This window comes from Novosphingobium sp. FG137 (assembly GCF_057809735.1).
Genome location: NZ_JBMDKN010000007.1, coordinates 170,251 through 282,905, shown reverse-complemented (window position 1 = coordinate 282,905; position 112,655 = coordinate 170,251). Strand labels below are relative to the sequence as shown.

Sequence of the window (112,655 nt, the reverse complement as noted above, 5' to 3'; positions counted from 1 at the left end):
CGCCTGATCGCGGGGATGGACCGGCACTGGAACCGCGCGGGGTGGCAAGCGGGTGGCGGTATCGCGGCGATGCTGGTGTTGCTGGTGGTGGGCGCCGGTTCCGGATGGGTGATCGAACGCATTGCATCAGGTTGGACGGGAACGCCGGGCGTGATCCTGATCGCCACCACCGGCCTTGCCCAGCGCAGTTTGTGGACTCACGTTGCGGCCGTCGCTGATCCGCTGGATCGCGGCCAGCTTGCGGCCGCGCGGGCGGCCCTTTCGCGCACCGTCGGGCGCGATACCGCAGCACTGGATGAAAGCGGTATCGCGGCCGCCGCCATCGAGACGCTGGCGGAGAGCTTTTGCGATGGCATCGTCGCGCCCGCCATCTGGTCTCTGGCGCTGGGCCTGCCGGGTCTGTTCGCGTTCAAATGCATCAGCACGGCCGACAGCATGATCGGCCACCGCGATGCGCGCTACGAGTTGTTCGGCAAGGCGAGCGCCCTGATGGACGATGCGCTCAATTGGGTCCCGGCCCGCATCGCAGCGGTGCTGATTGCCCTCGCCGGCGGTGGCGGGTGGCGCATCGCCTGGCGCGATGGCCGCAATCACCTGTCGCCCAACGCGGGCTGGCCGGAAGCCGCAATGGCCGGCGCGCTCGGCGTAACGCTGGGCGGCGGTGCGTTTTATGACGGGGAATGGATCGGACGCCAAGCGCTGGGCGAGGGCCCGCGCCCCGCGCCGGCCGATCTGCGCCGGGCCTTGCAGGTATTCGGGCGGGCGCTTGTTCTGTTGTGGCTCGGAGTAGGGGTGCTGGCATGGCTGCGCTGATGCTGCAAGGTACGGGGTCGGATGTCGGCAAATCGGTGCTGGTTGCCGGGCTCTGCCGCCTGTTCGCCAATCGCGGGCTCAAAGTTCTGCCGTTCAAGCCTCAGAACATGTCCAACAACGCCGCCGTCACCGCCGATGGCGGCGAAATCGGGCGCGCGCAGGCCTTGCAGGCAGTGGCGGCCCGTGCGCCGCTTTCGGTCGATATGAACCCGGTGCTGTTGAAGCCGCAAAGCGACAGCACCGCGCAAGTGATCGTGCACGGCAAGGTTCAGGGCACGCTGGGCGCGGAATATTATTGGTCGCGCAAGGGCGAGCTGCTCGAAGCGGTGCTGGCTTCCTACCAGCGCCTGCGCGCCGCTGCCGATCTGGTGCTGGTCGAAGGCGCCGGCAGCCCGGCCGAAATCAACCTGCGCGCGGGGGACATCGCAAACATGGGCTTCGCCCGCGCGGCCAATGTGCCGGTGGTGCTGGTTGGCGATATCGACCGGGGCGGAGTCATCGCCTCCATTGTCGGCACGCAGGTCGTGCTGGACCCCGATGATGCCGCCATGATCCGCGGCTTTCTCATCAACAAGTTTCGCGGCGATGTTGCCCTGTTCGATGAAGGTTATGCGGCGATTGCACGCCTGACCGGGTGGGAGGGCCTTGGCGTGATCCCATGGCTGGCGGCGGCGCGCCTGCTGCCCGCCGAGGATGCCGTGACACTTGATGCGCCAGTTGCCGCTGTGGGCGCAGTGGAAGTGGCTGTCCCCATGCTTTCGCGCATCGCCAACTTCGATGATTTCGATCCGCTGGCGCAGGAACCGGGGGTGAAGCTGACGATGGTGCCGCCCGGCCATCCGATCCCGGCCAGCGCGGCGCTGGTGATCCTGCCCGGCACCAAGGCGACGATCGCCGATCTCAAGTTCCTGCGCGTGCAAGGCTGGGACATCGACATTGTCGCCCATGTCCGGCGCGGCGGACGGGTTTTGGGCATTTGCGGCGGCTATCAGATGCTGGGGCGGACCATCGCCGATCCCGGCGGAGTGGAAGGCCCGCCCGAGACCGTATCAGGCCTAGGGCTGCTGCCGGTCGATACGGTGATGCACGCCGACAAGACAGTGCGCGATGTGCGTGGCACCCGCATTGCCGATGGCTGTGCTTTCACCGGATACGAGATCCATTGCGGGGTTACAGTGGGTGATGCCGCGCCGCTGCTGCGCATGGCTGATGGCCGGGCAGAAGGCGCGGTCAGCCCGAATGGCCGGATTGCGGGCTGCTATGTCCACGGGCTGTTCAATCTGGCCGAGCAGCGACCCGGCTGGATCGGTGGGCCATCTGCCGGTCTGGACCAGGATGTGGCCGTCGATGCCGCGCTCGATCAGTTGGCATGCGATCTGGAACGCCATGTTGACGCAGACCGGCTGCTTGCGATCGCGGGGCACGCCGGATGAGTGGCCCGCACTTCAGCGCGGAGCTCTGCCGCCAACCCGAAACGCTTATTTCAGGAAAGCCAAGTCGATGACGATCACCCCTGAAATCGTGCAGGCCCGGCTCGATGCCCTGGCCAAGCCGCCCGGCAGCCTCGCGCGGCTGGAAGCGCTGGCGGTTGACCTGGCTGTTGCGCAGCAATCCCTTGGCCCGGTCGTCCGCCCGCGTCGGATCGTGTTGTTCGCGGGCGACCATGGGGTCGTGGCGCAAGGGGTAACCCCATGGCCATCGGCGGTCACCACCGCCATGGTTGCGACCATCCTCAATGGCCGTGCCTGCTGCACCGCGCTCGCGCGGGCGCACGGCGCAGACTTGCGCGTGGTTGATGCCGGCATGGCCGAGCCGCCGCGCGGTCCCCACCCCGCACACTACCGGGCCGCAGCAGTCGCGCGCGGAACCGCCGATCTCAGCCTTTTCCCGGCAATGGACGAAACGCAGTTCGATGCCGCCTGGGCGCTGGGCGCGGACGAGGCACGCCGCGCCGTGGCCGAGGGCTTCCGTCTGCTGATCGCCGGAGAAATGGGGATCGGCAACACCACTCCATCGGCCTGCATCACCCACGCGCTTGCCGGCATCGCCGCCGATACCGCCACCGGCAGCGGCGCGGGTGCGGATGCGGCCATGCGGGATGTAAAGCGCGGCATCGTGGCAGATGCGGTCGCGCGGCTTGGTGGGCGGCGCGACAAGGCAGCACTCGCTGCCGTCGCCGGTTTCGAGATTGCGGCCATGGCAGGCTTCTATGCCGAAGGCGCGGCGCTGGGCGCGGTGCTGCTCCTGGATGGCTACGTGACGACCGCCGCCGCGCTGATCGCCGAACAGCTTGCCCCGGGCACGCGCTGCCGGATGATCGCGGCGCATCGCTCCGCCGAACCGGGGCACGGCGCCGCACTCGCTCATCTCGGGCTGGAACCGGTGCTCGATTGGGGGATGCGGCTGGGCGAGGGCACCGGCGCGCTTACCGCGCTTCCGCTGCTCGATAGCGCCGCCGCTGTGCTGAACGATGTGGCCACGCTGGCCGAAGTCATCGGCGAGTTGCCGGCATGAGTTTGCGTTGGTGGATGCCGCCCCTGCTGGCGATCCAGTTCATGACGCGCATTCCCGTGCCCGGACTGTCGAGGCTGCATGCCGATGATGTTGCCGCTGGTATGGTGCGGTCTGCTGGCTGGTATCCGCTGGCTGGCGGCCTTGTCGGCATAATCAGCGCTGGCGTCCTGACGCTGAGCGAAGCCCTGTGGCCGCGCAGCGTGGCCGTCTTGATCACACTGATCGTCGAAGCCCGGTTGACCGGGGCCTTCCACGAAGACGCTGTCGCCGATTTCTGCGACGGGTTCGGGGGCGGTCAGACAGCTCAGCGCATTCACGAGATCATGAAGGACAGCCGGGTCGGTGCCTATGGCAGCGTCGGGCTGATTCTGGCGATCGGCCTGCGTGCGGCGCTGCTCTGTGCTCTTCCCGCCGGACTTGTCGTGCCCGCGCTGATCGGTTCGGCGGCATTTGGCCGCTGGCATGCAGTTGTGCCGCAGGCCCTGCTGTCATCCCCGCCCGGCATTCGCGGCATGGCGAGTGATATCGTTTCAGGCACCGGCGCGCGCGAACTGGCCATCGCCACTGGTGTGCTTATGCCCTTCATCTTGCCGATCCTGTGGTTACGGCCCGAGGCGATGTTGCTGGCATGCGCCCTTTCAGCCGCATTCATGGGATGGTTTTTCCGCTTCCTGACCCGGCATCTGGGCGGGGTCACTGGCGATTGCCTGGGCTTCTCGGTTTATGTCGGGCAATTGATCTTGCTGCTTTGCGTGACGGCTGCATGGCCCGCAGACTGATCCTCGTGCGCCACCCGCCTGTGGCAAGGGCCTGGGCCGGGCGCTGTTATGGCCAGAGCGACATGGGCCTCTCGCGCGAGGGGCAGGCGATGGTGCGTGCGCTGGTCGGCGAATTGGCGGCGCTCCGCCCGGATGCGATCATTCATTCCGACATGCGCCGAACCCGCGCGCTGGCCCTGCCACTGGCGCGCCGTCTCGGAATCACGCCGGTCGCCATGCCACTCTGGCGGGAGCGCCATTTCGGTGCGTGGGAGGGCCAAAGCTGGAACAGCATATACCGGACCACCGGAAACTTGATGGACGGGATGGTCGAGGACCCTCAAGGCTTTCGGCCTGGCAGAAGCGGCGAGACGACGTGCGAGCTTTTCGGCCGCGTCATCGAAGCACTGGCGCGCGCGCCGAATGAGGGCTCAGCTGTCATCATCACCCACGGCGGCCCGATTGCGTGCGCCCGCGCGGCCAACGCAGCGCAGGGACTTTCCAAGCTTGCAGACCTTATACCGCGCGCAGGAACGGTGACCTTACTTGAATCCGGGTCATAGAAATGGTCAGACAACGGTTGAGTTTCAGGGATCGACCAATCCATGACGCTCGTGTCATTCTCTATCATAGTCTCCCCATACCAAGAGCCGACATGCACGTGCCGAGCAGGAGATGCATTCTCTCTAACGGCGACTGGCGTTTGACGGCATGCAAAAGCGCCGTTTTGGCCTACGAACAGATCTTGAAGGTCAAGAACGCTTCAGGGCTTGGCGCGGAGTGACTCGCCGAGCTGGTGCTCGAGCTGTCTGCGGCCGATGATGCGGCCAAGTAATTCAGGTCATGTGGATAGGATCCAGACCGATCGAAAAACGCTCTAGTGCGTCATCTAATAATTCTAAACATATGAATGAACTAGCCAAATTCGAGCTGAGCCCAGACCGGAAGGTGGTCTGAGGCTTGTCTCGACAGCGGAGTATTGTGAACGCCCGCTGCTGCAACATTTACGTCTCGGCTGACCATGATGCGGTCCAGCGAAGCAAGCGGACGCAGTGCGTGAAAGCTCGGGCCGGTCGGTGCAAATTTATAGTGTGTGCCCAGATCCACTATGCAACCGCCCCTCACGCGCCACTCATTGAGGTCTCCCATCAGAATTGTGGGCAGCACCGCGCGGCGATCGACTTGTGCCATAATGCTGCGCGCTTGATGGCGACGGCGGAGGCCGGAGAGATCGAGGTGCATGCCGACCACGCGCATTGCGGTTCCGCCGATGGCTATGTCTGCCAACACGGCGCCGCGCGGCTCAAGGGTTGGCAGGTGCAGCGCCTCGCAATCCAGGACAGCGGCAGATCTGCGGACGAGAATGGCATTGCCGTGCCAGCCGATGCCGCCCCTGCGAATGTTATATGCGACCGGGACATATTCGGCCTGATGATCGAGAAGTTTTGCAGGTAGCACCGACAGTTTGGTGCCGAAGCGCTGATCGGCTTCCTGAAGCGCGATGATATCGGCCCCAATCTCCGATAACACTTCGAGAATCCGTTCAGGCCGGTATCGCCTGTCGGTCCCGACAGCTTTGTGGATGTTGTAGCTCGCTACCTTGATGATCACGCGCCGATCTCATGCCGAAGGGTGACCGCGGCTGAACGAGCCGATCGTTCCAATATCGCTCGCACTGGCTAATTCCCTTCGCTAGGCTTCGGGTGTGCTGAAACCCGGGTATAATTGCTGGCGGATCGAACGAGCCACCAAAGCGAGCGTCGTGATCGACGCAGAGGACTATTTCAAGGTCGCACGCGATGCGATGCTCCGCGCAAAGCACCGGATCATGCTGGTGGGATGGGATTTCGATGCCCGCATCACCCTCTGCGGTGAGGCACCTGGCGATGGCCCGGCCAATCTTGGTGATTTTATCGGGTGGTTGGCCGATCGCAACCCGGATCTCGAGATATACCTCCTGAGGTGGGACGTAGGCGCTGTCAAATCGCTGTTCCGGGGAAACACCGCGCTCAAGGTTCTGAGCTGGATGCGGCGCAAGGGTATTCATGCCATGCTTGATAGTGCCCACCCGACTGCATCTTCGCATCACCAGAAGGTGGTGGTGATAGACGATTCATTCGCATTTTGCGGCGGGATCGACATGACGGGTGATCGCTGGGACAGCCGCGCGCATCTCGACGACGATCCTCGCCGGCGCAGGCCCAATGGCAACCCGGACGAGCCGTGGCACGACGGGACGACGGCCATGCAAGGCCCGGTGGCGGCAGCTTTGGCAGAGTTGTGCAGAGATCGCTGGCATCGTGCAGGCGGGAAAGAGATCAAACCGGTTGTGCCGAAAAGCGATTACTGGCCCGATGTCTTGCCAGTGCAGTTTACCGATGTTGATATCGCAATTGCCCGGTCAGCGCCTGAAATGGCAGATCACAAAGCGGTTCTCGAAATAGAACAACTCTACGTCGATCAGATCGCAAGCGCGAAGCAGTTCATCTATGCGGAAAACCAGTATTTTGCATCCCGCCGCGTCGCCGAGGCGATCCTCCAGCGCCTTGAAGAACCGGACGGCCCCGAAATCGTTTTGATCAATCCCTTGACTTCGCAGGGCTGGCTGGAGCCGGTTGCGATGGACACCGCCCGTGCCCGCCTGTTTTCCGCGATCAAGGCCAAAGACAAGAACGACAGGTTTCGGATCTATCATCCCTTCACGGCGGGCGGCACGCCGATATACGTGCATGCCAAGATCTTGTTCATCGACGATTGCGCCATCCGCGTCGGCTCGTCGAACATGAACAACCGTTCGATGCGGCTCGACACCGAATGCGATGTGATGATCGATGCAAACCAGCCAGCAAATGCCGGATGCAACACGGTCATCGCAGCCTTGCGCGACGGACTGATCGCAGAGCATTTGGGCATGCACCCCGAAGACATAACGAAGAGACTTTCCGCAACAGGTTCCCTGATCGAAACGATCGAGAACTTGCGCTGCGGCGGCGGCAAGTCGCTCCGGCCCTATGAAGTGCCGAACGTCAGCGAGATCGCAGCCTGGCTTGCTGATAACGAAGTGCTGGATCCGGAAGGGCCTTCAGAAGCGTTCGAACTAACTGCGCAAACAAGCCTGTTTCGAAACGCCCGGCTACGCTGGCACACCTTGACCGGTGGGGGGAGCAATAAGTGAACCGAGAAGCCGTCTGATATCTGCAAAGGAGAATAGTCCCAAACCCGGACCTTCAGAGGCGCACCTTGGAAGTCATGAAAGAATGGACCTGTTCGGGAACAACGACCTGGCGACGTAATGGCTCGGCTCCGCTTCAGGCCCATTATCAGGTCATCGGCGTGGCTCGATTCCACCAAGGCTGAAAATCAGCGCAGCTTTATCCGCTTTGTCAGAGCTACCTGGAGAATCCAAGGGACCAGCATGCGTAGTGATCGCCCTGGTCTATTGAACTGATATGGAGAGGAAATATGGTGGACGCACTAGGGCTCGAACCTAGGACCCGCTGATTAAGAGCCATGATCAGAGGGTCCTAGCGCGTCCGCATGTGTCCAAAAATGGCGGAAATCTGCGATTCACAGTCCGCATTGTTCTTGAAATGTTCACCAGTATCCACTACAAAAAGCTACCTAAGGTAGCAGGTACATATGGCGAACAAAGTAGGTTTGACGGACGCGAAGATCGCAGGGCTCAAGGCGCCGGCGGCTGGCCAGATTGAGCTGGCCGATGGTATCGTCCCCGGCCTGAGGCTCCGCATGGGTGCCAGTGGTATCAAGACGTACATTCTGCGCAAGCGGGTTCAGGGCAAGTGGTTGAATGTGACCATCGGACGCCATGGTCCGAGTTTTACCCTCGCTCATGCGCGTAAGAAGGCGCGAGATCTGCTTGTCGATGTCGAGCAGGGCAAGAGCATTGCCAGGAAGCCGGGTGCTAAGAGGAAAGGGGCAAAGGGCGTCGGTACGGTCGCCGAGCTCTACGAGACGTATCTGTCCCAGCAGATCGAGGGCAAAAAGCGCAGCGCAAGGGAGTTCGATCGGGTCTTCCGAAAGTACATTGAGCCTGAGCTGGGAGACCGCCTCGCGGACTCCATTACCCGAGGTGACGTGAGCCGCTTTGTTGAGAAGATCGCATTCGAGCGGGGCAAGGAAACCCTGACGATGGCGCGGATCGTCTATCGCCATCTTTCGACCTTCTACACGTGGGCACTCACCAGACTCGAGCATATGCCTGCTAATCCCTGCCGGGACGCGTGGCGTCCGAAGCGGAATGAACCTCGTGATCGCGTACTCAGCGACCGAGAACTCGCGGCGCTATGGCAATCTGCGGTCGAGGATGGTTATCCGTTCGGTCACCTTGTGCAGATGCTTGTCCTTACGGCTCAACGCCGGGGAGAAGTGCTCGATGCAGCTTGTGACGAGTTCGATTTCAAGGCGAAGGTCTGGACCGTCCCAGGCGACCGAGCGAAAAATGGCAAAGCGAATGTGGTGCCGCTGTCCGCGCAGGCACTTGCAGTCGTCACAGAGGTCTTCGTGGCCGCAGGGATCGACCTTGACGACGCTCACAAGCAATCCCAGATTCTGTTGGCATCGAAGGTCACCAGCACGAACAGCGTTAGCGGCCTCTCGAAAGCATGGAAGCGGATCAGAGCAAGCGTGGACGAGAAGCTCGGCTACGAAGCCGGTCACTTCACAATGCATGACATTCGGCGGACGGTGGCAACTGGCCTCCAGCGTCTCGGCATACCTCTGGTGGTTTCTGAGGCGGTCCTCAATCACCAGTCAGGATCAGCTATGGCCGGTGTGGCGGGGGTCTATCACCGACACCAGTATACCAACGAGAAGCGCGAGGCGTTGGCGTTGTGGGGTAAGGAGGTAATGCAGATTGTAGCCAAGTACCCGGCCGAGGCCAAAAGCGGCTAAACTCCCGTGCAGTCGCTTGCCTGCGACATGGTCCAGCCCGGCAACGATCAGTCGATTGCCTCTGTTTCGGTTAACTTGGGGATAGACCGCTAAAAGCGCCAATGGCGAAGGACGTCGCGGACATATCCGGGCGTCTCGCCATTCCGCGGTATCCCGCCCGCGCGTTCGACTGCACCTGGACCGGCATTGTAGGCTGCGACAGCGAGGTGAACCACGCCGAACCTGTCGAGCATCTGCCTCAGATACCGCGCCGCGCCGAAGATATTGGCCATGGGGTCAAAGCGATTGAAGACGCCAAGTTCCTTTGCCGTTGCTGGCATCAGCTGGCCAAGGCCCGCAGCGCCTGCCGGGCTGACAGCAAGGGGGTTATAGCGGGATTCCGTCCAGACGAGCGCGTCGAGCAGGCCGGTAGGCAATGAATACTTCGCTTCCGCCGCATAGACGTGGGGCAGGTAGCTCGCCCGCCGAAACCCGGATGGGGCAGTTTTGGCCTTGGGCTCGTAATTGTGCGGCAGGTTGACCCGTCCATTTTCTGCAACGCTCGAACTTGGTGCTGGGGCGGCTTGCGCGGATTGCCAGAACCCATGCTCGACCAACTGAAATCCGTTCGATGCTTCGGCTATCCGAAAGCCGCCTGAAGGACCGGCATGTTGCTCTGGTAAATCTGGCATTGGCAGTTCTTGGGCATTGGCAGGCATGGCTGATGCGATGGCAATGCCACCGATCAAGAGAGCTTTTATTGTCATTTCTCGATCCTTCTATAGCCGAATCGAGAGAGAACATATAAAGAACAACCGATGTAGGAAAATGCTTTGGCGCTGGTGCAGAGCGGAGGCTGCACGGGGAGGGCACCTCAACCGGAGTAGGTCGATGCCCCAGCTAGAGAAAAGTCATCAACTCGAACGCCGTGCCCGCACGATTGTCGAACGCCTCAAGGGAACATGGCGCCAGGGCAAGGGCATGTGCTGCTGTCCTGCCCACGACGACCGCACACCGTCGCTCAGCGTGACCTTGGGGCGAAAGGCCATCCTGTTCCATTGCTTCGCCGGATGTTCGAATGAGGACGTCATTGCTGCATTGGATCGCCAGGGCGTTCGCAGCCGAGAGCTCTTTGATGGTTCTGGCCCTGGAACAGCTGATCGGCAAAATCAGAGTGACTTCAGTCCCAATGCGCGACGCTTGTGGCAATCGGCTTCGGCGATCTCCGACAGCCCGGTCGAACGATATCTCGGACAGCGCGGTCTCCAGCGCGCATCTGACCAGTTCCGCTACCTTGAACGTACGCCGCTCGGGCCACGCGGGGCAGTTAAGTTTCTCCCTGCGATGCTGGCCGCAGTCACGACTGACATTGGCGTTATCGCAGTACATAGGACATTTCTCGATGTGGCGAGTGGCAAGCTGGCCAGCTTCGAGCGACCCAAGCGTGCGCTTGGCAGTCTCGGCTTTGGTGCCGTCAGAGTTGCTCCCCCGGTGCAAGGGAGGCTGGGCCTTGCCGAAGGGATCGAGAGCGCCCTCTCAGCCATGCAGCTCTTTGGGATCGCCTGCTGGGCGACGCTTGGAAACGAGCGGTTCGGTCTGGTTGCGATCCCGGAGAGCGTGCGCGAACTCTTCCTGTTCATCGACAATGACGCCGGAGGTGCTCACGCCGAGGAGCGCGCGCTGAAGGCCTACGCTGCGCCTGATCGCGTTATCCACTCACGCGCGCCAGTCTCACCTGGTTTTGACTGGAACGACGAATTGAAGTCGCGGCTCGCCCGACAACCCGATCCGTCAAGTAGAGGGGAGGGGGCCTTCGGCTGATTGAGGCCTGCCCACCCGCAGGACCTCGTCAGGAGGTTCCCATGTCCAACTCTTCCCTCGCCTTTGCATTCGATGACCCAACACCGCCCGTTGTTATGATGGCGGCCCAGACCATGGGTTCTGAGCTGGCGGCAGGCCGCGCGCTTTCACGTAGCGACGTCACGCGGATCATGACGGAGCACTTCGGGGGCAGCGATGCTCTCGGCCGTTGGTCAGTTCGTGACGCTCACGCAGCGCTTGAGGTGGCACAGGTTCAATACCTGCAATCTTCAGATCAGATTTCGCTCTCGACCCCGATCGACAAGGCGGAACAGTTCTTCGGTTCCCTCGATGCCCGGCTTCCGACCCAGACGAATCGCAGCGACGAGCAGATCGAATGGCAGCAGTTCGCAACGCCGCCGCGCCTTGCCTGGCTTGCTGCTCGGGCCTGCGCGCTGGCAACTGACGAACTTGTGCTGGAACCCTCGGCCGGAACGGGCATGCTCGCGGTCTGGGCCGCCAAGGCCGGCTCGCGCCTTGCCCTCAACGAAATCTCGCCGCTCCGCCGCGACTGCCTGAATGCCCTGTTCCCGGCTGCCCGATTGGCCGGCCATGACGCTGAGCTGATCGACGAACTGCTCGATCCCGCCATCACCCCAAGCGTCGTGTTGATGAACCCTCCCTATTCGCACGGCATGGAGCGAGGGCACGACAGTCGCACCGGCTCGCGCCATCTGAGGTCGGCATGGAACCGTCTGGCGTCCGGCGGTCGGCTTGTCGCAATCATTCCCGAATGGTTCGACTGCGCGAAGCTTCTGGCGGGGTTGAAGGGACCGGTCTCGCTACGGCTCAATGCCGCCGTCGAACGTGCGTTCGTCAAGCGTGGCACCGGCATCACCACGCGGCTGCTGGTTCTCGACAAGGTGGACGACTCGCATGAGCCTGTGGCCATCCGCACAACCGACTTTCGCCAGCTGGTCGATCTCGTCGATGCCTTGCCGGATCGCGCCGGCTTGGCGGCTGCTTCCGAGCAATCAAGCCTTCCGGCTCGTGCGCCGTTTCGCCTGGTCGCCGCGCCGCGCAGGCCGCTGCCGACACCACCAGCCAGGATCACTTCTGCAGCCGCTTCCATTGGGTCGCTCACCTACCAGTCGCTCGAAACCCTTGCGCCGCTTGCCCCTCAGGTCGGCCACTATCTGCCCTATCGTCCGAGCAGGATCGTGATCCATGGCGCAGCCGAGCATCCGACGCCGCTCGTTGAGTCGGTCGCCATGGGGTCGATCGCCGCGCCGATGCCCGAAGCTGTGCCGCAGCTGCCCGACGGGCTGATTTCCAAGGGGCTGCTGTCTGCTGCCCAGGCAGAGACCCTGATCTACGCGGCTAGCGCCCATGCGCGCGATCTACCCGGCCGGTTCGAGGCAGAGGACAAAGGCTGCTCGCTCAAGGCATCGGCAGAAGGCCAGACCTACCGGCAGGGCTATTTCCTTGGAGATGGAACCGGCGCCGGCAAGGGCCGTCAGGTTGCGAGCGTCATTCTTGATCGATGGGTGCGCGGGGAACGCCGCCATATCTGGATTTCGAAGAACGAGGTGCTGATCGAAGATGCCCGGCGCGACTGGGCTGCGCTTGGCGGCCTGCCGATCGACATCCAGCCTCTGGCATCCTGGAAGCTCGGCAACCCGATCGCGATGCGCGAAGGCATTCTCTTCGTGACCTATCCGACCCTGCGTTCAGGCCGAAACGATGCGACCCGCCTCGACCAGATTCTCGCTTGGGCAGGGGACGACTTCGACGGCGTCATCGTGTTCGACGAGGCGCACGCCATGGCCAATGCTGCGGGCGGCGAAGGCTCACGGGGCAAGGTCAAGGGCTCGGAGCAGGGTATCGCGGGTGTGCGCCTGCAGAACCTCCTGCCGCGGGCCCGCGTGCTCTACGCTTCGGCAACCGGCGCGTCAGACGTCAACAATCTGGCCTATGCCACGCGCCTTGGCCTCTGGGGTCCTGAGACCGCCTTCGCAAATCGTGAGGCCTTTGTTGCCGACATTCGGGATGGCGGGATCGCAGCGATGGAACTGGTTGCGCGAGACCTCAAGTCGCTCGGTCTCTACACCGCACGCGCATTGTCGTTCGCCGGCGTCGAATACGAGATACTCGAGCATCGCCTGAGTGAGGATCAGATCGCGGTCTATAATGCCTATGCCGAGGCCTGGGCAATCATTCACGCCAACCTGCGCGACGCGCTGGAGGCTACCCGCATCGTCGACAGCGAAACCGGGGGGACGCTCAACTCCGGTGCCAAGTCCGCAGCGCTGTCGATCTTCGAGGGAACCAAGCAGCGCTTCTTTGCGCAGCTGCTTTTGTCGATGAAGCTCCCGAGTCTGTTACCAGCCATCGACGCGGCGATTGGCGAGGGGAACGCCGTGGTCGTCCAGCTCGTCTCCACCGCAGAAGCCATGCTCAATCGTCGGCTTGCCGACCTGTCGGACGAGGAACGCGAAGCTCTGGAGATCGATCTGTCCCCGCGGGAATATGTGTAATGTTGAGCTCAACATTAGACATATTCTTTGCAGTCGCAGTTTATGTCGAGCGTGGCAGCAGGAGGCGCAGGTTTCCTTCGGTTTTCCATGATTTCACTCCAGATAATATGTGGGTCAGGAGAATGTCCGGGGACGGGTCAGGCCCGTCTTCGAACGTCGGTAAGCATGGTGATCAGAGCGTCGGATGGCGGCTTGAAGCGCCCCGGCTTGATCGCAGGGGCACCGTGGGCAGCGAGAATCTGAAGCTTCTCTTCGGGATCGGCGCGCAAGTAGGTCTCGGTGCTCTGGATACTGGCGTGGCCGAGCCATAATGCGACCTTGCGAATGTCCCCCGTCGCCGCGAGCGTGTGCATCGCGCAAGAATGACGAAGCACGTGGGGTGTGACGCGCTTCTCAAGGATCGACGGCTGCTTCGTCGCTGCCGTCTTGACGTGCTCGGCCAATCGGAACGCAAATCCGTCGCGGGTCATCGGCTGCCCGTTGGCATTTAGGAATATCTCGGTGACCTCAACTTGAGGCCGGATCGCAAGCCATGCGCGCAATGCGATCTGGGTCTCCTTCCACAGCGGCAGGACCCGTTCACGTCGCCCTTTGCCCATGATGTGCATGGTGGACAGGGAGCGGTCCGGGAAATCGCCCAGTTGCAGCGTTACGAGTTCCGACACCCTCAGTCCGCCAGCATAGGTAAGATGCAGCATCGCGCGATCACGGGTGCCGAGGCGTGTCCGGGGATCGGGTGTATCGAGCAAAGCCTTGATCTCGGCCCGGTCGAGATAATCGATCAGCGCCTTGTCTGTCTTCTTGGTCGGGATTGCTCTGACACGGAGTGCCTGATCGAGGCAGGCTGGAATCCGGTACTCGATGTATCGGAAGAAGGATCGGATCGCGGCGAGCCTGCCATTGCGGGTCCGCACGCAGCTGCCGCGGCCGATCTCGACATGATCGAGGAAGGCCATGATCATGTCTGTGCCGAGATCCTCAATCTCGAGATCGGTCGGTCGGCGCTTCAGCCGATCGGCAGCGAACTGGACGAGGAGGACGAAGCAGTTGGCATAGGTCTTCACCGTGTGCGGGCTGACGGCGCGTTCGCGCGGCAGATGTTCCCGCAGATATGCCGAGAGATGGGGAGCAAGCGCCGTCATGCCGCTTCTCCTTGAAAAAGTTGCTCGCTTGCAGCCGCAATGTCGCGAAGCAGCACCGGCGTGGCTTCGAGATACCAGTACGTGTTGGCGATCGACGCGTGCCCCAGGTAGACACTGAGACCGGCCATGTGGTGGGCAATGGCTTCCCTGTCACGCGGGCAGGACTCAAGCGAGCGGACAGCGAAAGTATGCCGCAGATCGTGGAGTCGCATGCCTGCCGTACCGGTTGCCCCACGATATCCGAGAAGCCGGGCCAACCTGACGAACACGACGTGGGCGCGCACCTTGTGCGGCGCTCGCCCCCGGATCGTGACGAACAGGTCATTACACTTGGCCGGATGCTTCGCGCGGATCGCAATGTAGGCTTCGAGTGCTTTGCGCGTCGATGGCTGCAAGGTGATCAGCCGCTGCTTGCCGAACTTGCCGTTGCGGACAACCAGCCCATCCTCGACCAGATCGTCGCACTGTAGCGCGAGAGCCTCGGAAATCCGAAGTCCTGTCGTCGCCAGCAGACCGAACAGGTAATGGTAGGTGTACGGGCTGATCGTGCCTTGGGGCGAAACGTCCAACGCCGCCGTCATGATCGCCCGCACCTGGTCCGGTTCGATGATGATCGGAGTCGGGCGTGGCCGCTTGCCGCGTCCGAAAACGCCGACAGGCGGGACTTCGTGGTCTGGATCCTCGGCGTTAGCGAAAAGGCTGAAGTTACGAGCAGCGTCGTACCTATGGCGAGCCACGTTCTGCGAGCTTGCCGTGTGGCACCAGTCGTAGATGCGCTGCACTCGGGTGTGCCGGTCACCGAAGCGTCCGGCGAAAGCCGCGTATTGGCGCAGCAGTCGTTCCTGCTCCGAGAACTTCCGCCCCAAACTGCGATACAGCGAGACGTATCTGGCAATGTGCATGTTCAGCATGACGGTTCTCCCGGCCATGGCTGCGCGATCTTCATGAGCATCGGCAGGTCGACCTTGGCGTAGATGGCGGTGGTCTCGGGCGAGCTGTGGCGCAGGATCGTTCCAACGGACTCCAGTCCTGCGCCCGCGCGCAGCAAGTTGGTGGCAAGCGAATGCCGGAAAATGTGCGATCCGGTCGGCACGCCTTCGATCCCGCCGCGCTCATGCGTGCGTGCAACGATGCCAGCGATCTCCGCCGATGAGCGGAAAGAACGGAATGGGGCTTGCGCGCGCACGAACAGATGCGGATCGGCGGTCTTGGGGCGTGCCTTGGCAATGTAGTCCAGGATCGCGTCACCGACGTCTTGAGGCAATGGCAGGCGATCGGGCCGACGCGTCTTGCCCTTGACCGTCAGGTGGCCCGAGCGCCAGTCGATATCGTCGAGGTGCATATCCCGAATATCACCGGCACGCAGGCCAAGCCGGGCGAGCAGGAGAATGATGGCCTTGTCCCGAACTTCCACCGGGCGATCAGTCGGACATGCGCCGATGATCTGCTCGATCGTTGCCGGGTTGACGTGCCGGGGCAGCGTCGAAAGACGGTAGCGTTGCACTGATGGGATCGCGTGCAACAAAGCTGGACGGCAAACACCCTGCACGACCAGGAACCGAATATAGCTCCTCATTATCGTGACGAGCAGTGATGCCGAACCTGGCGTCTCCTTGCTTCGTTGTTGAAACGCCCGCCTGAGGACGGCTGCATCCCATTGTGAAGGCTCGCCGAGGATAGGCATGAGTCGCCTGATATCGGTCCGGTAGCGCCGGATCGTCTCGTCGGTCGCGCCGCGGTGTTGCTTGAGCCATGCCAGATATGCCGCCATGTGCGGGTCGTCATCCGACACCGGTTCGACTGAAGGGATGACACCCCGGCCGCGCAAGAACTCGACGAAGTGCCGAGCACCACGCCGCCGCCGCTTCGCGCCCGAGGCGACGAGTTTGCCCCGCTTGCGCCAGACCGGACATCGACAATCATGCGCGCCGTACTGGTCGATGATCGTGTCGTCGATATCGGCCCACGACTGCCGCTTGATGCGAAGCCAAGCCACAATATGCTCGGCTTCCGACCGGTAGCCCTGTGCCACTCCAGGGGCGAGTTGCAGGCTGTCGATTGCATCGGAGTAGTCGGTGAGGTGACGGGGGAGATCGTCGATCCCATCGTCGACTTCGATGTACCCTTGATCTTCGAGGAACCGGACAAAGCGCCGGACCCGCGCAGCCTGATCAGTCTTATAGGCGGCTTGCTGAGCCGAGTATCCGTGGCACCGACAACGGTGCTTCTCGAACCGTCGGACGACTTGATCGTCGAGCGTACTGACCGGGATGGCATGCATATCCAGCCAATGCAGGAAATGACGGATCGCTGCACTGTACAGGATCGAACAGGCCGCTTCCTCCTTGACCCACAGAGAGGAGAGGAAGGCGTTGAATAGGGCATCCGAGCTGGGCGGATCTTCGATCCGGAGCTGTGCCGGACAAAACAGCTCTGATGATCTTGTTCTCATGGTGGTTCCTTCGACTTGTTCAGGTCGAGGGAACCGTAATTATCTGGAGTGAAATCATGGAAAACCGAAGGAAACCTGCGCCTCCTGCTGCCACGCTCGACATAAACTGCGACTGCAAAGAATATGTCATCGACTATCTCGCCAAGAGCTTTCCTGTCCGGCTGATGGCCGTCTTCACCGATGAAAACGGCAATCCTCGATCCGAGCCGATGAGCGACGAACACGGCGCGCCGGTACTGTGCCGATCGGCACTCGCTGCGCGCGACCGGATGATCGAGCAGCTTTGCGCTTTGCCGCCGATCGCGACCGCGCTTGATGCCATCATCGAACGCTTCGGCGTGGATCAGGTGGCGGAAGTGACCGGCCGGACACGCCGGCTCATCGTCGGCCGCGATGGTTGTCAGAAGCTCCAGTCTCGCTCGCCGCGCGCCAACGTCGCTGAAACGCAGGCTTTCATGGACGGCAGCAAGCGCATCCTCGTCTTTTCCGACGCCGGGGGAACGGGGCGTAGCTACCATGCCGATCTCGCAGCCAAGAACCAGGCCCGCCGCGTTCATTTCCTGCTCGAGCCAGGATGGCGGGCTGACGCCGCAATCCAGGGGCTCGGACGGACCAATCGCACCAATCAGGCATCAGCGCCGCTATTCAGGCCCGTGACGACCGACGTGCGCGGCGAACGCCGGTTCATCTCGACGATCGCACGCCGCCTCGACAGCCTCGGTGCCTTGACGCGCGGGCAGCGCCAGACCGGCGGTCAGAACCTCTTCGATCCGGCTGACAACCTCGAGAGCATCTATGCCAAGGAGGCGCTCCATCGCTGGTTCGGCCTCTTGTTCACCGGCAAGCTCGAAGCGGTCAGCCTGGGGCGCTTTCAAGAGATGACAGGTCTCAGGATCGAAGCCCCTGACGGATCGATGGTCGATGACCTGCCGCCGATCCAGCGCTGGCTCAACCGCATCCTCGCACTTCCCATCGCTTTGCAGAACGCGATCTTCGATGAGTTCATGGGGCTGGTCGAGGCGCGTATCGATGCCGCCCGAAAGGCCGGGACACTCGACCTCGGCCTAGAGACCATCGCGGTCGAAGACTTCGTGGTCCTGTCCGACACGTTGCTGCGCACCGATCCGGCCTCGGGTGCGACCACCCATCTGCTGGAACTGGAAATCGCCAGAGCCCTTAAGCCGCTCACGCTGAAGCGGCTCGAGGAGCTTCACGGCCTCGCTGGGCAGCGGCAACGGCCTGTTCGAAATGCCCGCTCAGGCCGGGTTGCCTTGCTCGTACCCGCCCGCAGCATTCTTGCCGATGACGGCAGGCGCGTGTCGCGCTTCGAGCTGCTGCGCCCGCTGAAGCGCAGCCACATCACCGAGGATCAGCTGGCTGAAAGCAGCTGGGAGGGGATCTCCGTCGAGGCTTTCCGCGAAGCCTGGACCGCCGAGGTCGATGAAGCGCGGTCGAACCACAAGCGCGAGCGCCTCTATCTTGCGACGGGGCTCCTGCTGCCAGTCTGGGACAAGCTCCCGTCCGATTTCGTAAGGGTCAGCCGCATCTCAGCGGCGGATGGCCGGTCGCTCCTTGGCCGGGAGGTTCCTCTCCATTGTGTTCCGGAACTGTGCCGGGCGCTGGGTCTGGAACGCGAGCAAACGCTTTCCGCCGAAGACATCGTCCAGACCATCCTGGCGACCGGCCGAGCCATGGAATTCGCCGGCCGTGAGCAGCTTGTGGTGAAGCGCAGCCTGGTCAATGGCTCACAGCGAATTGAACTGACCGGATGGAGTGCGGTTCGCCTCGACTGGTACAAGGCCCAGGGTTGCTTCACGGAAATCATCCGCTACCAGACGCGGCTGTTCGTGCCGATCGAGGGCGCGACGAGCGTGATTGCCAGATTGGCATCATCCGCATAGACCATTGCCATATGGCATTATATAGCGTATATACTGCCATATGGAGAAATGCCATGCTGGCTCTGCAACCCGTTGATACTGCCGTTACCGCTTTCCGTCCCGATCCGATTACCCAGGACGAGGCAGCTGCCATGTTCCGGGCAGTCCTCAATCTGTTCGGCAAATGGGAGTTGACCGACGAACAGGCGGCAACGCTGCTCGACATGCCAGTGCGCTCCTATCGCCGCTGGAAGGCCGAAGGCCCCGGGCGCGTCTCGCGCGATGGCCGCGCTCGGCTGTCCAACCTAATGGGCATCCACAAGGCGCTCCGGATCATCTTTTCGGAAAGCTCGCGAGGCTATGCCTGGATCAGGGCAGCCAACGACGCGTTCGGAGGAGCCAGTGCGCTCGACGTGATGCTCGGGGGCGAACTTACCGACATCATGCGGGTGCGTCGCTACCTCGACGCCGAGCGTGGTGGCTGGTGAGCGGAACGGCGAATATTCCCGTTTCTCGAGTTGAGTGGAAGGGCGCTGTTCGGATCATTCGCAGCGCCTTTCCACCGATCGACCTGTTCGAGGACATCGCCGATCCAGCCGACTGGCCGTTGCTGATCTCGGCAGAGCAGAAGACCAATCCCCGCATCATGGCGACGATTGGCAATCTGGATCTGGTCCCTGTCGACCGCCGCGTCGGCGGCAACGGCGCTTCCTACCTTATGGCGCCGTTCACCCATGTCAGCACCGACCGGCCGAGCCGCTTTACCGATGGCAGCTACGGCGTGCTCTACGTCGGGGACCAGTTCGAGACCGCGTTGTTCGAGACGATCCATCACCATGCCCGCTTCATGGCACGGACAAAGGAAGCGCCTGGCTGGACTTCGCAGTTCCGGGAGATCGTCATGGCGGTCGATGCAGACCTATATGATCTCAGAGCTGCCGATTCAGAACCGAACCCGATGCTGGACCCTGACAGCTACGCGGCATCCCAAGCTCTTGCTGTGAATCTAAGGGGCTCGGAATCCGACGGCATTGTCTACCTGAGCATCCGTCATCCTGGTGGGGAGTGCGTCGCACTCTTCTACCCGGACTGCGCGTCAAACCCCTTGCAGGGACGGCACCTCGATTATCACTGGGATGGGGAGCGCGTTGACCTTTTCCGCGATGCCGGTTCGGGAGCTGTTTTCCGTATCGTCGATTTGCCGCCCGATCCTGTCTGACCGCATGAGTTGGGCTTCCTGCCGAGTGCTGTAGGATCTGCGAGCGCAGTTGCCGGCCAGCAGACTCAGCTCTGCGCACCAGCCTTCACGAGTTGATGAAGGGCTTTGTCCGGCGAAATCGGGCCCTTGTACAGCGGGCTACATGGCGTCTCCGCTAGCTTGGCGGAAATCGCTAGGAGGTCGTGATCATCGCCTTTTTCATAGGCATAGGCGGCCAGCCAGAATTCGGCTTGCTTAACGAACTCGTTGAGGGTGCCCACGACACTCCGGTTCGCGGTCTTTGCATACTGGACGGTGTCCATCCGCCAGACTTCCTGCGCGATGAACTCAGATGAGACGCCGTGCTCCCTCAAAACCAGCGCCAATTGTGCGGGGAATCGTCAAGCAAGCGTGGCCGCTGGGGCTAGCGGCAAAAGCACGGGAAGCAGCGTGCGCTCAGAAACCAGCAAAGCGACTTGCGGCTTCCAGAACAACACTGTGGCATACCAATTGCCCAAGGCGGTGTCGCTTTGCCCGGGCTCAGCGATCTCGGGTTTGATCCGATCAAGCAGCTTCTTGGTGCAGTGGAGGTGGAACATGGTGGCGAGGGATAGTGCTCGCTCTCGAGCGCGTCCACTGACGATACCGGCCACACGGTGGAATGGGAGGGACCGACCACACCCGGTCGCTCAGGTTGAAAGTCTGGAACGTCGAAGCTTAGCCGAAAGCGGTCATGCCTGTCGCGTCAACCAGATGCTGCAGGACGGTCTGCACCGCCAGGGACTTGTATCGCTGTGGGCTGCTCACGATCCATGCATCGGCCTGCTCTACGGGGTGCTGCGGCATCAGCGGAACGAGCCGTCCCGTTCGCAGGTCTTCCTTGATCATGAAGTCGGGCAGGAGGGCGATGCCATGGCCCATTTGCGCCAACTGGTGCGCGACCAGCATGTTGCCTGCAGCCACGTGCCATCGCACCGAACATTCCCAGCCATCGTCGAAACGCCAGGTGTCGAGTGCCGCGCTGGTGACGATGGCGTTGTGCGAGGTCAGGTCCGCTGGGGATTGCGGCACCCCGGCACTGTCTAGATAGGCGGGCGCCGCGACCATCAGGCGGGTGAACGAGCAAAGCCGCCGCGCGATCAGGCTGCTGTCATCGAGCGTGCCCATGCGGACTGCGAGGTCGATGCCCTCGCTGATGATGTTGATGCGCCGCTCGGTCAGTCGCAGATCGATCTGCACGTCGGGATAACGCTGACCCAGCCCGAGCAGATGCGGGGCGACCAGATATTGGCCAAGCGCAGCGGTGGTGGTGAGCGAAACCCGACCTGCCACGGCCCGGCCACGTTCCGCAATGGCCTGCGCGGCAAGGTCTGCAACGGCGATCGCAGGTTTTGCCATGTCGTAGATGCGCCGACCTTCATCAGTCAGCGAAAGCGCCCGCGTGGAACGACGGAACAGCGATGTCCGCAACTGCACTTCGAGATCCGCAAGCCTGCGGCTGACCGTGGACTTGGGCAGGCCCAGCAGGGTGGCAGCGCTCGTGAAGCTGCCTTGATCGGCGATGGCCACCAGCAGCGCAAGATCATCGAGTGAAGGTTTCATTGTTCGGATAATGAGACAATGTATTCTCAATCGCAAATCTTATCGGGACAGACCGAACGGCACATACAGTGATCACGCCAGCAAGAGGACCTTGCCATGATCACCTTCTCGCCTGTCCATACTCCCACCCAGATGCGCCACGGCGCGGCGTTCTCTGCGCGCCAGTATCCCCGTCAGGCGTTCGCCAATCTCATCGATCCCGTGCTCAACATCGACTGGTTCGAGATGAGTGGTCCGACGTTTCCGCCCCACCCGCACGCTGGCTTTTCGGCTGTCACCTATCTGTTCGCGGATTCCCCCAATGGCTTCATCAACCGCGACAGCCTGGGCGTGGTGCAGGACATTCTCCCCGGCGGCCTCCACTGGAGCCGGGCCTCGCGAGGGCTGAAGCACGAAGAAACGCCGATCCCCGGCGCAGGGACGGTGCGGGGCCTCCAGATCTTCATCAATCTGCCCGCGGCCAACCAGAACGACCCCGCTGCCGCCTTCCCGGTCCCGGCTGGGTTGGTCCAGCGCCGAAGCGGCGCTGGCTGGGAAAGCCGCGTCGCGGTCGACGGCACGACACTCGGTGATGCTGCGGAAGCCCTTCCGTCGCCTGTGCGGATCGAGGAGATCGAACTCGACGGGACGGCCCCGCATCCCATCGCTGTGCCCGAAGGTTGGGGCGGCATCATCATCGTGCTGCAAGGCGCGGTCGCCATCGACGGCATGCCGCTGGAAATGACACAGGCGATTGGTTTCGCCGCGGACCGCGACGATCAGATCGACATCGCTCCCGGCTCAGGGCCTGCGCGCCTGGCGATCATCAGCGGGGCGCAACTCAACCAACCCGTGTTTTCGTTCGGCCCGCTCATGCTCGCCAGCGCAGCAGCACTCGACGAGGCGCGCCAGCGCGTCGCCGATCTCACTCTGTAACCTGCCCTTCCACCCAGAACTGCCCGCGGCTTTACCGCTCCATCCTACGATCAGAAAGGAACACCACCATGGCTTCGCAATCGATACCCGCTCGCGTGACCGCCGAAAACGCGGCCCTGCTCCTGATCGACCATCAGGTCGGCACCATGCAACTGATCAAGAACATCGACCGCGACCTTGCCGCGCGGCAATCAATCGTCCTTGCCAAGATGGCAAAGATCCTCGGCATGCCCGTCGTGATCACGTCCAGCCAGGAAGAGAACGCGCAAGGCCCCATCCTGCCCGAGATCGCCGCGATCCTGCCCGAGGCCTATGAGGCGCGCGTCAAGCGGCCCGGCGTCGTCAATGCCTGGGCTTATCCCGAGTTTCGCGATGCCGTGCTCGCCACGGGGCGCAAGCACCTGATCATGGCCGGCGTGACCACCGATGTCTGCCTGATCTTCCCAGCGATCGACGCGGCGCTCGAAGGCTTTGCCGTCCAGGCGGTGATGGATGCTTCCGGCTCCCCCAGCGACCTTTCCGAAGCGTTCGCCCGCCAGCGCATGCACGATGCCGGTGTCGTGCTCACCGCCACGAACACGCTGATGGCAGAGATCGCGCAGGACTGGTCGACGTCATCGGGCCAGCAGCTGATCGGCCTGCTGTTCAGCGATGTCTTCCCCGCACTCGGCGCCGGCATCGTCTGAATTACACCGCACACGCACACGACAGATCCAAGGAACACCCATGAGCCAGATTTTCGCCCCAGTCCGCGTCGGACGCTACGACCTCCCGAACCGCATCGTGATGGCGCCGATGACGCGCAGCCGCGCACAGTTCGATGGCACGCCCGGCGATCTTGCCGCGCAGTATTACGCCCAACGCGCAAGCGTTGGCCTGATCGTCGCCGAAGGCACGCAACCTTCGGATGACGGTCAGGGCTATCTCTCGACTCCGGGCATCTACACGCCGGCCCATGTCGCCGGATGGCGGAAGATCACGTCGGCCGTGCACGACAAGGGCAGCCGCATCTTCATCCAGCTGATGCACGCCGGCCGCCTGTCGCACCCCGACAACACGCCGCATCATCGCGAGGGTGTTGCCCCGTCTGCCATCGCCCCCGGCACCGGCATGTTCACGCCCAGCGGCATGCAGGATGCCCCTACGCCACGCGCGTTGACGACCGAGGAAGTGCGCCAGACAGTCGCGGACTTCCGGCATGCGGCCCGCTGCGCGATCAAAGCCGGTGCCGATGGCGTCGAGATCCATGGCGCGAATGCCTACCTGATCCAGCAATTCCTTGCCCCGAGCGCCAACACGCGCACCGATGCCTATGGTGGCTCGATCGAGAACCGTGCCCGTTTCGCCATCGAAATCGCCACCGCCATCGCCGAGGAGATCGGTGCGGATCGCACTGCCATCCGTCTCTCGCCGGGGACGACGATGTGGGGGATCGACGAAGGCCCCGAAGGCCCCGAGCTTTACCGACATCTGGTCGCCGAACTGGGCAAACTGGGCCTCGCCTACCTGCACATCATGCACCAGGGCGACGAAGCGCTGCTTGCCGACATTCGCCATATCTGGAGGCAACCGTTGATCCTCAACCGTCCCGGTCGCGCGCGCGAGGACATCGGAACTGACGTGACGTCAGGTCTCGCCGAACTGGAATCGTATGGTCAGATGATCTTGGCTAACCCCGATTTCGTAGCCCGGTTGAAAGTGGGTGCGCCGTTGGCCCAGGCTGATCCCGCCAGCTACTTTGGCGGTAACGAACAGGGATATGTCGATTATCCTGCAATGGCAGAAGCTGTCTGAGAAAGAAGGGGCCGCGCTTGGCGCGGCTCCGTCTCGACGGGCTGTCGTGGACAAAAACGACGGTCGATGGCCAGGAAGCAGCCGCTTTGGACTGGTCGCTTATTAGCTGCCGCGGCCGTTACGTCCGTTTTGGCTCGCCCCATAGCATGCCAATGATAACGCCAGCCTGAGAAGCAGCAGTTCGCAGGCTCAAAAGCCAACAGCAGGTGAGACCGACCAAACGGCGTTCGTTTCCGACGGCAGCCGACCAGTTCTGTTCGTCCCCGAAAGGACCTCCGAATGGCTGCTCCGGCCAACAGCGGTCAGGCGCCGATCACGCCTTCCGCAGGCGGGCGCGAGGCCGTTATACTGGCTGTCGGCGCTATTTTGACCCCGCCGACCGATCGCATCGTGCTGTTCTGCCGGTGGCGCGGCGCGATGGCCATAACCGAGAACTCTGGTGATGCGCCAAGCACCGTTTTGCTTTGCCCAGACCATTACAAACTTGGCGATCCCCTCGCGTCACCCCGGCGACCATGCCCCAAGCCAACCATTTGTCACGCGGCCTTGCTGAGCGCGTGGGAGCATCAGGATGAATGCAACAGCCGTTGGTCCACCTCAGCGCACCGGGCAACGTGTGTCAGCCAGATTTCAGTAGGGCGTTTCGAGACCCGACACGATCATCTCGGCGAACGTCGTTCCCACGTCTTCCGCGGAATCGGAAAGCTCGGGCCTATACCAGCGGTGCGTCCAATTGAGCATGCCCAGCACGCCATACGCCACGACTTTGGGAGTTCCGACCTTGCGGAAACTGCCATCTGCATAACCTTGCTCGACGATGTCGATAACGGACTGTTGGATGCTCTTGTTGAGGTTGCGCATATGCGCCGACCAGGTTGAACGCTGGTCGCTGACATTCTTCAGATCCTCGCGGATGTAGATGTACAGCAACGGATAATTGGCAGCATAGGACGCCATCAGCGCCATGATCAGTTCGCGCATCTTGCGGGTAGGGCTGATCGCGCTTTTCGCGATGCGCCGGGCCAGTTCGTCGTTCTGTTCCAGAACGGACCGGATGATCTCGTCGAACATCTGCTCTTTTGACGAGAAGTAATAATACAGGGTGGCGCGGTCCATGCCGAGTTCTGCGGCCACCGCGCTGACGCTGGCGGCCGTGTAACCGAGGCGGTGGAACACCTTCACCGCCGCTTCGGAGATCTCCTGCCGCCGGCTCTGGTAGGAGGCGCGCGGATCCTTGCCGGCTGCGGAGCGCCGCTCACCGATCAATGACTTGGCTTTGGTCATGCGGACCCCCTTTTCAATCCGCCGCCAGCTAGCCGGAAGTGCAGGAATTTGCCAGCCAAGGCTCAGCCGCGCGGAGCCCCTGCCACATAAAGCACCTGACCGGTAACGAAACCGGCGCGCGCGTCGACAAAATAGGACACCGCATGGGCGATGTCGTCCGGCTCGCCGGGGCGCCCGACCGCGATCGACTGGACCATCTGCGTGACCAGGTCTTCGAACGGCATGTCCATTCGCCGGGCAACTTCGCGGGTCATTTCTGTTACCACAAAGCCCGGCGCGACAGCATTGGCGGTGATGCCGTAGCGGCCCAGTTCGATCGCCAGCGTGCGCGTCAGCCCCTGCACACCGGCCTTGGCGGCCGCATAGTTCGCCTCGCCCAAGGCCCCCAGCGCGGCGATGCTCGACAAGTTGACGATCCGGCCCCAGCCCGCGCTGCGCATGTGCGACTGCACTTCCCGGCACATCAGGAAAACCGACTTCAGGTTGACGTTCTGGACAATGTCCCAGTCGTCCAGCGTCATTCTAGCGATGGTGCGGTCGCGCAGCACGCCCGCGTTGTTGACCAGGATGGTCGGTGGCCCCAGCGCCTCCGCCGCCGCGGCCACGGCAGCGCGCACCGATGGTTCGTTCGCAACGTCGGCGGCGACGGCAATGGCCCGGCGGCCCAGCGCGGTGATGGCCGCCAGCGTTTCGCCGCAGGCCTCACGGTCGAGGTCGAGCACCGCGATATCGTGTCCGTCGCCGGCCAGTCGGCGGGCGATGGCTGCGCCGATCCCCCGGGCCGCGCCGGTTACAATGGCCACGCGGCCTCCCGGGCTGGTGGGGGTAGAACTGGTCATGCGCACGTCAGCATGGCTGCCGCCTTTTCCGAGAGGAGAAACTTGCGCGCCCGGCCTGACGCCGTGGTCGGGATATCGGCCTCGGTGACCACCAGGACATGGCGGGGCACCTTGAACCGGGCCAGCCGGTCCGCGACCAGCTGGCGCAGCGCGGCGGGATCGAGCGAGGCACCGGCCCGCGCCACGACGAAGGCCACTCCGACCTCGCCCATCCGTTCATCGGCGATGGGCACGACATGAGCCTGCAGCACTTCTGGATGAGTGGTCAGCAAGTCTTCGATCTCGGTCGGCAGCACCTGTTCCCCGCCGCAGCGGAACGATTCCTTGGTCCGTCCGACCAGGGTGATGTAGCCGTCATCGTCGATCCGCCCGAGATCGCCGGTCTTGAGCCAGCCGTCGCTGTCGAAGGCCGCGGACGTTGCTTCGGGCTTTTTATAGTAGCCTGCGGTCACGCCCGGCCCTTTCGCGACCAATTCGCCCACAGCGCCCGCCGGTAGGACCGCGCCGCTGACCGGGTCGATCGCGCGGTAGGTTACCAGACGGTCCCCCAGGGCCGGATCGCCGGCCGGGCCGACATCGCGCTGCCGGCCGTTGGTGGTCAGCAACCGGGCCATCGGATCATCGGGGCGGGTCACCGTAGTGGAGGCGGTGGTTTCGGTCATGCCATAGCCGGTCGTGATCTCAGTCACGCCCAGCACATCATGGATGGCCTGCCACACGCGTTCGGGCGCGCGCCCGCCCGATGCCAGCACCGCCTGCCAAGTCGAAAGATCGTAGTGACCAGCCACTGCGGCATCGAGCACCGCCAGAGACATCGCCGGCACCAGCAGGGCGTCTGTGGCGCGGTGACGTTCGACCGCGGCCAGCGTCGCGGCAGCATCGAAGCGCAATTGCGGGATGACCGCGCCGCCCACATAGGGCACGGCCAGCAGCCCTTCGACATAGCCGAACACATGGTACATCGGCAGCGAGAACAGCACGCGCCGGCCATCCTCGAACCCGCGCGCATAGGCGCTGCCGAACGCGGTACGGGTCAGCATGTCGTGCGTCAGGACGACGCCCTTGGGGGACCCGGTGGTGCCCGAGGTATACAGGATGTCGCAGGGCCCGGCGGGGTCGACCGGACGGGTGGTCGGCGGGCCAGCCAGATCCAGGTCGGCGAACGGCATCGCCCCGGCTCGCGCTGTGGCATCAGTAGGAAACACGACAATCCGGCGCAGCAGCGGCAGGGCACTGCCCCCGCCATCGCGTTCCCAGCCCGGCGCGATCTGGTCGAGCGAGGCGAGGTGATCGATATCCCGAAACCGGTCGATGGTGACCAGCACGACCGAATCCGACTGGCCAAGGACGTAGGCGACTTCGTCCCGGCGATTGAGGATGTTGATCGGTACGGCGACGGCGCCGAGCCGCGAAATGGCATACTTAAGCGCGGCGAATTCGGGATGGTTCGCCATTATCACCGCCACATGGTCGCCGGCCTGCACGCCGATCGCGGCCAGCCCCCCGGCAATACGGTGCGACCACGCGGCCATGTCTGCATAGGTCCAGGTGCGGTCGTCGGTGATGACGAACGGCCGATCGGCAAAGGCCGCGGCGGCAGCGTCCAGTACGCCGTGTAGCGTTACCGGCGCCCACGGCGAGAAACGCCCGGCCAATGCGGCTTGGCGTGCCGCAACCGGCGGCAAGGTCATCGCACGACCGCCATCGCCACGCTGCGCCCATCTGGCGACGTTCCGACCACATCTTCTCCTTGGCGTTGTTGGCCTCAAGCTAGCGAAGAGTCTGGCATTTAGTCAATACCAACGTTGACGACGAGGAGGCATGCGATTTCCGTGGCCGAAAGCCCAACTTTCCCGTCTCGGAAAAATTGATCAACATAGGTGTTGACGCCTTAAGAGGGTTGCGGCAGATCGGTCCCCAATGGAGGAGGAGCTATGACAACCGTGGACGTTCTGGTCGTCGGCGCCGGCTTTGCCGGTCTGCGGGCCCTGCACACCTTTCGCGGCATGGGTCTCGAGACTGTCGTACTCGAAGCGGACGATGCCATCGGCGGGGTCTGGAACTTCAACCGCTATCCCGGCGCGCGCTGCGATGTGGAGATCTTTGACTACTCCTATCGCTTCTCCCCCGAACTCGAACAGGAATGGCGGTGGAGCGAACGCTATGCGACACAGCCCGAAATCCTGAGCTACATCAATCATGTGGCCGATCGATTCGATCTGCGTCGCGACATCGAGCTGAACACCCGGGTCCAGACCGCCATCCTGGACGAGTCCAGCCAGCGTTGGCGCATCACCAGCGCCGATGGCCGCGAGTGGGATGCCGGCCGGCTGGTTCTGGCCGTTGGTCAGTTGTCTGCCCCCAAGGACACGACCTACCCCGGGCAGGACCTGTTCACGGGTCGGATCATCTATTCAGCCCGCTGGCCGCGCGAACCGGTTGATTTTGCGAACAAGCGTGTGGCGATCATCGGCACCGGCTCGTCGGGCGTGCAGATGACCCCGGTGATCGCCGAACAGGCGGCCCATCTGGCGGTGTTTCAGCGGACTGCCAATTACTCGATCCCGGCCGCCAATGCCCCGGTCAGCGACGAGGAAGACCGCGCGGTAAAGGCTCGCTACCGCGAACGCCGCGAGGCGGCGCGCAATTCGCCCAGTGGCTTGGGCTTTACACCGGACAACCGCTCGGCGATCGAAGTGCCGGAGGATGAACGCAACGCCGCCTTCGAAGCGGCCTGGAACCGGCTTGGCTTCGGCTTTGCACTGACCTTCAAGGACATCCTGCTGAATCAGGCGTCGAACGATACCGCGTCCGCCTTCATCCGCGGCAAGATTGCCGAGCAGATCGACGACCCGGCGCTGCAACGGAAGCTGATCCCGCAGGATTTTCCATTCGGCACCCGCCGGCCTTCGGTGGACAGCGGCTATTTCAGGACCTTCAACCGTGCCAATGTCGAACTGGTCGATATCAGCGAGACGCCCATCACGGGGTTCACCCCCGGCGGCATCCGCACCACCGATGCAGAGCGCGAATTCGACATCGTCATCTATGCGACCGGGTTCGATGCCTTTACCGGTTCTCTGCTGAAGCCGACCATCACCGGGCGCGGGGGCGTGACCCTGCAGGAAAAATGGGCGGCCGGACCGGTCAGCTTCCTTGGCCTGGCGGTCAACGAATTTCCCAACATGTTCATCATCGTCGGCCCGGGCAGCCCGTCGCTCCTGAGCAATGTCCTGCTGTCTTCGGAAGAGCAGATCGATTGGCTAGCCGACCTGTTCGCCCATTGTCGCGATCAGGGCATCGACGCGGTCGAGGCGACGGCCGAGGCCCAGCGCGATTGGGTGGCCCACGTCAACGAACGCGCCCAGGAAACCTTGTATCTGAAAACACCGTCATACTATCTCGGCGCAGAGATGCCCGGCAAACCGCGCGTCTTCATGCCTTATTCCGGGGGGGTACGGGGCTATCGCCGGATCCTTGAGGATACTGCGGCAAGGGGTTACGCAGGCATGGTCCTGCGCCGGATCGATGCCGTCGCGGCTTGATCCCGGCCATCTTCCCAGACCATCGGGGATGGCTGCCGACGGCGTGGTCGAACCTTCGCTGACCGCGTTATTGGCTGACCCTCGCATGGCGCTGCGCCGCTGCCCGCCACACATCACGCTGGGCCAGCTACGAACCGCTGCCAATGCCTTTCAGGCGAGCATGCCGCGGCCGCCGATCGCGGCGGTGGAGGATCTGGTTGCGCACGGCCTGAGCGGTCCTATCCCGCTGCGGCTGTACCGGCCGCATCGAGCGGCAGCCCTTCCGGTGATCGTGTTCACGCACGGCGGCGGCTTCCTGTTCGGCAACCTCGACACCCACGACGCCATGTGTCGCACGCTGGCGAACCTGTCGGGAGCGGCAGTACTAGCCGTCGCATACCGGTTGGCACCCGAGTACCATTTTCCCGCGCCGTTGGACGATGTTGGAGCCGTGCTGGAGTGGCTGACCATTGCGGGCTGCGAACACGGCGTCGATCCGCGCAGGCTTGCGCTGGCGGGGGACAGCGCGGGCGCACAGCTGGCTGCCGCTATGGCCGTGCAATGGGCCAGCGCCTTGCCCACGCCGCGCCACGTCGGGCTGCTGTACCCAATCCTCGATCCTTCATGCCGCAGCGTCTCGATGCGTCAATTCGGTGAAGGCCACATGCTTACGCGGGACTTCATCGACTGGGCATGGGAGGCCTATCGGGGCCCGGCCGCGCCCGATAACGATCCGCGTTTTGACCTGAGTCGTGCAGACCTTGCCCGCTTCCCAGCCACCACCATCGTCACCGCGCAGTTCGATCCGCTCCGTGACGAAGGCGAGGCGTTCGGCGAGCGCCTGGCCGGGCTGGGGATCGATACCGAAGTTCACCGCTTCGCCGGCATGATCCATGGCTTTGCCGGCTTGCCGCCAACCCAGGCTCAGTCCGAAGCCGCCATCACCCTGATCGCCAGGCGGATCGGAGCGGCCCTGCGCGCCTGATCGGCGGCTTCGGCATTATTGTGCGCGGCGCACTCAGCGCTTGAGGATCACCGACCCGCCGTTGGCGCCGAGCCCCAGCACCGCCGACATGCCAATCCGTGCGTCAGGAACCTGGTGACCCTCTGCCTGACCACGCAGCTGCCAGGTCAGTTCGCACACCTGCAACACGGCCTGCGCGGTTGTCGCCTCGCCGAACGACAGGAAGCCGCCGCTGGGATTGATCGGCAGCTGGCCGTCGATCGACAGATGGCCGTTCCGCAGCATCCAGTCACCCTCGCCCTGTTCATAGAACCCGAACTGTTCCGGCCAGGCGAGGATGTGCCAGGCGCTGTTGTCAGCCATTTCCAGCAGGTCGATATCGTCCGGGCCGATGCCGGCCATCTCGAACGCGCGGGTCACCGCGTTGGCGACCTCGCTGGTGTTAGTAACACCCGCGCGCACGGTCGACGACACAGTCGGAATCCGGCGCCCCGGATCACCGAACGAGCCCGTCGCCGCTGCCACGCCCGCAACCTCGACCATCACGTGGCCGGCGCGCCGGGCAAAGGCTTCGCTGCCCAGGATCACTGCGGCGGCACCGTCGCTGACGGGGCAGATCTGCAACAGATGCAGCGGATCGGTGACCATCGGCGAGGCCAGGACTTCTGCCACCGTCGTGGGCTTGCGAAAGCGAGCCAGCCGATTGCCCACAGCATTGGCGCGCATCAGCACCGCCGCCTGCGCCAGCGTTTCATCGGTGGTGCCGACCTCGTGCTTGCGGCGGTTCGCCTCGATCGCCCAGTAGGCCGGATTGGTCGCCCCCATCGTGACCCAGCGCAGGTAGTCGCTGTCGGTGATATCGTCCTGGCTGCCGGGCGGGCGAGGGATGAAGCCCTTCGGCATGCGTTCCGCGCCCATCGCGCACACGACGTCGCATTGCCCGCTGGCGATCATCGCATGGGCGGTCTGGATCGCGATCGCGCCGGCGGCACAGGCGCCGCCCACGTTGACGCAGGTCATGCCCTGCTCGGCCACGGCCTGGGCCAGCTCGTTGGCATGCAGCCCCCAGCCCATGCCACCTTCGAACCGCGAGCTGGCGGCCACCAGCCCCTGCACATCGGACCAGCCTAGTGCGGCATCCGCAAGGGCCGAGCCGGTGGCTTCGATCGCCAGCTGCAGCTGCGACTTGTCAGGCCATTTGCCCCACGGATGGGCGCCTGCGCCCAGCACATAGACCGGTCGGCTCATATGGCGGACTCCTTCTGGTCCGGCGCGAACTTGTAGGTGGTCACCGGGCCGCGTTCGCCATCGGTGAACAGGGTTTCGGTGGTCAGGCGCACCGGCATGCCGATGGCAATCCGATCCAGCGCAACGCCCGTCAACATGCCCATCACTTCAACGCCCTCGCTCAATCCGACCAGCCCGATGGCGTAGGGCGCCCAGTCGTCCATCCGGAACAGCGGCGGCGGCTGATAATGCTGCACTGTATAGCTGAGCAGCGTGCCGCGTTCCGGCAGGTGCACCGGCGCCAGTCGCTTGTCGCAGCAGGCCGGATTGCGGCAACTGACTGCCGCGGGAAAGTATACCGTCTGGCATCCGGCACACCGCGACCCGATCAGCCGGACGCCGCCCTCGACCTGTTCGAACAACCCGGCGACCACCGGTTCGGCCCAGGCTTCCGGCGTGGTCATAGCGACAGGATGTCCCGGGTTTCGCGGAAATAGAGCGTCCCGGCCTGCGTATCGGTGACAGTCACTTCGTGCCGGACGTAACGCCGCCCGCGCTTTTCGAACTTTTCGGCCGCGCGGGTGGTGATCCGCACCGTCGTGCCGACCGGAATCGGCGCCAGAATCTCGGAATCGTGATAGGTGTGGATCGATCCGATCGCGAACGGCCGCGTGTGATCAAACTGCACGGAAAGCACGAAGTGCGACACCAGCAGCGGCGGGACGATCGCTCCACCGAACGGGGATTCGCCCGGAATGTGCCAGGTGTTCATCTTCCACCCTTCGTACCACGGGTTGAAGTCCTCGACCCCATCGGCGTAGAGGACGACGAGCTCCGGCGACAGGTGCAGGTCGCGCGACAGTTCGTCACCGATTTCCACCATGTCCCAATAGGTCTGGGCGCCCTGCTGGAGCCCACCAATGAAACGGCGGGTCTGGACTTCCTGGATCGGTGTGACCGGGCGCAGATCGCCGGTTCCGGGCGTTATGGTCGTCATGCGATCGGACTCCGTTTCGTTACACACCGACATCAACCTCGACCCGGCCGACCGTCTTCTTGTCGCCGGCCTCGTTGTCGGCCCACACGTCGACCACGAAGCGAAAGCCATTGCCCTTCGGCTGCTTCTCGCGGACTACGCCGTGGGTTGTGATCACTTCGTTCGCCAGCACCGAGCCGACGTACTTGCAAGTCACCCTGGCCCCCGTGAACATGGCGGGCCCGAAATGATTGACGCACATCTCGGCGATATAGGCTGAAGACATTTCGCCCGTCTGGATTGGCGCGGCCAAACCGCTTTCGGCGGCATAGACTGGATCCCAGTGGTTCGGGTTGAACCGGCCCCACAAGCGTGAACCCATCAACTGGATCACGGCCCTTTTCCGGATCGGCTGCAATTCATAGCCAACCGGCGTGTCGCGCGTGATCAGGATCGATTGTTCGGTTATCATCTGCAGCCTCCGCTGAATGGCTTCTTAGGCTTCGACGTCAGAACTTGCCCGACAGTTGCAGCGCCACTTCGCGGCCGCGGGCAACGACGCCGCGCTGTTCGCTGATCGCACCGGGAACGCTGGCACCGCCGGTCCGGTCGGCTGCGTAGAGCAGATAGTACTTGTTGGTCAGGTTGCGCCCGATCAACGCCACCGACCAGCGGTCGTCGATGTCTGCCAGGCGGGCGCTGGCATTCAAGCGCCAGAGCGAGGGCTGCAATGTCGATGGCGCCATCGTTTCGGCGGCATAATAGCTGTCGCTGTAGTAGGCGTCGGCGGTCAGCACGAACTTGGTCTTGCCCAACGGGATCGTGGCCTCGGCGCCGCCGTTGCCCGACCAGGCCGGCGAACGCGCTGGCGCGCGGCCATTGAAATCCTGCTGCAAGGTCAGAGCCGTGCTGTTCACGAATGAACAGTTGGGCGGCGCCACAGCGGTGGCCCGGGTGGTGCCAGCGGGGAATGCATAGCCATAGCACTGGCCCGCGAAGTTGCGGAACCGGTTATGGGTGTAGGCCACCGCCGCATGCAGCCGCAGCGCGCTCACCGGCTCGAAATTGATCTCCGCCTCTGCCCCGCGCTGGCGCACTTCGCCGGCGTTGTTGATCGTATAGGCCACCCGCGCTGGATCGTAGGTGTTCACCTGAAGGTCCGAGAACTTGTAGGCGAACGCCGCCACGTTCATCCGCAGCCGCCCGTTCAGCATCAGCGCCTTGGCCCCGACCTCGAAGCCCTTGGCCTTCTCGGAATTGAAATCGGCGTCACCGATCCGGGTCCCGGTCTGGAGCGGGCTGGTCAAGCCAAATCCGCCGGACTTGAAGCCGGTGCGATAGGCCGCGAACAAGGTGGTATCCGAATTGGGCCGCCACGTAAGCGTGGCTTCCGGAGAGACGTTACTGTCCTCGAAGGTACCCTTCAGCACGCCGACCTCGTCCGAGCCCGGATAGGCTGTGTTCTGCGTCGCGAACGTGCCGATCCCGTAGAGATTGCGCTTCTGGAACCGCTTGCGCTCGCGGGTATAGCGGGCACCACCCGCCAGTTCGATCGTGTCGGTCGGCTTCAGGATCAGCTGTGCGAATGCCGACAGCGTATTACCGGTTTGCAGGCTCAGATCCTCATAGGTGCTGAACCGGTTGGCGGCGGCATTGTAGTTTCCGTCGTTCAGCTTGGTATCGTTGTTATCCGACAACCGGCTGGTCTGGTAGAAGCCGCCGGCCATGAAGTTGAGCGGCCCGGCGAAATTGCTGGTGATCCGGACTTCCTGCGAAAGCTGTTCGGCCTTCTGGCGGTTGTAGAACGCCAGCTGAGAATAGCTGGTCTGGTCCAGCCCCGAAAAGAACTCGTATTTCGTGTAGTTATAACCAGTGGTCGAATCGACCGTGAGGTTGCCGAGCTTCAGGCCCAGGTCGATCAGTTGCGTCAGCACGGTCAGCTTGCCGTAGGGCGAACCATCCGGCGTACCGCCGCGCATCGTGGCCGAAATGGCGGGCGCCAGGTTGCCGATGGTGGTCCGGCTGTCGACAACGCAATCGGCCGCTGGGTCCGCAATCCCGTACATCCGCGGATTGGGGCCGGTGCAGGGGCCGATGTTCTGTGTGGCCGTGCCCGGGCCAGCATCCTTGTTGTGGGCGAAGAACGACTTCATGCGGAAGTTGAACGTGTCAGAAGGCTCGCCCTTGAGCGTGAGACGCGCGAGGAACTCCTGATCGCCGGGCCGGACATCCGTCGTGCCGGGCAACTGTGCCGCACCAGCGGGCGCGCCGGTTGCCGGACGGTAGAACGGATTGGCGATCGGCTGGGCCGTGTTGCGCAGCCAGCCATCAAGGTTGCGGAACCGCACCGCGAGCCGCGCGCCGAACGTGTCGCTGAGCGGTCCCGAAACGGCAGCGTCGGTTGTCAGTTCGTCACCGACGAATTCATACGTGGCGCGGCCGGTGATCTCCAACCGGTCGGTAGGATCGGCGGACGTGATCGAAATGACCCCGGCGGTATTGTTCTTGCCGAACAGCAGTGCCTGCGGACCCTTCAGCACTTCGACCTGCTTGACATCGAAGATGCCCAGCTGCGCGATCCGGCCGTCGCTGGTCTGGACGCCGTCGATCGCGACGGAGACCGCCTGTTCGAACCCGGCCTGATTGGCGGGCGAGCTGATCCCGCGAATCGCGATCGATCCGCCACCATTGGACTTGTAGGCGCCGACGATGACAGTGGGCGTCAATTCGCCGATCTTGGACAGATCGGTCGCGTTGTTCGAAGCGATCTGCGCTTGGCCGACCACCGACACCACCACCGGAACCTTGTTCAGCGATTCGCTGCGGCGCCGCGCGGTCACGACGATATCGCCGCCCACCGGTTCGGCCGGAAGCGCAGCCTCTTGGGGAGTGGCCGTTTCGACCGTAACCGCCGAATTTCCGGCCGGCTGCCCAGCGGCGGACTGCGCTGCAGCCGGGACCGCAAGCATAGCCATTACAGAAACTCCGCTTGCGAGCAGCGCCCGCTGAGTTGCGCCGGACATACCATTCTCCCGTGTTCAATCAGGTCGGCGGGCCCGTTCGGGGCCTCCCTAACTCTTGGGTGCAATCCCGAGGCTCGTTTGTCAATGCATGTGTTGACTAATTTTCTGAGCGTCCTCGGAGGATGGGTCTCGGGCTCGTTGTTGCCCCGTTTGCTGATACCCGGTTTCGCGGTTTTCGGCCCGATACCCCCGAGCTTTGGCGTCTGCGGAATTTTTATCAACACTGGTATTGACAGATGTTTTGGCCTGGCGCATCCCAATGGCGGGCAAGCAGACAGACCGGTCACCGGCAGCTGCCCAACGAGAGGATGGCCATAAAGGCTAAGACAAACTGGCGGCGTCAGCGGCCGGCGATGGTGTTCGGGTCGATCCCGGATGGCTCTCCTCATCGTGTCCCGAAGGAAAACGGCGCCGCAGTTATGCGCCGTTCTGAGCCACGTATCCGTCCCGTGTGGACCCAGCTTCCCGTTGCAAAGGATTGGCCCGATGATCTCCGACTATTTCGTCCTCGACGCTGTCACGCACGCCTACAACCACTTGCCGACCAACTGGGAAGACCCGGTGCTGGGCCATGCAATGGTCGAACTGGCCTGGCATCTGGCGGCTGATCCGCCGAACCCGAAGTATGCCTTCAACCGCGAACAGTACCTGATCGACTGGCAGGTGCCGGATGTGGCGAACTTCATTTTCCGCGAAAGCGACACCGACGTCGCGGTCATGCACCCGCTCGCCATCGCGTCGTTCAAGGACGGCTATTGCTCGGTTCCCAAGGCAGTCGAAGCGCTGGAACGCTACCCCACCCGCTTCATCGGGGCCTATGCCTGCGTCGACCCGCTGAAGGGCAAGGAGGCCGAGCAGTCGATGGCCGATCAGGTCGAGCTGCTGAAGCCGCTGGGCTTGAAACTGTACCCCACCAGCTGGGACGGCAAGGGCCCGGTCAACTGGCGGATGGACGATCCCAAGCTGATCTATCCGCTGTATGAAAAGGCTCAGAAATTGGGGCTGAAGACCGTGGCGGTACACAAGGCCGTGCCGATCGGTCCGTTCTCGGTTGGCGATGCTTACAATCCCAGCGACATCGAGAATGCGGCCAACGATTTTCCGGATCTGAACTTCGAGATCGTCCACGGCGGACTGGCCTTCATGGAAGAGACGGCGTGGCTGCTGGCCCGGTTCGGCAACATCGCCATCAACATGGAAATCCAGAACATCCTGGTCGAACGCCGGCCGCGCGCCTTTGCCGAAGTGCTGCTGGGGCTCTGCCGGGTGGGCGGCGCCGAAATGCTGGACCGCATGTTCTGGGGCTCGGGCGGTACACTGGTCCACAACCAGCCCGCGCTGGAAGCCTTTGCCGCTTTTGAATTCCCGGAAGACCTGCTGGACAGCGCCGGCCTGTTCAAGCCGATCCGCCAGATCACCCGCCAGGACAAGGCCAACATCTTCGCCAACAATTTCGCGCGGCTCCACGATCTCGATATCGAGGCCATGAAGCGCGGCATTGCCGGTGACGAGTTCGACCGCAAGGGCGCCCCTCCGGCCGAACCGTTCTCGACGATCGGAAAGTCGCACGGCGAGACGCTTTATGCGTGATCTCCAGGTGATGGCCGATCTGACGGCCCGGATCCGCACCGAACTCGACGAGATCAAGGACCCGTGCAGCCTGGCGGCGGGAACGCCGCTCGGGCTGGACGAAATGGGTCTGGTCCGGGACGTGATCATCGATGCCAACGGCGATGTGACCATCGACCTGCGGCTGACATCGCCGTTTTGCCACATGATCGGCTTCTTCCAGCAGGAAGCGACCCGGCGTGTGCGGGAATTGTGCGGAGCGCAGCGGGTCACGCTTCGTGCCGATAACGGCCTCGACTGGTCGCCGGGCTTTCTCAGCCCGGCCGCCCAGGCGCGGCGCGGCGCGCACCTTGCGGCCCAGGAGGCTCACTTCACGGCCTGATCCACGAAGCTTCAAAAAAGGAGGGGGGCGTCATGTCCACACGGCTTTACACGACATCGGCAACGGCACTGGCTGCACTCGTCACCAGCAGCACCGCTTTCGCCCAGAATCAGGGCAGTCCGGCCAACATGGCGCCCCCGGCCGCAACGCGGTCTGCAGAGCAAGCGGCCGCAGAGCCATCGGCCAGCTCCGGCTCGGAAATCATCGTGACCGCGCAGCGCCGTTCGGAAACGCTCGAGCGTACGCCCGTAGCGGTCAGCGTCGTTACGGCCCAATCGCTCGCCGAACGCGCGATCACCACGGAAACCGACCTGCAATCGGCGGTTCCCGGGCTGACGGTCAAGACCGGGCAGAATGAAAACCAGCTCAACTTCTCGTTGCGCGGCCAGTCGGTCGATCCGTTCTCCAGCTCGCGTCCTTCCGTCCTGCCCTACTTCAACGAAGTGCAGGTCGGCGGCGTCGGCGGGACCGCGCTTTACGACCTGGCGTCGGTTCAGGTGCTCAAGGGCCCGCAGGGCACCCTGTTCGGTCGCAATTCCACTGGCGGCGCCGTCCTGTACAGCAGTCAGAAGCCAAGGGATGACTTCGGCGGTTACGTCACTGGTCGCGTCGGCAATTTCAACGCATGGCTGCTCGAAGGCGCGCTGAACCTGCCGCTGGTGACCGACACCGTGCTGCTGCGCGTCGCCGGCCAGATCCAGCGCCGCGATGGCTTTCAGCAGAATCTTTACCGCGACGAACGGCTTGGCGAGATCCGCCGCGAAAACGTCCGGGTCAGCCTAACGCTGAAACCGGTGGAGGGTCTGTCGAACGAACTGGTGGTCGATTACGGCCACAGCAACGGCAACAGCCTGACAAGCGTGGTCTACAACGTCCTGCCGCTTGGTGCCCCCGCGTTCGTGCCGTTCAACTTCCTGTTCTCACCGGCCGTCGACAGCGCGTTCGGCCCGGGCACCTGGGCCGCCTATCTGGCCGCGCATCCCAAGGCTGATCCGGCAGGCCTGATCGCCTTTGCCGCCAAGCAAAAGGCGCGCGGGCCCTATGTGGTGAACGTCGATTCGCCCAATTACTACCGCCAGAACAAGCTCATCGTCTCGAACGTCACCGCGCTTGCGCTGGGCAACAATGCGACGATCAAGAACATCATCGGCTATGTCCGGTCACGCTTTCGCGGCGCGGGTGAATTCGACGGGTCGCCGTATGGCGGCGATGCCAACGGGCCCGATGGCCGCGGGGGCCTGATCGAACAGTTCTCGGAAGAGCTGCAGATTCTCGGCAATCTCGGCGGGCGGCTCGATTACGTCGCCGGCGGTTACTACAGCCACGAAACGGACGAGACGCGTTCTACCAGCGTGATCTTCGATCTTGCGCCGGTGTCGCCTCCGATCGTGCAGATCAACAATGGCAAGTTCACGAACGAGACCTACGCCGGCTATGCCCAGGGCACCTACGATCTTGGCCTGGGCGGCGTGAAGCTGACCGCCGGCGGCCGCTACAGCGTCGAGAAGACGCGGTTCGTCCGCGCGGCCGACGATACCTATGTCACGAGCCCTTTGCCCGCCTATGATTTTAACCAGCGCGCCACCTTCAAGAAGTTCAGCTGGACCGTCGGGATCGAGGACCAGGTATCCAGCGATCTGCTACTCTATGCCAAATCGCGGCGCAGCTTCCGCAGCGGGGGCTTCAACTATTTCGCTCCCCCGACCGTCGGCTTCGGCAATGTCTCGGGCGGCGCCTACCGTCCCGAAGTTGCCACCGACGTCGAGCTTGGCGCCAAGTATCGCGGCAACCTCGGCACCGTACCGGTTCGCCTCAACCTTGCGGGCTATACGATGTGGGTCAAGGACATCCAGCGCGCGTTCTATGCGCAGATCTTCGGCAACCTCGCTTCGATCACCGTCAATGTCCCGCGCGCCAAGATCTCGGGCGTCGAACTCGATGGGGCGATCGAACCGACCAACTGGCTGACTTTGGGCGGCAGCCTGAACTATACAAACGCTCGCTTCACCAGCAACGCGGTCAACGTGGTGGGCAATCCGCAGGCACGCTTCGACACCTATCCCGATACGCCGGAATGGTCCGGCGCGGCCTATGTCAACATCAAGGCGCCGGTCACCGAAACCCTGACCGCCAATTTCCGGGCCGATATCTATGCCCAGACCTTCACGTACTTCAGTTCGACCGCAAAAAGCCTGACGCCGGGCGCCCGCATCCCCGGTTACGGCCTGGTCAACCTGCGCGCCGGGTTCGGCGACAAGGACGGACGGTGGTCGCTCGCGGTGGTCGGCAAGAACGTGTTCGACAAGGTCTACTACTCGGGCGGCGTCGGCTTCGCGAACATCTTCACCCTCAACACCGCGGTGCCCGGCGATCGGCGGACCGTCATGGCCGAAGCCCGCTTCAGCTTCTGAACAAAGGAGACCATCGACATGGGTGACCGTCTCAAAGGCAAGGTCGCAGTGGTAACAGGCGCCGGATCTGGCATGGGCGAGGCAATGGCGCGGCGCTTCTGTGCCGAAGGTGCCCAGGTGATCGCGGTGGACATCACCGGCGATCAAGCGGCCGTCGCGGCCGAACTTGGCGGCGCATGCGTCAGTTTCACGGGCGACGTATCGGTCAGCGCCGATGTCCAGGCCATGCTGCAACAGGCCGTCGACCGGTTCGGCCGGCTCGATATCCTGTGCAACAACGCCGGCATCCAGGGTCCGCTCGCGTTGACCGCCGACTATGACGAGGACGCGTGGGACCGGGTCCTGGCTGTGAACCTCAAAGGCGTGTTCCTCGGCATGAAACATGCCATCCCGCGGATGCTGCAAACCGCAGGCAAGGGGTCGATCGTCAACACGTCGTCGATGGCGGCGCTGGTCGCGTTCCCGCAATTGCCGGCCTACTCGGCGTCAAAGGGCGGCGTCGCAATGCTGACGCGCCAGACTGCCGCCGAGTATGCCAGCCAGCAGATCCGCGTGAATGGGATCCTGCCCGGCGCCATCGACACCGGCATGACGCGCGGGATGCCGCGCGATTACTTGCAGGGTGCGATCGACGCCACGCTGATGGGGCGCATCGGGACCCCTGCGGAAATTGCCAACCTCGCGCTGTTCCTGGCCAGCGACGAAGCCTCGTTCATCACCGGCACGCTGACTGCGGTGGACGGCGGCTACACCCTGGTTTGAGGATCCGGACCATGCCAGCAGGCCGCTATCGGCTGATCAACGCCAGGCCCAGTCCCTATGGCCGCAAGGTGGCCATCGCGCTGCTGGAAAAGGGTCTGGCGTTCGATGTGACCTATGACGAACCGTGGTCCGACCACAGCACCACCGGTGACTACAGCCCGCTCCAGCAATTGCCGATCCTGATCACGCCTGAGGGGGACGCCGTGTGCGACTCCAGCCACATTCTTGACTGGCTCGAAATCAGGCACCCCAAACCGGCCCTTCTGCCCGAAGCACAAGCTGACCGGCTTGCCGCGCTGAACATGAAGGCGCTGGGTGAACGGCTGATGGAGATTGCCCAGTCGCTGATCTTCGAAATGCACCGGCCGCAACCGGCGGCAGCGTGGATCGATCGCCAGACGGCCAAGATCGCGGGCGGCCTCGGCGAACTGGACCGGCTGAGCGCGCTGCCCTTCGCCAGCCACACGGTGCCGCTCCATCTTGGCCATATCGCTGTCGCCACCAGCCTGCTGGTGTGGGAATTCGTGGTCGCCCATGGCATCAGCCCGCCTATCGCGGTCTTGCGCTGGCGCGGCACTTACCCGACGTTGACGGAACTGATCGAACAATTGGAGGTCCATCCCTCTTTCGTAATGACCCAGCCAGGCGCTATGCCGGTGAACATATCAGCTGCGATAAGCTGACATGATCGCATTGATTGCAAAGCATTTTGCGCCGCCGTCTAAAATACGGGTCTGCTAATTAACTCGCTGTTTTTTGACAGATTTGATGTTGATTTTAATCACGGGCTAGATGCTGCTGGTCAGACTGGGCGCAAGGAACGTCTGCTGCTGAAACGAGCTGCCGTTCTAGCTGTCACAGGGGAACGACAGCTTCGTCCCAAGCATCGCCATTCGTCATCGTTCGTTCCTATCGGGAGATCTGCTGCGAAACGCACTAGAGGGGAGTGGGCTTTGCCCTGATTGAGCCATTTGGGCGTCGATGGTCGATGCGCCGGGCTCACAATCAGGAGTGTGTCCCATGATCAAGTCGATCCCGCTGAACAAGCTCGTTCAATCTCCCCGCAATGTCCGCCGTCACAATGATCCGGCAGCAGATGCTGAGCTTAAGGCCAGCATCGCAGCCCATGGGCTGCTACAAAACCTCATTGTCCGGCCTGCCGTAAAGGGCAAGTTCGAGGTCGAAGCCGGCGAACGTCGCCGCCGCGCGATGCTCGCGCTCGCGGACGAAAAGGTCCTCGCTCGCGATCACGAAGTCACATGCCTCGTGCTCGAGGACAGTGCCGAAGCTGCGGTCGAGACCAGCCTCGCGGAAAACTTCCACCGCCTCGCCATGAACCCAGCCGATGAAGCCCAGGCCTTTGCCGCGCTCGTGGCAGGCGGTGCGACAGTCGAAGATGTTGCCCGCCGTTTCGGCCTGGCGGTTCGTTTCGTCGACGGGCGCCTGCGTCTCGCGACGCTCGCGCCCGTCGTGTTCGAGGCACTGGCCTCCGGCCAGATCACTCTCGATATCGCCAAGGCCTTCGGCGCTACGTCTGACCAAGATATCCAGGCTCGCGTCTTCGAACAGGTTTCCTCGGCCTACTATGCACCCAATCCCGACAGCATTCGGCGCATGGTCCTCTCCGGGACTGTCCGGGGCAGCGATCCGCGCGCCCGGCTCGTTGGCCGCGACGCCTACATTGCTGCCGGGGGTCGGATCGAGCGCGAACTCTTCGATGACGACGACAGCGAATCCTGGGTCGATGTCGCGCTGCTCGAGAGCCTCGCGGCGGCGAAGATGGAAGAACAGGCGAAGGCGCTCGCAGCCGAGCAGGGCCTAGCCTGGGTCAAGCCCACGCTCGATCCCTATGCCAGCCACGATCTGGTCGAAGGGCTGGTCCGGCTTCCTGCCGAACCGGCGCCGCTCACCGAAGCGGAACTGGCGAGGCTCGACGAGCTCGATGCCTCCTATGACGAACATGCAGCGATCTTGGAAGATGAGGATAGCGCCGAGGAGGCCGTGACGGCGGCCGAAGCGGCTATCGAGGCCATCGAACGAGAATGCCAGGAGATCCGCGCACGCCCGCCAGTCATTGCGGCCGAACTCAAGGCCGAAGCGGGCATGGTCCTGGTCCTTTCGCGCGATGGCACGCCGGTTCTCCAGCCCGTGTTCTACGGCGAGCGGCAGGTTGAAGCTGCAGAAGCCGACAGCGAGATCGAAGTCGTTCCGGCGGACGATGGCTCGGATAAGCGCCGAACCACCTTGTCCAAGCGCTTGGTCGATGAGCTGGCCATGCAGCGCCGTGATGTCCTGGCCTTGCATGTTGCCTCTGATCCCGGGCTTGCGCTCGACGTCATGGTCTTCACGCTGGCTGATGCCGATACGCACGACTGGCGGGCGCGGGCCGCAACCACACTGCGTGCGCCTCATCCGGCAGGGCCGATCATTGGCTTTGAAGCCAAAGATGCTCCGGCCAGCAGCGCGATCGCTGAGCTCAGGTCTAGTCTCGACGAAAGCTGGCGTGCGGGCACGGACGCAACATCTCGCTTTGACCTGTTTCGCGCGCTGTCCGATGACAGCCGCGCCGCATGGCTTGGCTATGTCGTAGCCCGGTCGCTCGAGGCGAGCGTCAACATGACGGGCGAGCGTCAGCTGCCGTTCCAGGATCACCTTGGCAGCCTGATCGGTATCGACATGGCGCAGTGGTGGCGACCGACTGCGGCCAACTACTTCGACCGGGTGTCAAAGCAGGTGATCCTCGACGCGTTGACCGACGTCGGCGGTCTCGAGCTATCCTCGCGCTTTGCCTCGGTCAAGAAGGGTGACCTCGCGATGAGCGCCGAGCGCGTCTTCGCCGGCACCTACATCACCGAGGTCGAGGTGCGCGAGAAGGCTCTGGCCTGGGTGCCTGAGGTCATGCGCTTCACCTCCGCTCCGCCAGAGGCTGGCGACCCCAAGATTGACGCCACTGACGCTGAGCCAGGCGTCGACACCGAGCATCGGTCCCCCCGCGAGCTGGCCGCCTGACCTCCTCCTGACAGGTAAGGCCACTCGTACCTCGAGAAGCGGTCCTTCGGTTCACGCCGGAGGGCCGCTTCCTTTTTGGAAGGAGAGCAGAGGGGGCTCGGGACCCTGTGGCACTGACCGGCGAACCCGTCGCCGACTGTCCAGATGCCTCAATCAGGAGACCCATCATGGCCTATCGCAAGGGGCAGAGCGGCGGCTTGTCGCCCGCCACCCGCATCACCCAAGAAATCATCGCGCGTCTGGAAGCCGGCACGAAGCCTTGGATCAAGCCGTGGCGCGGCGTGCCCGTTTCGCGGCCCCTGCGGGCCTGCGGGATTCCGTACCGGGGCATGAATGTGTTCTGGCTCTGGATGGTTGCTGACATGTGCGGCTACGCCTCGCCGTTCTGGATGACGTACAATCAGGCCAAGTCGCTCGGCGCCCAGGTCCGCAAGGGCGAGAAGTCGACCATCGCGATCTTCTACAAGAGCTACACTAGGCAAGTGGAAGCTCCCGATACCGGCGAAAAGACCGACGAAGCCCGCCGGGTGCTCAAGGCCTATCCGGTCTTCAATGCCGATCAGGTCGAAGGTCTGCCCGAGCGCTTCCATCCGGCTGCTACGCTGGAACTGGTCGAGCCTGAAGGGCGTGAGGCTGAGCTCGACGCCTTTTTCGCCGCCATTCCCTTCAATCTGCGTCATCAGGGCTGCGAGGCTTACTACGAACCCGCCGCTGATCGGGTCACCATGCCGCCGACGAGCCTGTTCGAAGGCTTTGACCACTACTATGCCACGCTCGCCCACGAGCTGTCGCACTGGACGGGTCATGCCAGCCGTCTGGGGCGCGATCTCAAGAACCGCTTCGGCACAGCGGCCTATGCGGCCGAGGAACTCGTCGCCTTATCTGGACAGTCTGCGCCGTCCGCAACATTGCAGTAAGGTCGGCGATGGACGCCCACGGTAGGCAGTTATCAGGCTGGCCGTAGCGCTGACCCAAGAGCTGGCGGAGGCCAGCCTGATTGCTGCCGGGCCACAGGCGCAACGGTGCGAGGTCAGCTTCCGGGTGGGGGGTCCGGGGGGAGGGCTTCGCGCCGGTGTCGATCATTGCTGTTTGCGAGCGGCGCGAGGCCAAGGGCCTCGATGCGCATGTGCCGCTGATCCTGCGCGACGACGCGCTGTATGATGCCGATCTTGATCGCTTCTTTCTCGATCTGCCGCTGTCGGGGGTCCGCTCGCGGCACTCGCTTCGCGCCTACGCCTATGATGTCGTAGTCTGGCTTCGTTTTCTCGATGCCTGCGGCAAGACCGTGTGGGCTGCAACCCGCGACGATGTCGACGCCTATCATCGTGAGCGACGCCGCGACGATGCCGATCACCGGATCACGGCGGCAAGCTGGAACCGCGCCGTCGCCAGCCTCGATCGCCTTTACCGCTGGGCCGAGTATCAAGGGTTGATCGCCGACGCGCCGTTCAGCCGTCGCGCCGTCTGGCGACCGGCGCAAGGCGGCCGTCGCGGCATGATCGCGGCGCGCAACGACGCTTATGAACGTGTCGCCAGGCGATCGGATGTGCGGTTTGTCACGATGGACGACTACCGCATCTTCCGCGAGGTCGGCCTGCGCGGGCTCACCCCTGACGGCACCGAGCGCCCCGGCGCTCGCGATCGCAACGGGCTGCGCAACGCGTTGTTCGCCGATCTTCTCGTCACCACCGGCTTGCGCCTCGAAGAGGCGTCGGGCCTGCTCACCGCCGAGCTCGCGGCGATCGATCGCGCCGACGGCGACGCCCAACAACTTTGGCTGCCTCTCCCGCCGCCGCTCACCAAGGGCGACCGGGGACGCAGCGTTCTGCTCCCGCGCCGGCTGCTTCGTCAGATCGCCGCCTATGTCGCCGTCGAGCGCTCGGCGGGCGTGGTCAAGTTCGCCGCGCGCGATGGCGCGGCCAGCTTCGAGCGACCGATCCCTGTCACCCGCGCCGGTCTCGACCGCATGCGCGATGTCTGCACTCCGGAGGAACGATGTCGCCTGATCCTGTACGACGAGGATGGACCGCCCCGCGAGCCGGCGGCGCTGTGGCTGACCGAGGTCGGGCAGCCTGTCCGCCCCAACTCGTGGGAGGTGATCTTCACCCGCGCCTGCAAGCGGTGCGAGGAGAACGGCTTCCCGCTGTCGATCAGCCCGCACCAGCTTCGCCATACATTCGCGGTCCATATGCTCGCCTTGCTGATCCAGCAGCGGCTGCGCGAAGCCGCATTGCCGGCGGGGCCGGTGGAGAGCTATCGGCTGATCCTCGGCGACCCGCTGCAACAGTTGCAACGCCTGCTCGGCCACGCGAGCCTCACCACCACCTATATCTACCTCGACCATATCGCGACCCGCGCCGATACGGTGGACACGGCCGTCGAGGAGCTGCTGGCGTTGCTGCCGGGGCCGCAGGGCGTATGAGCGGCCGTCCCCGCAAGGGCCGGCCTGTCGCCTTCGCGCCGATCACGCCGGAGCCACAGAAGCCCGATCCCGTGTTCGGCCTCAAGTTCACCATCGAGGCGCGGCATGGCGGGACGGTCCTGGTCGATATGGCCGCACTCGATCCTCGCCCGCTCGCTATCGCCTTCGCCGGCGCGCTGCGTCGGTCAGCGGCGCTCAGCGGCCCCATCGGTGCGGCCACCGTCATTAAGCAGTATGTAAATGCCTACCGTCGGTTCTTCGCCTGGCTTGGCGATGAAGCGCTGAACGTGGCTGGCGTCGGCGACCTGCGCGCAGTCCATATCGATGGGTTCACCTCCGCGCTCGAACAGCGCGGGATGGGCGCGATCCACCGGCACATAACGGTCGGCAAGATCATCAACACGTTGCGCGCGATCGAGGCAGACCGGCCCGATCGGATCGCGCCCGACCTGCATGAGCGGCTGCGCTACACGCTGGCCACATCGGCGGGCCGCTCGACCCCGCGCGATGCTTATAGCCCCTTCGTCGCCCGCGCGTTGCGCGACGCCGCGAGGAGCGATGTCGAAGCGATGTTCCGCCGTCTCGGCGCCGATGATCGGACCGATGAGGGCGACCCGGTCACCGCCAGGGCGCGCGCCGATGTCGAAGCGATCATCGCGCGGCAGGGTTTTATCGTTGCAGACCAGGCCGCGCTGAAGAGCCTCTATTTCATGCGCATGCGACGCGGATTGCCGATCAGCACGCTGATCGACGACCTGCATGGCCGCCATCATCTGCTCGCCCGCGATCTGCCGGCCCTGCTCGTGCTGCTCACGCTGGATACCGGCCTCGAGCCCGAGTGCCTGAAGACGCTGACCATAGATTGTCTCGCCAACCCCCATGCCGGCACGGTGGAGCTGCGCTATCTGAAGCGTCGCGCCCGCGGCGCCGAGCACAAGAGCATGCGGGTCCGCGATGGCGGTAGCGGCACGCCCGGCGGTCTTATCCGCCGCCTGATCGATGTCACCGCCGCCGCCCGTGAGCACCTGCCCGACGATTGTCTCTGGGCCTATCACAACGTCGGCGGCCTTCGCGGCGGCATTTTCGATCTCAAGCACCAACTTGCGAGCTGGGCTCTGCGCCACGGCATCAGCGATGACGACGGCAAGTCGCTCCACCTGCTGCTCTCCCGGCTCCGCAAGACCCACAAGGCGCTGTGGTACACCAAGACCGAGGGGCATATGACGCGCTTCGCGGTGGGCCACTCGCGCGAGGTTGCGGCGCGCCACTATGCCGATCTGCCGTCGCTTCGGCCCCTGCACGAGGAGGCCGTCGCTGACGCCTTTCGTGAAGCGGTCGCCGCCGCGATGCCGACCGTGCTGCCACCCGCCGCCGAGCAGGCGCTGCGCGAAGCGCCCGAACAGGCCGAGCCGCTGATACCGCCCGATGCCGTGGGTCCGTTGCTCGACGGCGAACAGGATGTCTGGCTTGCCGCCTGCGCTGGCTTCCACAACAGTCCCTTCGCCGAGGCTGGATCACCCTGCGCGCAGCCCTTCTGGGGCTGCCTTGATTGTCCCAACGCCGTCATAACCGTGCGCAAGCTCCCCGCGATCCTCGCCTTCCTCGCATTCGTCGAAGAGCAGCGATCGAGCCTGCCCGCGACCGACTGGGCGGCCAAGTTCGGCCGCGTCCATGCTCGCATCACCACCCAGGTCCTGCCGGCCTTCGCCGATGCCGTCATCGCCGATGCACGCCGGCAGATGGAGAACGAGCGGCTCTATCTGCCACCGGAGGCACGCGCATGACCATGCCGGCCCATGCCCAGGCGCCCGCCTTCGACGATCGCCCCGTGCTGGCGACCGTGCCGCTCAAGGCAGGACACGCCCGCGAAGATCTGTCGCGCGTCGGCGACCCGAGCTGGGATCTCGGCCCCGCCGTCTTCCGCGAGAACGCCCGGCGCTGCCATGTCACCGTGCATTTCGACGTGCTCGAACATGCCGATGTGCAGGCAGCGATGCGCGCCTATCTCTATGCCCGCCTCAACGTCGATGTTCCAAGTTTGCGCGCCAAGCTGCCGCCTGCGAGCATCCGACAGGCATTCAACCGCGCGCGCCGGTTCTTCGCGTTCGCGCGAGAGCAGCTTGGGCGGCTCGACCTTGGCCGCATCGATCAAGCGCTGGTCGATGCTTATGCGCGTCACCTGCGGGATGATCCAGCACGGCGCCCCGTCATCGTCGGCCAGCTCTTGCAGGTGGTCACCGATCTCTACCATCTCCGGGATCACCTGCCTGGAGGCGGTCTCGGATTCGAGCCCTGGGCCGGGCGAGCGGCTGCGCGCGTCGCCGGATATCGGCATGTGCGCGAGAACCGGACGCCACGCATGCCGGAGGCGATAGTCACATCGCTGCTGGCCTGGTCGCTGCGCTATATCACGACCTTCGCGACCGATATTCTGGCGGCTCGGGCCGCGCTCGATCGGCTCGATGCGCGCCGCGCCCGGCTGCTCGCCGCCGAACGCGGACTGCCCGACGCAGAGCGCCGCCTGCGGCAGCGCTCGCGCCTCGATCGCTATCTCGCGCGCCGAGCCCGGCAAGGACGCGGCGTGCCCATCTGGACGACCGCACACAACGGCGCCACCCGCATCGATCCCCATACCGGGGAAGCGACCCCACCGATCAACGCCCATCTCCTCCATCTGCATGCCGGCATCGACGCCGTCGCCGAGCCGGCCATGCATCTCATGCTCACCACCGGCGCGCCGGCTGTCATCCGCGAAGCGGTTGCATCGCTTGGTACCGAGGTCGGCGGCATGGACACGCCGATCTCGATCGATCCCGAGAGCGGTCGGCCATGGCGTGCCCGCTTCGACGTAAAGACCCTGACGATCGAGGAGCGGATGCTTCAGGCTGCCGCCTATGTCGTGTGCGCCTATCTGACCGGCATGCGCGACTGCGAGGTGCAGGCGATGCGGCGCGGGTGCCTCTCGATCGCGCGCAGCGAGGACGGCCTGGTCGAACGGCAACGCGTCCGATCCACCCTCTACAAGGGCAGATCGAGCACCGGGGAGTCGGCAAGCTGGGTGACGATCGAACCGGTGGCCGAGGCGATCACGGTGCTCGAACGGCTATCGGAACGGGCGGCGCGGAAGACCGGCAGCGACACGCTTTGGCCAGTGCTGCGCCCCGGCGCCGTTACCAAGACCCATCTGTCGAGCGAGGTGGTCCGCCAGCTCAACGCCTTCCGCGACCACCTCAACGCCGCCTTCGGCAACCCCGATGTGCCGGTCATCCCTCCCGGCCCGGATGGCAAGCCGTGGCGCATCACGACGCGGCAGTTCCGGCGCACCATCGCGTGGCACATCGCCAACCGTCCGTTCGGCACCATCGCCGGCATGATCCAGTACAAGCATGCCTCGGTCGCCGCTTTCGAGGGCTATGCCGGGACCAGTGGATCGGGGTTTCGCGCAGAGGTCGAGGCGCAGCGCCGGCTCGGTCAGATTGACGATCTGCTGGACTATTTCGACCGGCGGCAGGGCGGCGCATCACTCGGCGGACCGGCGGGACCACGCATCGCGCGGACCCTCGACGATGCCGCCGTTAAGCTCGGGCCACTGCCCGCCATGATCGCCGATCGGGCCCGCCTGCGCGTCATGCTCGCCAGCGTCGCGCGCACCTTCCACGTCGGTCTGCTCGCGGATTGCTTCTTCGATCCCGCGACCGCGCTCTGCCTCAAGCGCGTGACGACCCCCGATCCCAGGCAGCCGCTCACCGCTCTGTGCGAGCCGACCCGCTGCCCCAACGCCTGTATCACCGCCCGCCACAGGCCGGCGTGGGAGCGCGCGGCCGATGATGCCAGGGCGCATTTACGCGAACGGCGCATGTCCGATCTCCAGCGCCGCGCGCTTGAGGGCGAGCTTGACCGCCTGACCGCGGTGATTGCCGGGATCGACCCTCCCGCGCCGTAGACCACCCCGGCTGTTGGCGGAGTCCTGCGCCGGTCGGCGCACCCGCGCAACGGCTTCGCCGTCCTCCGCTTCGCTGCGGCCCTGACGGGTGCGCGAGCCCCCTGTGCCCGGCGCGAACGGGCCTCCGCCGCCGGGGATGGTCCCCGGCGCGAGAACGGAGAACAGATCATGTCAGCCTCACCACGCTCAGACGTCTATGCGCGCGTCACCGACGCGATCGTCGCCGCGATCGAAGCCGGCACCGGCACCTGGCGCATGCCGTGGCATCATTCTGGCGCCGACGTCACCCGCCCGACCAACGTCGCCAGCGGCAAGCCCTATCGCGGCATAAATACGGTCTCGCTCTGGGCGGCCGCCTATGGCAGCGGCTATGCGAGCGGGGTCTGGGGCACCTATCGCCAGTGGCAGGCGCTCGGCGCGCAGGTCCGCAAGGGCGAGCACGCCAGCCTCGGCGTCCTCTGGAAGGAGTTTCGCGCGAAGGGCGATGACGCCGGCGACGATGACGACCACCGACGGCTTTTCGCCAAGGCATTCAGCCTGTTCAACGCCGATCAGGTCGATGGCTATGCGCCCGAACCGGGGCCGGTCCTGCCCGAGAGCGAACGCCTCGCCGCCGCCGAAGCCTTCATCGCCGCGCTCGGCATCGATACCGTCTACGGCTCGGCCAGTGCCTATTATCACATCGCCGAAGACCGCATCCACTTGCCGGATTTCAGCGCCTTCCACGACGCCCACGGCTTCTATGCCACCCACATTCACGAAGCGGCTCATGCCAGTGGCGCAGTCCATCGGCTCGACCGGGATTTCAGCGCCAAGTGGACCAGGCACGCGCTCGCGATGGAGGAAGCAACCGCCGAGCTGACCGCATCGTTCCTGCTTGCCGATCTCGGGATCGCGCACGAACCGCGACCCGATCATGCGGCCTACATCGCCTCCTGGCTGCAACTGCTCAAGGACGAGCCTCGGGCGATCTTCACCGCGGCGAGCAAGGCGCAGGCGGCAGCCGACTGGATGCACGCCCGACAGCCGTAATGCTCACGCGACCCGCACTTCGGCGCCAAGTGTGTCGAGCAGCGGACAGCCCGGATCCCGACCGGCATCGCAGGCGCGCACCGAGTCGGCCAGAACCCGTTCCATCCGCTTGAGGTCCGCGATCCGCGCGCGTACGTCCTTCAGGTGCGACGCCGCGAGCTCGCGCACCTCGGCGCAGGAGGCCTGACCGCCAACCGCGAGTCCGAGCAAGGCGCGTACCTCGTCCAGGGTAAAGCCCAGCTCCCTCGCGCGGCGCACGAAGCCCAGGCGAGCCACGTCCTCCCGGCCATAGCTGCGGTAGCGGCCCCGCCGCGGCGGAGCGGGCAGCAGCCCGATCCGCTCGTAATAGCGGATCGTCTCGATGTTGCATCCGGTGCGGCGTGAGAGTTCGCCGATCTGGATCGCGCCGGTTGCGGCCATCCCCAAAATACCTCTTGAGTCTGTAGTCGCTACAGATGTTAGGACAGCTCAATGCCCGCCACAAGGAGTCGCCCGTGACCCGCCTAAGGGGATCGGCACCGCCACGCTCACGCTGGCGGGGATCGCTGCGGCGTTCGGCGTCGCCGCCTGCTGTGCGCTGCCGATCCTCTTCGCATCCGCCGGGATCGGCGCAGCTTGGCTCGGCGGCGTGGCCATTGTCGCCGCGCCGTATCGCACGCCGCTTCTCCTCATTGGCGCATTGTGCCTGCTTGCCGGCGCGGCGCTGCTGTTGCGCCAGCAAGTTACGGCGGCGCGCTGTGGGCCGGGCGGCATATGCACGCCGCGCTGGATGCGTGTTCTCACGCTCATCGGATTGCTGCTCGGTGCGGCCCTGCTCTGGGCAGGCTATCGCTATGTCTGATGCCACCCCCGAGCTGCGCTCGACGCTGACCTGTCCCCACTGCGGTCATCGGGCGACGGAGACCATGCCGACCAATGCCTGCCAGTATTTCTACGACTGCCGGGGTTGCGGCGCGGTCCTCAAGCCCAAGCCGGGCGATTGCTGCGTCTATTGCTCCTACGGCGACGTGCCCTGTCCGCCGATCCAGGAGAGCGGCGGCAAGGCGTGCTGCGGCTGAGGAGGGCGGGCGATGGCGCGCGCATCATCCGCTGAAGCCGCCTTTGGATCGACGGTTACATTTCCCGGCGGTGCCGTTGTCCCGGACTGGAGCGCAGTCACAACACCCAGCGCCCGCGCAGCCCTGACGGCACTGTTCGCGGCGTTCATCGGTTCGAAGTGGCGCGGGATGGACGGCGTCGAGGAGCGGGTCCGGCGCGCCGTGCTTCAAGCCTATGCTGCCGATGGTCGCTCGCCGGTGCCGGCACAGATCGCCGCCGCATCGGGACTCCCCTCCGGCGAGGTCGGCTCGGCCCTGCAGCGGCTCGCCGGGCGCGATCTCGTGGTCCTCGACGGCGCGGGCCGGGTGACCGGCGCCTATCCGTTCACCGACGGCCCCAGCGAACATCAAGTCGAAGTCAGCGGAGTGACCATGAGCGCCATGTGCGCCATCGACGCGTTGGGGATCGGCGCCATGCTGGAGCGGGACTGCATGATCCGCTCGGCCTGCCGCCAGTGCCGGCGCACGCTCGCCATCCATACCCCCAGCCGCGGCCGCGAGCTGGAAGAGGTTGAGCCGGGCGCGATCGTCGTCTGGTCCGGCCGTCGCTATGCCAGTGGCTGCGCGGCATCGTCGCTCTGCACCTTGCAGGCCTTCTTCTGCGATGACGATCATCTGGCGGCCTGGTGCGCGAGCGGTCCGGTCGGAGCCGATGACGGCATTCGTCTGTGCCTGGCCGAAGCGCTCGAGGTTGGGCGCGCGATTTTTGCGCCGATGCGGATGGAGATGCGACCATGGCTTCCTACGACCTGATCGTCATCGGCAGTGGCACGGCAGCGCAGGTCGCGGTCGGCCGGGTCCGTGCCGCTGGATGGTCCGTCGCCGTCATCGATCACCGTCCGTTCGGCGGCACCTGTGCGCTGCGTGGCTGCGATCCCAAGAGGATGCTGGTCAGCGGCGAGGAAGCGATCGACGCGGCAAGGCGCATGGCCAGACATGGCGTCGACGGCACGCTGGCGATCGACTGGCCCGACCTGATGGCGTTCAAGCGGACCTTCACCGATCCGATCCCCGCCAAGCAGGCGCACCGCTACGCCGAGCTCGGTGTCGACGCATTACACGGTGTTGCTCGCTTTGCCGGCCCAGACACGATCGTGGTGGAAGGCCGGACATTGCGGGCCCGCCATATCCTGATCGCCAGCGGCGCGCGTCCAGTCCCGCTCGGCATTCCGGGCGAAGATCTGGTGAGCACAAGCGATGCGTTCCTGGAGCTTCAGGCCCTGCCGCGCCGGATCGTGCTGATCGGCGGCGGCTATGTCGCTGCGGAGTTCTCGCATCTGGCGGCCCGAGCGGGCGCAGAGGTCACCATCCTACAGCGGGCCGAGCGGCTCCTGCCGCACTTCGATCCCGACCTGGTGGGCTGGCTGACGCCCCGGTTCGAGGCGCTCGGCATCCGCGTCGAGACCGGTGCCACCGTTACCCGGGTCGAGCGCAGCGGGAGCGGTCTGCTGGTCCACGCCGAGCGCCAGGGCGAGCCTGATCTCAGCGTCGCCGCCGATCTCGTCGTTCATGCCGCCGGGCGCGGTCCTGACCTCAAGGCGCTCGACCTGTCCGCCGGCGAGGTGGCCGTGCAGGACGGGCGCCTGCAGCTCGACGCGCATCTGCGGAGCATTTCCAACCCGCGGGTCTATGCCGCCGGCGACGCTGCCGGAGTCGGGCCGCGGCTGACGCCGGTGTCCAGCCACGATGCCAAGGTAGTTGCCGCCAACCTCCTGGATGGCCCGACGCACCAGCCGGACTATCGCGGCGTGCCGAGCGTGGCCTTCACTCTGCCGCCGATCGCCGCCGTCGGACTGTCAGAGGAGGCGGCGCGCCGCGGCGGCGTCGCGCTCCGGGTCAACGCAGCCTCGACGCCAGACTGGTTCACCGCCCGCCGCCTCGCCGAGCCGGTCTACGGCCATAAGCTGCTGATCGACGAGGACACGGACCTCATCCTCGGCGCGCATCTCGTGGGGCCGAACGCCGACGAGGTAATCAACGTTTTCGGTCTGGCAATCCGCCACGGCCTCACCGCGGCCGATCTTCGCTCCACCATGTTCGCCTATCCGACCGGCGCCTCCGACGTCGGCTACATGCTGACTTAACGCACGAGCGCCACTGCCATGGCGGCCGATCCCTCGCGCGATCGGCCGCTTCGCGATGCATGTCGATGCGGGCTGTCGCCCGCCATTAAGCGGACGCCGCTTGCGCGGCGGCTCCGATTTTTTGGCCTCTCCCTCGATGCGGGAGTGGTCGGCGCTCCCTGCTAGGCCCGCCGCGGCGCGCTGCAAGCCTCGGCTTCGCCGGGCTGCTCCATTTCATTTCGCCCCTGCGGGTGCAGCCCGCCGCTTCAGCAGGCCTCTCCGGTCGCTCTCGCCGCCCACCCCCGCCTCGGGGGAGGCCATGGGGCTTTTGGGCAGTGCTGGAGGCAACCGATGGTTTTCACCTTCCAACCGCCATTTTGGGCTGGACTGTCAGGATATTGCGCCGAGCTTTCGAGTGCGATGCTGGGTGCTGAGCTGGGGCTCCCGGTGACCCATCTCGACAACCACGCGAGCTATATCGAGCATTGGCTACGGCTCCTGAAGGACGACGACCGCGCCATTCTGACCGCTGCCGCCAAGGCCGAAGAAGCCTCGAGCCTGCTGCTGAAGCTCGGCGGAAGGGTCACTGCCGAACAGTCTGACGACGCGTCAGACGATGCTGCGCTTGCGGCCTGAGGGAGGGTGCCATGGGCCGATCAGTCAGCTATCCCTGCGGCGCCATTGTCGCCTTCACGGTGCTCGAGATCGAAGACGATGACGATTGGGAGTTCGAATACGAGTGGCTGCGTGACGACCTGCGCGAGCGGGCCAGCAGAGCCTTCCCATCACTGATTTCGCATGACGGCTGGCGCGGCCGGGAGGACCGGATCCTCATGCGCAATGCCTATGCGGATTTTGGCGTATCGGTCTACGGCGGGCTGGTGGCCGTTTGGATCGTCGAACGCGATGACGGCGCCTATTGGGACGCCGATTGGCGCACGGCCCGCTCACCGCGGGCACGGCGCTGGCTGTCCCAGATCGCACCCCGCTTCGATGCCATGTTCGGCGACTTCGAATGCCTCGGGCATATGTCGAACGGGGAGGGCGTTTACACCAAGCGCGCGGCTTGAGCCGAGCTGGCGCGTAACACCGCAAGAGGCATGGCGCTGTCCCCTGCCAGTAGTTTGTTCCGACCGCCCATGGACTGGCTCCATGCGAGAGAGGCCCTGGGCCAGCCGCCAGTCTTGCGCAACCCGGCTTGGTCGGGCCCGTGTGGGCCTTGGCCCTTTGGGCTCAAGGCCTGCCCGCGCCAGCCCGCCAAGCCGGGTTTCCCCTGACGGGTGCGCAACCCTGACTGAATGCTGGCCCTGATGGGCTCTCGCTGGCGCAGCCATGAGCGGGTGCGTCGGCCTCACGTCAGTCAGGAGGACATCCCATGCACACGTCATTCGCCGATCAACTCGCCGGGCTCGATCTCGCCGGCTTTTCCATCGGTCCTGCCCCCGTATCGACAAGCGATTTCCCGGTCCGGGAGGCTGTCGTCCAAACCCTCGAAGCGGTCTGGTCCGATCTCTTCGCCATGGTGTCAGGGACCGCTCTTGAAGCCGACGCCGAGGATCTCGGCTGGGCTTTCGTCAACATCTTTCACCGCTCCGCCGAGCGCAAGTCGACTGCCCTTGACCGGGCGACCGACGAGGTCCGCGCGCTTCTTGCGACGGCTGACGGATCCGAGGTCCACACCCATGAACTCGAGACACAGGTCGAGCGGGCGCAGTGCGCCGAAGGCGCCATGCTGGCGCTCGAAGAGATGCGCGAAGTCGCAGCAGCCCTATACCTGAACGAGTTCGGTTCCTCCTGGAAGCCAGTCTCGAGCTCGCGCTTCAACCACAGCGCAATGCTGACGTCCGCGCTCGTCGAAGGGCGCGATTTCCTGCGCGCCCGTTCCGAAGCCAAGCGCCGTGCGGCCGTGCCCGAAGGAACCCCGGTCGTGTTCGCTGGCGGGCGCACTCGTCATGCAACCGAAGCCGATGCACTGAACTTCGGCAACAATGTCTGGGCCACGCTCGACAAGGTTCGCGACCGCGTGCCGGACATGGTGCTCGTCCATGGCGGCGACACCAAGGGCGTCGACCGTCTGGCATCGAGCTGGGCTGAACGTCGCGGCATCCCACAGGTGACATTCTCGCTCGATATGCGGCTGGGCGCCCGTGCCGGCTTCAAGCGCAACGAGCGGATGCTCTCGCTCGAACCGCGCTACGTCATCGCGTTCCCGGGCAATGGTGTACTCGAACGCCTGGTCATCGAGGCCAAGGCGCGGAGGATCACCGTGGTCGATCGCCGCGGGCCCCTTGGCACCAATCCGAAGAACACTTCGGCCAGCACCGACTGAGACCCTGTCGGCCTTCGCGCCAGCGCCGGATCGGCGCTGGCGTCGTCCGTCAGAGGAAAGGCGAGCGCCTGTCGGTTGGGGCCAGCGGATGCTCCGTTCTACAGGAGGCATTCCATGATCGATATCGAAGCCGTGATGGCCGACTTTGCCGTTCGCCAGGCCGAGCGGCAGACCCAGGTGGTCGAAGAGATTCAGCAGCTCAAGACCGTCATTCTCCCGCGCTTGCAGGAAGCCGGCATCGCCCGCGTCGAGATCCGCTTTGACGGTTGCGGCGACAGCGGTGCGGTCGAGGAATGTGTCTGCCTCGATGCCGCTGGCGCGGCGATCGCGTGCCCTGATGTTACGCTGCAGGAAGGCGAAGCACATACGGCGGATGGTGCCGGTTCCGAGCAGCTGCCGTCGCTTGGGCAAGCTCTCGATCAGCTGACCTATCTGGCGCTCGAACGTCACCACCCTGGCTGGGAGATCAACGACGGTGCCTGCGGCGAACTCGTGATCGATGTGGCTGAAGCGACCTTCGTGCTCGGCTGCAGCCTACGCTTCACCGCGACCGATGATCACTCGACTGAGCTCTAGGAGACCCGGCATGGCACACTGCTACTACCACGCCCTCTCGTCGGTCCGGAAATGGGGCGGCACGGTCGATGACTATCTCCCGCTGCACCAGTGGTTCGACCAATCCAAGGCAATCCTGGCAGACCCCCGACATCGCGCGCTGCGGCACCATGCCGAGGGGATATTCATGCTGGAGGCGATCTTCGGCGAAACCCTCGTCAATGCCGATGGCCGGGTTGTTCCGGTGCGTCTGGTCGGCGAGCAGCACGTGCGCGAAGACTTGGGCTCAATCCCCTCCTTTGCTGACTGGGCGCGCTTGATCACGCCGCAGGCCTGGATGCTTCGAGGCAACCATCTAGACGGCGCTGAAGGGGTGACGATCGATATGCCTGTCCCCGGCGAAGCAGTTGCGTCCAGGACCAGGCCACTTGCTGGAGGCGAGGTCCGTACCGTGATCTAGGAAGGGATTCTCCAGTGGAGGGCTGGCGGGGGAATGATCCGGCCAAGACCGGAGGGAAACGAGGCAGGGCTGACCTGTTCAAGGCATCCGGCTCCACCCGGCTTCGATACAAACCTGTCCCTGAATCACCCCCCGTCGAGACGCGCAACCCGGATCAGGTCCGGCCGAGTTGCCGGGCTGTGCCCGGCTGCCCGCACCACCCGAACCAGTTCCGGGTTCCCCTTCGGTGCGCTTCGCCGCGGGGCGCTTCTGCTCGGGTTTGCAGCCGGGATGGACCCGGAATGCTCGATCAGGAGAAAGCCCATGACCAATCTCGTTATCCTCGTTGGCCGCATCGCTCGCGACCCCGAAACCCGCACCACCCAGGGTGGAACCAGCATCACCTCGATCTCGGTCGTGACCGACCGGCCCGCCCGCAAGGATGGCAAGACCTACAAGGACGAGAACGGCTACACCGCCAAGGACAGCGAATTCCACCGGATCACCTGCTTCAACGGCCTTGGCCAGAACGTCGCCAAGTACTGCACCAAGGGCCAGCTCGTGACGGTCGAGGGGCGCATTCACTACACCCAGTGGGAGGATCAGAGCGGCACCAAGCGCTACGGCTGCGAGATCATCGCCGACAAGGTCGACTTCCTTACCAAGGGCCGCTCCGGCAGCAACGAGGGTGCGCCAGACATCGACGAGGACTGAATGTCCTTACCCCACGACAAGGCCCCGGTGGCGGATGCCATCGGGGCCTTTTCTTTTGCTCTCGGGCGATGCGGCGGCGCGGGGCATCGAACCCCTTGCCGCCGCTGGGTTGGCCTTAAGCGGCAGCGATCCGCCTCAGCGTTTCCTCGATCCCGAGTGCCATCGATGCGCGCACGATCTGGCGCAGTTGTGCCGGTTCGATCGTCTCGGCGCCGCACTCGATCAGCAGCCTGCCGAGTTCGGTCGCTGCCTCTTCGCGAAGACGAGTTTCCTCGCTTTCGAGCCTCGCACGCTGTTCACGAAGCTTCTTCAGCGCATTGCGCGCAGTGGGTTTGGACCTGGCCATAGGGTTTCCTTCTTGCTGGCCGTTGGTCCCCTCCGCTGACGATATTGGCATTCCGGACGCGTGTAGGAAAATGGTTTGTGCGGTGATTGGTGCGCTTTCCCGCTGACGTTGGAGAGGTCTCTCTCGCAGAAAGACCAAGTCTGATGCGGGCTTTGGGGCTGCGTCAAGGACGACGGGGCCCCACCATTTTTACCGGGCAAGCCCGGCAAAAATCGTTGCCCCCATCGCCGCTTCGCGGCCGCTGACGCGGTCCCTGACCCAGCCCGTCACCCACATCTTTCGCAATCCCTGATGCGACGCATCGAACATCAGGAGGAAAGATCATGTACGCTTCGCTGAACATTGCCGATGCCGGTCTCAAGGCAGATCAGGCCGCCTTCGTTGCCGCACTGGATCAGGCCCATGCCCGGTCCTTTCACAGCTACTTCACGCAGTACATCCTGACCGACGACGAGGCAGGCTACATCGCTGTCGATGAAGGAGATTACGGCGCGCTGCCCAAGGCCTTGTTGGAGCGTGTCATTGATACGGTGCCGGGCCGGCTCAGCGATGAATTCTGACCCGTCGGTTTGGGAGGAAGTCCGACAGGGCTTCCTCCTTTCTTTTTGCTCGCAGCCCTTTGCACACCACGTCAGAACGGGCACAATTATCGATGGTCGACATCAATCCTGGGCATCGGGCTTGTCCAGGTCAGCAAGTCGCTCTGGCATTTCCAGGACCTTCAAAGCTGCCGCCTCGATCGCCTCTGCCTGGGTTGGGAAAGCCTCGGCCGAACTGATCGACACCCCGTTTGAATAGGTGATCGTCGCCTGGAAGCCGTTGCCCTTGGGTGTCGCGCTCAGTGTGACCTGGGTCATGCTCAGGCTCCTCGTTGCCTGCTTTCAGCTCACCGTCATAGGCCCTGATCCGTTCTGTGACTATCGAGATCCGGGCGACGGCAGCCCATGAGCCATCTCAAGAAATCGGCAACGCAAAACGCATCGTCCGTTACTAGCTCAATAGCTGGTTCCTGACCTTGCAGCTGGGGACTGAGGCGCACACCCTACGCGACGGGTCGCAGGAAAAGGGGGGAAGGAAATGGCGAGAATACAGATGCATAGGTGCCTTTTTCTGAGGTGGCAGCTTCTCCGTCAAAAATGACGTGGGCGAGGGAATGTACGTGGATTTGACCAAAGCCAGACCGAGAATGGCGGAATCCAGCCAAGTTGCGATGTTCTTGACATGTTCTTAAATCTGACTTAGTGTCGCGCTTGCCTTTCGCAGTGTGAACCGGGCTCCTGACCATAAGGAGTCCGTGCATGACACGGCCAATCTGTCTCCAGGTTTACATCTCCAGCGAGCTCAGCTCGCTGATCCGCAAGGCCGCCAAGGCCAAGGGGATCAGCATGAGCGAATGGGTTCGTGCCTTGCTTGCCAATGCCTGCGCAGAGGACGATCTTGCCTCGCGCCTCGACACTTCCATCGAGCGCATCTCGCGCCGCTCGGTATTCCTCATGGTCGGGGTTGATGCGCTGCTGGCAGGGCATCCCGATCACGCTCTGCGTGGTCGGGCTCATCAGGCTTACGTGCGCAAATGCAAGGAGATCGGTCTCTCCACGTCCGCCGGCGAGGGAGGTTCCGATGAAGCGTAACCTCGTCAACTTCACGCGCGGCAGCCAGCTGCTCGGCCATTTCAGCTTCATGTTCGCGGCGGGTCTCAAGGGCCCCCTGATTGTCGCCGCGCTCGTGATCTCATGGACATCGTGGTGGATCATTTCAGCAGGGCTCACCGATCACGAAGTCTACCTGGTTTGGATGCGGATCTATGCTGCCATCTACGGTTTCATGGAGTTCGATCCTGCCAAGCGCATCACGCTGGAGACAGCCTTCGGTGCGACCATTCAGTTTCAGATTGCGCAGCTCGATCATTATCCGCCGGTCGTCCATGCGTGGGAGAAACTCACGGATCTTCTGAGCAGTGCCTTGTGGCGTTCCGGGTTCCTGCTCGTACCAGCCTTTGCGGTCTTCTACTGGTTCGCCGAGCGGTTCGGTGGCCGCTCCAAGGAGCGCAAGCACGAGCGCGGCGCGATGCTTGTCACGCTCCCCGAGCTCGTCGATGAACTGACCACCCACAACCGGCGCGAGCGCACCCGTGAACTCGATTCTGCGCTGGGCTGGAAGTGGCGGCTCAGCCTGCCGCGAGAGATCGCCCGGGTCTTTCCCTATCGGCCAGCACATATTGCCACGGTCACGTACCCATGGCGGCTCGAGCAGAGCCATGCGATGCTCATTGGCACCACCGGCATGGGCAAGACCGTGGCGATCTCGGACATGATTGCGGAGGCAAGAGCCAAGGGCCAGCGCTGCATCGTCTTCGATTTGACCGGCGCCTTTATCGAACATTTCCATACGGCCCACTGCGACATCATCCTGAACCCGCTCGATGCGCGCTGCCCCCAATGGAGCCTGTTCGACGAATGCCGCACTGAGGGAGAGTTCTGGGCAGCTGCAGATGCCCTGGTACCCCATGACGGGGGAGGTGAAGCACAGTTCTGGGTGATCGCCGCCCGTGCCTTGTTCGTCGAATTCTGCCTCAAACTCGTGGCCGATGGCAGGGCGAGTAACGAAGCTCTTGCCCGCGAGCTCATGACCGCGGATCTGTCGCGCGTTCATGCCATGATGCGCGGAACGATCGCCGATCCACTGACCGCACCGGAAGCCGCCCGCATGGCGGAATCGATCCGGGCGGTGTTCAACGTCAATGCCAAGGCGCTCAAGTTGTTGCCGACTACCGGTCCTCGCTTCTCGGTCCGAAAGTGGATCGAAGAGGGCGCAGATGGAGTCCAGGACCAGGGCTCCATCCTGTTCATATCCGCCCGCTACGTCGACATGAGCGTTTGCGCGCAGCTGCTCACGCTCTGGCTCGATACAGCGATGAATACGCTCATGACTGGCCCACGCACGCGCGATCTGAAGTGCTGGTTCTTCGTCGATGAATTAGGGGCATTACATCGCCTGCCAGCCCTCGAGAAAGGATTGCAGACAGCGCGCAATTTCGGCGGCGCGATTGTCCTCGGCATCCATGCCTACGCCAAGCTCAAGGAAGTCTACGGCGAGAACATGGCGATGACCCTGTCATCGCTGGCCCGGACGAAACTGATCCTCGGGACCGCTGACCGGGAAACGGCAACCTGGTGCTCCGACTTCATTGGCCATCGCCAGGTGCGCGACATGGAGGAGGGCTACACCTACGGCTACAACAATGCCCGTGATGCTGTGAGCCTCACCCCGCGCAAGCACATCGAGCCGCTGCTGCTGCCCGACCAGTTGATGAACCTGCCGCGGCTGTCCGGGTACATCAAGTTCCCCGATGGTTTCCCCGCCGCGCCCGTCAGGCTCACCCCGGTCGATCGGCCCAAGCGAGCAGAGACATTCATCGCCCGGGTGAAGGATGGCCCCAAGGCACCGGTTACCGAGCCTCAGCCGCCGGCACAGCAGGCGCGGCAGTCGACAGCATCAACGGGCAATGAGCATCCCTCGTCCAACGACGATGGGGCGGGCAAGCCGGTCGTACCCAAGCAGGGAGAACTGGCCCTCGACCAGAGGCTGCAATCCGAGCCGAAACAGAAGCCTGACGCGGCCGTAAAGGATTTGCAGCGGCCAGTTGAAAGCACGCTCGGCAAGACGCCGAAGGAGCAGGAACGGGCCGCTCGATCGGGGAAAGAGAAGGTGGGCAACGCCAAGCGGGAGAGTTCGAACACTCGAACTGAAGCAAGGCCGAGAAAGGCTGGACCCTCCGCCCGCCCGCTCCTCCCGACCGGCGAGGCTGCCGCGATGCCGGATCAGTCGGCCACTCCCAAGGGCACTGCTTGGGCCGGAACGCCGGAAGCGAAGCCGCCGCACGAGGGTAAGCCGGATAGCCTCAAGAGTGGAGGACCCAGCGATGCAGCAGCGCGTAAGCTGATGCTCGAGGATGGTCTGCGCGAGCAAGAGCTGCCGCCGATGACGGGGCCTGACCTCGGCGACATGGAGATGTGAGCATGTCACCGATTGCCACCGCTACGGGAGACGGTCGATGCTGTCGGTAGCCAATGTCCGCACAGCAGGCGGCGCGGCCAACTACTTTGCTGCCGACAACTACTACACGCGGGCGGATGCCGACCGCTCCGGCGAATGGCTCGGGAAGAGCGCTGCAGCCATGGGGCTAAACGGGAGCGTAGACGCGCGGCTGTTCGAGGCAATCCTCAAAGGCATGCTGCCCGATGGCAGCCGGGTTGGCAGTGACAATCGGGCGCATCGGGCAGGGACCGATCTCACCTTTTCAATGCCGAAAAGCTGGTCGGTCCTCGCGCTGGTGGGCGGCGACAAACGGATCCTCGACGCCTACGCCGCGGCCGTCCGGGAAACCCTCCGCTGGGCCGAGAAAAACCTCGCGGAGACCCGGATGGAAGTCCGCGGCAGGGAGCGCGTCGTGCAGACCGGCAACCTTGCGATCGCGCTCTTTCAGCACGACACCAACCGCAACCAGGAGCCCAATGCGCATTTCCATGCCGTCGTAGCCAATGTGACCCAGGGGCCGGACGGCAAATGGCGGGCGCTACGCAACGACAAGCTCTGGCAGCACAATACCTTGCTCAATGCCATGACGATGGCGCGGTTTCGTCTGGACGTGGAGAAGCTCGGCTATGAGGTTGGGGAGTTCGGCAAGCACGGCAATTTCGAGGCTGTCGGGGTGCCCAAGGCCGTGCGCGATGCCTTCAGTTCCCGGCGTGCAGAGATCCTGGAGGCAGCAGCCCAAATGAACTTCTCAGGGCCGAGCGTCCTTGATGCCGCAACCTTGATGACCCGGGCTAAAAAGGGCCAGATCGAGGATCGCGATGCGCTTACACAGCAGTGGCAGGAAACGTCCGCAAGGCTTGGCTTTGATCCCGCCTCAGTCATTGCCAGAGCCAACGGACGCAGTGCACAGGATCTTGGGAATGTGGCTGGCTTGGGGTCAACGATGCGCGGGCTTGTCCGCCATGCTCAGGCCCTCGCAACCTCCTTTGCCGAGCGTCTGGGCCTGCGGGAAGGTGATCCTCTGATACCTGCCCGGTTGACCAATCGCAGTGTCGAGCAGGTCGCTGCAATTCATGCGGTCGCCTCGGCTGTCCGGCATCTGGGCGAGCGGGAAGCGGCATTCACGCGCACCGAGATCTACCGCACGGCACTTGGCTTTGCGCTCCCCACATCGCTTGCCGCGGTCGAGCATCGCGTCGATCAACTGCTCCGCCAGGGATATCTGGAGAAGGGCAGGGACGCAGACCGGGACCTGCTGACCACCCGCGACGCCGTCAGCCTTGAGCAGCGCATCATCGCTGGAGTCGAAAGCGGGCGAGGGGCCGCCCCGGCGATTGTACCGCCCGACCTTGCCGGGACCCGCCTCCAGGCACTTTCCCAAATCAAATACGGGCTCACCTTGAATGCCGGACAGGAAGGGGCGGGGCGCCTGCTGCTTGGATCGAACAACCGCATCGTCGCCATCCAGGGCGTTGCCGGGGCAGGCAAGAGCACGGTCCTCAAGCCCGTTGCGGACATTCTGCGCGAGGAGGGAAGGGCCGTGCTCGGGCTCGCGGTGCAAAACACGCTGGTTCAGATGCTTGAACGCGATACGGGTATTCCCTCGATGACAGTGTCGCGGTTTCTTGCGCGGCACCGAGGTCTCCTCGAAGGGACCGATGCGGCTCGGCTCGCCGAGGCTCGGGCCGATATGCGCGGCAATGTCGTGTTGCTTGACGAAGCCTCCATGGTCGGCAACGCCGACAAGGAAAAGCTGGTGCGCCTCGCCAACCTGCTCGAACTCGGCCGCTTTGCCAGCATCGGGGACCGCAAGCAGCTTGGCGCAGTTGATGCCGGCAAGCCGTTCGATGTGATGCAGCAGGCCGGGATCGAGACTGCGGTGATGAGCACCAATCTTCGCGCGCGCAGCGAAGGCCTGCGTGAAGCCCAACAGGCAGCGCAAGAAGGGCGCATTGAGGATGCCATGCGCCATCTCGCACCCCAGGTAGTCGAGGCTGGGAACGATGCTGCTGTCGAAGCTGCCGCAGCCTGGCTGTCCCTTTCGACCGCTGAGCGCGAGGCAACCGCAATCTATGCCTCAGGCCGAAACCTGCGCAGTGCGGTGAACGATGCGGTGCAGACGGGCCTTAAAGCGAGCGGGGAACTCGGTCCTGAAACCATGCGGCTCCAGACCCTGTCGCGCGTCAATGTCACCCGCGAGGAGCTGCGATACGCGAGCACCTATGCCCCCGGCATGGTGGTAGAGGTCGCGCGGCGTCAGCGGAGCCAGGGCCTTGCAGCAGGCGAGTACCGGGTGGTCGGAACTGATGTGCCTCGCGAGCGGGTCACGCTGGAGAACGAGCGTGGCCGCCAGTTCGAGTTTCGTCCCGGTCAGATACGGCCGCAAGGTGAACAGGATCCGCTGCGCCTGTTCGAAGTCCGCGCTCTCGACATTTACACCGGCGACAAGATCCGGTGGACCGAGACCGATCACCAGCGCGGCCTGCTCAATGCCGATCAGGCCCGGATTGTCGCAGTCGACAAAGAGGCTGTCGTGGTGAAGACATCCTTGGGCGCAGAGCACAGGCTGGAGCAGGGCGACCCGATGCTCCGCCGTCTCGATCTCGCCTATGCGCTCAATGCCCATATGGCGCAGGGGCTGACCTCCGATCGCGGCATTGCGGTCATGGACAGCCACGAGCGCAATCTGGCCAACCAGCAGACGTTTCTGGTCACGATCACACGGCTGCGCGATGGCCTCACCCTCTATGTCGACAATGCTGGCAAGCTTGAAGCGGCGGTCGAGCGCAATGCCGGTATGAAGCGCTCTGCGCTGGAAACGGTCGATCTCCTCCGCGATGCGGCAGCCAAAGGGCAGGCCAAAGATCGTGTCGATCCTGCACCGGAACGCAAGCCGCCAGAGCTTAACCGGTCGATCACCAAGCCATTCGAGATCGGCATCTAGCGACCTGCTGTCCCCATGCATCCGCACACTGCCGGTTGACGGAAAGTTCTTTATTTGTTCTCATTTGCCTATGCCCCGAATCTCCGACGACATCCTCCTTACGCATCTCGAAGTCGCGCTGGCCGTTGCGCCGGAGCACACGCTCGTGCGTCTCAATGCCGATGATCCACGCGCCCAGCGCAGCGCCAGGGTCGATCTTGCTCGTCATCTGGTCGAACGCATGCGCGGCTTCACCATCGAAAGCGACAGCCATGGCGGCGCAGGCGCGCAATCCTGTCTCTTTCCCGGCGATCTCTCGCCAATCGGATGACCTGGTCGGTCTCGTCGGAACGCTCAATGCAGTGGCCTGTCAGAGGCATTGGAGCTCAGCTGGACAATCCGCTCAGCGATAGCCTGCCATGTCCGGATGCCTGCTTCGTCGCCAGCAAGTGCCAGGGCCCCAATCTGATCGGCGACATGGACGGGTGCCTGATCGCCGTGGGTTTGCAGGACATGGTTGGCGCAGGCCCAGAGTTCCCAGTCGCTGAGCATCAGCCTGGCGTGCTGACGAACGCGCCAACTGTCGCGTAGAGACCATAGGCGACGAAGCCGGCCGCAAGAAGGAATTCGATGCGGAGTTTGAATGCTGTCGGACGAGGCTGGCTGGCCGGCCATATCTGTTCGCAGGTAAACCCGTTGAACCCCGAACGCTCCCCGACCACTTCGACGCGAGAGCCGATAAATTTGCGTACCTGGCGAGTGTTGTCGAGTTCCCAGGTCCCGCCACCATCGGCTCGTAGCACCGCTCCGTTTGCTGCCCGCTCGACGATGCCGGTCAGATGCGTGGTGCTGTTCACCGGCAAACCGGGCCTTTCCAGTAGCGATCCCAGCGCAGGACAGTGCCGGTCTCGATCATGGCGCATGACAGATCTGCGCCTGACGGCAGGCGGCACCAGGCAGCGGTCCTGTTTCCGCCTGCGCCCCCCTCGGAGCGGCATGTCAGTCGCGGCCCCCTTACCACCACATGACCGGTCGAGATCGTTCCGCGCGCGCCGCCCATCAGCTGTACCAGCGCATCGCGCGCCTCAATCGCCGAGGCAGCGGGGCAGGGCTGATTGGTCCGGCAGGTGCCGTCCATTTCCCGCGCAGCGATGCCGGCGATCCGAAGATGAGGACCTTCCGCGCACCATACCGGACCGTCACCATCCCAGACGTGGGTCGGTGTGCAGGTGAAGGTCTGACCGGATGCGACGATAGAGGCGGCAAGCAAGGCGAGTATCATATGGCTCCCTTAGAGTGCTCGTCCGAACCAGAGAACCCGCCCGACGATATTGAGCGTCCGCTTCTCGAAACCGCGCCAGCTCGGATAGGCCGGGTTGTCGCTCAGAACTGAGGCGCGCTTGCCCTGCGGTTCGAGGGCAATCCGCTTGACGCTCAGCATGTCGTCCATCCGCAGGACATAGATCCCGTCTCTCAGGCGCGCCTGGCCGTCCCCGAGATCGACCATCACTTCGTCGCCATCATGAAGAGTGGGCTCCATGGAGTCGCCATGCACGGCGATGATCGACAGGCTCGATGCCTTGCTCGCGGTCAGCCGGCGTAGCCACTTCTCGTCGAAGCCGAATTGTGCGGATTTGGCTTCCATTTCGGCCAGAGCCCCGTGGCCGGCTGATGCCTCGACATTGAGCAAAGGCACATGGACCAGTTCGACGACCGGACCTGAACGACGGGCGGGGGCACCGAGAATTTTCTCATCGACCCCGAAAAATCGCGCGAGTACCGAGCGATCCTGCTCGTCCAGCTGCCTTGGGCTGCCGCGCCGAATGTACTGCTGGATATAAGCGGCATTGCGCCCCAAAAGGCGTGACACGGCGGAATAGTTCACGCCTCGCTTCTGAATGAGCTCGTCCAGGGCTCTCCGTGCGTCGTCCATGACTGACAGTCCTATCGCGGGTGCCTAGGAAAATCGATCCTAGACTCTAGGAAGCCTTCCTAGTAAGAACATAACAAGAACACAAGCGCAAAGCGAGTCTACGGCCGTGGAGCTTCTGGAGCAGATTGAGGAATATCTGACGCAAACCCGGACGTCGCCGAGCACCTTCGGTCGGTTGGCGGTCGGGGATCCCCGCTTTGTGAAAGATTTGCGGGCCGGTCGCCGACCAAGGACTGGGACACGATTGCGCGTGCTGACGTATATATCTCCGCCGCAAGGGATAGGCGAAGGAACTGTCGTCAATAAAATTTGCCAGACATACTTGCCTCCGGCCGTCATGCCTTAACGGCTGATTTATGCAGATTTTCCTGTGAGATGGTAGCGTCTTTGGTCCTCAGAAAAATCGACGACGATACTTGATCCCGAGTTGCGGAGATTCGCCAAGGCTGAATGCACTGTATTTGCTTTCCAGCCGGTTTCCTCAACAAGTTCGCGGATTGTCGCCCCGCTAGCTCGCATCAGCATGCCGACCAACAGCGCCTGCTTAGTTCCTGCCCGGGGCAAGCGCTGCGGCTTGTCACTTCTGCTTTCCGTAACGTGCGTACTAGCCACGCTGTCAAATGCCCTCGATCTGCACAGGTTTGGCGCTGAAAACCATTAGGTTGTCCGGCTCGGATGCAAACCAAGCATAGCTTCCCCAAGCCAGACTGCTGACGGTCTTGCGAAATGTGGCAGTGTCGCGATCAAGATAGGCAGTGACGAAGGCAACATGCTCCGCAGGGAATCCGGCCCCTCGTGCGATTTCCAACAGCGCCGTTTTGCGCGCGTCATTCACCGGTCCATCAGTATGCACGACCTCGATGAACACAAGCAGAGGATGAACTGGCCCCAAATCGACGAGCACGATATCGGGCAGACTCTTGTCGGCCGGTATTGTTAGACCGATTGCCTTGGCCAACTCGTCATCCCGCGCGACTACTTTGTTGCCGCTTTCGCTTAACGTGATCACACCAGGCTTTTGCAGAAACTTTGGTGCAAAGACCTCAATCACTGCCTTGGAAATATCGGCGCTCGGTCCGGTCGCCATGCGGCGGGTTTCACCGTTGGGAAACGTGACCAGCTCGTAAGTGCCGCCGGCGGCAGCCCCTTTGCGCACGATCGCGATGCGCGCGAGCGCTCCCGCATTGAGGTGCTTTTCGCGCCAAGCGGCCGACTTGGCTATGAAGGTCGCTTCGTCGAGATTGGGTGACAATAGCTCCGCGAACTCGGCTTGTAGGGCATACCGCCCTGCCGACGATGTGGTGGCTACCGGCCGATCGATGACGGCGCCATTTTGGAGCAGAGCATAGCGGATTGTATCGTCTCGGATCGATTCCCGCGTGTTGACCGCATACCATCGATCAGGAATGTTCAAGCCTTTGCTGGATTTCATCGACACGGGCACCCAAGCTGCGCGGTCATCGTCACCGGTCAGCGCCGCCTGCGCGTCCGTCATTCGCGTCACCTGATCGGGCCGGAGCCAAACTCCGTTTCCTTCCACAGCACCGACGTAGAGCATCACAAAAATGGTCTTGGCCGCAATTTCCCAGATCGAATGCTCGCGGTTCGCCGAACCTTCGGGGAATACTTCCGGTAAGCGCCCGTGGATTTCCTTCCATGGTAGGAGCGGCGGAAACATCATGCTTTAAGGCCATAGAGGCCGCGCAGGGCCTTTTCGATTTTCGCACGCGGCGCGTCCTTTGCGACAAGTCGCTCAATTTCTGCCATGGCCGAGGCAGGCGGTAGCGGGATGGCCTCCAATTCAAACGCCGACACGGCGACGCTCCCGCTGATGCAACGGAACACCTGATCGACCACATCGCTGTTGAGTACGGTGGCAACGGTAGCGGGGGACACTTTCGGCTTTCCGATCGCGCGCACCATGTTCAGGTGGTTTTCGACAATTACTCCGCCGTGCACTTCGATGAAGGCTTGCGGCAGTTCGGCGGAAATCAGACGTCGTGCCTGCTCCTTCGCTGTAGTACGCTGAACGAGCACGCACCCCTGATTTACGATAAGCCAGTCATCCCCAGTTTCCGTCTTGAAGTAGGGTGCATGGTTCTTCTTCTGCGCACGGAAAACGAAACGCCCGTCAGCTGTCACCGCCTCGGCCCAGATCAGGGGAAGAAGTCCACGCGCTGCACGAGCGCGCATCTGCGGTTTAAACCTGTTCCACACGAGCGGGCCGGTTGAAACTCCATATCCCCAATCTGATAAGCGCGAGGCCATGGCCTCTGCCGCCTTGATGAGCCCGACGTGTCCTGGTTCGCGCGGCGCTAGCCACGGCGCGCTAGCGTCCCCCGGCAAGCCGACCTTCCCATTCTTAGTCAGGCGCGCCTCACGCTCATTATCAACATTAAGATAATGGACCTGGAAACGATCGCGCTTTCCGCCCTTGCGGTACAGCGCGAGGAGGGTTTCCTGAAGCACGTCCTCGAAGACACCACGACGCGCATGTACGAAATCAATCGCGACTGGTGGAGCCTCATCTGCGAGAAGCTGGCGCAAAGCAGTATAATACTGCCCCCCCAGCACACTTGTGGGCGTCAAGTAAGCAATAACACCGCCTGGTCGCGTCCACCGCAGGGCAACGTCTGTGAACACCCCGTATAGGTTGGCATGGCCGTAGAGGCTCCGTGCAAAGCGCGTGCGTTGCGCGGCCGAGAGGGTCACGCGTCCATAAGGCGGATTGCCGATCACCAAGTCATATTTGGCCGACGGCGTTTCTTCGAGCGTGTCACAGACTTTCACGAAGACCGGCGAAGCGCGGCCGCACGCCATGCTGAGATCAGAGAGGAAGATTTCGAGTGCGGCCTGTGACAGAGACGCCGCATGCGGATCAAGTTCTAGGCCCGCAAGACGAGTGCCGAGATGGGCAAGGATAAAGGCAGGCTCGCTGCCTTCAAGCGCCATGCGCATGCGTGCGGCGACTTCCAACAGGAAGGCACCCCCACCGCTCGCCGGATCGAGCACGCGCGCACTTGACCAGTCAACGCCGCCTTCTGTGGCGAGATCTAGCAAGCGCCGGGTCAGTGCCGGGGGCGTATAAAATGCCCCGAGGGCGCTGCGCTCCCTTCCAGGCAATAGGGTCGTGTAGAGACTGGTTAGGAAGTGGCTGCCTTCGAGGATCGGCAACATTGCCGCCTCGCGCCCGATGGATGTAGCGAGCTGACGCGCGGTTGCGTCGAGCTTCCCACGCACCGTTACAAAGGGAGAACTGAGGGTCAGTTGAGGTGCCACACAGTCAGCAAAGGCTTCAATCGCAGCCCGCGCGAAAAGGGCTGCTTGGCTGGTGCGGCGTGTCTCCGGGATTGTTTCCGCCCAAGCCCGTGACATGACACGCGCGCGCGCCAGTTCGACGCGCTTGGAGTCGATGGCAGCGGCTACGCTGGACGCCGTGGGCTTTTTCAGCCGTGCGGCTGATCTAGAATTCGTCATATGATCCCCCCTGGTCGCGCCCTATCTGCTTTTTGTTTGAATGGCGCTACTTGGATTTTGTCGGCGCGCTTGCGGACTTCCGCAATGTCATAGCTGGTCTGCATGTGCATCAACTGCTCAATAGGCACGCGAAACGCCTTTTCTATGCGCACAGCCATTTGAGGCGTTAGATCCGCGCGACCGTTGAGCAAGGCCGACAGCGCTGGACGCGTCACGCCAAGCACTTGGGCTGCCTCTGTTACCGACAAGCCGTTGGCCTCCACTATCTCACTCTTCAAGAAGCTGCCGGGATGGCTGGGCATAAGCAGGCTGGTTTCACTTCGCATACATCAATCTCGATCAGCGCCGGGTTATGCCAGCGTGCCCTGTAAAGAGACGCTTTACAAGCGGTTTTTGTTGCCATTTCGTTCTCATTGTCAGTGCATTCGTGATTCGAACCTTGAGGAGAGGCTGCGCTCTCTCGGCTGCGGGGCAGATTTCCCTGTTCCCTGACCTCGTTTATGCTATGTTCTAACGGGATCCGAGATGAACGCTATCATGACGAAATTCGACATTGAAAGCACCGAGGCGCGGGGAACTCGCAAGTGGGAAGGGTTGTCTGAAGTCGATCAGGCGATCCGCGATAATCGCCTGATGGAATATCGGATCAAGAAGTCATGGGCTGATCCGTGGTCGCGAGCCTTGACGGTTGCAGTCCTCCTGTTACTCGCGATCTTCGTCGGCTTTGTGCTCTATTGGGATGTCTTGAAGGGCTGACGCTTCACCACTCTTTGACATCATCGGCAGCCTCAGCGCTTGCGCCCTGTGCTCCCTTTGTGATGGCATCCAGGCGTCCTCTGGATCCGCTGATCTTCTCGCGACCGGCAGACTGAGCTCTCAGAACCTCATCACGGATATTGCCGACGCCCACTTGCGGCACTGTGCCAGAGTTCCCTCCGCCAGTCTGCGCGCGCCCGCGTACTGATCCGGCGCCAGAGAAAGCCGGACGGGACACGGACTGTCCGGGGGCGAGTACCAGGCGATCGTCGATCCCGTTGCGAAGCTGCTCGGCATAACTTTCAATGAACTTTGCCTGCAATGCCTGGCCTTCCGGACTGAGCTGGAAAGTGACGTCGTCGAACCGAGCGTTGCCGTAATAATCGCGGTTGCTTTCGATCTCGGCGAGACCCCATTCTCGGTAGGATTGGGACAGATTGAGATTTCCTGCGGCGCTGTTTCCCTCGAAGAACGACGCTTGGCTCTCAAGGCGATTGGCAAGTTCCTCGGCCCGGCGGGCTTCGATTGTGAAGCTCTGCGCTTCCGTCAGAGATGCGTTCATGCCGCTCGCGGTGCTCGAGATCGACGAGCTTGATGAGGTACTGACTGAGCGAACGAACCCATCGCGGGTGCTCGACCAATTGCGGCTGTTAGCCATCTGGGACAGGCTCCCGAAGATGCGCGAACGGTCTTCCGAAGCGATCCCGATGTCGCTATCGGTCCAAGCTTGGTTTCGACCACCCTTGGCTCCGATGTTCGCCGATGCCACTCCGTTCGTGATGCCGGCACTTGCGCCTGCCTCGCCATTCAGAAACCAGGAAACGGTGATGTCATCGGCGGCCCTGCGCGACAGTCCGAATTGCCGCTGCAGACTGGTCGATGCTTGATCGACCTCGCTGAATGCGGTCTGGATGCTGTCGGAGTTCGAGGTGCCGGTCGCGCTCTCGAAGGATGCGCCTCGGCTGAACTGGTCCCTGAGCTCACGGAACTTCGTCACGGCGCTGGTCGTCGATTCCGTGGCGACATTGGCATAGGTCTCGCTGTTGGCGCGGGCTTGTGACGCCATGGTCGAAAGCCGCGATGTGAACTCCTGGCCCAGCGTCGGGGTGAAGGGATAACTGGAGTTCGGGATCTGGTCGTAGCTGCCATCCGGGAAGCTCGTGGTCATCGAGCCGGTGTCGCTGAAGGTTCGCGTCTGCGGCGCGCCATAGGTGAAGCTTGGGGCAATAGTGCCTTGGGCGAACTGACGGGTGAGAACGCTCGCGTTTTCGAAGCTGGTGTTGCCGAGTGACACGTTGCCGGTGCTCGCCTCTCGGGCTGCTTCTTCGGCCGCGTTCTGGCTTGGGTTGAGGTAGCTCGTCGCGTTGTGTGAGATTGCCATGGCGCCCTTCGCCACACCGCCGGCCAGGAACGGCACCGAGGCGATGAGGTAGCCTGCTAGCAGACCGATATCGCTGTTCACGTCTGCCATGCCGGTAAAGCTCGCAAGGCTGAGACCGTTGCTGCCCGTGACCGCGCTCATGTCAGCCGCACCCTTGTACATCAGCATCATGTGGAGGATCACGAACAGCGGCCCCCAAGCCGCGAGATAGAAGAAGCCTGTCACATAGCCCTTGAGTGCGACAGGGCCCGTCTTGGGGAGCAGGAATAGAGGAAACAGGACCGGGAAGAGGGCGTAGAAAAGCACCGTCAGCACGACGTTCAGGAGCGGGACCCACTTCATCGCGTTGCTCGCAATCGAACCATAGGTCCGCTCGGTCTGAATGTCGGCTCGGGTCTGGGCGTAGACGTCGACATTGCCCGCGCCGCTGCCGCCGGACATCGAGTGCATGGCCTGGCTCATCGCATTGATCGTCAGCGTCTGCTTGAAGATCTCGGTCGCGTTGGCCGAGACCCCGGTCAGGTACTGATAGGCGACCGGCAGATCGGCGAAGAGCTTCGCTTTGGCCAGCGCGGCCGTCTGGTTGGGGTAGAGCTGTCGGCCGAATACCGAACCCATCGCATCGACCAGTCCGGCCCACTGCGCATTGAGCGTGTCGTAAGCCTCGCGGCAAGTCACGATGTTCGAGCTCACCTCGCTAGTGGTCGCATCGCGGGTCAGGAACCGTTGCGCGCGAGCCTGGCTGCCCGGGGCTATCGTCGCCCAGATGTCGCCCGTCTCCGCCAGCTCCTTCATCGAGTAGCGGCCGAGCAAGACATCGTAGAACACGCACTGCCGGAAATGCTCATCGAGATTGGCGGCGAACTCGGGATCGGAAATCCGCAACGACCGGGTCGCATCGTAGAGCCGCGCGCCGTAGATCATGCCGTTCTTTGAATAGTTGAGATCGCCAGGCAGGCCGAACACCACCTCGGCCGAGCCCGTCAAATAATCGCCGACCTGGCTGGTAAAGCTCGCCATGAGAGCCAGGCCCAGCGGCACATTGCTGACATTGGCCGGCGCAAGGCTCGGGTTGAGCCGGTCGGTCACATGGACATCGAGCCGCGGCACCATCAGGCAGGAGTAGATGAGCGTGGCGCCCAGGAACCAGTTGATCCACGCCCGCCAGTCCTGGTTGAATGCCAGTGTCAAGGCGGAAAGGCCAAGACCCATCACCATGACCACCTGGAGCAGGCTTTTGTAGCCGCCGTTGCCGGTCCAGGCAGCGACTGCCTGGAAGACGTTGACCAGATAGTCGCCGCCGCCGACCGTGAAAATCTCGACCATGTCTATTGTCCCGCTTGGATGTGGTTGGCCCGGTCAGTGGGTGAGGGCGCGGCTTTGGACGCCGCGCGACCAGTCGAGCGATGCGGCCATGCCGGGAGACATTGAGGCAGCCAGCACGTTCTCGATGAACGCCGTCTTCTCGATGATCTGCAGCACCGCATTGACCTTGAGATGCGTGTTGGCCTGCCGATCAGCCAGCGCCTGACGCACGACATTGACCTGGCTCTGCCACATCGCGATCTTCGCTTCGTCGGCCCCAATGAAGCTCGACATTGAGCGGCCAGCCTCGCTGACAATGCGGTCGAGCACGGCAAACAGCAGGTCGACACTGGCGATCTCGGCCAGGGTCTCGCGGTCGTCGGTCGGCATGCCGCGGCCATAGGCCGCCTGGACGGTCAGGATCTTGTAGAGCGGGATCGATGCGACCTGCAGCAGTTCCTTCTGCTCTTCGGTGATCGCCGTATCATCGCGGATCGCCTGAACCATCCCGCCAATGAGCGCCGCGACGCGCGGCCGCAGCGCTTTCGATGCGGGCAGGCTCAGCGACTTGAAACCTGGGTTGAGGCACTTCTCCGTCTCGTCGCAGTCGAAAATGAGGACGTTGCCGTTCGTGGTGCCATCCAGCAACGAGGTCACAAGCGTCGACGAGGCTTCGCCAACGATCGGCACGAACTTGCCCGGTTCATCGTCCTTGGGCGGCACGTAGATGATCGTGCCCAACAGCGTCATGGCATATTCGGCGAGCTCTTCGTCGAAGCGGCCTCCGGGCGAGAAGAACGCCGACTTCTTGAGGATCGTCCAGGTGTAGTTTCGCGGTACACCGGGATTGACGTCGTCATACTTGCCCGACCCTTGCGCAGTCGTGCTCGAACGCTGCCCCCTTGTGCCGCAGCCGTGCTTGGCTGCGGCATAGTCGGTGAAAATGCCCTCGGAGTTGCCGATAGCTTCGCAGACCGCCTTGTCGGCAAGGTCGCCCTTCGGCCAGATCCCGCCTACCAATCCTTGTGCCATCTCGCAGGAATTGATGTTGAGGTTGTTCATGAGCTGAGCCTTCTGGCTGAACTCCTGCATGATCTTCGAGCATTCCGGGCAGACCGTGTCGATCGCCAGGCTGAAGGCGAAGCCGACGGCATTGTTGGCGACCGCCTTCAGCATCGCCACGATCTCGCTCGCGTTGATGAAGCTGAAGGACCCCGCGAAAATGTCGATACCGCCGCATCCAGCTCGGGCGCGCGGCAGCTGCAGGTTGGCAATGTTGGTCGTCTTTTGCGGGAAGCGCGTCCAGACATTGCCGAGGCTGTAATAGCCGGCCGATTGCCCCTGAAACGCGGTCGGCCCGTTGACGTTGGCTGCGCCGCCGACGTCGTTCAGAAACGAGTCCATCGAACTGCCGACGTCGGCCGATGCACTGGTGAGGGGAAGGGTAGCTGCAAGGATCGCAGCGACGGCTCTTTTCATCCTAGTAGTCACGTCCAGCTTCCTTCGATGTGAGGAGGTAGATCCGGTCCTGAAGCTCGTCGGCGCTCATCACGCCGTAGCCGATCGGAATGGGGCGGCCGGTCAGGGCGTCCCAGAGCACGACAGCTGGCGTAATCTTGGGCTCCAGGCCCATGCGGCTGCGCTGGTTGGTCTCGACCGTGTAATTCGGGAAATGCCGCGATGGGCCGCCGTCGGTCGAAATCGCTCTGACAGCGATATGCCAGGTAGAGGCAACACTCTGTACGATCGGCGACATGACCTCGCAGGCGCCGCAGCTCTGGGCGAAGAAGTAGAAGAGCCCGTAGCGCTCGGAGAGCTGCGCCATTGCCGCGTTCCGTTCCGCGCTGCGCGAATCCTGCCACTGGCGCTTGCCGAGCGTCGAAACCGGGCGCTGCAGCGTGTAGTCGAGCTCGGGATCCTGCCAGATCGCCCGTTGCCAGACGTCGCTGAAGAGTGAAGCCCGGTCGAGCTGGGCCCGCTGGAACCGGATGTACGCCGTCACATTGGCAGGCGTGGGCTCGAGGATCGCCTTGGCCTTGAGCTCCCGCAAGGTCGCCGTGATCGCGTCAAGCTGGCTCGTGGCGCTTGCCGCTGGCGTAAGTGCCTTCTGTTCCGGCGGTTTGGGCCGGTCGCAGTAGAACCAGTACCCAAGCCGGCGCTCCGCGCAGTAGAAGCTGTCCTGCCGCTCGCCCGTCTCGGCGCGTGGCAGCGCATCGGTCTGGGTGGTGGTCGTCTGCGCGTTTGCGGACGGAAGGACGCAAACGGCATTGGCAATCGCGCAGGCGGCAAGCAGCCGCCACGCGGCCTTATTGGCGTGCACGGGCATAATAGTCCTCGATCTTCTGTTGGATTTCCTGGGTGGCCTGCAGTTCGTCAGGCAGGCGGGCGGCGTCGGTAAACTCGGCATAGACTTCGCTGAAGTCCATTCGGCTCAGATCAAGCCGGGCGAACTCGTCGATGGTGAACCCGGCGCATTGCTCGGTCTTCGGCTTGCCCCAGGGCTTGTTCAGCTGCTGGCGGCCTTGCTCCTGCAGGATCCGCGAGAGCTTGGATTCAAAGCAGCAGTAGACCTTCCGCTTGGTCAGGCACACGCCAAGGAAGGACGACGAGCAATAGGTGCCGACGTAGGCGCACAAACCTTGCGCGTCTTTCTGATGCAGCAGCATCTCCTCGCGGCTGCAGCCCAGCGCTACGAGCAGCTGGATGCCCGGGATGAGCGGAAAGCCCTTGCCCTTGCAGCAGTTGAGAATGCCGAAAACCTTCGACGAGCAGCTTTCGCGGGTCCCCTTGAACAAGGTTAGATTGTCAGGATCGAACTCGCGGCGGGCCTGATTCATCGCGTTCAACGCGACAACCGCGTCCTTGAACTCGTCATTGGCTTCGCGCTGGATGGTCTCGCACGAGCCATCGATGCAGTAGACGTCGCCATCGCAGATGAACTGATTGCTGTTCGCGGGCTGGTCCGGAACCGGGCAATCATAGACCCGCTCCCAGGTGCGGCAGGGCTCGCCAGCGAGACAGTCTTCGCGCACGAGCTTGCAGCCCGGGGTGTCTTCAAGTGTCTGGCAGTCCTGAGCCTCGGTAAACTGCGCGCAGCTGTAACTCCGGCTCCATGCCCAGCAAGGCTGCGTCACGGCGATGCCATCGACAATGCGGGTTACCGGATCGCTGTCGGTGCACGTCTCGGTGTCTTGCTGGCACGAGCTGTCGGCCGCGATGCCGGCGCATTGGCTCTCATCGCGCGTGGCGGTTACGACGTTCTCGCCCGTCACCGTATAGGGTGTGGCGCCATCGACCGGCGCGGTACAACTGACCAGGTCAACCCTGAGGTCGCCAGAGTTGCAGCCCCAGTAGATCCCGAAGTAGGGATCGCACAGGTTGATCGGATAGGACTGCGTGACCGTGCATTGCGGCGCGGGGTAGCGGTTGCAGTTGTAGACCGAAGTCGGGTCGACCCCGCTGCCGCCCACGCAGTAGTAGCCGTAGACTTGGCGTTGCTCGACCCGTGCGGTCAATGTCACGGGGCAGGTCCGGGTTTCTTGGCTGGCGGTGTAGCCGACGTTGCAGGTCGCCATGTAGCGTGCTGCGGTTCCGCTGGCCGGCGGCAACGGCACGCAGCGTCCCTGCGAGCCGCCAATCGCCATCCCGCTCGTATAGGCGAGGGGATCTTTGCTGATCACATTGCTGCGCGCGATCGTGGCATCGAGATCCTGCGGCGCAAACCGGGCCCGCCGGTCCATCGAGTCCCGCATGGCCCTGTAACCGGTATTGGTCGTGGCCTGGCTCGCCGCTTCGCGGCTCATCCGGTCGGGATCGTCGAAATAGCCCGACTGACTTGGTGTGCCGCCAAAATTGGGGATGCGACTGGCATCCGGGTTTGTGGTTGCCGCACTTTGCGCGGATGCCGCCTTGTCTCGCCCGAAAGCCTTGCCGTCCGCCTTGGCAGCATCGGTTGTTGTCTGGGCGTGAAGCGGTCCGGCAAGGGTGAGCAGGAGCGCGCACACGCCCGTGAGAAAGAGGATTGGTCGTGTCATGGATCCTGCCTTTCAAGACGGGCGAGGTGCTGGGCCGCAAGCAAAGCGCCGGGGCCGCCGCCGCGCGCGAAGGTCTCAAGGGCGTAGGCTGCGCTGACATTGCCGCTCATCCGGTCGTGGGGCGGGATCTGCGTCCGACAATCGAACCCGTCGCACAGATCGAAGTCACTGCTGGTGACGACGTAGGTGGGCACGGTCTCGATCCCGAAAGCACGGAAGAGCCGCGGGTCGATACCGACGCCGTCCAGCTGCTCGCCGGGCTTTGCGATTTTTGCCAATGCGTCCGTCAGAGCCTTGGCGCTGTTGCGAGGCAGACCGCGCAAGGCGACGATGCCGCCGGCCTTGGCCACGTCGTCGATCATCGCCCGCAGCGCCGCTGGCGGCATCGAGAGCGAAGCAAAGGCGATGAACCTTGGCGCCTCGCCCATGCCTTCGCTGGTCATGGTGCCGGCGTCGGCCACCATCCGGTCAAAGTCGAAGGTGCTGGCCGGATCGTGCTTAGCACTTGCGGCAGCCTCACGGGTGTAGCGGCGAGCGTGCGCCTCGGCCTCGTTGGTGCTTGTCCTGGCCTCCCGCGCCAGCGCCTCGGCCCTTGCGCGAGCATTGGCAGAGAGCGCGTCGGCATCACTGGCGCCAGCGTTGGCGCGTGCCCGGATGGCCGCCACATCAAGGTCCGGTTCGGCCGTCTGCGCCGACGCGCCAGCCAAAGCGGCAAGGCTCGAAAGCGAGGCGACCACAATGAGATGAGGAATGGTTTTCATAGTGCGCAGCAGTTCCGCTTGCGCCAGACCAGATAGCCCATGTCCTCGCCAATGGCGGGATAGACCTGGCCTGCCGACATGAAGGTGGTGGAGGCACCAATGGGCGCGCAGGCGTAGCGGCCCTTGGTCTGCGGATTGGGATTGGTGGCCTGGAAGCGGTATTGCTGCTTGCGCATCACCGGCATCAGGTACTTGCCGCAAAGCCCCTTGCTGCCCATCGTCCCCCAGGCGACGAGTTCGCGGTGGAGCTTGTAGGAGAAGCGGGCGAGCGCGAGCCGCGAGGCTTGGACATGGCCAATGGTCGCCGAGACATTGCCGTTAAGCGGATACATCGTGCCCTGACAGCCCGCGCACCAGAACAGTTCATCGGTCGGCAGCTTGGCCGTTGCCGCCACGCAGTCGGCCGCGCAGGCCGCAAGCGCCAGCGGATTGGCGAACAGGACCGCCTCGGGGTTGATGATCGCGGTGAGTTCGCTGTCCTGCCAGAGCGGATCGATCTCGGTGATGTAGAGGATGTCGATCGAGCCGGACTCGAGGCACAGGAAGTCGGCAACGATCTCCATCCAGTAGATCAGCGGATAGGCATACCAGTGGACATGCCACTGCGAGTTGTACTGGGTATTGCCGCCAACTGCAGATGGCCCCGCCATCGACTTGAAGCCGATGTCGAACCCAGGATCGAGCTTCATCCCGCCCAGATTGACGAAGCACCAAGGCTTCATGCTGACGTCGGCAAGCCGGACCGGCTCCCAGAACCCCATGGCGATACCGGGCCGCAAACCGCAGAGGCAAACGGGGAGAGCTGGGTTGCTGGTGTCGGGCCGACTTGACGGCCAGATTTTCAAGCCTCCGATAGAAATCGGGAAAAGGCACGACCAGCAGATGTCCGTGATCGGATTGACGAACTTGCCGGTGCAGCGGCCGGGACCGGCCGCAGCCTGGGCCGGGGTGCTGGAGAAGATGCTCAGACTGGCGAGCAGAAGTGCTCCGCAAAGCCATGACAGAAGGCGATGTTTCCTGCTCATGATGGCGCCCGCTCGTTGGGAGTGACCGGCTGTTCGGTGATGAGGAGCGCGCGACCCTGCTGCTCGACGGTTGCCGGTACTGCGCGAATGCCGAAGTGCTTCACCAGCGTGCCGCCTTGGTCGAAGTAGAAGCGCCGCTGGCGGGCTTTCATGAGTTCGAGCGGCGCGCCGGCCACGAGGATGAGCTTGGCCTTTGTGCTGGCATAGCGACGGGTGGCCCAGGCGAGCTGTGCCGGGTCGTCGCCGTCGAGGAAGACGAGGGGAGCCCGCAGCGGCACGGTATCGAGCGGATTGACCCGAGTGCCTGCGGCAATGATGACGCGGCCCTTATCGTCGGCGATATCGCGCTCGACTGTGATCGTCGGATCGAAACGCCAGCTGCGTGTTGCCGGAGCGAGGGAGAGACCTGCGACATGCTCAGGCCGGTTGACCCGGGCGATCGTTCGCCGCTTCAGCTCCTCATTGAGGCGGGCGGTCTCGCCGGTCTTCTCGAGCTGCGTAAGCCTGGCATGGATCTGCTGCAGCAGGTCCGGTTCGATGACTGGCCAGACCGTGCCGTGCTGACCGTAATCGCGAGCCATTGCCTCTGGCGCTATGGCCAGCGCCAGCGCAGTGGCGCATATGGGGAAGGTAAGGAGCCTCACAGGATCGGCCTCCCGACGCCGAGAATGCGTGGGCCGCAAATCCAACCGATTGCGGCGTAGCGGCTGTCGAAACCGTCCTTGTGTTCGCTTGTGACGAAATAGCAGCCTTGCGGAACGCGGCCCGTCGGGCCGAGCGCGAGGGGTTCACCAAGGCGGCTCGTGAGCTTGGCCTTGGCGACAGCCTGCCCGTTGACGAAGTAGGTGCGGTTTTGCTCGGTGACGATGTCGCCCGGCACGCCGCTCACCCGCTTACCGAACGGTTTCGGCGCCGCTCCGAAATGCTTCACCAGCAACGACGAAGCAGGCGGATCGAAAAGGATGATATCCCCGCGGTGCACGGCTGCCCCGCGCGTCACCCAGAGGGCCCAGTAGGGCAGGCTGGGGCTCACGTTGATCATGAGCGCGTGGCCCTGAGCGAAGGCGGCGAGCGAGGAGAGTGCCAGCGCCCCGGCGCCAAGCCCGCCCCAAAGCACGAGACGGCGCGCGGACGCAGAGCGGATCAGGCGATCAGCGGGCAGCATCGGGAATGGCTCCCATCCGGCGCACAACATCGGCGCGTACAGATTGCGTCAGGTCCGGCGTGCTCCCGGCCACCACGGCTTCGGCAACGAGGACCGTCCGGCCCTCGCGGCCAAGCTGCTGCACCGAGGCTTCCACAGCCTTGAGGTAGGCCTGGACGCGCATCTTCATTTCTTCCGGCGGACGACCAGCTCGTGCTTCGCCCTCGATGAAGTCGCCCATGATCCGGCTCAGCTGGACCGTGACGACCTCACGCTTCTCCAGGGTGACCAGCTTGTCGGTCGTCCAGACGCCCCACAGGACCTGGCCGATCATGCCGACGCCGAGCACGACAGCGGTGAGATTGATCGATGCCAGCCGCCTGCGAAGGTTTAATGTTGCCAGAATGTTCTTCACAGCATTTCTCCCGAGAGTTCGCGGTCGAGATCACGGATGAAGCGCGGCATGCGCCACACGACGACGAGTGTGGCGAGACCGATCAGGACGAACTTGCACTGATCGAGGAATGTGACTCGCCGTGTGAAATCCGCCGCCAGGAAGCGATCACCGAGATTGGCGACATGGGCGAAGAAGGCATCGGGATTGCCACCCGATAGAAGCAGGAAGAAGAGCAGCGGCAGGCCCAGGGCCATCAGATAGGACGAGCCCAGAAACAGACTACCGCGCAACACGATGTAGCAGCCATCGGCGATGCGCGAGCGCCAGGTCGGCACCGGCGGGAATAGGGGCTGTTCGTCTTCGGGCGCATCCGTCCGGTCGAACGGGGTGACGAGGTGGAGAGGCATGAGTTTCGGAATCCTTTGGTGAAGAGGTGTCAGCGGTTGAGATGAGCGATGCGCTCGATGGCATCGGCGAGCTGGTGGCCGCGGGCGATCTCGGCATCGATGGCGGCGAAGGTCTGGGGCGAACTCGAGAAGAGCGTTGCCGAATAGTCGTCGAGCACGAGCCGTCCGATCGCCTCGGTCTCCGGCCCCTTGATGAACACCTCGGAATAGTCGCTCCCGGAGCGCTTGAGGCTGCGGATCAGCGTCTCGGTGCGATCGTCCATATCGAGGCGTTTGCTCGCCTTGAAATCGGCGATCGTCTCCGGCTTCTGCTGAAGGATCAGCATCCAGTCGCTGTTCTCCAGCGCTGCCGTCGCCCCGTCGGACTTGTAGTAGTCGTTGAGCGACTGTGTGGCGGTCGCCAGCGCGCCGCCATATTTCCGGCAGGTGCGGGCATAGGTTTCGACGAACTCACCCATCGAGCCGCCCTTCAGCATCGACCATGCTTCATCGATCAGCAGCAGCTTGCGCAGCGACCTTGGGCTGCGCGTCATCGCCTGGCTGGTCATGAACATGATCGCGGAGAGGACCACGCTGCGCAGGTCTTCCCGGCTCGCGAGGTCGGACATCTCGAATACAGTGAAATCCGCATCGAGGTCGAGACTGGCCTGGCCCTCGAAGAAGGCACCGTAGGTTCCGCCAGCCATGTAGGGGGCAAGTGCAGTCGCAATGTCTGCGGCCGTGTCATGGCCAAGACCGGCCATCATTTCGCCGACGGTCGTGACCGTGGCCGCCGCGCCGTGTTCAGCCCAGACCATGTTGACCGCCCGGTCGATCAGCCCGCGCTCTGTATCGGTCAGCTTTGCGCTGTGTCGGGCCATTTGCCCGACGATCGCCTTGATCATTCCGAAGCAGTCGAGGCGATAATCCTCGTCCTCGGCGGCGCGGGCTGCGTCGATCATCGAGAAGGGGTTGAGGCAGAAGCCCGCTTTCATTGTGAACTCGACAAAACGGCCGCCTTGCAGTTTGACCGAATGCTCGAAGCTGCGACCGTCGTCGATCACGACCACCTGCGCGCCGGCGCCGCGCAGCGCGGCGCACATCTCCTGGAGCAGCACCGACTTGCCCGATCCCGACTTGCCGCAGATCGCGACGTTGTGGTTGCCCGCCTCGTTCTCGAACGGCGACCAGAAGAAGGGCTGGCCGCGCCGACCGACGAACAGCAGGTGAGGGTGGGCGCTTCCGAGATACTCACCCTGCATGGGCGCGATATTGGCTGCCGTGGTCGACAGGACGGTCTTGAACCGCTTCAGCCGCTCCATGTCGGCACCGAGCCCGTCGGCTAGCGTCAGCGGCATCGCCGCAAGAAGCCCCTGGATCTGCAGATAGCGCTCGTCGGTGAGGTCCCAGCCTGCCGCCTTGTAGATCGACTTGATCGCGCGCTCGTGGCGGTCGCCGGACCCAAGCGGCGAATAGGTCGTCACGCCGTAGAACACGCGTACCAGACGGCGGCCTTCCTGCAGCTCTGCCTGAACATGTTGCCACTCGGCGGCCTGTTCCCCGATCCGCGGCAGGAACCTGGCACTGCGGGTACCGGCGAGGCTGGTTGTCCGCATGAACTTGAAGCCGGCCTTCGCCGATGCCGCCTCCTGGTCCGGATAGACGAGACACAGCATGGTGGCGGCCGGGCAGGGGAAGCGCAGCTTGTCGGTGAACAGGTCGCCGATTAGCCGCGCGCATTCCCACGGGGCCCACCGCGATGGCATGTTTCGAACGGCAAAATGGCGAACATCGAAAGCATCAGGATAGACGGTCCCGATCTCGGGCACGCCGTCATTGACCTTGCCGGTAGGACGGAAGCGCTCGGTCACGAGCCGCATGCGATCTTCAGCCACGACCAGTTCGATATCGTGGCGGATCGCCTGCGAGGCGATCGGATCGTTCGGATTGTAGGGCACGGCGTCGTCCTGCGGCGCGGTGGTGGGCGAGGTCAGATCATCAATGACGGCGATGAGCGCTTCCGGCCCGACTTCGACCACGCCAAGGTTCAGTGACTTGAGCATCGCCACCAACCCCTCGCGGGTCTGTTTGAGATCCTCGTTGCTGACCGCCTTCGATGTTGGCACGCCGACCGAGACGATGACCTGGTGGTGCCGCGCATGAAAGGGGGCGTCCGGCGAGCCTGATTCCCAGACGAGCGAATAGAGCCGCCGCGCGCGGTGACGGGCAATCGCCTCGTACACGCCGCCCTGCATGTACCGTGGCGCAAACCACGGGGCGATGATTCTGCTGATGCGCGGGCTCGCAAGGTGGAGCACCTGCAGGCAGGCGCCCGCTGGTAAGCCTTCCGAGAAGAATTGCCCGAGGATTTCCCCTGTGCGCTCGTCCGCGCCGATCAGCGGCGTGACCGAGAGGACAAAGCCCTTCGAGCGTGCGTTGAAGTACAGGCGCGTTGCCGGATCATAGACCCTGTAGGGCAGCCAGTCGGACAGCATGTCGACCATCAGCTGGGGACGGGGCTTTTCGACGTGCTCGGCATCCCCCAGCAATCCGCTGAGCAACCGATCAACGACGGACTTGAGTTGCTCGGCCATCACTTGGGTTCCTCGGACTGCGAGGTGGTGTCGGTCGGCTGAGCGCCGGTCCGGATTGCCGGGCGGATTGCGGCTTTCGCGGCTTCAATCGCCGCCGCGCTCGGGAACGCCGGGGCGCTGTGCCCCGCCTCTGGCCGAGGGGCTCGATCACGCGGGGGAGGCGACGTGTCGAACCCCTCGACCGCCGGTGCTTTGGCACCGGCAACGGCCTCGCGCGCCGTGGAGGGGAGGACCAGCGGCGAGGCATCTGAAACTGCATTTTCGGAACTGGGAGCATCAGCGCCCGGGGTCTCCAGGGTGCTGGTCCCGTTCGTGGGCGCGGATGAAAAGGGCGCCGCAAGATCGACGGTAGCATCCGAGTGACTGTTTGCGGCTTCGTGTGCCGACGCAGCTTGAGCGGCCTTCAACTGCCGGCGGACCTGGCGCATGACGGCCCCGCTCTTGTCCTCACCCGCTTTGCGGCGCAGTTCGGTTGCCCAGCGCGGGTTATCGACGACCGTCCAGGCGACCGCTTCATCATGGAGCGTTCCGGCCTCATCGACATGCGCTGGAAAGACGACCCGCAGGGTCCGCTCCGCCGTACGCGTGGTGTCAGCATCCACGACGCCCGACCGGGGGCGTGTCTCGGCATGAGGCGCCGTGCCCGAGGACAGAGTGTTCGTCGCCTTGGCATCGATGACGTGGGCCGGTGCGCAGTCGCCCTTGGGCGCCCGGCAGGTGAAGTCGCCTTCGACATTGGTGCCGAACGTGGCGCAGCCACTGGCGAAGCCGGCCAGACAGGCGCAGGCGAGGAGACGTGTCGGAAACCGCATGGGTTTATCCTTTCGGAGCTGGGGTGGGGGCCCGGGTGGAGGTTGGGCGCAGGAATTCCCGGAGCACTGCAGCAGGCCGGAAACCCTCGAGAACGGCGCCATCGGCGGGGCGCACGATCACCGGCGTGCCGCCAAAGCCGTGAGCCCGGGCGAAGGCCTCGTTGGCATCGAGGCCGCTCGTGTCGCAGGGTTTGGGATTGGCGAGCGCCAGACCCGAATATGCCATGTGCAGCGCCAGCTCGGGCCGAGGTGAGCACAGAACCCGCTCGGCGTCGCGGCGGCTCTCTGCGCCGAAAATCGAGATCGGCCGTTCTTCGACCCGCGCCCCGATCGCCTTCAGTTCTGCCTCAAGCTTCTTGCAGTAGCCGCAGTGGAAGTCCGAGAAGACAACGACACGTGGACCATTGGCAGGGCCCCAGGTGATCGCGCCATTTGATGGAAGCTTGCCAAGCTGCACATGCCGCGGTTCAGCGTTCCGGGCTGAAGCTGCTGATGGGTTTGGGCTCCCATCCGCTTGCGCTTCGGGATTGCTGCGCCGTGCTGCCCCTGCCGCCAGCAGGTCCGGATTGAGAGCGAGCAGCCGTGCAGCCGTCAGATCCTGACGGGCTTCCATGTCATAGACCCGGCCGATCACCAGATACTTCGCAGCCCGGTCAACGTAGAAGAGCGTCGACTTGGATGCGACCTCGCACAAACCGCCAAGGCCTTTGCAGTTGATCGCGTCGATCGGCGTCTTGGGCAGGCGCAGCTTCAGTGCCTCACGCACCTTCGCCATGTCCGGAGCGGCAGTGGGGGCTGCAAGGCTTGCCACCGCCCATCCTGTTGCGGCCGACAAGGCGATGATTGCTGCCAGTCCTGCGCTGGCACGCAACCAGCGGCGCCGACGGTTATCCCGCTCTAGAGACAAGTTTTCGGTCATTGGGAGTTCCTCACGTAGACGCCGTCGAGGAACACGATCTCGACATCGATGCCGGTCGGCATCTCGACGACGGGTTGGTACTGTTCGGCGCGCTCGATCAGGTATTTGCTGACCGTGTCGGCGGCATCGGCGGCGCCTTGGCCAAGCCCGCCACCGAGGATGTCGCCCGCAGACAGCTTGGAGCGACTGCCATCGGGGTTGGTCGTGACGCCGGAGAACACGCTGTTGGCGTTTGCGGAGAAGCCGCGCCCGAAACCGCCGACGATCCCGGCGAGCAATGCCTGGCTGACGAGGCTGCCTTCGCGGCTCACGACGCGACCCCGAACCCCGGACTTGCCAGCGAAGCTGATGAAGCCCTTGACCTCGCTCACTGCGACCCGGCCACCAGGCTGATCGCAGGTCATGCGGGCAAGCTTCACATAGACCTTCTCGCTGCTGAGATCCCCGCGCGCCGCGCCGTTCACAACGCAGCCCTGGATCCGGGTGGTCAGAACCTTCCCGTTCTGTATGACGGATCGGGCAGGCCCCGTGATCCTCAGCACAACTGGCAGCGGATCGGTCTGGCTGGCGACGCCCGCCGAGGCGTCGACGCCGACGATAACCCGGGCCGGCGCATAGGAATTGGGCGGCAGGTAATCAGGCGAGTCCTCGACGACGACCGGCGGCGCATCGGGGCGGCCCACCCGGAGACCGCTGCTCCCTGCCTTGTCGGAGCTGAAGCTCATCAGCTTCACCTCGCCAGGCGAGGGGATCATGCCGCCCTGCGGATCACCGCCTGCAGACACAGGACTGGGCTGGGGCAAACGTCCCCGCGCGTCATAACCGCCCGCCTGCGGCCCATAGGCCGGTGGCGGTACAGTGGGTGCCGTCGTCGCCGGCTGCGCGGCAAGCCGTGTCTTGAGCTCGGCATTTTCTGCGGAGATGGCATCGATCGCGGCCTGCCCATCGACCCGCATGGCCTGGTTTTCGGCCTTGAGGGCAGCCAGCTGCGACTCGATCTCCGTCCGCGGAATGCTCCCATCCTTCAGCGCCTTCTGCTCGCGCGTGACCGCATCCAGCCGGTTGCCATAGGTTGCGACGAACTCGCGCTGCGAGAGATCGCGGTTGACGAGGCCCGCCGTGTCGATCGTCTGCGCCGCATTGGGATCGCCGGTCTTGGCCTTGTCGTCACCGCCAAGGATGAACCAGCTCCCGCCGAGCAGCGCGAGCGCTCCCAATGAGCCCAGCAGCAGCTTCTGACGGCGCGCAGTGCGGGCGTTGAGCCCGGAAAGTTCGGATGGCGCCGCACTCTCGGCCTGCAGAGGAGCAGGGCTTGGCGTATTGGCTGTATCAGTCATGGCCGGTCTCCGCGTTTGCGCCGACAACAAAGGCCGTGGTGCTGGTCCCGGGCTCGAGCTTCGGCTCGGCGATCGAGACAGCGAGAGTGTCGCGGGGCGCGAGATCGCGCTCGGCCAGCGTCACCGGCTTCGAACCGCGATTGTGGATGCGGACCACCTTTCCGGTGAGACTGGCGCCGCGATAATCAGCGATGAGCTGGACTTCGAGATCGCCGACCCGGGCAGGCATGGCGGCCATCTGGCGGACCTCGAAGCCATCGACAGTCCGGTCGTTGGCCATGGCCTGGATGAGCCTGACGGCGCTGGTCTCGATCGGGGTCTGGCTTTCCCAATCCGCAGCCCGGTTCTTCGCGATGGCGGGGTTGGTGATGAAGACCTGGGTCGCCGGAATTTGCTCAACTCGGCACGCGACCTTGTAGACGAAGCCCTTCTTCGTGGTGGTGAAGAAGCTGATTGCCCGGGCGGCGTAGGTTTCCGGCACGGACACGTAGATATCCCCGCGCACCGGCTCGTTGGTCACCGCAAAGTCGTTGTAGGGCGTGCCGGTCGAGATCTTCGAGACGCTGGCGAACTGGTCGTCGACCAGCGCAAAGCGGGTCAGTTCCCGCGCCGAAACGCTGCACTCGATCCCGGCACCATCGGCCGCTTGCTTGACCTGGTCGGCGGCATGAGCGGGGGATGCTACTGCTGTGAGCAGTGCTGCCGCACTCAGAAGTCGGACCCGAGCGTGGGCATCTTTTAGGTAAGCCATCACTGGGCCTCCTTTGATTTGTCCTGTGGGGGGAGCTGGGCGAACCTTGCCAGCGCCAGGCGCAGGCCGCGGTAGGTCCAGCTGAAGCGGAAACGGCGCTCGTCACTCGCAATCACTTGCGCGCCGACGAAGGTCTTGAGCGTGCCGGTCACATCCGATGTCAGACCCTTGGGATCGACCGTCATCGACCGGATCACGAAAGCCTGGGTGACGTCCGAGCCCCGCTGCTCTTCGACGATCCGGACGAGTTCGGCCTTGAGGCGGCCATAGCTTGCGGGATCTGCCAGCTTCAGGATCTCGTTCATCCAGTAATCGAGGCCCTCGGGGCTGCGATTGAGGAGAACAAGGGCGGCATCGCGGGTGACGAGCTCGAGATAGTCGGCCTCGACCCCGGCACTGCTCACCGTGAGTTGCTTGGGAACGGTCGGCACCAGCACAACCTCACGGTCGCGGGTGGCGGCAAGGCTCCCTGCGATGACCAGTGCGAGGCCGAGACCGGCACTGGTGAGCGCGAACAGGTTCCGCTGGCGTAGCAGCGATTGCTGACGTTCGTGTGATATGTCGGAAAACATGGGCTTCCCCTCAACCGGCAAGCAGTCGGCAGTGAGAAGGCGGCGTTGCCTTGAGGCCCAGAAATCCTGCAGGCAGATACCAGTATGCGGCATGGGCTACCCAGGAGCTGGCGCGTCCTGCTTTTGCCTTTCGCAGTGCGAACCAGGCGCCGAAGGCGACGATGATGCCGATAAAGATATGCTGGGTGAGGATCCCCCAGGTGAAGGGGGCCAGCATTCCCGCGAACTCGTCGATGGTCCAGAAGCCGATAAGCTCCGGGTCATCGAGGCGCCGGGGAATGATGTAAGGGTCTGCCATGGCGACGCCGCCTTCTCTTGCCGCGCTCAGATGACCGCGGTCACGACCGAGGTGACGATCGGAACACCGGTGCCGACACCGATGCCGACACCCACCGGAACGGCGACCTGGCCGAGCGAAAAGCGCCCGGATGCCAGACCGATCAGGCCGCCAGCGAGGCTGAGAACCGTGATGATCTTGCCGCCCGAACCTTCGAGAAAGTCGGTGAACTTGGTGAGGGCCGGGGTGAAGGTCGTGTCAGCGCCGGCATAGGCGGCGCTTGCCGCAAGCGCCGCGACTGCGACCGGGATGGCAATGTTGAGGGCACTGCCAAGGTGCTTTGGGCCGAGACCCGTGACGCCGACGCGCCGGGGGAGGGTGAGAGACTGCATGTGAAGCTCCGGTTGGAGGGGTGGTCACAGCGTCCTTGCGTTCGCTGTGTGTTCCACATGCATCTAGGAAATGTTTGTAGGAAAGAGTGGTAATCTGGTCTCCGCTGGAGGCGGACAGATACGGACACATCTTTTCCCGCCCGACGCTCCAAGCCGACGATAATGGCGCTAAATCAGTCTTTCTATGTCGGTGAATACCGTCACGTCCGCCACGATTCGGCGACGAATCGGATAGAGGAACTGATTCGCCTTTAAACGAGATGTTCCGTCTATGTTCTTTTCATTTTCCTACATGACATGCTGCGCGATATGCCTGCGAGTCGCACCATTGCAGAAACGAGGAGACAGCCATGCACCATCCAACCGCCGCCGCCAGACCCGCCAATGAAAGCCTGGCTCGCGTGCTTGCCCATGCGATCGATGCCGCAGGAAAACCACGCCACAAGATTGCCAATGAAAGCGGGATGCATCGCGAGACCCTGCTTCGCGTTGCGCGTGGTGAGCGGCCCATCGGGCTCGACGAGGCAACGCGTGTGCTTGCCGCCTGTGGAGCTCACCCGCGAGCCAGCATGATCCTCGCTCTTGCCGGGCAGGAAGATCTCGCTTGCGAGTGGATGCATGGCGAGATGGGCGAATTTCTCGAAGAGTTCTTCACCAGCCTGCCTGTCCATCTGCAGCGGACTCTGGGACGTCGGATTGAGGATCTGCGGCCTCGGTGGGCGGGCGGAACGGCGCAGCTGGTGGCGCGAATGCTTGCCAAGCACATCGATGATTTCGCCAATCGCGACATCGCCATGTCGCTCTCACGGTAGGCCTAGGAGTTCGGAGGGGACCGAACTTTACAATCGAGATCAGCAATGTCGCATTCAGCTCAAGATGAAACGCCCTGCCTGCCGTCGGCGGAAACTGTGTCGCCGGCCCGACTTCTTCGACTGCCGGAAGTGATGGCCCGCGTCGGGCTGCGTCGTTCGGCCATCTATCAGCGGATGAGCGAAGGGCGTTTCCCCAAGTCACGATCGCTGGGGCCCAAATGCGCAGTTTGGGTTGAAGCGGAAATTGATGAGTGGATCCGCGCCGTATCGCGAATTCCAAACTGATCACGCCGTGGTCTATTCCGTCAGAATTCCTCGCGCTAGGCTGCGCGCATGGTTTATCGATATCCGCTGGGCAATACTCCTCATCCCGAAGCTCTGAAGGAGAAGCAGCGTTCGCCGCGGGACGGCTTCCAGAAGCCTTTGGGGCTTCGCGTGCACCGTGCGCTATCTTGGCTTCGACAAGCCGAAGCTGAGGATGAAGACCATGATGTCCGCCTCGTCCTTCTCTGGATTGGATTTTAAGCGGCCTATGCCGGTGATGTCGAGGCATCGGCCAGCAGCTCCGCGCCGGAAGGCGAACGCGGTCTCATTCAGGCATTTTTTTTCGGCCTTGGTGAAGTTCGACGCCCGCCACCAGACTGGAAGCGTACGGTGCCTACGTCTACCCCGTGCTCGACCTTCGCCGTCTCCTTCGAGTCGCGACCGACTTCGAACGGGATATTCTGCCGGTGCTTCTTGCTCTGCAGGACAGGCGCGACGATCATGGATGCCGATGCACGATTGATCGCACAATGGAGAACGGGGTGGTTCTTGCTGTGATCGATGTAAGCGTGACATTCCCGGACGGCGGTCGGATCAGCATGCAGGCGGTGCAAGGCGACACGTACTGCGCGCAGCTGGATAAGAACTTGTCCGGTCGCATCGTGGCCTCGCCACAATCCCTGCGTGACGGGAGCTTTGTTGCCAGTCTGCAAGCGTTGTTGGCGGTAAGAGGGACCGGCAAGGCGGATGAACCGCGCAAGTAGCATGGGAGGAGGCAGAGGCGTGGGCACTAAGGGGAAGGCCGCTCCCGCCGCCCTGACGGGATGGAATGATCATCCTCGCGGCGCCGGTCTCCCACTCGCATTGATCTGCGCACAGAAATAACACCACAGGTTCTTGAAACCTGATCCATCGAACTCCGTTTGAGTAAGCGAGCAAAGTCTGCGGTTTGAAACGGAGATCAGAATGCCGCATCGCGCTGCCGTTATCGAACAACCGGCAAGTCCTTACCTGATGACACTGCGTAAAGAGCTGAAAGGTGGATTGCATTCAATTGGCGTAATGCCGCTCGGCGATCTCACAGCAGATATATGCTGCGGGGGTGATTCCTTATGGGCGATTGTGCGCCGTCCGCGACGCGGCGGTCTCGCGATCCGTCTGGCCTACGCACCAGGCATGGAACTCAAGTATGGCTCCTTGAAAAGGAGCAAACGAGGGTTTTCGCTCACGGCCGAGACCGCGCTCGGTACATATGCGATCGCGGCCCGCCTTGACGGCACCGATTTGCACCGGTTGCGCCTGACCATTACACTGGTCCCATCGGCTGAACTGCTCCTCCCTTTCGTGCCGAGAGATCTTTATCCGCTCGATGAAAATGATGACCCGCTGGGCGCCTCAGGCACTATAGAAGCCGGCCAGCGGGGTCTCAACAGCGGGCTGCTCTATTTCAGCATAGACAAGCCTGCGTTCGGAAGCGTGCTCTATTTCCAGAACCTCACCGCGCTTAATGACTACTTCACCCTCACCGGAACCAAACCCGATGGTGTGGTGGGCGGCGAGTGGCCCGAAATCGGGTATTTCCTTCCCACTTCGATCCAGAGCGGGACACCGCCGATCAATCCCCTGCCCGCCGGCCGCAAAGTGACCCTGTCCGACGCCATCATCGTCTTCCGGGACGCGCCCGCGCAGAACGAGTGTGAAAGTGCCCGTCTCTTTGTGCAAATGCTCGGTGCCGTTTACACGGCGCTGGAGCTGCCCGAACGTGACTTTCGCGACTGGGTGGATCGCGCAGAACAGACCTTGCGAGATCTGTCCCAATCGCCCAAGGCAACTATCCGGCATTATGGCAAGCGCTATGCTCATCCCTATACCGCTAGCGAATATCCCGACAGCATGGTCCAGTTGTCTCTTCTTGCCTCGATGCGGGATTATGCCGCCTGGCGGGGCAGGCCCGGCGAGTTGGAAAAAGAGTTCTCCGACGGCCTGAAAAAATTCTTTGACTCTGAACTTCAGACAATTCGCCGGTATCTTCCTAACGTAGGAAGTGACAAGGATGCGGACGCCGTCGACTCGTGGTATCTTTATCATCCGTTGCTCAATCTTGCCCGACTCGCTATTGCCGGGGACGAAAAGGCGCGAGATCTGTTCCTCCGGTCCGTCGATTATGGCATTAAAGCGGCTCATCATTTCCAGTATAAGTGGCCGATACAATACAAGGTCACCGACTTTTCCGTCATTACTGCAGTAGCAGGCGCAGACGGGCGCGGTCAGACAGATGTCGGCGGCCTCTATGCGTGGGTCATGCTGCAAGCCTACGAGCTTACCCGCAAAGAGCGGTTTCTCCGCGAAGCCGAGGCAGCAATCGACGCGGCTTGCGGGATGAGGTTCAACCTCAACTATCAGGCAAACCTTACCGCATGGGGCGCGGCGGCTTGTCTGCGGCTATGGCGGGTCACCAACGTCAGGCGCTATCTGGAGCAGAGTTACGTTTACCTCGCCAGTTTCTTTCACAACTGCGCCATATGGGAGTCAGAGATCGGCGGTGCGGCACAATACCGGAACTTCTTTGGGGTCACGTGCCTGCAGGATGCGCCCTACATGGCCATTTACGAGTGTTTTGACAGCTTTTCGGCCTTTGAATGTTACCTGCGGGACAGCGGCCCGGAACTCGAACCTGCCGCCAGGATGCTCATCAGCGAATACTGTAAATATGCGCTTGACCGCGCATGGTTTTACTATCCCGACGCGCTCCCGCCAGAACTCCTCGCGACCGAGGTTCGCAATGGGCACATCGATCGTGCGCTGTCCTTCCCACTCGAGGATCTTTACGTCGATGGGCAGCCGGCCGGCCAGGTTGGCCAGGAAATTTATGGTGCAGGCGCGGCTTTCGTGTTTGCCAGCCGGACGTTCCATCAGGTGAGTGAGGCGCCGTTTCGTCTGTTTTGCGACCATTTCATCATGGCGAGCGAACGAACCGGAGAACGCGCGATCAGTGTCACCCTGGACGGGGGTGAAACGTGCCACGCGGCGCTCAGCATCGTGCGGTGCGGCAAAGAAGGTCTGCCGGCGTGCAGACTTGTCAGTGCGAGCGGAAGTACTGTCCGAGGCCGAAAGCAGGGCCGCCAGCGGATTGATTTTAGTGTCCCAGCAAGTGGGCGATACATTTTGAGCTGGGACTACTGAGTATCATCCGTGACAAGGGGTCCTGCAGGACACGCACGCAGGTCGCGTTCGCCCAAAAACCGAGTGGGACCGAATGGTATGGTACATTTAAAACGAAAGGGAAGAGCCCGACGATTGCACTATTCGTGCCCGTTCCTCAGGGCCGTATGCGCCGCTACCGAGACCGGTGGTTGCCACGGCGGAGGCACGACCACCTTTGCCCTAATGTTGTGGGCGCGCTTCGGAACAGCAATGTGCCAGGCAAGGCCGCAGCGAGCCCGGCCCCGGACAGTTTGTGCTTACCGTGCCAGCAGGGCGCCGGCCCTCATGCAGCGAACCGCAGGACAATCCATCTCGGCAGACAATTACGGGAATGGCGCCCAATCGCTGCGCCTCGTCGCGCACCGCTCGAGAAAAATTGGTCGCGGCGAGCCGCCGCGCATTGCCCAGGCCGGGTCGAAAGACTTTGTAGGTCGTTACCGCTCGCGTCAGGCAGGTGGGTCAGATTGGTCGATGACCGAGCCATGCAGCGCTTGAGACCCGGTGTTCGTGGCATTTGAAGCGGCCGTGACTGAAGCGGCCGGACTGCTCTGACCGCCAGGCCCAGACAGATATCGGTCAAACTCTTCCGCGTAGCGCCGCGCGATCGTCTCGTGATCGGAATCGACAGCGCCCTCGGCAAGATCGATAAACCAGGTCCCTTCTTCCTGGTAGACATGGTGTTTCACCGCGCCTTCGAGATGACCCAGCTTGTCCTCGAAATCGGCGCTCATCAGATCGAGCCTGTCCAGCAGGCCTAGCTGCATCTTTGCAGCGGACTGTTCTGTGTACGCCATGGTGGCATGACCCGTGTCCCCGGTGTCGGACAAAGCGGGATAGATCACGCCCTCCTCGGCGACGGCGTGCGCGGTCAGCAAACCGGCCAGTGTTTTCAATCGAGCCTTGCGATTAGCGGGGTCCGCCGCCGCTTTTACGGCAGCAAACGCATCGTCGATCTGGCGGTGATGATCAATCACCATGCCCAGCCAAGGGGCGCGGTCGGTGTATTCGAGCGCGCGGCTGCGTGCCTGGGCGCGGTCGGCTTCGGATTCCGGCGGCGTTACAGCGGCTATGATCTTGTCGAGAATAGACACTTTCATCTCCATGTCTTGCAGGCAGGCCGACCCTCGCCCTTGCGGCGCTGCTTGTTGAACACGTCTGAGGGGCAACAGTTCCGCAGCCAAAACGCCGTCTTCGACCTGCCATATCGTGCCTTGTGCGAAGAGCGGCAGGTCAGTGCACAGCGCCTGGGAACAGTTTGCTGAACCGCTGCATTACGCATGATGACAAGGAAGCGGCCAAGCACGCTCACACCCATCGAAGCCTGCTACAGGATCCTGCTATGACCCGACCACTCGCCCTCGTGACGGGCGCATCAACCGGAATTGGATACGAGCTCGCGCGCCTTGCCGCAAAGCAGGGGTATGATCTTGTCGTGGTCGCCGACGAGCCAGCCATTCAGGCGGCGGCAGAGGACTTTCGCAGATACGGCGGAGCGGTTGAAGCCGTGCAAGCAGATCTGTCTCAGCTTGAGGGCGTTGACGAGGCGCTGGCGGCTGCAGCGGACCGTCCTGTCGATCTGCTTTTTGCAAATGCCGGGCGCGGCCACGGAGGCGCATTTCTAGACCAGACGACAGCCGACTGGCGCCGCACGATCGACACCAATGTCACCGGAACGCTCTATCTCCTGCAGCTGGTGCTGATGCAAATGACCGCGCGCGGCGGCGGCAAGGTCCTTATCACCGGCTCCATTGCCGGCTACGTTCCAGGTGCCTTCAATGCTGTCTACAACGCAACAAAAGCATTTATCGACAACTTCAGCGAAGCACTTCGCAATGAATTGAATGAGCAGGCGGGCGTTACCCTGACGACGCTGATGCCCGGCGCTACCGACACCGAATTTTTTGCGCGTGCGGGCATGCTCGACACACGGGTGGGCGCCGCCAAAAAGGCGGACCCTGCGAAAGTTGCGCGTGACGGTTGGGAGGCGTTGATGGCAGGCAAGAGCCACGTCGTCAGCGGGGTGCTCAACAAAGCGCAAGTCCTGGCCGCCGGACTCGTTCCGCAATCGTTCCTTGCAGACCAGCACCGCAAGTTGGCCGAACCTGGTTCTGCCGGCTCGCCGAGCCCTGACTGACGGGCGCAGCAGCAATTCGTCCCGGCGGGCTGCGACGACGCCGGAGGAGCTGGTCCATTGCTTTGCGGCTGCGACGCACCCGAAAACATTGTCGTCTTGCGCAGACAGTCTGATCATTCGTATCCGATGGCAGGAACCTAATGGGGCGAGCAACTGGCCCTTATCGCGTGCTGGCAACCTCTCGCCCCGGTTTGAGCACGATCTTGGTATAATTGTCCTGATCGTCGTGGAACTTCCTGTACCCGGTTGGCCCCTCCTCGAGCGCCATTGTGTGGCTGATCAGAAAGGTCGTGTCCAGCTTGTCCTCAGCAATGGCAGTGTAGAGCGGGCGCAGATACTTCTGGACATGCGTCTGGCCAGTTTTGAGCGTCAGGCCTTTTTCCATGAACTGACCAAGCGGAAACTTGTCGACGAAACCGCCGTAAACGCCTGGCATCGAAACACGTCCTCCGCGACGCGCCGCCAGGATTACCTGGCGGATGACATGGGCCCGGTCCGTGCCCATGAAGCTAGAGGCTTTGATCTGGTCCCAGATGTTGTCGGCGAATGCTCCGTGCGCTTCCAACCCGACGCAATCGATGCAGGCGTCCGGCCCGATTCCACCCGTCATGTCCTGCAAGGCCTCGTAGACCTTGCTTTGCTCGAAGTTGACAGTCTCTGCACCGAATTGTTTTGCCAGCTCCAGGCGATTCGGGAAATGGTCGATGGCAATGACGCGCTCTGCGCCCATGAGGAAGGCCGACTGCACCGCGAAGAGGCCTACTGGTCCGCATCCCCAAACCGCAACCGTGTCGCCCGGTTCAATGCCCGCATTTTCCGCAGCCATCCATCCTGTTGGCAGGATATCGGTCAAGAACAGGACTTTTTCATCGGCGATACTATCGTCCGGGATCACCAGCGGACCGATGTCCGAGAACGGTACGCGAACGTATTCGGCCTGGCCGCCTGAGTAGCCGCCAGTGAGGTGACTGTATCCAAACACCCCACTCATTGGCTGACCCATCATTTCGCGGCCGATGTCCTGGGTGTCGGCCGGATTGCTGTTCTCACAGCCTGAATACTGCTGTTTTGCACATTGATAGCAGGCACCGCAGCTGATGGTGAACGGGACGACGACGCGTTGGCCCTTTTTCAGAGTGCTTTTTGCGCCCGTTTCGACAACCTCGCCCATGAATTCATGGCCGAGAATGTCGCCTGTCTGCATGCTCGGAATGAAGCCGTCGTACAGATGAAGGTCCGAGCCGCAAATCGCTGTGGATGTAACTTTGATGATGGCGTCGCGTGGATTGATGATTTCCGGATCATCGACCGTGTCGCAGCGGACATCGTGCTTCCCGTGCCAGGCGATCGCTTTCATAGGGACACTCCTGCGGCGGGACCATTAGGCCCGTAGCGCTGTTCATGGATCTTGTGATTCCGGGCGCTTGTGGCGACCTCGCCAGTTTCCATCAGTTGCTTGAAACGATGGAGGTCACGGCGCGCTTGCACTCTGGGTTCGCGGCCAAACAGCTTGGCGAGCATCTGGCCAATAAAACCGGCAGGGGGCTCATAGGCGATGGTCGCGCGCACAACCGTTCCACGGCGACCGGCATCGGCGAATTCGATCTTGCCGCTGTTGTCCACATCTGCCCCGTCAGCGGATTGCCACGTAATCGAACGTCCCGGTACCTCATGGGTGACCACGGATTCCCAGCTGACTGCCTTGCCCATCGGAGCCTTGACGGTCCAACGCGAACGCAAATCGTCGAGCGCTTCGATCAAAATGACGTTGTCCATGAATTGGACAAGATTCGCGGGATTGCGCCAGAATGCGTACAGTTCGGAGGCTGGCCGGGCGATCGTGACTGCCTCGCTGACGAGCGCGCGATCTGGCTTCGCCGTCTTGGAGGCTGTGGGCGGCGCATCGTCTCGTGTGTTTGCATCGCTATCGGTCATTGCCAAGGCATCCCATGTTTCGCACAAATAATTGCCGACTCCTCGCAAGGTTCCGGCAATAGGGAAATGCAAGGGGCGTCCGGATTGCCGCCCCGATTTCACGATTGAGGCCAGCTATTGCGTCGAATCGGGTGCGAAAGCGTTGGCGTGGTATGAATGCCCAGAGCGCTCAATGCCGATCAGGACCGCAGCTCGGGTCTCTGGCATCGACGAGCTTGCTGCGCTAAGTTGAAGTCGCAATCAGCACGGATGACCGTGAACACAGCGGATGGCGAGATAATGTCGTCATAGAGCGGCTGTGATGCTCGGCGACGTACGAGGAGATCTACCTCCAGACCTGCGCCGCAGCCAGCGAGGCACAGGTTCGCGTAGATGGACCTCGGCCTTATGCAAGTTCAGAAGCCTTGTTACCGTCTTGGCGCAAGACACCGGTGCAGGCCATTTCGACAATCTGCCACTGGCAAACGCAGCATGAACCCAGCTGCCGATGAGGGCATGCCCTCCGGTGGGGTGCGCCCTCGCTGCACGACAGCCGATATAGACGATACACGTAGCCGTCTCCCGACCCTGTGCAGACGGACTTGGCCTCATCTCCGTCGTCAGAGGCCCTTGGCCATATTGAGGTGCGCCGTCACAACCGGCACCAATTGCGCCGCGAAATCTTTGAGTGAGGGCACGTCGCCGGTTGATGCGTAGCTTTTCAGCGCATCGAGCGTTGCCTGGTGGGCGCTGCGCTGGGCATCGACATAGGCGCGATCGAAATCCGCTCCGGATTTTGTCGCCAGTGTGTCGAGAGTTTGCTGCTGGCTTGGCGTGAGAGCCGCGGCGGGGGTGATGGCCGGGGTAGCTGCCGCAGCGGCTGTCTGCAACTTGGCGGTGGAATCGGTGTGCGCCTTTATCATCTCTTCAGCAAAATGCTTGACCTTGGCAGACTGCGCTTGCGTCACGGCAAGCTTTGAGGTCTCGATCTCGAATTTGTCGCTCGCCGCTGCCGTATCTGCAAATGCCTGGCCAGCACTGGCCGACGTGGTCGCGACGGACGGAGAGTGGCTCATATCGCTGGCGGCGGCCGAGCTGTCGGCGGCCGGCGTCGCCGCTTTCTTATGGCAACCGGCAAGACTCAGCGCGGCAATCGAAATGGCGAACAGAACGGAATGTTTCATTGTAGCAACTCCCGGGGGGAACCAATGCGAATCCAGGCTGATTAACTGCTCGAACCCGCAACGCGTTCCTGACGGCCAAAATTCGTTATGTACGCCGACGTCCGATTCAACGGCAGGAGAGAGCAATGAGTATTTTCGGAAGCATCCTGGGCAAAATCTTCCATCACGACAGCGCGGCGGCAGCGCCGTTTCCCTCCTCCGCCCCTGTCGCCGCGTCGCAGGCGTCCGCCCCGGCTGCGCAGTCTGCTCCCGAGGCCACGCCCGCGCCCGCAACCGCTCCGCAATCGCCCAAAGTCGATGTCGGACAGGTGCTCGAGGCCATGGCATCGATGAAGGACGACCATGGCGGTAACTACAAAAGCTCGATCGTGGACCTTTTGAAGCTGCTTGATCTCGAGTCCAGTGTATCAGCGCGCAAGGAGCTGGGCCAGGAGCTGGGGGTGCACGCCGGCGAAGACGGCTCGGCCGAGCAGAATATCGCTCTGCACCGCGCTGTGATGGACAAGCTTGCGGAGAACGGCGGCGTCGTTCCAGACAGTCTGCGGCAGTAATTTCCTACCAGCTTCAGCGCGCGTAACCGGCGCGCTGAAGCACCTTTCCGACGGCGACGAACAATACGTTTTGTCACTGTCGGCACCAAAGCGCAGCGATCCGCCATTCACAACATTCGTCGAGAGGAGGACACTGCTGGCGCACTTTGCCTCATCAGTAACGCGTACGACGAAGAGATCGTTACCGCGTTCGAGCGTTTTCGAGCAGTCCAGAACGGGCGGTCGCCCCGAACTGCCATGCCTGCCGGCGCATAAGGGCGAGCAATTCCTTTCCGGGAATGCTGCCGGGATAGCCGGCATGGTTGTGGGTGCGCGGAATGAGAGTGGCCCGGCTCTCGCCAACCTCGACGAGCTCGGCGCCATGGCGGAAGCGCGCGAGATAGATTTCCGCAGGGAGGAGCGCTTGGCGCGGCCCGACGATGAGACAATTGGGCTGGCTTGCGCATCCGACATGCATCAGCCTCCCATTGCCACCAGGGTCTCGAGAAGGTCCGCTACGCGAGCCAGTCGTTCAGCTTCAGCGGTTTGCTCTTTCAGCAGCCATCGTCCCTCCTTCTCGGCGAGTTCGATCCCTTGGGGAACCTGCAAAGAACGATCGCGCGGGGTCAGCGCGATCGCGGCGGGACCGGCGTCCACGCGCTCGATTCCCGCGGCGCGTGCTAGGATGCCGATGCGCGCTGCCGCCAGGAGCCGCTGGGCCGCGCCTGGTTGCGGGCCAAACCTATCGGCGAGTTCTGCGTCGAACGCGTCAAGCTCGGCCTCGTCGCACAGCCGTGCTAGTCGCACGTAAAGGCCAAGGCGGATATCGGGGTCGGGAATCCATTCTGCTGGCAGGCCGCCGGCATCACCGAGGTTGACGTCCGGCACCCACAAACCCGGGTCCTGTCCTCGCGCTTGCCGTAGCGCGGCTTCGAACAGGTGCTGATAGAGGTCGACGCCGACGAGCTTCATGTGACCCGCCTGCGTATCGGCGAGCGGGTCGCCGGCGCCGCGCTGGTCGAGATCGGCAGCACTGATCGCGAACCCTGCGCCGAGCCGGTCAAAGGTGGCTAGCGTGCGCAACCGTTTGAGGGTGCGCTCGGCGATCTCGCCATCCTCGGTCAGGAGGATGACCTGTCCGCGGCGGTTGCCTCGACCGACCCGCCCCCGGAGCTGGTGAAGCTGAGCGAGCCCGAAGCGATCGGCGCGCCAGACGACCATCGTGTTGGCGCGCGGCACATCGAGCCCCGCCTCGATGATATTGGTAGCCAGGAGGACATCGCCTTCGCCATCGCCGAAGCGGACCATGGCCTTGTCGATGTCGGCAGCCGGCATCTTGCCGTGCGCTTCGATGAGTGTGAGGTCCGGCACGATACGGGCTAACCGACCCGCTAGCGGCGCGATATCCTCGATCCGGGGCACGACGACAAAGCTTTGTCCGCCCCGCGAGCGCTCGCGCAGAAGTGCAGTTCGGATCATCGCATCGTCGGGATGGGCGAGACTGGTGCGGATCGGCTGGCGCCGGGCCGGGGGGGTCGCTATGATCGAGACCTCCTGGAGACCAATCATCGCGCGGTGGAGCGTGCGCGGAATCGGCGTCGCGCTCATCGCCAGCAAGTGAGCTGCGGCCCGGTCCCGCAGCTTGGCCTTGTCAGCCGTTCCAAAGCGCTGTTCCTCGTCGATGACGACGAGCCCGAGCCGCGCGTAACTGACATCCTTTGCCAGGACCGCGGCCGTACCGACGACGATCCCGACCGATCCATCCGAAAGACCTGCTTTTACCGTCTTCTTCTCGGCTTTGCTTGACAGTCGCGAAAGGCTGGCGATCTGCACACCCGTACCCGCAAAGCGGCGCTCGAATGTCTGCAGGTGTTGGCGAACCAGCACCGTAGTCGGCGCCGCCAGGATGACCTGGTATCCGGCGATGGCGGCCAGGGCTGCCGCGCGCAGCGCGACCTCGGTCTTGCCGTAGCCAACGTCGCCGATGATCAGGCGGTCCATCGGCCGGCCCGAGGCGAGATCATCGCGCACGGACTGGATAGCGCGCATCTGATCGGCGGTTTCGTTGAAGGGAAAAGCCGCGACGAATTGCTCATATTTGGCTGGGTCGGGCTCGATGACCGGCGCTTCGAGCCGGCTTCGCTCTTCTGCCAAAAGCAGCAGTTCGCGGGCGCTCTCGGCGACGGCTTCGTCGATCGGCCCGCGCCGCTTCTCCCAACTCGAGCCGTCGAGCTTGTCGAGCGTCACCGCGTCGCCGTCAGAGCCGTAACGCCACAGTCGCCCCGCATCGTGGACGGCAACGAGACGCCGGTTGCCGCCGGCATATTCGAGCGCGATCAGTTCTTCGCCTCTATCGCCCGGTGCAGCCTCGAGGCCGACAACTCGCCCGACGCCATGATCCTCGTGGATGACGAGATCGCCGGAGCGAATGTCGCCGGTGGACAGCTGCATCCCGGACGCGCTCGGCTGGACCTGGCCCACGATCGCGCGGCTGCCAAGAAGATCGGCCGCAGCGACCATCACGAAGTCTTTGGCACGGGCACCCCGGTCGATTGGCGCGACAAGCGTCGCCACACCGCCGGCGGGCAGACGCGCCAGATCAAAAAGGGTTGTGAGCGTTTCAACCTCGACTTTGAAGATCTTGGCAAGCCTTGGTCTCAGGAAGCGAATGTCGCGCTCGCTGCCGACCAGCAGAAGGCGTTGCCCAGCCTGTAGCAGCGGCGAAGCAAACTGCCTCAGCGCGGCCAAGGGCGCTTTTTGCTCGGCAAAGCGCGGCACGGGCGACGGTTCGGTCTGAGGCTCGCCGCGAGCCCAGGAGGCTAATGCCTGTGTCCATGCTTCTTCGGATACTGCATCGATCACCGCGCCCGCCTTGTCGGCTGCAGAGGCGGCAAGGCGAACGAACCGTTGTCGCCGCTGGTCGGCCTTGGGCGACATGTAGATATGGCCCGGCGGCAAATGGGCCAAGATAGACACCCTGGAGTCCGACTCGGGTTCGGCAGCGCGGCCGATTTCGAGGACCTCGCATGGCTCTTCGGTGAGCTGCGTCACGGGATCATAGCGGCGGATCCCGGCGATCCGACCTTCCGCGACATCGATCCGCGCCGGGAGGCCGGCGTCGGCAGGAAAGATGTCGACGACATCGCCGCGCACGGCGACTTCGCCAGGTTCGTCGACACGGTCGTCCGCAATGTAGCCGAGCGCTTCCATTTGCGCAGCGAAACGGGTCATGTCGATTGCGTCTCCTGACCTCAGGCTCGGAGGAGCGGTTTCGAAGGCCGCAGCATCCGCATAGAGCCGGGCGGACGCCTCGCCGCTCATGATCGTTGCCAGGCGTTCGCGTTTGTCGCTCGTTGCAAGTCGCCGCAGGGCCCGCAAGGCAGCGACCCGTCGCCCGATATTGGCGGGAGAAGCGGGAGCACGGTCGCCGGGCAGGGTGTCGCTCGAAGGAAGGAAGACGACGTGAGCGGCAGGGACGAGGGCAGCGAGTGCTCCAGCCACTGCCTCGGCCTCCTGCTCGTCGTCGGCAAGATAGAGGAGGTCTCCCGCGCGAAGGAATTCGGCGAGCACGAGAGCGGTTGCCCCGAGACCGTGTGAGGCGTTCATCGACGCTGGCTCCGGATCATCTCCGCCGGGTTAGCAGGCCTGTCATACGCACGCTGCTTGGCCGGCCAACGCCCAACCCCGATCAGGTTAACTGACAGCAGAAAGCCGTTGGTGACGATGAGATTGATCTGACCGGACGACAGTCTGATGACCGACCATGCCATTGACCAAAAAGCAAAGATGACCAAGCCCGAGCCTGTCACCTGCGCGCCGAGATCGGCCGCGGTCATCGTTGCAGCGATCATCTTGGCGGTGGGGGCCATCCAACTTGCAAGGTCTTCCAAGCAGCCAACTTCCAATAAGTGAGACCCGAGGAACGCCAAGCGCCGCAATTGGTGCCGGAGCGACGAGATTTCCACAGGACCAAGGCAAATTGTGGGTTCGGAACACCGGCCCTTGGGCCGCGTTGCTGCACCATCGATAGCGGTGAACACCCGGTGTTCTACAGCCGATTTGATCCAGGAGCGTGGCGGGAATACGATGTGAAGGGGGAAAGCCTGATTAACCAAGGTTTCATGGGGGGTGATGCACCCAAACCCGTGGATGAGACGCCATCGGACGTTAGGTCGCCCTGGCGACTGCCGCGGACTGCTTGGAAAGAGGTGTTCGTCAGGACGTGGAGGGAGACGAGCGAGGACAACATGAGCCTCGTCGCCGCTGGCGTCGCATTCTATGGTTTCCTGGCGCTGGTGCCGCTGATGGGTGCCACGATTTTGTCCTACGGGTTCATTGCCGATCCGCAGGACATCAGTCGCCATGTGACCAGCCTGAGTGAGATCCTTCCCCGGGAGGCCGCTTCTCTGATCGGGGATCAGTTGATCAACATCGAGCAAACCTCAGGCGAGAAAAAGGGCGTCGGGCTGCTTGTCGCGCTTACCCTCGCCTTGTTCGGCGCGCGTAACGGTGCGGCGAGCATTATCACCGCGCTCAACATTGCCTATGGGGAAGAGGAGCAGCGAGGCTTCATTTGGGTCAACGTGCTTGCGCTGCTCATCACCGTCGGCGCGGTCGCGATCGGTATCCTCGCCGTGATCGCGATCGCCGGCCTCGGTCACCTCGAGGATCTGCTGCCTTGGCTGCCGGGTCCCGCGCTCTTCATGGGTAAGCTCCTGTCCTTTGTCGTTCTCGTTTTTGCTGGTGCTGGCGGCGCGGCGACCCTTTATCGGTTTGCGCCGTCGCGGCACACGGCAAAGTGGGTATGGCTGACCCCTGGCTCGGTTGTGGCCGGCATACTGTGGCTGGCGATGACACTTGGCTTTGGGATCTATGTCGCAAATTTCACGGACTACGGCGCCACTTACGGCTCGCTTGCCGCCGTAATCGTCCTGCTGACGTGGCTATATCTCTCATCCTATGTGCTGATGCTCGGAGCAGAGCTCAATTCTGAACTCGAACGCCACACGGCCGCTACCAAAACGCAAGCGCCTACGAAAATCGAGGCAGGTCCGTGAGCCATAACCGGCTTTCAGCTGTCGGCTAGAACGGGCTGCGAGGTACGTGTCCGGCAGGCTCTGCCTTGTCGGGCCAATGAGTGAGCACTGGTAGGCGCATTTGTGCGTGCTCGTGGGAATGGCTAATGAGCCGGATCACGGTGTTCTCGCAACCAGAACGGCGCTGAAGGTGGAGCGAGGAGGAACGGCTGCGGGTGACCGACGCGTTCGCGCCGAAGGCCCGCCTGGCCGATGGCTACCAGCGCTATGATGCGACCTCGCTGATCTTCACAGGCGCAGCAAGCGGCGCAAGCCCGTGCCGAAGCAGAGCCCAGCGAGCCGGGAACGTGCCTGCATTTGCCGTCGCCGCTGGTCGTCGACGAGGAAGCGGAGAGGCGCGGCGTGGCGGCTCCGGCAGTGGTCATCGACCTGGCCCGGGGCAAGCCTGTGAGTGTAGACCATCGCCGTCGCCGGCCCACGCATTGGCCGCACTGAAGACGCTGCAGTGATCCCCGCCGGCGCGCAGGTGTGGATCGCGATAGGTCACGCCCAGCTGAGGAAAGGCATGCGCGGCCTTACACAGATGGTGGAACAGGGCTTGAAGCGTGACCGGTATGGCGACGACCCGTTCGTCTTCCGCGGCCGTGCCGGATCGTTGTGAAGATCATTTGCATGACCCATCGTGATGTGGCTTTACACCAAGGGCCCTCACGCAAGCCATTCCCCGATATACTGCCGCGGGAGTCTATGGTCAGACCGGCGTCGTGGGCGCGCTTTGCCTGGCAAGCTGGTCGGGCGAGCGCCTTGCCGTCCGCAATGAACTCAGCGCGCAGGTTCTGGCTGAGCTTCAAGCCTCGCTCATCAGCCAGCTCGCCCGGCTGTCGCAATCATGATCAGGGAAAGGTTATCTACTGCATGTTGCGGCGCTGGAATGCCTTCACCTGTTTCCTCGATGAGTACAGGCTATGGTTACCCAAAACCATTTCGAGCGCGCGCCGCTGTATGCCGCTGGGCGTAAGGCGTGCTTGTTCTGCATCTCAGAACGTGGTGATCACGGAGCAGCAGTGCTTCACCCAATGATTCAGACGGAGTGCCTGATTGACGTCGGTCCGGATGCGTTGCTCGCCGCTGTGCTGTCTCGGATCGCTGACCGCCCGCTCAGCAAGCTCCCCGGCGGGCTGCCCGGGAACTGGTGCTCGCCGCAGGCGTGGTGTCCGTTTTTTAAACGTCTGCATATCCAGACGCGATTGTGAAGCTGCGATCGAAAAGGCAGCAATCGCGCAATTGCAACCCCTTGCTTGACCTGCCATTGCCCTGAACCTGAGTGAATCAGGAGCGGGTGACATGAGGGATCGCGTGGACGATGCCGTGAGCAAGGTTCCGGCCGTGACGCTTACGTTTTGGATGATCAAGATCCTGGCGACAACCCTGGGTGAGACGGGTGGTGACGCGGTAAGCATGAGCTGGCTAGGGGAAACCACCCCGGGCGCCGGAGCCAGCGGCCTCAACGGGTATCTTGTCGGCACGGTCATCTTTGGCCTGCTGCTGCTCGGATTGGTTTGGCCGCAAATTCGCGCGCGACGCTTCAGTCCGTGGTTATACTGGGCGACCATCATCGCGTCGACGACCGCCGGGACCACACTCGCCGATGTTTGCCACGCGCTCAATCGGCCTAGGCTACCCCGGCGGATCGCTGCTTCTATTTAGCCTGGTGCTGATGTCCTTGTTCAGTTGGCATCGAGCCCTCGGCACCGTGGATGTGAACAGGATCGAAACTGCGCGGGCCGAGACATTCTACTGGATCACAATTACATTCAGTCAGACCTTGGGCACGGCACTCGGTGATTGGGTAGCGGACAGCGCGCTTGGCTATTCTGGCGCTGCCTTGCTCTTTGGTGCAACGCTTGCTGTTCTCGCCACACTTTACTGGTTCACCACGCTCTCCCGCGTGTTGCTGTTCTGGGCGGCGTTCATCTTTACCCGCCCCCTGGGAGCCACTGTTGGCGACTTCCTCGACAAGCCGGTGGCGAAGGGTGGTCTCGACTTCAGTCGACCTTTGGCCACAGCTGTCCTTGCGGGCGCGGTGATCCTGCTCATCCTCGTTGCTCCGCAACGAGCAGGGACGCATCCCCGAGACCCGGGTGAAGTTCGGTAATATTGACCGATTCTACAGATCATCCCGTTTGCGGCTCTCACAGCGCCGCTACTTTGCGGGTGGCATGCGACGGGTTTGTTCCATGACACTTCTCATTAACGTATTTTGTGCTACCTACTCGATACGGCTGGTGTTCCCGCACCCATAGCCTAGCTCGGCGGGGCTCCCTCTTTGCGACCCGGGGGAGCCCCACCAGTTCATGCATCCGGACGGATGCCCCACCACGTAGATGTTGAACACGCGGTCACCTATCTGAAAACAGCGATCTCAGGGCGGCAGCCAAGGCCTGTTCCTCGAACGGCTTGCTGAGCACTTTAGCATCGTTGATTTCTGCGGCTTCGGCATACCCGGTCATGAAAAGCGCCGGCACGGGCTCGCGGCTGTGGACCTGTCTGACGAACGATGGACCATCCATCCGCGGCATCCTTACATCCGTCAGGATGGCATCGATCGGTAGTCCTCTGGCACGCTGGCGGTCGAACAGATCGAGCGCCTGCGACCCGTCTTCTGCCTCTACCACGTGAAAACCAATGTCCTGCAGCTGATAGGCAACCAGCGAACGGACGCTGCTGTCGTCATCGACCAACAGGATCGTCTTGCGGCCACCGATGTCTTCTGGTTCTGGCGCGAGGCAGTTGGTCTGTTTCGCCTGGGGCAGGTCGATCGATATCACCGTCCCCTTTCCCACTTCGCTTTCGATCCGTAAAGTGCCGTGACACTGCTTCGCAAAGCCATGAACCATGGCAAGGCCAAGCCCGGTGCCATGGCCTTGCGCCTTGGTCGTAAAAAAAGGATCGCGCGCCCGTGCGACAACCTCCGGCGACATGCCCGACCCATTGTCCTCGACCGCGATGGTGACATGGCTGGCGCCCGTATCTGACACCGCGCGCGACACACGCACCGATATGCAACCGTGGTCGCAGATTGCATCGCGCGCATTGACCACAAGATTGATGAGCGCCGCTTCCAGGAGACCCGGATCGGTCTCGACTGTGCCGATATCATCCGGGCAATCGAGGGTGAATTTGGCCTTCGCGCCAGCGGAGCGTTCGAGCAATGGCTTTGCCTCGTTCAGCAACGCACACAGGTCGATGCGCGATATCTCAAGAGGGCGTTGCCGAGCAAAAGACAGGAGCTGTTTGACAATCGAGCTTCCGCGCTCCGCTGCCCTGACGCTGTGTTCTGCGATGTGGATGATCTGAGGATCGCTGGTCCGCTTCATTATCAACGCAAATCCAGCAGAGATCGCCTGGATCACATTGTTAAAATCGTGCGCAATGCCCGAGGTGAGTTGTCCGAGAGCTTCGAGTTTCTGCGCCTGAAGCAGCGCCTGCTGCGCGGCTTCCCGGCGCGATGCCTCTTCTCGCACGCGGCTCTCGAGGGTTTCGTTGAGCGCTCTCAGCTCCGCCTCGGCTGCAATGCGGTCGTCGATGACCACGCCGGAGGCGATGAGGTGGGTGATATTACCGCCATCGTCGCGGAGCGGCGCGAGCTGGAAGTCGATCGTGACCCGGCTGTCGGCAGCCATGGCGACGGGGACATCGTAGCGAATGGTGGCGCCGGCAGCGGCGGCGGCGATGTCCTCGCGCAGTCGGGCTTGCACCTGTGCATCATAAGACCACCACGGCGCATCGGCGAAGGGTTTGCCGATGACATCCTCTCGCGAGATCCCGCCGGCCTCGATGGGTGCCTGGTTGGCTTCCGTGAGCACGCCATCGGGCGTGAGCGTGCCCACGAATGCAAACAACTGGTCGATGACGCGGCGCAGATGCGCTTCGCTTTCGCGAAGTCGCCGCTCCAGGGCGCGGCGTTCGGTGACTTCGTCACAAACGATCCCGACCCCGATCACCTCGCCAGACGTATTTTTCAATGGATAGAACTGCTCCCGCCATTCCCGCACCACGCCGGGCTTCGCCGCCGTCGCTCCTGTCACCACAACGTCAAGAGCAGGCTCGCCGCTTGTGAGGACCTTTGTCAGAGCAGGCTCGGCAGAGGGTCGCAATTCCGGAACTATGTCCCAAGCCGTCCTGCCGATATGGGCTTCGACCGGCAGTCCGTTCATTTCGGCCAGAGCTTCGTTGATCCGGACAAATTTCAGCTCGCGGTCAAGCAGTGCGAGTCCCATGGGCGAGCGATCGTAGAGCTGTTCGAGTTCCGCCGCCTGCGAGCGCGCGCTGGCCGCCGTAGCCAACAACTCGGTCTCGGCGATTTGCATCGTCTCGATGACCGTTTCACCTTGCTGCAATTTTTTCCGGGTCGCGTCCGCCGCCTGACGCGCAAGCACTTGTTCCGTAACATCTTCTACGCTGTGTATTATCCAAGCGACTTCGCCTTCAGGCCCCAGAACGGGCGCGTTGATGGGATGCCACCAGCGCTCCTCGAACTCTCCGCCGGCAACGCGTAGCGGATATCGCTGCAAAGCCATGGTGTCGGCCATCTTGGTTCGAAGCACCTTGGCGAGGGATGCAGCCAGGTTGCGCGTACCGTCAGCGTGAGGATCGCCCGGATCATCCGGGAAAGCCTCGAAGAGCTTTTTCCCGATCAGCGCATCACGCGTCGTCCCGGTAACGGCCAGTCTGGCCTGATTTGCGGCAACAATGACCCAGTCCGGAGGTGATACAACCAGCAAGGGCGTAGGTGCGGCGTCGAACAGCGCGCCGAAGTCCGCCAACGGGCGGGTGACTTTTACCTCTGAGCCGTCCAGTTGCACCAGGCTTTCCTCCATCAAATGTCTGCAATGCAACGGCAAGCAGTCTTAGCAGGCCATTCGGGCGTTGTCTTGTAACTCATCGCGGCCGGGCAGCGCTGCCGCTGGATCACACCAGCAAGATCATGTACAGGACTTCGAGCGGCAAGCCGCCTGCTCGAAAGGAAGCCAGGCAAAGTGGCGGCAACCGCGGGCTGCGACGTTTTTATGTTGTGCTATCGCGCCGTTTTGTTGGCCAAACACGGGGTTTGTCGATGCAAGGAGAAAACAACATCGATCTGAATGGCTTGAAAGTCTTTGTCGCCGAAGATGATGCGCTTATCGCCATGTTGATAGAGGATATTCTGGCGGATTACGGCTGCATTGTTGTGAGTGTCTGCAGCCGCCTCGATGAGGCCATGGACACGCTTGGACAGGAAACGCTGGATTTCGATGTCGCTATCCTCGACGTTCACCTGGGCTCCGAAAAAAGCTTTCCAGCAGCGGACATTCTGCAGGGCCATGCAATACCCTTTGTGTTCGCGACCGGATCTGCCGCAGAGGATCTGCCCGCAGCCTGGAGAGGGCGTCCGACGCTGCAAAAGCCCTTTGTTCACAGCGATGTTGGCCGGGTGTTGCAAGAGTTGCGCGGACCGGCGAACAAGCCCGATTGCGGTTCGGCACGCTCGCGGGTCGAACCATGAGAAGGGCCTAGCCGGTTCTGCTTGCCGCCGCACAGCGCAGACCAAGATCGCGCAAGGCCTGGGCCAGCTTTGCTGCGGTGTAGGGCTTAGGCAGGACGCCCGTGCACCGGTCTGCTGCAAACTTGCGGGACATTTCAGCAACCCCGTCGGCGCAAGCAATCAGCATCGGCATGTCAGAATAGAGCGCGCGCAGCTCAGCCATCAAGGCATCGCCTCTCTTGTCCGAAAGATCAGCGTCGAGCACGATTACATCGTAGCGGCCTTGCGCGGCGCGCACCTTCATAAGCGCCTCAGCAGACGTGGCGGCTTCATCCGCCGCATAGCCAAACCCGACAACCGCTTCGGCAACAAAAGCCCGTACCGTGGGCTCGGCCTCGACGAGGAGTACGCGCTGCGTGCGTCCGCTTTCGAGCATGTCGCGCACTTTCATGGCGAGAGCCTGGAAGGTGAAAGGTTTCGGGAGCATCTCAACGCCCTCGTCAAGCCGGCCGCCATGAACGATGGCGTTTTTAGTGTATCCTGACGTGTAAAGCACCTTGAGGTCAGGCTGCCGCTTGCGCAGCTCATCCGCGAGTTCCCGTCCGGACATGTCAGGCATGACGACATCGGTGAAAAGCAGGTCGATCGGCTCACCCTGTCGGTCCATCAGGCGGACGGCGGACGGCCCGTCATGGGCCTCAAGAACGCGGTAGCCGAGCTCCCTCAGGCACTCGACCGTATAGGCGCGTACATCGTCATCATCTTCGACGGCCAGGACGGTTTCCTGTTGCCGGCTGACCTCGAGGCCGCCTGCCAGAGTCTCCTGCCCGGTGTCTACCTGGAGATCGGACATGAGGCGGGGCAGGTAGATCTTGACGGTCGTGCCGTGACCCTCTTCGGAATAAAGCTTGACATGGCCACCGGATTGCTTGGTGAAACCATAGACCTGCGACAGTCCCAGTCCGGTCCCCTTGCCGATATCCTTTGTGGTAAAAAAGGGCTCGAACACGCGGCTCAGCGTGTCGCGGTCCATACCCTTTCCGGTGTCGGTCACGGAAATTACCGTATAGTTCCCCGGTGCCACCTCGGCATGATTGGCAGCATAGGCATCGTCGAGCCGCGCATTGGCCGTCTCGATCGTCAGAGTGCCGCCATCAGGCATGGCGTCGCGTGCATTGACCGCAAGGTTGAGCAGCGCTGCCTCCAGCTGGTTGGGATCGGCCTCGACCCGCCACAAGCCCGGTGAGGTGACGATTTCGACCCTGATCGTCTCGCCAAGCGTGCGATTGAGCATGTCCGACATTCCGGCCACGAGCTTGTCGATATCGATGGGCTTGGGCGCCAACGGCTGTTTGCGCGAGAAAGCGAGAAGCCGCTGCGTGAGCGCGGCGGCGCGTTCTGCGCCTTTCATGGCAGCGCCGAGTGCCCGCTGGCAGCGCGGATCGCTCACTCCGGCTGCGTCGAGGGCCCGCCCGGCCATGTCGATGTTGCCAGTGACAATCGTAAGGAGATTGTTGAAATCGTGGGCGATGCCGCCAGTGAGCTGCCCCACAGCCTCCATTTTCTGGCTCTGGCGCAGGGCATCCTGGGCTTCTTCCCGCTCCGCCAGCGCTTCAGCGACACGGCGCTCCAAG

General features: G+C 63.2%; 104 protein-coding genes, 1 tRNA gene and 2 pseudogenes (2 of these 107 only partly in view). 54 read left to right on the top strand and 53 right to left on the bottom strand.

Annotation, left to right across the window (positions count from 1 at the left end; genetic code table 11):
• The 5 genes from cbiB to ACODS2_RS19430 all read left to right on the top strand — a co-directional run.
• On the top strand, nt 1–813 hold the 3' portion of the coding sequence (gene cbiB, locus ACODS2_RS19450; protein ID WP_489000256.1) for an adenosylcobinamide-phosphate synthase CbiB. 111 nt of this gene lie to the left of the window's left edge; 813 of the gene's 924 nt are visible here — the last part of the coding sequence; the start codon falls outside the window, past its left edge; the stop codon is at nt 811–813.
• Complete coding sequence (locus ACODS2_RS19445) at nt 801–2,246, top strand: cobyric acid synthase (RefSeq protein WP_489000255.1); 1,446 nt, start codon at nt 801–803, stop codon at nt 2,244–2,246. The genes cbiB and ACODS2_RS19445 overlap by 13 nt, the downstream gene beginning before the upstream one ends.
• Nucleotides 2,247–2,313: 67 nt before the next feature.
• Nucleotides 2,314–3,327: a nicotinate-nucleotide--dimethylbenzimidazole phosphoribosyltransferase gene (cobT, locus tag ACODS2_RS19440; RefSeq protein WP_489000254.1), complete on the top strand. Its 1,014-nt coding sequence runs from the start codon at nt 2,314–2,316 to the stop codon at nt 3,325–3,327.
• Entirely contained in the window at nt 3,324–4,106 is a 783-nt protein-coding gene (locus ACODS2_RS19435) for an adenosylcobinamide-GDP ribazoletransferase (protein ID WP_489000253.1), read from the top strand. The genes cobT and ACODS2_RS19435 overlap by 4 nt, the downstream gene beginning before the upstream one ends.
• Nucleotides 4,091–4,648 (top strand): histidine phosphatase family protein, encoded by a 558-nt coding sequence (locus ACODS2_RS19430; protein ID WP_489000252.1) that lies wholly within the window; start codon nt 4,091–4,093, stop codon nt 4,646–4,648. Before ACODS2_RS19435 ends, ACODS2_RS19430 begins: the two co-directional genes overlap by 16 nt.
• Nucleotides 4,649–5,000: 352 nt before the next feature.
• On the opposite strand, the gene ACODS2_RS19425 is transcribed toward ACODS2_RS19430, so the two are convergent.
• Nucleotides 5,001–5,693, bottom strand: coding sequence for an endonuclease/exonuclease/phosphatase family protein (locus ACODS2_RS19425; RefSeq protein ID WP_489000273.1), 693 nt, complete (start codon nt 5,691–5,693; stop codon nt 5,001–5,003).
• 154 nt (nt 5,694–5,847) lie between these two features.
• Here ACODS2_RS19425 and ACODS2_RS19420 point away from each other — a divergent pair, with 154 nt between their 5' ends.
• Nucleotides 5,848–7,260: a phospholipase D-like domain-containing protein gene (locus ACODS2_RS19420; protein WP_489000251.1), complete on the top strand. Its 1,413-nt coding sequence runs from the start codon at nt 5,848–5,850 to the stop codon at nt 7,258–7,260.
• A 288-nt stretch (nt 7,261–7,548) separates the two neighbouring features.
• Here the strand turns inward: ACODS2_RS19420 and ACODS2_RS19415 are convergent.
• Nucleotides 7,549–7,630: transfer RNA gene (locus ACODS2_RS19415), tRNA-Lys, on the bottom strand.
• Between the two features lie 94 nt (nt 7,631–7,724).
• On the opposite strand from ACODS2_RS19415, the gene ACODS2_RS19410 reads away from it, so the two are divergent.
• On the top strand, nt 7,725–8,996 hold the full coding sequence (locus tag ACODS2_RS19410; protein ID WP_489000250.1) for a tyrosine-type recombinase/integrase: 1,272 nt from the start codon (nt 7,725–7,727) through the stop codon (nt 8,994–8,996).
• 89 nt (nt 8,997–9,085) lie between these two features.
• On the opposite strand, the gene ACODS2_RS19405 is transcribed toward ACODS2_RS19410, so the two are convergent.
• Nucleotides 9,086–9,742: a transglycosylase SLT domain-containing protein gene (locus ACODS2_RS19405; RefSeq protein ID WP_489000249.1), complete on the bottom strand. Its 657-nt coding sequence runs from the start codon at nt 9,740–9,742 to the stop codon at nt 9,086–9,088.
• Between the two features lie 124 nt (nt 9,743–9,866).
• Here ACODS2_RS19405 and ACODS2_RS19400 point away from each other — a divergent pair, with 124 nt between their 5' ends.
• Nucleotides 9,867–10,796, top strand: coding sequence for a DUF7146 domain-containing protein (locus ACODS2_RS19400; RefSeq protein WP_489000248.1), 930 nt, complete (start codon nt 9,867–9,869; stop codon nt 10,794–10,796).
• Nucleotides 10,797–10,837: 41 nt separating this feature from the next.
• Nucleotides 10,838–13,312, top strand: coding sequence for a strawberry notch-like NTP hydrolase domain-containing protein (locus ACODS2_RS19395; RefSeq protein WP_489000247.1), 2,475 nt, complete (start codon nt 10,838–10,840; stop codon nt 13,310–13,312).
• A gap of 137 nt (nt 13,313–13,449) precedes the next feature.
• Here the strand turns inward: ACODS2_RS19395 and ACODS2_RS19390 are convergent, their stop codons facing one another.
• The 3 genes from ACODS2_RS19390 to ACODS2_RS19380 are packed head-to-tail and all read right to left on the bottom strand — an operon-like array spanning nt 13,450 to nt 16,906.
• Complete coding sequence (locus ACODS2_RS19390) at nt 13,450–14,454, bottom strand: tyrosine-type recombinase/integrase (protein ID WP_021240061.1); 1,005 nt, start codon at nt 14,452–14,454, stop codon at nt 13,450–13,452.
• Nucleotides 14,451–15,365, bottom strand: coding sequence for a tyrosine-type recombinase/integrase (locus ACODS2_RS19385; protein WP_031286240.1), 915 nt, complete (start codon nt 15,363–15,365; stop codon nt 14,451–14,453). Before ACODS2_RS19385 ends, ACODS2_RS19390 begins: the two co-directional genes overlap by 4 nt.
• On the bottom strand, nt 15,359–16,906 hold the full coding sequence (locus ACODS2_RS19380) for a tyrosine-type recombinase/integrase (RefSeq protein ID WP_020819179.1): 1,548 nt from the start codon (nt 16,904–16,906) through the stop codon (nt 15,359–15,361). The genes ACODS2_RS19385 and ACODS2_RS19380 overlap by 7 nt, the downstream gene beginning before the upstream one ends.
• 209 nt (nt 16,907–17,115) lie before the next feature.
• Here ACODS2_RS19380 and ACODS2_RS19375 point away from each other — a divergent pair, with 209 nt between their 5' ends.
• From ACODS2_RS19375 to ACODS2_RS19365, 3 genes are read left to right on the top strand one after another with little or no spacing between them, the layout of a single operon-like run.
• A complete protein-coding gene (locus ACODS2_RS19375; protein WP_489000272.1) occupies nt 17,116–18,807 on the top strand; it encodes a strawberry notch C-terminal domain-containing protein in 1,692 nt (563 codons plus the stop codon).
• 53 nt (nt 18,808–18,860) lie between these two features.
• Nucleotides 18,861–19,274: an MbcA/ParS/Xre antitoxin family protein gene (locus ACODS2_RS19370; protein WP_489000246.1), complete on the top strand. Its 414-nt coding sequence runs from the start codon at nt 18,861–18,863 to the stop codon at nt 19,272–19,274.
• Entirely contained in the window at nt 19,271–20,005 is a 735-nt protein-coding gene (locus ACODS2_RS19365) for an RES family NAD+ phosphorylase (RefSeq protein ID WP_489000245.1), read from the top strand. Before ACODS2_RS19370 ends, ACODS2_RS19365 begins: the two co-directional genes overlap by 4 nt.
• 65 nt (nt 20,006–20,070) lie before the next feature.
• Here ACODS2_RS19365 and ACODS2_RS19360 read toward each other — a convergent pair.
• Together ACODS2_RS19360 and ACODS2_RS19355 are read right to left on the bottom strand one after the other, a co-directional pair.
• Nucleotides 20,071–20,583, bottom strand: a pseudogene (locus ACODS2_RS19360) (DUF6933 domain-containing protein).
• A 118-nt stretch (nt 20,584–20,701) separates the two neighbouring features.
• Nucleotides 20,702–21,586 carry a LysR family transcriptional regulator gene (locus ACODS2_RS19355; RefSeq protein WP_489000244.1) on the bottom strand — a complete coding sequence of 295 codons (885 nt, stop codon included), beginning with the start codon at nt 21,584–21,586 and terminating at the stop codon, nt 20,702–20,704.
• A gap of 96 nt (nt 21,587–21,682) precedes the next feature.
• On the opposite strand from ACODS2_RS19355, the gene ACODS2_RS19350 reads away from it, so the two are divergent.
• From ACODS2_RS19350 to ACODS2_RS19340, 3 genes are all read left to right on the top strand, one after another.
• On the top strand, nt 21,683–22,501 hold the full coding sequence (locus ACODS2_RS19350) for a pirin family protein (RefSeq protein ID WP_489000243.1): 819 nt from the start codon (nt 21,683–21,685) through the stop codon (nt 22,499–22,501).
• A 68-nt stretch (nt 22,502–22,569) separates the two neighbouring features.
• On the top strand, nt 22,570–23,187 hold the full coding sequence (locus ACODS2_RS19345) for an isochorismatase family protein (protein WP_489000242.1): 618 nt from the start codon (nt 22,570–22,572) through the stop codon (nt 23,185–23,187).
• Nucleotides 23,188–23,227: 40 nt separating this feature from the next.
• The gene (locus ACODS2_RS19340; protein ID WP_489000241.1) at nt 23,228–24,295 is read left to right on the top strand and encodes an alkene reductase; all 1,068 of its coding nucleotides are present in this window, start codon (nt 23,228–23,230) and stop codon (nt 24,293–24,295) included.
• Between the two features lie 630 nt (nt 24,296–24,925).
• On the opposite strand, the gene ACODS2_RS19335 is transcribed toward ACODS2_RS19340, so the two are convergent.
• The 3 genes from ACODS2_RS19335 to ACODS2_RS19325 form a co-directional block, all read right to left on the bottom strand.
• Nucleotides 24,926–25,579, bottom strand: a complete 654-nt coding sequence (locus ACODS2_RS19335; RefSeq protein ID WP_489000240.1) for a TetR/AcrR family transcriptional regulator — start codon at nt 25,577–25,579, stop codon at nt 24,926–24,928.
• A gap of 62 nt (nt 25,580–25,641) precedes the next feature.
• Nucleotides 25,642–26,418: an SDR family oxidoreductase gene (locus tag ACODS2_RS19330; protein ID WP_489000239.1), complete on the bottom strand. Its 777-nt coding sequence runs from the start codon at nt 26,416–26,418 to the stop codon at nt 25,642–25,644.
• Entirely contained in the window at nt 26,415–28,109 is a 1,695-nt protein-coding gene (locus ACODS2_RS19325) for a class I adenylate-forming enzyme family protein (protein WP_489000238.1), read from the bottom strand. Before ACODS2_RS19325 ends, ACODS2_RS19330 begins: the two co-directional genes overlap by 4 nt.
• Before the next feature lie 243 nt (nt 28,110–28,352).
• On the opposite strand from ACODS2_RS19325, the gene ACODS2_RS19320 reads away from it, so the two are divergent.
• Both ACODS2_RS19320 and ACODS2_RS19315 read left to right on the top strand, forming a co-directional pair.
• On the top strand, nt 28,353–29,963 hold the full coding sequence (locus ACODS2_RS19320) for a flavin-containing monooxygenase (RefSeq protein WP_489000237.1): 1,611 nt from the start codon (nt 28,353–28,355) through the stop codon (nt 29,961–29,963).
• 28 nt (nt 29,964–29,991) lie between these two features.
• Complete coding sequence (locus tag ACODS2_RS19315) at nt 29,992–30,927, top strand: alpha/beta hydrolase (protein WP_489000236.1); 936 nt, start codon at nt 29,992–29,994, stop codon at nt 30,925–30,927.
• A gap of 33 nt (nt 30,928–30,960) precedes the next feature.
• On the opposite strand, the gene ACODS2_RS19310 is transcribed toward ACODS2_RS19315, so the two are convergent.
• Genes ACODS2_RS19310 through ACODS2_RS19290 form a run of 5 tightly spaced genes read right to left on the bottom strand, consistent with a single transcriptional unit; the run spans nt 30,961 to nt 36,084 of the window.
• On the bottom strand, nt 30,961–32,154 hold the full coding sequence (locus ACODS2_RS19310) for a lipid-transfer protein (protein WP_489000235.1): 1,194 nt from the start codon (nt 32,152–32,154) through the stop codon (nt 30,961–30,963).
• Nucleotides 32,151–32,597 (bottom strand): Zn-ribbon domain-containing OB-fold protein, encoded by a 447-nt coding sequence (locus tag ACODS2_RS19305; protein WP_489000234.1) that lies wholly within the window; start codon nt 32,595–32,597, stop codon nt 32,151–32,153. The genes ACODS2_RS19310 and ACODS2_RS19305 overlap by 4 nt, the downstream gene beginning before the upstream one ends.
• Nucleotides 32,594–33,130 (bottom strand): MaoC family dehydratase, encoded by a 537-nt coding sequence (locus ACODS2_RS19300; RefSeq protein ID WP_489000233.1) that lies wholly within the window; start codon nt 33,128–33,130, stop codon nt 32,594–32,596. The genes ACODS2_RS19305 and ACODS2_RS19300 overlap by 4 nt, the downstream gene beginning before the upstream one ends.
• A gap of 19 nt (nt 33,131–33,149) precedes the next feature.
• Nucleotides 33,150–33,581 (bottom strand): MaoC family dehydratase, encoded by a 432-nt coding sequence (locus tag ACODS2_RS19295; RefSeq protein ID WP_489000232.1) that lies wholly within the window; start codon nt 33,579–33,581, stop codon nt 33,150–33,152.
• A gap of 37 nt (nt 33,582–33,618) precedes the next feature.
• A complete protein-coding gene (locus ACODS2_RS19290; protein ID WP_489000231.1) occupies nt 33,619–36,084 on the bottom strand; it encodes a TonB-dependent receptor in 2,466 nt (821 codons plus the stop codon).
• 534 nt (nt 36,085–36,618) lie between these two features.
• On the opposite strand from ACODS2_RS19290, the gene ACODS2_RS19285 reads away from it, so the two are divergent.
• From ACODS2_RS19285 to ACODS2_RS19235, 11 genes are all read left to right on the top strand, one after another.
• On the top strand, nt 36,619–37,722 hold the full coding sequence (locus ACODS2_RS19285; protein ID WP_489000230.1) for an amidohydrolase family protein: 1,104 nt from the start codon (nt 36,619–36,621) through the stop codon (nt 37,720–37,722).
• Entirely contained in the window at nt 37,715–38,083 is a 369-nt protein-coding gene (locus ACODS2_RS19280) for a metal-sulfur cluster assembly factor (RefSeq protein ID WP_489000229.1), read from the top strand. The genes ACODS2_RS19285 and ACODS2_RS19280 overlap by 8 nt, the downstream gene beginning before the upstream one ends.
• Nucleotides 38,084–38,115: 32 nt before the next feature.
• The gene (locus ACODS2_RS19275; protein ID WP_489000228.1) at nt 38,116–40,494 is read left to right on the top strand and encodes a TonB-dependent receptor; all 2,379 of its coding nucleotides are present in this window, start codon (nt 38,116–38,118) and stop codon (nt 40,492–40,494) included.
• A gap of 18 nt (nt 40,495–40,512) precedes the next feature.
• Nucleotides 40,513–41,256: an SDR family NAD(P)-dependent oxidoreductase gene (locus tag ACODS2_RS19270; RefSeq protein ID WP_489000227.1), complete on the top strand. Its 744-nt coding sequence runs from the start codon at nt 40,513–40,515 to the stop codon at nt 41,254–41,256.
• Nucleotides 41,257–41,267: 11 nt separating this feature from the next.
• Entirely contained in the window at nt 41,268–41,939 is a 672-nt protein-coding gene (locus tag ACODS2_RS19265) for a glutathione S-transferase N-terminal domain-containing protein (protein WP_489000226.1), read from the top strand.
• A gap of 337 nt (nt 41,940–42,276) precedes the next feature.
• Nucleotides 42,277–44,265, top strand: a complete 1,989-nt coding sequence (locus ACODS2_RS19260) for a ParB/RepB/Spo0J family partition protein (RefSeq protein ID WP_489000225.1) — start codon at nt 42,277–42,279, stop codon at nt 44,263–44,265.
• A 167-nt stretch (nt 44,266–44,432) separates the two neighbouring features.
• Nucleotides 44,433–45,182 (top strand): ArdC family protein, encoded by a 750-nt coding sequence (locus ACODS2_RS19255; protein WP_489000224.1) that lies wholly within the window; start codon nt 44,433–44,435, stop codon nt 45,180–45,182.
• Nucleotides 45,183–45,337: 155 nt separating this feature from the next.
• On the top strand, nt 45,338–46,687 hold the full coding sequence (locus ACODS2_RS19250; protein WP_489000223.1) for a tyrosine-type recombinase/integrase: 1,350 nt from the start codon (nt 45,338–45,340) through the stop codon (nt 46,685–46,687).
• On the top strand, nt 46,684–48,471 hold the full coding sequence (locus ACODS2_RS19245; RefSeq protein WP_489000222.1) for a hypothetical protein: 1,788 nt from the start codon (nt 46,684–46,686) through the stop codon (nt 48,469–48,471). Before ACODS2_RS19250 ends, ACODS2_RS19245 begins: the two co-directional genes overlap by 4 nt.
• Complete coding sequence (locus ACODS2_RS19240) at nt 48,468–50,630, top strand: integrase (RefSeq protein WP_489000221.1); 2,163 nt, start codon at nt 48,468–48,470, stop codon at nt 50,628–50,630. The genes ACODS2_RS19245 and ACODS2_RS19240 overlap by 4 nt, the downstream gene beginning before the upstream one ends.
• 168 nt (nt 50,631–50,798) lie before the next feature.
• Nucleotides 50,799–51,662 carry an ArdC family protein gene (locus ACODS2_RS19235; RefSeq protein WP_016744721.1) on the top strand — a complete coding sequence of 288 codons (864 nt, stop codon included), beginning with the start codon at nt 50,799–50,801 and terminating at the stop codon, nt 51,660–51,662.
• A gap of 3 nt (nt 51,663–51,665) precedes the next feature.
• Here ACODS2_RS19235 and ACODS2_RS19230 read toward each other — a convergent pair whose 3' ends face one another.
• Nucleotides 51,666–52,082, bottom strand: coding sequence for a MerR family transcriptional regulator (locus tag ACODS2_RS19230; RefSeq protein ID WP_016744720.1), 417 nt, complete (start codon nt 52,080–52,082; stop codon nt 51,666–51,668).
• 208 nt (nt 52,083–52,290) lie between these two features.
• Between ACODS2_RS19230 and ACODS2_RS19225 the strand changes: the two genes are divergently transcribed.
• The 10 genes from ACODS2_RS19225 to ACODS2_RS19180 all read left to right on the top strand — a co-directional run bounded on the left by ACODS2_RS19225 (nt 52,291) and on the right by ACODS2_RS19180 (nt 58,859).
• The gene (locus ACODS2_RS19225; RefSeq protein ID WP_489000220.1) at nt 52,291–52,503 is read left to right on the top strand and encodes a mercuric ion transport protein, MerT; all 213 of its coding nucleotides are present in this window, start codon (nt 52,291–52,293) and stop codon (nt 52,501–52,503) included.
• Nucleotides 52,496–52,720, top strand: a complete 225-nt coding sequence (locus tag ACODS2_RS19220; protein ID WP_021224337.1) for a GDCCVxC domain-containing (seleno)protein — start codon at nt 52,496–52,498, stop codon at nt 52,718–52,720. The genes ACODS2_RS19225 and ACODS2_RS19220 overlap by 8 nt, the downstream gene beginning before the upstream one ends.
• 12 nt (nt 52,721–52,732) lie before the next feature.
• On the top strand, nt 52,733–53,512 hold the full coding sequence (locus ACODS2_RS19215) for an organomercurial lyase (RefSeq protein WP_021224338.1): 780 nt from the start codon (nt 52,733–52,735) through the stop codon (nt 53,510–53,512).
• The gene (locus ACODS2_RS19210; protein WP_016744716.1) at nt 53,494–54,843 is read left to right on the top strand and encodes a dihydrolipoyl dehydrogenase family protein; all 1,350 of its coding nucleotides are present in this window, start codon (nt 53,494–53,496) and stop codon (nt 54,841–54,843) included. Before ACODS2_RS19215 ends, ACODS2_RS19210 begins: the two co-directional genes overlap by 19 nt.
• Nucleotides 54,844–55,173: 330 nt before the next feature.
• Nucleotides 55,174–55,458, top strand: coding sequence for a zincin-like metallopeptidase domain-containing protein (locus tag ACODS2_RS19205; protein ID WP_489000219.1), 285 nt, complete (start codon nt 55,174–55,176; stop codon nt 55,456–55,458).
• 11 nt (nt 55,459–55,469) lie between these two features.
• Nucleotides 55,470–55,892, top strand: coding sequence for a hypothetical protein (locus ACODS2_RS19200; protein WP_489000218.1), 423 nt, complete (start codon nt 55,470–55,472; stop codon nt 55,890–55,892).
• A gap of 305 nt (nt 55,893–56,197) precedes the next feature.
• Nucleotides 56,198–57,151 (top strand): DUF2493 domain-containing protein, encoded by a 954-nt coding sequence (locus ACODS2_RS19195; RefSeq protein ID WP_489000217.1) that lies wholly within the window; start codon nt 56,198–56,200, stop codon nt 57,149–57,151.
• Nucleotides 57,152–57,265: 114 nt separating this feature from the next.
• The gene (locus ACODS2_RS19190) at nt 57,266–57,727 is read left to right on the top strand and encodes a DUF6878 family protein (protein ID WP_489000216.1); all 462 of its coding nucleotides are present in this window, start codon (nt 57,266–57,268) and stop codon (nt 57,725–57,727) included.
• A gap of 10 nt (nt 57,728–57,737) precedes the next feature.
• Nucleotides 57,738–58,166, top strand: coding sequence for a DUF6915 family protein (locus ACODS2_RS19185; protein WP_489000215.1), 429 nt, complete (start codon nt 57,738–57,740; stop codon nt 58,164–58,166).
• Nucleotides 58,167–58,469: 303 nt separating this feature from the next.
• Nucleotides 58,470–58,859: a single-stranded DNA-binding protein gene (locus tag ACODS2_RS19180; protein ID WP_007688363.1), complete on the top strand. Its 390-nt coding sequence runs from the start codon at nt 58,470–58,472 to the stop codon at nt 58,857–58,859.
• Nucleotides 58,860–58,974: 115 nt separating this feature from the next.
• Here the strand turns inward: ACODS2_RS19180 and ACODS2_RS19175 are convergent, their stop codons facing one another.
• Nucleotides 58,975–59,205 (bottom strand): DUF6437 family protein, encoded by a 231-nt coding sequence (locus ACODS2_RS19175; RefSeq protein ID WP_489000214.1) that lies wholly within the window; start codon nt 59,203–59,205, stop codon nt 58,975–58,977.
• A gap of 323 nt (nt 59,206–59,528) precedes the next feature.
• On the opposite strand from ACODS2_RS19175, the gene ACODS2_RS19170 reads away from it, so the two are divergent.
• The gene (locus ACODS2_RS19170; protein WP_489000213.1) at nt 59,529–59,765 is read left to right on the top strand and encodes a hypothetical protein; all 237 of its coding nucleotides are present in this window, start codon (nt 59,529–59,531) and stop codon (nt 59,763–59,765) included.
• A gap of 102 nt (nt 59,766–59,867) precedes the next feature.
• Here ACODS2_RS19170 and ACODS2_RS19165 read toward each other — a convergent pair whose 3' ends face one another.
• Complete coding sequence (locus ACODS2_RS19165) at nt 59,868–60,062, bottom strand: hypothetical protein (protein WP_020820072.1); 195 nt, start codon at nt 60,060–60,062, stop codon at nt 59,868–59,870.
• Between the two features lie 441 nt (nt 60,063–60,503).
• Here ACODS2_RS19165 and ACODS2_RS19160 point away from each other — a divergent pair, with 441 nt between their 5' ends.
• The 4 genes from ACODS2_RS19160 to ACODS2_RS19145 all read left to right on the top strand — a co-directional run bounded on the left by ACODS2_RS19160 (nt 60,504) and on the right by ACODS2_RS19145 (nt 66,497).
• Nucleotides 60,504–60,836, top strand: coding sequence for a hypothetical protein (locus ACODS2_RS19160; RefSeq protein WP_489000212.1), 333 nt, complete (start codon nt 60,504–60,506; stop codon nt 60,834–60,836).
• Nucleotides 60,826–63,222, top strand: a complete 2,397-nt coding sequence (locus ACODS2_RS19155; protein WP_489000211.1) for a type IV secretion system DNA-binding domain-containing protein — start codon at nt 60,826–60,828, stop codon at nt 63,220–63,222. Before ACODS2_RS19160 ends, ACODS2_RS19155 begins: the two co-directional genes overlap by 11 nt.
• A gap of 37 nt (nt 63,223–63,259) precedes the next feature.
• Nucleotides 63,260–66,187, top strand: coding sequence for a MobF family relaxase (mobF, locus tag ACODS2_RS19150; RefSeq protein WP_489000210.1), 2,928 nt, complete (start codon nt 63,260–63,262; stop codon nt 66,185–66,187).
• Nucleotides 66,188–66,257: 70 nt separating this feature from the next.
• Nucleotides 66,258–66,497 (top strand): hypothetical protein, encoded by a 240-nt coding sequence (locus tag ACODS2_RS19145; RefSeq protein WP_140042920.1) that lies wholly within the window; start codon nt 66,258–66,260, stop codon nt 66,495–66,497.
• A gap of 23 nt (nt 66,498–66,520) precedes the next feature.
• On the opposite strand, the gene ACODS2_RS19140 is transcribed toward ACODS2_RS19145, so the two are convergent.
• The 8 genes from ACODS2_RS19140 to ACODS2_RS19105 form a co-directional block, all read right to left on the bottom strand.
• On the bottom strand, nt 66,521–66,718 hold the full coding sequence (locus ACODS2_RS19140; protein WP_489000209.1) for a DUF6961 family protein: 198 nt from the start codon (nt 66,716–66,718) through the stop codon (nt 66,521–66,523).
• A complete protein-coding gene (locus ACODS2_RS19135; protein ID WP_489000208.1) occupies nt 66,718–67,023 on the bottom strand; it encodes a DUF5818 domain-containing protein in 306 nt (101 codons plus the stop codon). The genes ACODS2_RS19140 and ACODS2_RS19135 overlap by 1 nt, the downstream gene beginning before the upstream one ends.
• Nucleotides 67,020–67,445, bottom strand: coding sequence for a thermonuclease family protein (locus ACODS2_RS19130; protein WP_489000271.1), 426 nt, complete (start codon nt 67,443–67,445; stop codon nt 67,020–67,022). The genes ACODS2_RS19135 and ACODS2_RS19130 overlap by 4 nt, the downstream gene beginning before the upstream one ends.
• Nucleotides 67,446–67,457: 12 nt before the next feature.
• Nucleotides 67,458–68,099: a S24 family peptidase gene (locus ACODS2_RS19125; protein WP_489000207.1), complete on the bottom strand. Its 642-nt coding sequence runs from the start codon at nt 68,097–68,099 to the stop codon at nt 67,458–67,460.
• Between the two features lie 354 nt (nt 68,100–68,453).
• The gene (locus ACODS2_RS19120; RefSeq protein ID WP_489000206.1) at nt 68,454–68,711 is read right to left on the bottom strand and encodes a DUF3489 domain-containing protein; all 258 of its coding nucleotides are present in this window, start codon (nt 68,709–68,711) and stop codon (nt 68,454–68,456) included.
• Nucleotides 68,712–68,715: 4 nt separating this feature from the next.
• Nucleotides 68,716–69,780 (bottom strand): BsuBI/PstI family type II restriction endonuclease, encoded by a 1,065-nt coding sequence (locus ACODS2_RS19115; protein ID WP_419714221.1) that lies wholly within the window; start codon nt 69,778–69,780, stop codon nt 68,716–68,718.
• Nucleotides 69,777–71,474: an HsdM family class I SAM-dependent methyltransferase gene (locus ACODS2_RS19110; protein ID WP_489000205.1), complete on the bottom strand. Its 1,698-nt coding sequence runs from the start codon at nt 71,472–71,474 to the stop codon at nt 69,777–69,779. Before ACODS2_RS19110 ends, ACODS2_RS19115 begins: the two co-directional genes overlap by 4 nt.
• Before the next feature lie 98 nt (nt 71,475–71,572).
• The gene (locus tag ACODS2_RS19105; RefSeq protein WP_489000204.1) at nt 71,573–71,878 is read right to left on the bottom strand and encodes a HigA family addiction module antitoxin; all 306 of its coding nucleotides are present in this window, start codon (nt 71,876–71,878) and stop codon (nt 71,573–71,575) included.
• 235 nt (nt 71,879–72,113) lie between these two features.
• On the opposite strand from ACODS2_RS19105, the gene ACODS2_RS19100 reads away from it, so the two are divergent.
• Complete coding sequence (locus ACODS2_RS19100) at nt 72,114–72,332, top strand: hypothetical protein (protein WP_489000203.1); 219 nt, start codon at nt 72,114–72,116, stop codon at nt 72,330–72,332.
• A 4-nt stretch (nt 72,333–72,336) separates the two neighbouring features.
• Here ACODS2_RS19100 and ACODS2_RS19095 read toward each other — a convergent pair whose 3' ends face one another.
• From ACODS2_RS19095 to ACODS2_RS19010, 18 genes are read right to left on the bottom strand one after another with little or no spacing between them, the layout of a single operon-like run.
• Nucleotides 72,337–75,039: a conjugal transfer protein TraG N-terminal domain-containing protein gene (locus ACODS2_RS19095; RefSeq protein ID WP_489000202.1), complete on the bottom strand. Its 2,703-nt coding sequence runs from the start codon at nt 75,037–75,039 to the stop codon at nt 72,337–72,339.
• Between the two features lie 33 nt (nt 75,040–75,072).
• The gene (locus ACODS2_RS19090) at nt 75,073–76,497 is read right to left on the bottom strand and encodes a conjugal transfer protein TraH (protein ID WP_419714281.1); all 1,425 of its coding nucleotides are present in this window, start codon (nt 76,495–76,497) and stop codon (nt 75,073–75,075) included.
• Between the two features lies 1 nt (nt 76,498).
• Complete coding sequence (locus ACODS2_RS19085; RefSeq protein WP_419714216.1) at nt 76,499–77,344, bottom strand: conjugal transfer protein TraF; 846 nt, start codon at nt 77,342–77,344, stop codon at nt 76,499–76,501.
• Entirely contained in the window at nt 77,325–79,052 is a 1,728-nt protein-coding gene (locus ACODS2_RS19080; RefSeq protein ID WP_489000201.1) for a conjugal transfer protein TraN, read from the bottom strand. Before ACODS2_RS19080 ends, ACODS2_RS19085 begins: the two co-directional genes overlap by 20 nt.
• A complete protein-coding gene (trbC, locus tag ACODS2_RS19075; RefSeq protein WP_419714214.1) occupies nt 79,049–79,813 on the bottom strand; it encodes a type-F conjugative transfer system pilin assembly protein TrbC in 765 nt (254 codons plus the stop codon). Before trbC ends, ACODS2_RS19080 begins: the two co-directional genes overlap by 4 nt.
• Nucleotides 79,810–80,838 (bottom strand): conjugal transfer pilus assembly protein TraU, encoded by a 1,029-nt coding sequence (gene traU, locus ACODS2_RS19070; protein ID WP_489000200.1) that lies wholly within the window; start codon nt 80,836–80,838, stop codon nt 79,810–79,812. The genes trbC and traU overlap by 4 nt, the downstream gene beginning before the upstream one ends.
• Nucleotides 80,835–81,482 (bottom strand): type-F conjugative transfer system protein TraW, encoded by a 648-nt coding sequence (traW, locus tag ACODS2_RS19065; RefSeq protein WP_419714212.1) that lies wholly within the window; start codon nt 81,480–81,482, stop codon nt 80,835–80,837. The genes traU and traW overlap by 4 nt, the downstream gene beginning before the upstream one ends.
• Nucleotides 81,479–82,003: a S26 family signal peptidase gene (locus ACODS2_RS19060; RefSeq protein WP_419714211.1), complete on the bottom strand. Its 525-nt coding sequence runs from the start codon at nt 82,001–82,003 to the stop codon at nt 81,479–81,481. The genes traW and ACODS2_RS19060 overlap by 4 nt, the downstream gene beginning before the upstream one ends.
• Nucleotides 81,990–82,397 (bottom strand): type-F conjugative transfer system protein TrbI, encoded by a 408-nt coding sequence (locus tag ACODS2_RS19055; protein WP_216313616.1) that lies wholly within the window; start codon nt 82,395–82,397, stop codon nt 81,990–81,992. The genes ACODS2_RS19060 and ACODS2_RS19055 overlap by 14 nt, the downstream gene beginning before the upstream one ends.
• On the bottom strand, nt 82,394–82,786 hold the full coding sequence (locus tag ACODS2_RS19050) for a hypothetical protein (RefSeq protein ID WP_216313614.1): 393 nt from the start codon (nt 82,784–82,786) through the stop codon (nt 82,394–82,396). Before ACODS2_RS19050 ends, ACODS2_RS19055 begins: the two co-directional genes overlap by 4 nt.
• Nucleotides 82,787–82,815: 29 nt before the next feature.
• Nucleotides 82,816–85,359 carry a type IV secretion system protein TraC gene (gene traC, locus ACODS2_RS19045; RefSeq protein ID WP_216313612.1) on the bottom strand — a complete coding sequence of 848 codons (2,544 nt, stop codon included), beginning with the start codon at nt 85,357–85,359 and terminating at the stop codon, nt 82,816–82,818.
• The gene (locus ACODS2_RS19040) at nt 85,359–86,171 is read right to left on the bottom strand and encodes a TraV family lipoprotein (protein WP_216313610.1); all 813 of its coding nucleotides are present in this window, start codon (nt 86,169–86,171) and stop codon (nt 85,359–85,361) included. Before ACODS2_RS19040 ends, traC begins: the two co-directional genes overlap by 1 nt.
• A gap of 4 nt (nt 86,172–86,175) precedes the next feature.
• Nucleotides 86,176–87,090, bottom strand: coding sequence for a DsbC family protein (locus ACODS2_RS19035; RefSeq protein WP_216313607.1), 915 nt, complete (start codon nt 87,088–87,090; stop codon nt 86,176–86,178).
• Nucleotides 87,087–88,427, bottom strand: coding sequence for a TrbI/VirB10 family protein (locus ACODS2_RS19030; RefSeq protein WP_489000199.1), 1,341 nt, complete (start codon nt 88,425–88,427; stop codon nt 87,087–87,089). Before ACODS2_RS19030 ends, ACODS2_RS19035 begins: the two co-directional genes overlap by 4 nt.
• Nucleotides 88,420–89,178: a type-F conjugative transfer system secretin TraK gene (locus ACODS2_RS19025; protein ID WP_489000198.1), complete on the bottom strand. Its 759-nt coding sequence runs from the start codon at nt 89,176–89,178 to the stop codon at nt 88,420–88,422. Before ACODS2_RS19025 ends, ACODS2_RS19030 begins: the two co-directional genes overlap by 8 nt.
• Complete coding sequence (locus ACODS2_RS19020) at nt 89,178–89,750, bottom strand: type IV conjugative transfer system protein TraE (RefSeq protein ID WP_489000197.1); 573 nt, start codon at nt 89,748–89,750, stop codon at nt 89,178–89,180. The genes ACODS2_RS19025 and ACODS2_RS19020 overlap by 1 nt, the downstream gene beginning before the upstream one ends.
• Before the next feature lie 10 nt (nt 89,751–89,760).
• The gene (gene traL / locus ACODS2_RS19015; protein WP_020819170.1) at nt 89,761–90,048 is read right to left on the bottom strand and encodes a type IV conjugative transfer system protein TraL; all 288 of its coding nucleotides are present in this window, start codon (nt 90,046–90,048) and stop codon (nt 89,761–89,763) included.
• Nucleotides 90,049–90,074: 26 nt separating this feature from the next.
• Nucleotides 90,075–90,419 carry a hypothetical protein gene (locus ACODS2_RS19010; protein ID WP_073976138.1) on the bottom strand — a complete coding sequence of 115 codons (345 nt, stop codon included), beginning with the start codon at nt 90,417–90,419 and terminating at the stop codon, nt 90,075–90,077.
• 401 nt (nt 90,420–90,820) lie between these two features.
• Here ACODS2_RS19010 and ACODS2_RS19005 point away from each other — a divergent pair, with 401 nt between their 5' ends.
• From ACODS2_RS19005 to ACODS2_RS18990, 4 genes are all read left to right on the top strand, one after another.
• Nucleotides 90,821–91,231 (top strand): transcriptional regulator, encoded by a 411-nt coding sequence (locus tag ACODS2_RS19005; protein ID WP_489000196.1) that lies wholly within the window; start codon nt 90,821–90,823, stop codon nt 91,229–91,231.
• Between the two features lie 45 nt (nt 91,232–91,276).
• Complete coding sequence (locus ACODS2_RS19000; RefSeq protein ID WP_253204253.1) at nt 91,277–91,516, top strand: AlpA family transcriptional regulator; 240 nt, start codon at nt 91,277–91,279, stop codon at nt 91,514–91,516.
• 386 nt (nt 91,517–91,902) lie between these two features.
• Nucleotides 91,903–92,259, top strand: a complete 357-nt coding sequence (locus ACODS2_RS18995; protein ID WP_216313595.1) for a hypothetical protein — start codon at nt 91,903–91,905, stop codon at nt 92,257–92,259.
• A 202-nt stretch (nt 92,260–92,461) separates the two neighbouring features.
• Nucleotides 92,462–94,678, top strand: a complete 2,217-nt coding sequence (locus tag ACODS2_RS18990) for a hypothetical protein (protein WP_216313593.1) — start codon at nt 92,462–92,464, stop codon at nt 94,676–94,678.
• A gap of 467 nt (nt 94,679–95,145) precedes the next feature.
• Here ACODS2_RS18990 and ACODS2_RS18985 read toward each other — a convergent pair whose 3' ends face one another.
• Nucleotides 95,146–95,790: a hemerythrin domain-containing protein gene (locus ACODS2_RS18985; protein WP_216313953.1), complete on the bottom strand. Its 645-nt coding sequence runs from the start codon at nt 95,788–95,790 to the stop codon at nt 95,146–95,148.
• 248 nt (nt 95,791–96,038) lie between these two features.
• Here ACODS2_RS18985 and ACODS2_RS18980 point away from each other — a divergent pair, with 248 nt between their 5' ends.
• Nucleotides 96,039–96,833, top strand: a complete 795-nt coding sequence (locus ACODS2_RS18980; RefSeq protein ID WP_216313591.1) for an SDR family NAD(P)-dependent oxidoreductase — start codon at nt 96,039–96,041, stop codon at nt 96,831–96,833.
• A 160-nt stretch (nt 96,834–96,993) separates the two neighbouring features.
• On the opposite strand, the gene ACODS2_RS18975 is transcribed toward ACODS2_RS18980, so the two are convergent.
• The 3 genes from ACODS2_RS18975 to ACODS2_RS18965 form a co-directional block, all read right to left on the bottom strand.
• Nucleotides 96,994–98,190 carry a zinc-dependent alcohol dehydrogenase gene (locus ACODS2_RS18975; protein ID WP_216313589.1) on the bottom strand — a complete coding sequence of 399 codons (1,197 nt, stop codon included), beginning with the start codon at nt 98,188–98,190 and terminating at the stop codon, nt 96,994–96,996.
• Complete coding sequence (locus ACODS2_RS18970; protein WP_216313587.1) at nt 98,187–98,768, bottom strand: SRPBCC family protein; 582 nt, start codon at nt 98,766–98,768, stop codon at nt 98,187–98,189. Before ACODS2_RS18970 ends, ACODS2_RS18975 begins: the two co-directional genes overlap by 4 nt.
• A 599-nt stretch (nt 98,769–99,367) precedes the next feature.
• A complete protein-coding gene (locus tag ACODS2_RS18965; protein ID WP_216313585.1) occupies nt 99,368–99,931 on the bottom strand; it encodes a DUF4142 domain-containing protein in 564 nt (187 codons plus the stop codon).
• 125 nt (nt 99,932–100,056) lie between these two features.
• On the opposite strand from ACODS2_RS18965, the gene ACODS2_RS18960 reads away from it, so the two are divergent.
• Nucleotides 100,057–100,482, top strand: a complete 426-nt coding sequence (locus tag ACODS2_RS18960; protein WP_216313583.1) for a DUF3597 domain-containing protein — start codon at nt 100,057–100,059, stop codon at nt 100,480–100,482.
• 456 nt (nt 100,483–100,938) lie between these two features.
• Here the strand turns inward: ACODS2_RS18960 and ACODS2_RS18955 are convergent, their stop codons facing one another.
• Both ACODS2_RS18955 and ACODS2_RS18950 read right to left on the bottom strand, forming a co-directional pair.
• Nucleotides 100,939–104,067 (bottom strand): DEAD/DEAH box helicase, encoded by a 3,129-nt coding sequence (locus ACODS2_RS18955; RefSeq protein ID WP_216313580.1) that lies wholly within the window; start codon nt 104,065–104,067, stop codon nt 100,939–100,941.
• Nucleotides 104,064–104,330: a hypothetical protein gene (locus ACODS2_RS18950; protein WP_489000195.1), complete on the bottom strand. Its 267-nt coding sequence runs from the start codon at nt 104,328–104,330 to the stop codon at nt 104,064–104,066. The genes ACODS2_RS18955 and ACODS2_RS18950 overlap by 4 nt, the downstream gene beginning before the upstream one ends.
• A gap of 252 nt (nt 104,331–104,582) precedes the next feature.
• Between ACODS2_RS18950 and ACODS2_RS18945 the strand changes: the two genes are divergently transcribed.
• The 3 genes and pseudogenes from ACODS2_RS18945 to ACODS2_RS18935 all read left to right on the top strand — a co-directional run bounded on the left by ACODS2_RS18945 (nt 104,583) and on the right by ACODS2_RS18935 (nt 107,652).
• Nucleotides 104,583–105,518: a YihY/virulence factor BrkB family protein gene (locus ACODS2_RS18945; RefSeq protein ID WP_216313952.1), complete on the top strand. Its 936-nt coding sequence runs from the start codon at nt 104,583–104,585 to the stop codon at nt 105,516–105,518.
• Nucleotides 105,519–106,002: 484 nt separating this feature from the next.
• Nucleotides 106,003–106,158, top strand: coding sequence for an IS66 family insertion sequence element accessory protein TnpB (gene tnpB / locus ACODS2_RS18940; RefSeq protein WP_216313576.1), 156 nt, complete (start codon nt 106,003–106,005; stop codon nt 106,156–106,158).
• 683 nt (nt 106,159–106,841) lie between these two features.
• Nucleotides 106,842–107,652, top strand: a pseudogene (locus ACODS2_RS18935) (COG4705 family protein).
• A 244-nt stretch (nt 107,653–107,896) separates the two neighbouring features.
• Here the strand turns inward: ACODS2_RS18935 and ACODS2_RS18930 are convergent.
• A complete protein-coding gene (locus tag ACODS2_RS18930) occupies nt 107,897–110,377 on the bottom strand; it encodes a hybrid sensor histidine kinase/response regulator (RefSeq protein WP_216313574.1) in 2,481 nt (826 codons plus the stop codon).
• A 107-nt stretch (nt 110,378–110,484) separates the two neighbouring features.
• Between ACODS2_RS18930 and ACODS2_RS18925 the strand changes: the two genes are divergently transcribed.
• A complete protein-coding gene (locus ACODS2_RS18925) occupies nt 110,485–111,042 on the top strand; it encodes a response regulator (protein WP_253204250.1) in 558 nt (185 codons plus the stop codon).
• Between the two features lie 7 nt (nt 111,043–111,049).
• Here ACODS2_RS18925 and ACODS2_RS18920 read toward each other — a convergent pair whose 3' ends face one another.
• On the bottom strand, nt 111,050–112,655 hold the 3' portion of the coding sequence (locus ACODS2_RS18920; RefSeq protein ID WP_253204286.1) for a PAS domain-containing protein. It continues 2,414 nt past the right edge of the window; 1,606 of the gene's 4,020 nt are visible here — the last part of the coding sequence; the start codon falls outside the window, past its right edge — the gene reads right to left on this strand; the stop codon is at nt 111,050–111,052.

Bases quoted from the DNA above. Each gene is read 5' to 3' on its own strand.
- ACODS2_RS19445 (WP_489000255.1), top strand. From the start codon at position 801: ATGGCTGCGCTGATGCTGCAAGGTACGGGGTCGGATGTCGGCAAATCG.
- cobT (WP_489000254.1), top strand. From the start codon at position 2,314: ATGACGATCACCCCTGAAATCGTGCAGGCCCGGCTCGATGCCCTGGCC.
- ACODS2_RS19435 (WP_489000253.1), top strand. From the start codon at position 3,324: ATGAGTTTGCGTTGGTGGATGCCGCCCCTGCTGGCGATCCAGTTCATG.
- ACODS2_RS19430 (WP_489000252.1), top strand. From the start codon at position 4,091: ATGGCCCGCAGACTGATCCTCGTGCGCCACCCGCCTGTGGCAAGGGCC.
- ACODS2_RS19410 (WP_489000250.1), top strand. From the start codon at position 7,725: ATGGCGAACAAAGTAGGTTTGACGGACGCGAAGATCGCAGGGCTCAAG.
- ACODS2_RS19405 (WP_489000249.1), bottom strand. From the start codon at position 9,742: ATGACAATAAAAGCTCTCTTGATCGGTGGCATTGCCATCGCATCAGCC.
- ACODS2_RS19400 (WP_489000248.1), top strand. From the start codon at position 9,867: ATGCCCCAGCTAGAGAAAAGTCATCAACTCGAACGCCGTGCCCGCACG.
- ACODS2_RS19395 (WP_489000247.1), top strand. From the start codon at position 10,838: ATGTCCAACTCTTCCCTCGCCTTTGCATTCGATGACCCAACACCGCCC.
- ACODS2_RS19390 (WP_021240061.1), bottom strand. From the start codon at position 14,454: ATGACGGCGCTTGCTCCCCATCTCTCGGCATATCTGCGGGAACATCTG.
- ACODS2_RS19385 (WP_031286240.1), bottom strand. From the start codon at position 15,365: ATGCTGAACATGCACATTGCCAGATACGTCTCGCTGTATCGCAGTTTG.
- ACODS2_RS19380 (WP_020819179.1), bottom strand. From the start codon at position 16,906: ATGAGAACAAGATCATCAGAGCTGTTTTGTCCGGCACAGCTCCGGATC.
- ACODS2_RS19375 (WP_489000272.1), top strand. From the start codon at position 17,116: ATGAGCGACGAACACGGCGCGCCGGTACTGTGCCGATCGGCACTCGCT.
- ACODS2_RS19370 (WP_489000246.1), top strand. From the start codon at position 18,861: ATGCTGGCTCTGCAACCCGTTGATACTGCCGTTACCGCTTTCCGTCCC.
- ACODS2_RS19355 (WP_489000244.1), bottom strand. From the start codon at position 21,586: ATGAAACCTTCACTCGATGATCTTGCGCTGCTGGTGGCCATCGCCGAT.
- ACODS2_RS19350 (WP_489000243.1), top strand. From the start codon at position 21,683: ATGATCACCTTCTCGCCTGTCCATACTCCCACCCAGATGCGCCACGGC.
- ACODS2_RS19345 (WP_489000242.1), top strand. From the start codon at position 22,570: ATGGCTTCGCAATCGATACCCGCTCGCGTGACCGCCGAAAACGCGGCC.
- ACODS2_RS19340 (WP_489000241.1), top strand. From the start codon at position 23,228: ATGAGCCAGATTTTCGCCCCAGTCCGCGTCGGACGCTACGACCTCCCG.
- ACODS2_RS19335 (WP_489000240.1), bottom strand. From the start codon at position 25,579: ATGACCAAAGCCAAGTCATTGATCGGTGAGCGGCGCTCCGCAGCCGGC.
- ACODS2_RS19330 (WP_489000239.1), bottom strand. From the start codon at position 26,418: ATGACCAGTTCTACCCCCACCAGCCCGGGAGGCCGCGTGGCCATTGTA.
- ACODS2_RS19325 (WP_489000238.1), bottom strand. From the start codon at position 28,109: ATGACCTTGCCGCCGGTTGCGGCACGCCAAGCCGCATTGGCCGGGCGT.
- ACODS2_RS19320 (WP_489000237.1), top strand. From the start codon at position 28,353: ATGACAACCGTGGACGTTCTGGTCGTCGGCGCCGGCTTTGCCGGTCTG.
- ACODS2_RS19315 (WP_489000236.1), top strand. From the start codon at position 29,992: ATGGCTGCCGACGGCGTGGTCGAACCTTCGCTGACCGCGTTATTGGCT.
- ACODS2_RS19310 (WP_489000235.1), bottom strand. From the start codon at position 32,154: ATGAGCCGACCGGTCTATGTGCTGGGCGCAGGCGCCCATCCGTGGGGC.
- ACODS2_RS19305 (WP_489000234.1), bottom strand. From the start codon at position 32,597: ATGACCACGCCGGAAGCCTGGGCCGAACCGGTGGTCGCCGGGTTGTTC.
- ACODS2_RS19300 (WP_489000233.1), bottom strand. From the start codon at position 33,130: ATGACGACCATAACGCCCGGAACCGGCGATCTGCGCCCGGTCACACCG.
- ACODS2_RS19295 (WP_489000232.1), bottom strand. From the start codon at position 33,581: ATGATAACCGAACAATCGATCCTGATCACGCGCGACACGCCGGTTGGC.
- ACODS2_RS19290 (WP_489000231.1), bottom strand. From the start codon at position 36,084: ATGGCTATGCTTGCGGTCCCGGCTGCAGCGCAGTCCGCCGCTGGGCAG.
- ACODS2_RS19285 (WP_489000230.1), top strand. From the start codon at position 36,619: ATGATCTCCGACTATTTCGTCCTCGACGCTGTCACGCACGCCTACAAC.
- ACODS2_RS19280 (WP_489000229.1), top strand. From the start codon at position 37,715: ATGCGTGATCTCCAGGTGATGGCCGATCTGACGGCCCGGATCCGCACC.
- ACODS2_RS19275 (WP_489000228.1), top strand. From the start codon at position 38,116: ATGTCCACACGGCTTTACACGACATCGGCAACGGCACTGGCTGCACTC.
- ACODS2_RS19270 (WP_489000227.1), top strand. From the start codon at position 40,513: ATGGGTGACCGTCTCAAAGGCAAGGTCGCAGTGGTAACAGGCGCCGGA.
- ACODS2_RS19265 (WP_489000226.1), top strand. From the start codon at position 41,268: ATGCCAGCAGGCCGCTATCGGCTGATCAACGCCAGGCCCAGTCCCTAT.
- ACODS2_RS19260 (WP_489000225.1), top strand. From the start codon at position 42,277: ATGATCAAGTCGATCCCGCTGAACAAGCTCGTTCAATCTCCCCGCAAT.
- ACODS2_RS19255 (WP_489000224.1), top strand. From the start codon at position 44,433: ATGGCCTATCGCAAGGGGCAGAGCGGCGGCTTGTCGCCCGCCACCCGC.
- ACODS2_RS19245 (WP_489000222.1), top strand. From the start codon at position 46,684: ATGAGCGGCCGTCCCCGCAAGGGCCGGCCTGTCGCCTTCGCGCCGATC.
- ACODS2_RS19240 (WP_489000221.1), top strand. From the start codon at position 48,468: ATGACCATGCCGGCCCATGCCCAGGCGCCCGCCTTCGACGATCGCCCC.
- ACODS2_RS19235 (WP_016744721.1), top strand. From the start codon at position 50,799: ATGTCAGCCTCACCACGCTCAGACGTCTATGCGCGCGTCACCGACGCG.
- ACODS2_RS19230 (WP_016744720.1), bottom strand. From the start codon at position 52,082: ATGGCCGCAACCGGCGCGATCCAGATCGGCGAACTCTCACGCCGCACC.
- ACODS2_RS19220 (WP_021224337.1), top strand. From the start codon at position 52,496: ATGTCTGATGCCACCCCCGAGCTGCGCTCGACGCTGACCTGTCCCCAC.
- ACODS2_RS19215 (WP_021224338.1), top strand. From the start codon at position 52,733: ATGGCGCGCGCATCATCCGCTGAAGCCGCCTTTGGATCGACGGTTACA.
- ACODS2_RS19210 (WP_016744716.1), top strand. From the start codon at position 53,494: ATGGCTTCCTACGACCTGATCGTCATCGGCAGTGGCACGGCAGCGCAG.
- ACODS2_RS19205 (WP_489000219.1), top strand. From the start codon at position 55,174: ATGGTTTTCACCTTCCAACCGCCATTTTGGGCTGGACTGTCAGGATAT.
- ACODS2_RS19200 (WP_489000218.1), top strand. From the start codon at position 55,470: ATGGGCCGATCAGTCAGCTATCCCTGCGGCGCCATTGTCGCCTTCACG.
- ACODS2_RS19195 (WP_489000217.1), top strand. From the start codon at position 56,198: ATGCACACGTCATTCGCCGATCAACTCGCCGGGCTCGATCTCGCCGGC.
- ACODS2_RS19190 (WP_489000216.1), top strand. From the start codon at position 57,266: ATGATCGATATCGAAGCCGTGATGGCCGACTTTGCCGTTCGCCAGGCC.
- ACODS2_RS19185 (WP_489000215.1), top strand. From the start codon at position 57,738: ATGGCACACTGCTACTACCACGCCCTCTCGTCGGTCCGGAAATGGGGC.
- ACODS2_RS19180 (WP_007688363.1), top strand. From the start codon at position 58,470: ATGACCAATCTCGTTATCCTCGTTGGCCGCATCGCTCGCGACCCCGAA.
- ACODS2_RS19175 (WP_489000214.1), bottom strand. From the start codon at position 59,205: ATGGCCAGGTCCAAACCCACTGCGCGCAATGCGCTGAAGAAGCTTCGT.
- ACODS2_RS19170 (WP_489000213.1), top strand. From the start codon at position 59,529: ATGTACGCTTCGCTGAACATTGCCGATGCCGGTCTCAAGGCAGATCAG.
- ACODS2_RS19165 (WP_020820072.1), bottom strand. From the start codon at position 60,062: ATGACCCAGGTCACACTGAGCGCGACACCCAAGGGCAACGGCTTCCAG.
- ACODS2_RS19160 (WP_489000212.1), top strand. From the start codon at position 60,504: ATGACACGGCCAATCTGTCTCCAGGTTTACATCTCCAGCGAGCTCAGC.
- ACODS2_RS19155 (WP_489000211.1), top strand. From the start codon at position 60,826: ATGAAGCGTAACCTCGTCAACTTCACGCGCGGCAGCCAGCTGCTCGGC.
- mobF (WP_489000210.1), top strand. From the start codon at position 63,260: ATGCTGTCGGTAGCCAATGTCCGCACAGCAGGCGGCGCGGCCAACTAC.
- ACODS2_RS19145 (WP_140042920.1), top strand. From the start codon at position 66,258: ATGCCCCGAATCTCCGACGACATCCTCCTTACGCATCTCGAAGTCGCG.
- ACODS2_RS19140 (WP_489000209.1), bottom strand. From the start codon at position 66,718: ATGCTCAGCGACTGGGAACTCTGGGCCTGCGCCAACCATGTCCTGCAA.
- ACODS2_RS19125 (WP_489000207.1), bottom strand. From the start codon at position 68,099: ATGGACGACGCACGGAGAGCCCTGGACGAGCTCATTCAGAAGCGAGGC.
- ACODS2_RS19115 (WP_419714221.1), bottom strand. From the start codon at position 69,780: ATGATGTTTCCGCCGCTCCTACCATGGAAGGAAATCCACGGGCGCTTA.
- ACODS2_RS19110 (WP_489000205.1), bottom strand. From the start codon at position 71,474: ATGTCACGGGCTTGGGCGGAAACAATCCCGGAGACACGCCGCACCAGC.
- ACODS2_RS19105 (WP_489000204.1), bottom strand. From the start codon at position 71,878: ATGCCCAGCCATCCCGGCAGCTTCTTGAAGAGTGAGATAGTGGAGGCC.
- ACODS2_RS19100 (WP_489000203.1), top strand. From the start codon at position 72,114: ATGACGAAATTCGACATTGAAAGCACCGAGGCGCGGGGAACTCGCAAG.
- ACODS2_RS19095 (WP_489000202.1), bottom strand. From the start codon at position 75,039: ATGGTCGAGATTTTCACGGTCGGCGGCGGCGACTATCTGGTCAACGTC.
- ACODS2_RS19090 (WP_419714281.1), bottom strand. From the start codon at position 76,497: ATGAAAAGAGCCGTCGCTGCGATCCTTGCAGCTACCCTTCCCCTCACC.
- ACODS2_RS19085 (WP_419714216.1), bottom strand. From the start codon at position 77,344: ATGCCCGTGCACGCCAATAAGGCCGCGTGGCGGCTGCTTGCCGCCTGC.
- ACODS2_RS19080 (WP_489000201.1), bottom strand. From the start codon at position 79,052: ATGACACGACCAATCCTCTTTCTCACGGGCGTGTGCGCGCTCCTGCTC.
- trbC (WP_419714214.1), bottom strand. From the start codon at position 79,813: ATGAAAACCATTCCTCATCTCATTGTGGTCGCCTCGCTTTCGAGCCTT.
- traU (WP_489000200.1), bottom strand. From the start codon at position 80,838: ATGAGCAGGAAACATCGCCTTCTGTCATGGCTTTGCGGAGCACTTCTG.
- ACODS2_RS19060 (WP_419714211.1), bottom strand. From the start codon at position 82,003: ATGCTGCCCGCTGATCGCCTGATCCGCTCTGCGTCCGCGCGCCGTCTC.
- ACODS2_RS19050 (WP_216313614.1), bottom strand. From the start codon at position 82,786: ATGCCTCTCCACCTCGTCACCCCGTTCGACCGGACGGATGCGCCCGAA.
- traC (WP_216313612.1), bottom strand. From the start codon at position 85,359: ATGGCCGAGCAACTCAAGTCCGTCGTTGATCGGTTGCTCAGCGGATTG.
- ACODS2_RS19040 (WP_216313610.1), bottom strand. From the start codon at position 86,171: ATGCGGTTTCCGACACGTCTCCTCGCCTGCGCCTGTCTGGCCGGCTTC.
- ACODS2_RS19035 (WP_216313607.1), bottom strand. From the start codon at position 87,090: ATGACCGAAAACTTGTCTCTAGAGCGGGATAACCGTCGGCGCCGCTGG.
- ACODS2_RS19030 (WP_489000199.1), bottom strand. From the start codon at position 88,427: ATGACTGATACAGCCAATACGCCAAGCCCTGCTCCTCTGCAGGCCGAG.
- ACODS2_RS19025 (WP_489000198.1), bottom strand. From the start codon at position 89,178: ATGGCTTACCTAAAAGATGCCCACGCTCGGGTCCGACTTCTGAGTGCG.
- ACODS2_RS19020 (WP_489000197.1), bottom strand. From the start codon at position 89,750: ATGTTTTCCGACATATCACACGAACGTCAGCAATCGCTGCTACGCCAG.
- traL (WP_020819170.1), bottom strand. From the start codon at position 90,048: ATGGCAGACCCTTACATCATTCCCCGGCGCCTCGATGACCCGGAGCTT.
- ACODS2_RS19010 (WP_073976138.1), bottom strand. From the start codon at position 90,419: ATGCAGTCTCTCACCCTCCCCCGGCGCGTCGGCGTCACGGGTCTCGGC.
- ACODS2_RS19000 (WP_253204253.1), top strand. From the start codon at position 91,277: ATGTCGCATTCAGCTCAAGATGAAACGCCCTGCCTGCCGTCGGCGGAA.
- ACODS2_RS18990 (WP_216313593.1), top strand. From the start codon at position 92,462: ATGCCGCATCGCGCTGCCGTTATCGAACAACCGGCAAGTCCTTACCTG.
- ACODS2_RS18980 (WP_216313591.1), top strand. From the start codon at position 96,039: ATGACCCGACCACTCGCCCTCGTGACGGGCGCATCAACCGGAATTGGA.
- ACODS2_RS18975 (WP_216313589.1), bottom strand. From the start codon at position 98,190: ATGAAAGCGATCGCCTGGCACGGGAAGCACGATGTCCGCTGCGACACG.
- ACODS2_RS18970 (WP_216313587.1), bottom strand. From the start codon at position 98,768: ATGACCGATAGCGATGCAAACACACGAGACGATGCGCCGCCCACAGCC.
- ACODS2_RS18965 (WP_216313585.1), bottom strand. From the start codon at position 99,931: ATGAAACATTCCGTTCTGTTCGCCATTTCGATTGCCGCGCTGAGTCTT.
- ACODS2_RS18960 (WP_216313583.1), top strand. From the start codon at position 100,057: ATGAGTATTTTCGGAAGCATCCTGGGCAAAATCTTCCATCACGACAGC.
- ACODS2_RS18955 (WP_216313580.1), bottom strand. From the start codon at position 104,067: ATGAACGCCTCACACGGTCTCGGGGCAACCGCTCTCGTGCTCGCCGAA.
- ACODS2_RS18950 (WP_489000195.1), bottom strand. From the start codon at position 104,330: ATGGCCCCCACCGCCAAGATGATCGCTGCAACGATGACCGCGGCCGAT.
- ACODS2_RS18945 (WP_216313952.1), top strand. From the start codon at position 104,583: ATGGGGGGTGATGCACCCAAACCCGTGGATGAGACGCCATCGGACGTT.
- ACODS2_RS18930 (WP_216313574.1), bottom strand. From the start codon at position 110,377: ATGGAGGAAAGCCTGGTGCAACTGGACGGCTCAGAGGTAAAAGTCACC.
- ACODS2_RS18925 (WP_253204250.1), top strand. From the start codon at position 110,485: ATGTACAGGACTTCGAGCGGCAAGCCGCCTGCTCGAAAGGAAGCCAGG.